Here is a 115,343-nt window from a genome sequence, read left to right on the forward strand (position 1 = left end):
AACGTCAATCACTCTTGTAAGCTACTCTGCTTTTTCAGCTCAAGATGGCGAACACATTCGTCTGGCGACAACAACAAGTACTTACCACTCTGGCTTACTGGACTACCTACTTCCTCAATTTGAAAAAGACACTGGCTACAAAGTGGATATCATCGCTGCTGGTACTGGTAAAGCGCTGAAGATGGGTGAAAACGGCGACGTTGATTTGGTTATGACACACGCTCCTAAAGCAGAAGGTGTGTTTGTTGAGAACGGCTACGGCGTCCTTCCTCGTAAACTGATGTACAACGACTTCGTTATCGTTGGCCCTAAAGCTGACCCAGCGCAAGTAAAAGATGATGCGTCAGTACTAGATGTATTCAAAGAGATCGCAAACAAAGACGCGACTTTCATCTCTCGTGGCGATGACTCTGGTACACACAAAAAAGAATTGGGCATCTGGGCGCAAACTAAGATGGAACCAAACTTTGGTGGCTACCGCAGTGTAGGCCAAGGCATGGGCCCTACTCTAAACATGGCGTCAGAAATGCAAGGCTACACCATGACTGACCGTGGTACTTGGTTGGCTTACCAAAACAAATTGGATCTTGCGATTCTATTCCAAGGCGACGAAAAACTGTTTAACCCGTACCAAGTGATTTTGGTTAACCCAGAGCGTTACCCAACCATCAACTACCAAGGTGCGAAGGCGTTCAGTGACTGGTTGGTGAATCCACGCGGTCAAGAACTGATAAATGGCTTCCGTCTGAATGGTAAACAATTGTTCGTTGCGAATGCTGAGAGCAAATAACGCAATATGAATCTTGCTGATACAACACTAGAAGCCCTGCGCTTACTGGTGAATTTTGATGCAGACCTATGGGAGATCGTTGCGGTCTCCTTTAGTGTTTCTATTACGGCAATATCTTTAGTGGTATTGCCGTCTATTTTGATGTCCTTTGTCCTAGCTTACACCGACTTTCGTGGTAAGTGGTTCTTACTGTCCATTGTGAACACCTTACAGGCGGTGCCAACGGTCGTGATTGGTTTGCTGCTGTACATGATGCTCTCAAGAGCAGGCCCTTTGGGTGATTGGCAAATGCTGTTTACGCAAAAAGCCATGATCTTAGGACAAATGATCGTCTGTTTTCCGGTTCTGGTTTCCATGATGCACGGTGCGCTTCAATCAAGTGACCGTCGCGCAGTTGAAACAGCGATTACGTTAGGTGCGTCAATCCCTCGTATCGCTGCTACTATGATCTGGGAGACACGTTTTCCTTTATTGGCGGCTATCATTGCGGGATTCTCACGAATCGTCACAGAGGTAGGCTGTTCAATGATGGTTGGTGGCAACATTATGGGCGTAACCCGTAATATTCCGACTGCCATTGCTATGGAAAGTAGTAAAGGTGCTTTTGCGCAAGGAGTTGCATTAGGAATTGTATTACTATCGTTAGCGTTAGCGCTCAACTTCCTCTTATCGAGCATGAGAGGCAAAGGCTATCTAAGAACATGAAGCAAGCAATCGACTCGCCATCGACCCAATGTAAGGGTGAATTATGACTATAAAAATTACCGCCGAGCAATTGTCCATGCGCTTTAAAGAGCGTGTGCTTTTCCACATCCCTGAATTGGCCATAGGTCCAAACGACGCGATTTACTTAAAAGGTGACAATGGCGTTGGCAAAACCACCCTACTCAAGATCCTTGCAGGTTTGCTCAAACCGTCAACGGGTAAAGTAGTCGCACCAAGAGACACTTGGTTGAAGAAGTGGACGCGTCGCAATGGTCGTGTTGACGTGATTTATCTCCATCAGTCTCCTTACCTTTTTGACGGTACTGTGTATGAAAACGTCGTTTATGGAGTTAAATATCAACAAGACACGGCAAAAGATAAGCGAGCTCAAGCTATTAGTGCACTGCGCATGGTAGGGTTAGAAACCTTAGCCGACGAACACATCTCTGTATTGTCCGGCGGTGAAAAGCAACGCGTAGCAATGGCACGAGCTTGGATCTTAAAACCATCGATTTTGTTGATGGATGAACCAAGTGCCTCTCTCGACCAAGAGTCGATTGAACGTCTGGTTATCATGGCGAAAGATCTGCTTGATCGCGGCTCTAGTATTGTTGTGACTAGCCACCAAGCGAACGCGTTGACGGATTTATGTAAAAAACAGTGGTGGATTAAAGACAAGACTTTGGTAGAGTCTCCACTCTTGTATGTCATACCAAAAGAAACATCCCAAGAGAACGCATATGCTTCAGCCAACACAAACTAGTTGGGTCATTTTGGCTGGTGGTCAAGCCAGCCGTATGGGTGGAAAAGACAAAGGTCTGATCGAACTGAATCAGAAGCCACTCATCGAACACGTTATCGAACGTTTATCTCCGCAAACACCACGCATTCTAATCAATGCGAACCGAAACCAAGACGCCTACCGTGCGTTTGGTTTCGTCTTCAGCGATCAATTTAAAGATTTCCCAGGTCCGATGGGCGGTATCCACGCGGGCTTGGTTCATGCAGAAACCGATTGGGTTGGCTTCGTCCCTTGCGACAGCCCACAAATCAACACTGATCTTGTTGAACGTTTTTGCAATGCAGTAAAAGAAGACACCGATATTTTGGTTGCTCATGATGGCGACCACCAGCAACCCGTCTTCACGCTTTACCACAAGCGCGTACTGCCAAAGCTAACCGCGTTTTTAGAACGTGGCGATCGTAAGATCATCCTACTCTACAAAGAGTGCAACACCAGTTACGTTGACTTTAGCGACTCACCAAACTGTTTCGTCAACTTAAATACGCCTGAAGAATTGGCGCAATTTGGACAACTCGAATCATGAAACACACGCTAAACATCCCTATTCTTGGTTTTGCTGCCTACTCTGGTACGGGCAAAACTACGCTACTTGAAGCATTGCTACCAAAGTTGACCGAAGCAGGTTTACGCATCGGTATGCTAAAGCACGCACACCATAATTTTGATGTCGACCAACCGGGCAAAGACAGCCATCGCCTACGTAAAGCAGGCGCATCACAAATGCTGATCTCTTCTCGTAACCGCTTCGCACTGATGACAGAAACACCAGAGTCAGAATCGGAGTTTGATTGCCTTCTGACGCGTTTCGACGAAGGAAAACTAGACGTAGTTCTAGTGGAAGGCTGCAAAAACATTGCCTTTCCTAAGATCGAATTGCACCGTGAAGAAGTCGGCAAGCCTTGGCTTCATCCAAACGATGACAACATCATCGCGATTGCTTCAGACAGCGGCGAATTGGACTCTGAACTGCCACAAATGAACATCAACGATCTTGAGGCGATTGCCCAGTTCGTTATTGAGTATGTTCAAGAAGCGAAAGCACCAAAGAGTAAAGAGAAAGAAGCCGCTTGCTGCGATACCCTTTCTCCAGCTTTCCTTTCTGTGGTTCAAGGACAAGAAAAGATCCTTTCGTTGGTAAACACGGTTTCTGAAACCGAAGCATGTAAGATTGAAGATGCATACGGTCGTGTGCTTGCAGATCATGTTGTGTCACCAGTGAATGTTCCGCAATACACAAACTCAGCGATGGACGGTTACGCGATTCGCGGTGATGACGTCGAGCGTGAAAGCTACCAAGTGGTTGCTGAAGTGATGGCGGGTCATGCTTACGAGCAGCCTTTGGAAGTTGGTCAAGCGGTTAAGATCATGACGGGCGCACCAACCCCTATCAATGGTGATACCGTTGTTATGCGTGAACAAGCTTCCCAAGACGGCGATACTGTCACGTTCAATGGTGCGAGCATCAAAACCGGTCAAAACGTTCGCCAAGCGGGTGAAGACTTAGCAATTGGTAGCGATGTGTTTACTGCGGGTACTCGCCTAGCCTCTCCTGAGATGGGTATGATTGCTTCTCTTGGCTTTGGCGAAGCGAACGTGTTCCGCAAGTTGAAAGTTGCAGTGTTCTCTACCGGTGACGAAGTTCAAGCGCCGGGTACAGAACAGAAAGCGAATTCAATCTACGATTCAAACCGTTTCACCATCATGGGCATGTTAGAGAAGTTAGGTTGCGAGATCTTGGATTTCGGTATCCTAGAAGATAACGAGCTGTTGATGATTGAAGCGCTTGAAAATGCTTCTGCGCAAGCCGACGTAGTGATGACTTCTGGCGGCGTATCCGTTGGCGATGCGGATTACATTAAGCTGGCATTGGACAAACTGGGGCAAATTGATTTCTGGCGTATCAACATGCGCCCTGGTCGTCCGCTTGCGTTCGGTCAAATCAACGATAAGCCTTTCTTTGGTTTGCCGGGTAACCCTGTGGCTGTGATGGTTTCATTCATCAACTTTGTTGAACCTGCTCTGCGTAAAATGCAAGGTCAACAAGGTTGGAAGCCACTTAAAGTCAGTGCTATTGCGACAGAAAATCTGCGCTCTCGCCAAGGTCGTACCGAGTTTAGCCGTGGTATCTACGAGCTAGACGAAACAGGTCGTCTAACCGTTCGCACAACGGGTAAACAAGGCTCAGGTATTCTGCGCTCAATGAGTGAGGCAAACTGTTTGATCGAAATCTCCCCTGCTGTTGATACAGTAAAAGCGGGAGAAAGCGTGACAATCATCCCACTTCAAGGCAGAATCTAGGCCGATTCAGAATTCAAAGGTCAGCGAGTCTGACCTTTTTATTGATAACAGAAAAATTTTTCAGAGAGACAGCTATGGCTCGCACCATTCTTTACACTTACAAAGACCAAGACAAAGAACTGACGTTCTCGTACCAGCAACACCGCAACATTCAAGAAGCGGTTGCAGAGGCGGAAGGTATCGATATCACTGAGTACCTAAAGATGGAGCAGCAAATCGAAGCAGTATCTGACACCAAGGCAGTGCGTAACTACCGCGATAATCATTTCAGAAAACTTGGCTTTAGCAAAATCACCCTAGCTCAAAAAGAAAACTTGGGTGTAGGCAAAAAGAACAAATAATACCAATCACAGTAAATAAGTGATCAGAAATAGCATAGGGAAAATGCTTGAGAACAAGACGCAATTTTTCGATAAGTAGTCATTCTACAATCAAAAATTGCAACGCACTTATCGAGTATTTTAACAAGCTAGAATGACCCGTTATTTACTACGATTGGTATAAGCCAAGCTACACAGACCAAAACAAAAACTCGCGATTCGTCGCGAGTTTTTTATACCTATTCTTTTTGCTCGTTATCTATAAGTAAAAAGCCCCGTTTCACCTTAATTTAAAGGAAAACGAGGCTTTCAATGTAGGTCTTATGTGTTTTCGCTTACTGAAAACTCAGACGATTATTTGATGTTTAGGAACGCAGCACCACGTACGCCGCCTGAATCCCCGTGTTTTGCTTTGATGATCTTTGGACATTTCGCCACAGAAAGCAGGTACTTAGGAATACGTTTTGGCATCTCTTCGTAAATCAGTTCGAAGTTAGATAGACCGCCGCCTAGTACTACAACGTGTGGGTCAGTCGCAGTAAACAGGTTCGCAAAGCAGATTGCTAGAAGTTCCATAAAGCGTTCAACGTGCTCAACCGCTTTTGCTTCGCCTTCTGCGTGTGACTTAATGATGTCGATCGCTTTCTTCTCTTCGCCGTAGTAATGCGCGTAAAGAAGCTCGAAACCACGACCAGATAGATAGCTATCTAGACAACCTTTCTTTTCACAACCACAACCTAGTAGAGGCGCGTTTTCGCCTAGGTGGAACCATGCGTCAATAGGAAGACGTGTATGACCTACCTCACCCGCGACGTGGTTACGGCCAGAGAATACTTTACCTTCGTAGATAAAGCCGCCGCCAAACCCCGTACCAAGGATCAAACCCAGTACAGATGGTTCGTCTTGAAGCTCTTCATCCCATGCTTCAGACAGCGCGAAACAGTTTGCATCGTTTTCAATTTTTACGCTGCGACCGATTTTAGCTTCCAGATCAGCACGAAGTGGTTTGCCTTTTGCTGCAGGTACGTTAACCGTTAGTACAGTTGCATCATCAGCGTCTTCCATCCCAGGAAGACCAAGACCAATCGTACCTTCACAACCAAATTCCGCATCGTATTTGTTAACCAGACCTGCGATAGTTTCTACCAGCAAATCGTAGTTGTCTGTTGGTGTTGGTACACGTTCAGTTGCTACACGCTCAAGTTTTTCGTTAAACGCACCAAACTCGATTTTAGTGCCACCGACATCAAAGCCGTAATACATGCAATTCTCTCCTAAAAAGCTCAAACGACTCCCAAAAAATGCTGGAGTCAAAAAAGATAAACTCCGAGCATTATCCATATCTGTACGCCTGCAAACCGTGACCGAATGCAGATTTATCCCCTCGTTGAAGCCAGTTGAACAACAAGCCATCAACAAAAGTTCATTCCTTAGAGTTAGCTCTCGATTTTAGCCCACTCTTTGAAACGTTTCAGATGCGGTCGAGACCAGTCGGTTTTCACGCGAGTTTTCGTCAGCATGTAGGTTTCACGGAAGGCTTCAAACCACAATTGCAGACACTCCGAAGCTTGCTCTTCACCTGCTTGTTTGAATACTAACGTCGCGACCTCTGCTGTAGACAGATGCTGCTCATTGTCCGAGCGGCGCATGATGTATTCAGACAGTGATTCCGGCTCAATAGAAAGCACAGGCAAAGATTTAAGAAACTCTGAACGGCGAAAGATCTTGCGCGCTTCTCGCCAGCTACCATCAATGAAGATCAGTAACCATTTTTTATCTGAGCCATCGGAAGCCTTCAATCGCTCTGGATTCAAACCATCCAATAAACGCTCAGGCTCATCCACGTAATCTGCTGGGAACACAACCACAGGTTGATAAGCATCGTTTTCTAGCAGTGCAAGCATATCTTGAGAAGGCTCGGTACGATTCCATTGATACACGTAGGTCTCTTGAATCGTATCAGCAATTAGACGCCCGGTATTGCTTGGCTTGAACACTTCGTTTTCCGATACGACCAGCATGCAGGCAATATTGGATTCGATGTTCGGCTGAATGTCGCACAAACAATATTGCTCAGAAACCTGACAATATGGACAGCGAACCACTTTACAGCCACGAGCGTTAAACGGCTTCGTTGAGATAGATTGACGGTGCTGGTATAAACGATGGAAAGCGTGGATTCTCATGGATAGAAAGTGCCAGTTAGAATAAGTGCATGTATGAAGTAGAGCGCGATTCTACTTGCATCGCCAGTGAGTCTCAAGAAATGCTCGTAAACGGACGGACATTCACATTCCTTTCTTCTCGGTGAAAGATACGGTGGAGTCTTAAGGTCTTAACAAATAAGCGAATCAATCAAGGAAATTAGCGTGACCGAAACTGCATTTAACGACCCTTCTTGGCTACGACTCAGCATCTTTATTGGTGTTTTGTTGCTTTGTACTCTGTGGGAAAACAAGCTACCGAGAAAGCAGTTGACCGTCGACCGTTCGTTTCGCTGGTTTAACAATCTCACACTGGTCGCGCTGAATAGTGTCGTTATTGCTGTTGTCATGCCTATTGCCGCTTTCCAAGCTGCTATCATCGCTTATGAAAACCAATGGGGTCTACTCAATGCACTTTCCTTCCCGACTTGGTTAAATGTGCTGATAGCCGTTGTGTTACTCGATCTCATCATCTACCTACAGCATTTAGTTTTCCATCGCGTTAAACCGCTGTGGAAACTTCACCGCATGCATCATGCAGACTTGGATATCGATGTCACAACCGGAACACGATTCCACCCGATAGAAATCATTCTCTCAATGATTGTAAAAATCGCTGCGGTGTTTGCTTTAGGCGTGTCTCCTATCGCCATCGTGGTGTTTGAAATCGTATTGAATGCTAGCGCGATGTTTAACCATAGCAATGCAAAGCTGCCACTACCTTGGGATTCGAAGTTACGCAAATTGGTTGTGACGCCAGACATGCACCGCGTGCACCACTCTGTCATCGTGCGCGAGACACATTCAAACTTTGGCTTCTTCTTGTCGATATGGGATCGTTTGTTTGGCACCTACCGCGCTCAACCAGAGTTAGGTCATGATGATGTTGTGATTGGTGTTCCAGAGATCCGCGACAAAGACGAGCAAAGATTGGATAAACTAATCACCCAACCATTTCGTTATAAGGAAAAGTCTTCCTCATGAGCAGTTCAATGAAAGTGAATGTGTTTGGAAAAATCATGCTTGCTGAATGCAAAGATGGGATTTGGACGCTTTATATCGATTCGGAAACTTCGATAAAGCGCCCAATCAGAGACTTTGTAGTGCCGCCCTTTCTCGATGAAGACGAGTTACTGACCTACCTAGATGATATGTATCACGAACACGCGACCGCAACTCATCCCAATGTATTTCGGATTGAATAGAAACCGTTAGGCTTTAATCAAATCGCGTTTTTTGTTTGATTGGGTCACACCAACAAACAAACCGATAATCCCAAGAACAATTGAAGAGATGGCGAATACACTCACATCCTGTTGTTTATTGATGGCTGCGTAAACAAATGCAGCACCAAAAAAGATTGCGCCAAAACTAAAGCCCGATAGCGCGGCAAAAATTCCGAAGCTCGCAAGATCCTTAAAATTGTCCATTTCTCATCCCTGTAAAAATACTTAATAACAAAACAATAATTAACGGAATATCTGACGTGAGTGGCGATGCTTTTGCGAATTCCACAGCCAAATTGATACTCCAATAGAAAACCCTAATAACAACGTTTGCCATTGCAGTTGTCCACTGCTCTCCAACACGCCCAATCCATAGTGCGCATAAGAGTTAAAGCCTACGCTGCTCAACATAATCAATAACAGTAAAACAAGCCCAGTCCGGCGGTGCCTGATCAGCAAATAAACGGCGAGTAAATCAAGGAGACCAAGCGCGCTCCAATACATGTTTAACCAGCCTGGGGCAAAATCGTAAGGCAAAAAACCATCGACAATATTGTCGTAAATGTGGATGGCACCACCCACCGTCAGGCAAAGGCATAGGAGAAACAGTACGAATTTATCCATTATCGTTTCCTTTCCTTATCTGAATGAATGCGCAAAGCATATAGAAATCAGCTAAATAATTGTAATTTCGACGCCATTTTTGAGAGCGACAGTGCCTTTAAACAGTACGTGAGAGGTTGAAATAACAACAATGGCTGTTCTTCCTTATCATTTCGCTCCTGATAAAAGCATAGCGTTTGGTTTGATGGTTCGCTTGAAAGCTTAGTTAACCTCTATTGACCCTTTCTGTGCCTGCATCGTTATCGTGTACGGTAGGAATAAGGTATCAGCCAACGCTGAAAAAGCAGTATCAAACACAAAGAAAGGCACCCCATCTAGTTTGGAACCCGTGTTTTCAGAATAGCTAGGCTCACCATTCAACAAACACATGTTGTAATTCACTCCACTATAAACTCTTGGAATTTCCTTGCAGTAGCTCCGTTTCCCCTCATGAGAGATTCTCACATGATTGTTTGTTGGGTTTAGGGTCTCTATCGTGGCACAACCTTGCAACACAATGGCTGCCAATATGACGAGTCGTTTTTTCATGAACTTTCCTTGTTTGTGTTTCCTTCGTGAGAATGATTTACGTATTTCTTTGCTTACTGCTGATAAACGTGAGATGTGACGTTTGGATGTGGTTTAGAAGCTGCAACAAATCTCCCAGTGAAATTGTCGGGAACGAGTAATAGTCAAACGTCAATATTGCTCCCCCTCTTTAGTCTTCGCATCAATGAACACAAACTTCATCGAAGGAGGAAAGATAAAAGCATCATCACATCGATAACCTCTTAGCCAAACACCATCATCCCGCTTACGCAAATACAAACCTCTGGGATAGGTCTCTTCCTGAGCAAGAGGCAAAGAAGCGAGCGTTATGTATTCGTCTTTTGTGAGCGAAATACCTTGAAGTAACAAGTATGGTGCCACGGCGAGCGGACAAGGCTCTAGCCCTTTCAGAGCTGCATGAGCAAGAAGCTCAGCCAGCGTTGCGCCAAAAGGTGCCCCCAATTCCGAAGGCGTTGTTATCGATAAAGACAAAGTCTGAACACGCTGTTTGGTTTGTATCAATTGATCTTCAAACAGCTGTAAGGCAAACGGATTGAATTGAATGCGTTGTTCTTTGAGTTCTTGAAGCAACTCTGCATTCGTGTGATTACCGATTTCAACTTTCACTTAATTGCCCCAATGCGGATAAACTCACGAACCTGCTCTAAAGCACGCTGAAAGACAGGGTGCGCATGGGAGGAAATGCCTTTCGCAACTTCATGCCAAAAGAATTCGAAATCATGTCCACCATCGTCTTGAGTGTGGAAGACCCAATGTTCCGGCAACGCTTCACATTCACACAAAACGAAATGCCAAAGTTGCTCTTTAAACCCACTCTCCCAAGCCCCTAAGTAGGTTGTGTGATTGACCGATTCGATGCCCGACTCTTCTGCCAATTCTCTTTTTGCCGCACTTAAGAAGTCGCAATCGAAGAGTTCAACAGTACCTTTCACCAACTGAACGCCCGCAATAGGATGTTTGAAAAGAAGAATCTCGCGGTTTTGTTTTCGTAACACCAGAGGACACACTTTATCGACCACAGAGTACCTCCTCGCTCTGAAGGCATATTTGTTTCGCCTCGACTGGAAAGAGAGGCAACATGGCTAGCTCAGTAAAATTCACCCATCTCAAAATATATTGATTGGAAGCCGATTGCCTTTGTTGTTCGGGGCCACTACCTAGCGTAGGGGTGGCTGAGCCGATATGGGATAAGAAGTAATGATCCTTTCGGCCTTGATTTTGAATCTGAAACACAGGTGTGAGCGATGTCAGCTCTATAGAGGTTTCTTCCAGTGCCTCGCGTTTCGCCGCTTCAGAAAGAATTTCTCCATCCTCTACACTACCGCCAGGAAACACCCAATAGTGTCTATCGCCCTTCACTCGTTCAATCAATAAAACTTCTCGGTGATCGTTTATTAATATCAAACTTGCTCGCTCCGGCATTCATCTCACTCCCTTGATTTAACGGAACATTCTAACAACCTTGATGCGATAACAAAGAATTAACAAATGCTGGTAACACATTTCTCTTGTGCAGTTAATCAATTTGCGATTTGGGTCACTCACTCTTGGTGTCAAAAAATAAAAAGGCAGAGCAATTGCCCTGCCTTTGGTCGTATTGGAAGTTCGTTTGGTCTTACCTAATGCTGGGTCAACTCACTTGATGCAGTTCGTATTTATGCAGCATCGCTTGTTGGTGGCCCGCGATGTCTGCGACTTGTTCCGAGCTTTCAACCATGGATTCTAATTGGAGTTTAGTGTATTCACCTTGGTCAGAAATATGTGTAATGGCTTGCGATACATCGGCTGTTGCTCGTTCTTGCTCTTCTGTCGCAACAGAAATCTGTTCGACACGTAGCTGTATATGTCGAGCCGCCGCATCGATATCCGAAAAAGCCGACTTTACTTCATGACTCGATTGAAGTGCATACGCCATCTCTTCACGCGACTCACTTACCGCTTTACGTGAACGTTCTGCGGCAGCCACCAGCTCATTCATCATCTCTCGAATATTTTTGGTTTGTTGGGACGTATCACTCGCTAACTTGCGTACTTCATCGGCGACAACTGCGAAACCTCGCCCTTGCTCCCCAGCGCGCGCCGCTTCAATCGCCGCATTCAAAGCAAGTAAGTTGGTGTTATCAGCAATACCACTGATCATGTCTACCATCTCGCGGATCTGTTTAACTCGTTGGTCGAGTTCTAACATCGACCGCTCGTTCAAATTAAGGGAGCTTTCAAGAGACTCCAAACGCTGACGGTTTTGCTCTACCACACCAACCCCCTTCACTGTGTGTTCTGTCGCTAAATGCGAATCTTCGGAAGAGGCATTTGTCACCGTCGCGATCTCTCTAATCGATGCTTCTAACTGAGTAATGGTCGTCACCATGCTCGCCAGCGCTTCATTTTGCAAAGTTAAGCTTTGATTTGTTTGCTCGGCCGCATCGTGGCTTATCTCAGCGGTTTGGTACAAGGTTTCGCAGTTACGCGTGACGGTAGAAATCGAATCGTGGGTTGAATCGATAACTTGGTTGAGTTTGCGTGCGACTTCTTTAAGCTCAAACGGGCCAATCTCTTGCGCTCTATCTCGGAAATCATGTTCCGTTAAAGCGGAGAGACGAGTAAGGATGTTTTTCAACCCTCGATTGATCCAAGTACGGAGGCCAAACCAAGTCGCTAACACCACAAGCGAGATGACGCCAGCGGCAACAACAACCATTAAGCTGACGTTTTGAATGGTACTGTGGACAATAGTTTCACGCTCATCAATCAACGCTGAGGCGGAATCAGATACTTGGTCGAGCAAATACATGGTTTCGTTTGAGAGCTGAGAGGCACGTTGAAACTCCACTTTTTGCTGTTCGCACTGTTCGAGTTTCGCCAGAATCAAACGCAAAACCCCTTCATCTTTGAAGCCTGCCTGTACCATCTCATAAGGTGCTGTTAGGCTGGCGAACTCAGTCACTTCAGGGTGCCATTCTTTGAAGTCATCGTAAGCGAGATTTATACCAGCGATACGGTTTCGCATTTCTCTGTATTCTTGCTCCGCTTTCTCTAGCTCGGTTTGCATCATCATGACCAAGAAAGTACTTTCCATCGAGCTCGCGGATGCAATGAAGCGATTTGCCGCATCACTCGATTCAGGGTTGTCGTTGCTGAGAAACGAGCTGATACGGTTCATCTCTGGACCAATCGAACTTAACCCATACCGAAACCCACCAACGGCCGAGTTAATGTCGCTTTGCATTTGAATCACCGCAGATTGTTTCGATAAAATGGAATTGGTGACTTGATGCAACTCCTGAACATTTACTTGTAACATGTTAGATAAATGTTCCGCGACTCCCGATGTTTGTTCTATTAAACCTTCAGTTTGCTGTGCGAGAGCGTCAATTTTGGCGGTGATGAGAGGAAGTTCATCTGGATCAGAAATTTGCATTCCATAGTTAAGCAACTTTACTTGCTCTAAAACATTTCTTGTCAGTGTCGCATTTGCCATCGCCATCGGTAACGCTTTTTGAGACAACTCTTCAAATTGTTCGCCAACCTGCTCCATTCCTTTGAAACTTGAGACAGAAAGGGCTATAACAAGAGCGATGATAGTTAAAAATGTTGCACTGATCGTTTGAATCAGTGAAAAAGAAAAGCGTAGACGTTTGCGCGTTGTCATAATCAATTAATGTTCTTTCTTGGGTTTGAATCAACTTTCCGTTTATTCGTCACAGAAGTGAGACAAAACGTGATTTGCTGCCCATACTAGGTATTGGTCATGACATTAATATTTCAGTTTTAAGTTGTAGGGATGACAGGTGGGTGATGTGCGTCGTATTTATTTTCCTTTGATAATCAGTGTACTACTTAGTGCATGTTCGTCCGCCCCCGATCCAGAAAAACAAGCTGAGGTCTCTCTTCCTGTTACTGAACTGCTCTCCGACAATCGGGGCCTGTTCGACTTTTATGATGAGTGGGAAGGCACGCCTTATCGCTTGGGTGGAACCAAAAAGTCTGGTATTGATTGTTCTGCCTTCGTACAGAAAGCCTTTGTCGAGGCATATCAAATGTCATTACCAAGAACGACAAGACAGCAATCTAAGCAAGGCGTAGAGATGAGCTGGTCAGATGCACAACAGGGTGATCTAGTGTTTTTCAAAACAAGAAGAACCACTTACCATGTTGGTATCTATCTAGGGAATAAGCAGTTTATGCACGCTTCTACATCGAAAGGCGTGATCATTTCAAGAATAGACAACCCTTATTGGGCATCGAAGTTTTGGCAAGTAAGAAGAGTTACCATGTAACTCCTCTTTAGATCGAAATGACGAGAGACTAGATTCAATCGTAAGTCGCGACAGCGGTATCAAATAAGTTTTTCACTAGCGCAATGTATTCATCAAGGAATGCAATTTGCTCGTTGGTCGCTTTCTTACCCCAAACGCCAGCTAACACTTCGCCAAGGTCTTCAACGACGGCATCCGCTTCTTTAAGTAGCTTGAAACGTACACTTGAATGCAGTTCTGGGTTTTGTTCGAAAATCGCCATGATGTTCGACGCCACCATGTCATTCACGACATCTTCGATGCTTTCTGATCCTGTGTCACCAATTTCAGACGTGAAAATATCTAAGTTAAGTGACAGGTGCTCTATAAGAGCGAGATATCCATCGGTTTCTACAACCACTGTTTTTCTCCGTTTAATGCAAGCCTTCGAAGATGAAAGCGAATTAGTTTCAATAGTAAGACATGCCGAGAAAATTTCATTAACTTATTTCATATTAACAAGCATTGATGCGCCAACTGAATAATTTTTATCCAATTAGGTTAGTCGTCTTGATGACAACAAGTCTGATTGCGTCCATTCTCTTTCGCGCGATACAACGCTGCATCGGCACTCTTCAGCCATTGTGTGTGACTCTCAAAGTTAGATTTATACTCGCAAACACCGATACTTATCGTGTAGTTAATCAAAAAGTCTTCAACTTTCACAATTTCTTGCTCAATTCGTTTTCTAAGACGCTCTGCGAAATAGGACGCTTGTTCTTGGTTGGTATGTGGCAATAAAACGGTAAACTCTTCTCCACCAAAACGCCCACACACGTCGCTACTGCGTGCGGTTTTCCGCAATAAACTGGACGTCCGACGGATTACTTCATCCCCAGTATGGTGACCATAGGTATCATTGACTTTTTTAAAATGGTCGATGTCAAAAATAACCAATGAGCACGACCCTTCCATCACTTTAAGTTGATTGAATTCTTCCTTCAGTGACTGTTCCCAATAAGCACGGTTAAATAATCCGGTTAATCCATCTTTGCGGCTGATTTCAGACAGGTGTTGGTTGGTTTCTCTTAAGTGGATTCTATTACGCGCGGTTTCCGAGACATCGTTGATTTGAATGGCTATGTGGCTCACGTCGCCTGATAACGAGCGTAACGGCGTGATAACAATATCTTGGAACATCAAATGACTGCTGTTGGAAACCGGCGAAAAGTTGTTAAATTTAAAAAGGTATGGACGGTTTTCCCAACTTGAAAATGAACGAGTTTCTAAATCCGCGGACGTTTTGAGCTTGGTCTCTAGCCAAGTTCGGGGTAAATCTTGGAAATGGTCAAACAAACATTCACCGAGGATATTCTGCGATAGTATGCCACTATAAGACTGCATAAAACTGTTCCACACGCAGACTTTATAGTCTTCATCTAATACGATGAGCCCTGAGTCCATGGTATCGAGTATTTGGGTAACCCAATGAAAGTCTGCTATGTCCAGCGTAATTTCGGACATTAGATTAGCTCCATAATTTCATAGATGATTTCTACGGATGATTTATCTATCAAAAACAGAACTTCACACTCAAAATCGAGCGCCTCTGCCATGTAGGTGTATTCGATGGTAAAGAGTTCACCAGATTCACTCTTCTCTTCATTGTATGGAATGACGTTTTCTATAATGGCAGGCTGGCGCAACGAAAATTGCTTATCCAACTGTGTACCCAATGACGTTAAGAATGAAGATACCAAAAGATTCGACACATTTAGGATAATCTCGTTGTGCCGAGTGAACTCAAGTAAATAACCAAGGCGCTCTCCGATTTGATTAATGTCTTTACCACGCAAACAAACTAAAGCTTCACCATGGATACCACCACCAACAAATCGCTGAGCAACGGCAACTGAACTGTCTCGACCGATCACGTCCACTAACGTCATATGCAGTTCTCCATACGACAATGGACCAACGTGGGGCACTGGCAGTTGAATGAACTCATGAAGATGGTCGGCCATAATCGCAGCACCCTTACCTAACGCGATGTTGGCGACTTCACGAAATTTCGCCAGAGGGGTAATCTCAATTTCGGGGGCTGGCGCTGCATTTCCACTCGAGCTAAATGCGTATTGCAACCCTAACGTTTCGTATAGCGGGATAACCTGTTCTTCTGACAGAGGCTTGGCGATAAAGTCGATTGCGCCAAGATCTAAACAACGTTGTTTAGCCTCTTGCTGAACGTCACCAGAAATGATGACAACTTGAGTGGGATAATTGCTGACCGGTAGAGACTCTAGTACCTCGAACCCGTCCATAATCGGCATCGTTAAATCGAGAAACAAAACGTCAATATTTTGTTCCGCTAGAATCGTCAACGCTTCGTAACCGTCTTGGGCTTCGATCAGGTGCAATGATGTTTCGTGTACGATGGAACGGGATATCAACTTTCGTGCTACCGCCGAATCATCACAAATCAGTATTTTCATGCCACCAATGGAACTAAAGTCAAAAAAATAATAATACTCGTTGTATACCAATAGCTCCATATGTTAAGTCCATAAATCATAGGGTTATAGGCGACATGATTCACACTTATGCACATTTTCTACTATATGCAGCAGTTTTATTGTCGAAGTTTGCTCAACTGCGCGTCAATCTTCCGCCGTTTATCCTAAACTATTGTTGGTCAAATAGATAAGCGAGGTTTTGTATGTGGCAAGCAATATCGCAACAGCTTTCTGATACCTTGATGTTCGAATATCAAATCACTGAGAAGACACGCCTCTCTGGTGGAGACATCAGTGAGAGTTACATGATCAATGACGGAGAACAGCGCTATTTCGTCAAACTCAATGATCGAGACTTTTTATCTAAGTTCGAAGTTGAAGTAGAAAGCCTTCACTTGTTACGTGAAACCTCGACGGTTTTTGTCCCTGAAGTCGTGTTAGCGGGCAAAACCAAAACCCACTCATTCTTGATCCTGAATTACCTACCAACCAAACCACTTGAAGATGCAAAGCACAGCTTTAAGTTTGGCCAGCAACTGGCGCGTTTACATTTGTGGGGAGAACAGAAAGAGTTCGGATTTGATTCCGACAATTACATAGGCTCTACCCTTCAACCAAATCAATGGCATAAAAAGTGGTGTGTCTTTTTTTCTGAGCAACGAATAGGTTGGCAGTTACAGTTGCTGAAAGAAAAAGGTGTCACCCTCGTCGATATCGATGACTTTATTGATGTTGTGAAACAGCTTTTAGCCAATCACGCTCCAGAGCCATCATTGCTTCACGGTGATTTGTGGAATGGGAACACGGCATTGACACCATTTGGCCCTATCTGCTTTGACCCTGCTTGCTATTGGGGAGATCGTGAATGTGATATCGCGATGACTGAGCTGTTTGGTGGGTTCCAACCGGAGTTTTATCAAGGATATGAATCCGTTGCGCCATTACCCGCAGGCTATGATGAACGAAAAGACATCTACAACCTTTATCACATCCTCAATCATTGTAACTTGTTCGGAGGTCACTATCTTGAACAGGCCCAATCGATAATTAAGAAGATTATTTCTTATTGATCTGGAAGGGAAAGATCATTGCCGAATGTAAAAATTCGACGCATATCACCCTAGTTTAAGACCCCAAGCTCAATCATGAGTTTGGGGTCAACTTTTGTACTTATTTCGACTCAATTAGCAACAACAACACCTAATATTCAAAGTAACTCGACTTAATTTGAATCTCTGCACCAGAGAGAAGACGAGTGTTCAAGGGCTGAATTTTCGAGACACCAAAGTATTAAAAGCCCTGCAATACTAGGAGTTTTTGTATGCAAAATTACACTGAAAGACATGTTAAATGCCCTCACTGTGGGCACTCTATCGGTATCACTTTAGATGCAAGTAATGGTAACCAAGAGTTTTATGACGACTGCCCTGCGTGCTGCCACGCCATCCACCTCAACATGAAAGTGGATGAGATGCACGAAAAGGTAGAACTGTTCATTGACGATAACTACGAATAGAGAGCTTTAATCCCCCCGAGTAATCATCTACATGAAGTAAACATCGACACAAAATATAAAAAGGAGCGGTTAAGCTCCTTTCTTGTTTCCGGTCATAAGTAAACGCCTTACAACTGCTTTGCTGCTAATACACGTTCAACCGTATCGACGATGGCTTGAGTTTGCGGGTCAAATTCAATGTTTATTTTCTCTCCAACCTGGCGCGCACCAAACAAGGTTCTTTGCAGGGTTTCTGGAATCAAATGCACCGAGAATCGATTCTCTTCGACTTCGCCGATGGTCAGTGAGCAACCGTCCAAACCGATGTACCCTTTAGCCAGTACATATTTCATAGATTCTTGCGGCAGTGTAAACCAAATGGTGCGGTTATTTGGCGTATCAATCACATCAACAATTTCGCCCATTAAACTGATGTGCCCCGACATACTGTGACCACCAATCTCATCACCAAATTTGGCTGCTCGCTCAATATTTACGCTGTCGCCTTCTATCAATTCACCTAGGTTTGTAAGAGCTAAGGTCGCTTGCATTAGATCGAAACTAATGTGCGTTCCTTCAATTTTGGTGACGGTTAAACAACAACCATTGTGTGCGACCGAGGCTCCAATCTCTAGCCCTTCGCTTAACGAGCCTCCAAGTTCGATAACGTGAGTTTGAAAGCGCTCTTTTTTTTCGATTTGAACGACTTTAGCCGTACCCTGAACTATTCCTGTAAACATTCTCTTTACCTATTTGTTAGAAGCGACTGATAGCCAGAACGAACATTCGCAAGCTGTTTTTACCATTGTCTATCAATTAACCAAAAATCCCTATCTTGTGGGTATGGCATCTGGGCATACAATTGTTTATCATCTGCGCGGAGTTCCTCCGAGGCATTTTTTCACCTTATAGTGACTAAAATCAACCATCAGATCAGTTCATCACATCTTTTGTCCTCGAGTACTCCCTATCTTTTCAACTTATTTCATTTTCAACTTATTGTTCCGCTCTGGAGTATTTCGTGCATCGCTATAAAGAAGAAGCATCGAGTCTTATTAAACTGGCGACCCCTGTGTTGATCGCTTCTGTCGCACAAACCGGGATGGGGTTTGTCGATACCGTCATGGCTGGTGGCGTCAGTGCTACTGACATGGCTGCGGTATCTGTTGCAGCAAGTATTTGGTTACCGTCAATTTTATTTGGCGTTGGCTTATTGATGGCCCTTGTACCTGTTGTCGCTCAATTAAATGGTTCTGGCCGTCGAGTAAAAATTCCTTTTGAGATCCAACAAGGCATCGTTTTGGCATTGTTGATCAGCATCCCTATTATCGGCGTTTTGTTCCAAACTAAGTTCATACTTGGATTGATGAATGTAGAAGCAGCGATGACAGAGAAAACCGTTGGTTACATCCACGCGGTTATTTTTGCGGTACCCGCTTTCTTATTGTTCCAAACGTTACGCAGCTTTACTGATGGCATGTCGCTAACCAAGCCCGCCATGGTGATTGGTTTCATCGGCCTAATGTTGAACATCCCATTAAACTGGATTTTCGTTTACGGTAAGTTTGGTATGCCAGCCCTTGGTGGTGTTGGTTGTGGCGTCGCAACCGCCATCGTTTATTGGGTGATGTTTGGGCTGCTTTTCCTTTATGTGACTACGTCTGCTCGTCTAAAAAGCATTAATCTGTTTGGCGAATTTCATAAACCACAGCTGAAAGCTCAGATTCGTCTGTTTAAGCTCGGCTTCCCTGTTGCCGCTGCATTGTTCTTTGAAGTGACATTGTTTGCAGTGGTCGCGCTTTTGGTCTCTCCATTAGGTTCAATCATTGTTGCCGCGCACCAAGTCGCCATTAACTTCTCTTCATTGGTGTTTATGCTGCCAATGAGTGTGGGTGCCGCAGTCAGTATTCGTGTTGGTCACCGTCTTGGGGAAGAAAACGTCGATGGCGCACGCGTCGCTTCTCGTGTTGGCGTCATGGTCGGTTTAGCGTTAGCAATGATGACCGCGATTCTTACGGTTCTGTTCCGTGAGCAAATCGCTTTGCTTTACACGAATAACCCAGAAGTTATCGAACTAGCAATGGTGCTATTGCTGTTTGCTGCAATCTACCAATGCACTGATGCGGTTCAAGTTATCGCTGCTGGTGCACTACGTGGCTATAAAGACATGCGTGCAATCTTCAACCGTACCTTTGTTGCGTACTGGTTATTGGGACTTCCAATTGGTTACATTCTTGGCCGCACAGATTGGATTGTTGAACCTATGGGCGCACAAGGCTTTTGGTTGGGCTTCATCATAGGCCTATCTTCAGCGGCTTTCCTATTGGGTATTCGTTTGCGTTGGATGCACCATCAAGAGCCGGAAGTTCAGTTGAATTTCTCTCAACAATAACTCGAACTTCAACCCGCCAAATTTTAAAGCCAGCACTCGCTGGCTTTTTTGATCTCTCATATTCGTTAAGCGGTATACTTATCTAAGTGATTAAAAAGGAAATGCTGTGAGAAGTTCCCTTGTAAGAAGCTCCCTTGTTGCTGCGGCGCTTGTACTACCGACAACCTTACTCAGTGGGTGCAACGACTGGTTTAACCCAGAGAAAGCGGTATTCGAAAAATACAATCAACGCCTAGCCAACGTGTTAGATACGTCGGAGTCGGAGTTAGAAGCCTCTCCCGCTGTCACTATTCCTGATAAAAGAGAACTGTTTCAAGAGCTCCCTCGTCTATCACTTGGCTTACTCGAAAGCTACCAACTGCGTCAATGTGGTTTGTTTAACTTACTAGCAGAAAAAAACTCTCAACTGGGTAAAGTTCAAGACGCCTTTTACGACTTTGATTATCAAACCAACCTGCTGAGAACACTGAATGGCTGCATGAGTGATTACCCATTGAGTGATGAAGAAAATACAAAGCTGAACGGTTTGTACGACCAGAAGTGGCACCATCTAACAGTGCATCTCGACAATATGTTGCTGACTAGCGATGCCATGCGCAAACAGCTAACAGGATCTGAATGGTTACCGTTGGAAAGCAAAGACCAAGTTGCACACGTACGAGATGCTTTCCTTGCTTTGGATGAAATGTACCAAACACCGTATCGTGCCCTTTCTCGCTTGCCCGATGTGACCATTGTGAACTACCAAGAAGAGATCGAAAAAACACGTCTCGTTGGTCGACTCTATTACACTTTGCTCGATGCGACTCATTGGTTAGAACAAACCACACACATGCTCGAAGCAAACCAAGACAAAATCATTTGTGGTGCCAACCGTGATACCACTCAATTTCGTTACTTGAGAAACGTCTTCCAAACAATTTATGTTGCAGAAGTTCAACCTTACATGGCATACGTCGACAGTACCTATCAGCAACTCGACGGGGGACTTTCCCTTGTTGAAAAGAGAATGCAAGCTCATGGTGCAAACTATGGAATAGAAAAAGCACACGATCAGTTTCGTGAGGAAACAATGAAACATGTGCAATTTTGGAAAAATCTATTTAAACGTTGTGGTGTGAAAATCGGAAATAGTTAGCTCAAGCCGTTTATACGCCGTTATTTAGATTTATTGTGAAGCCCGTTCTCTTAAAAATCGGGCAAATCTTGGTTTGCCATTATGGGTAAAACCGTTGTAGCGAAACGTAATGGTAGATCCTATTCGAGGAGGAGTTTTTCGAACGTCATCGGTAAAGCCGCTACCAATGTAAAACTCGGTGCCGTCTGCCAACCTAACCAACAAGGCGCCCATCATACCCAATAAACGACCAGTTCCTGGTTTGTAGCCCAATACTAAGGCCTCTGCATCTTCATAACGCTTAAGTTTGAGTAAATCACTACCTCTACCCGCTTGGTATCGGCTTGATACCTTTCGCAACATCACACCTTCGCCGTCAGATTGCGAAATTCGGTCCAATTGCGTGAACAAATGTTTCTCATCTTGAATTGCACGATGCTCAACGTATTTAATATGAGGGGCGTCAATCGTAAACACCAGATCTTGAATGTTGTAGTAGCGCTTTTGATAATCACCCGCAGAATACGGCATATCGAAAACCATAAAATCGATTCGTCGCCATGCGCCTTCTACTGGCGTTTTATCCAATACTGTTTGTTGAACAAGATGGAAATTTCCTCGACCAGCCCATAACTCGCCATCCAAAGGGTAATCTGGCAATACCTTGGTAAACCACTCTGGCGCGTAAATGCGGTTGCCGTTGCGTGTAACGAGATGTTGACCGGTCCAATACGCTCGAATCCCATCCAGTTTCTCGCTATACCAATACTGAGAGACATCGATACCATCTTGGTATGATTCAGCTAAAGAGACAGGTGGAAGTAAATTAGGATCAGCTTGTGGCTGAGCAGAAGCAATTACAGCGAGGGCAATCAATGTCATTCTTAATGGCATGCGGGGACCTTGTACAAAAAAGCATCTCCATTGAACCGTAAGTCGATCAATTCACCTACTCAACATTTTGCATTCTACGATCTACAGCAACACTCATAAGCAAGCAAATGCAAACAAGCACATAAAGTTCAGATCGAAATAGCATTTATAAATTCCTCGACCTGTATGCGTTTTTGATTCTCAAAATGAAATCGCCTTAATTCTCAATATAAAAACCAAGAACTTGCATAAGTAACTGTATGTTTTTATGAACTTTTATTCTTGGCATGTTCCGTGCTCTATACCAAGCAGACAGTTTGTTAACGGAGAATGCACTATGGAACTGCGAAAATTGGAAACCGACCAAAACACATTGACCATCGAATTTTTTGGTGATTTAGACGCAAAAGGCTGTCGTCAAGCTCAGCATCATATTGATGAGGTAATTCACAGCGATGATCACAAGGAAGTCGAAATCAACCTCAAACACGTCCAATTTCTTGATTCCTCAGGGATTGGTGCCATTGTTTATTTATATAAGCGCCTAGTTGAACGTGAACGCAGTATGATAATCGAAAACGTATCGGGACAACCGTTAGAGATAATGAGCCTGTTACGTATCAATCATGCGATTCCCGTCAATTCAAAAGGCCACTAAAAACACCGGTTAATACGGAGGTTGGCATGGTGAATCTAATACGACAAAGTGTAATGAGCGGTCTCGTTGTCGGCGTTGTTGGTTGCTCAGCGTTTAGCTACCCCGATCATGGTCAGGGCGGCATGGCGGAAAGTTACCGAGATATTTCTATCGAGAATTATCAGTTTTCACCGGTTATGCCTGATGAGCCTCTTGGCCCAGAGCATGGGCTTCGCTTCGATTGGCAACTCACAAAACTTCATTTAGATGCCTTAATTGATGAAGGCGCAAGATGGTGTTTCCCTGCTGCCGTAGTGCAAGCATTAGAAAAGCAAAATCGAATCGCAAGAGAACTCGAGGGCGGGCTTTTACTTGATGCTGCAAACGATATTGTGATTCAGCGTCGTCGATTGAGCCAACTAGAACAACAACTTGATTACGTGCTCTCTCAAACCACATGCTCGCCGCCGCAAGACATTGAAGCTCTGCGCAGCGACTTGAACATCGTCGCTGACGTCTATGACCTGCTCAATATCGATAATCAGTTCGCCGTCGATTCTGCCGAAATCAATCCAAAGTACATGGGACACCTTGCGGAAGCGGCTTACATTTTACGAGAGCACCCTTCTCTCTCCTTAGTGGTAACCGGTCATGCCGACGTTACTGGCGAACCGGAATACAACCAAAAGCTCGCACAAGAACGTGCAGAACAAGTAAAACGATACCTCAATGTCTTCGGTATCACCTCTGACCGCGTGCAAACAAAATCCGTGGGTGAAAAGCTCCCACTCTACGAAGGACAAACACCAGCGGTTCGCTTGACCAACCGTCGAGTAAGCATTGAAGTACTCAACTCAAATTCTGACAGCACAACAGAAATGGGAGACACGCTATGAGCATCCTCAAATCGATTGTCGCCCTTTTGTTACTTTGCATGGTCAACATAAATGCGAGTTGGGCTGCGGAAGACGATGTCGTTAAAGTCGGTGATTTAGTCCAAATCAACCTTCCAGGAGAAGCCTCACTAAACAAAGGCTTCCAAGTCGATAAACGAGGTCGCATCAGCCTACCGGAAATCGGACCTGTATTTGTAGCTGGATATAATGAAAAGCAACTTCAAGATGTGATTATCGAAAACCTGAAATCCGTTTATCGAGACGTGAACAACGCGCGCGTTTTCATCAAGCAGCAGCAACTACTCATATCCGTTCAAGGCTATGTGGTCAAACCCGGAGAATACACTTTACAAGCCGGCTCTAACATTCAAATGTTCCTATACGAAGCCGGTGGACTCCGTGCTGGTGCGCAGTTGGATAAAATCATCGTCAAGCGCGGTAACAAGAACATCGAATTCGATTACAAACGCTTCCTTGATACTGGTGATGACACCCAACTGCCGACGCTTGAATCTCTGGATGTTCTCTTCGTCCCTGCCTCTCCTCTCGTTGGTAACATAGAGCAAGAATTTGACGCTGCTAAACTGGCCAACTCTGGCGACAGTGCAGATGAAACGAAAGCTATCAAAGTGTTTGGTGAGGTGAACGCACCCGGCTCATTCACATACAAGCCAAACACAACACTCGTCGACGTTGTGATGCGAGCGGGTGGTGTTACGCGCTTCGCGAGTGTCGAACAAATCCGTGTGATCACCAACAATACACCAGTGATTTTTAACCTAAAGCGCTACCTAGACTCAGGTGATTCCAACTTACTACCAGACATCTTACCAGGGGCAACAATCTTTGTGCCTAAACAAGAGGAAGAGATAAAAGCGGGTGCCAATGTTGTTTATGTTATGGGTGAAGTCGCAAACCCTGGAGCATTTGAAGGCAAAAAAGGCGCGAGCTTTATGGACATTCTCGCCAACGCTGGCGGCCCTACTCGTTTTGCTGAATCCCGCCAAATCCGTGTGATTAAAGCGAACGGACAAGTGATCAAATTCGACCTTACGGCACACACAGAGGGGCTCACTTCTGCGAGACCGCCTGCAATATCCTCAGGAGACGCTATTTTCGTACCTGAGAAAACCGATATGAATGAAAAATCATGGTTGAAAGTCGCACCAAGCCGAGCTGTCGCAGTGATGGGGGAAGTGGTTCGTCCAGGTCGAATCGAATGGTCCAATGAAATGGATTTGATTGACCTACTCGCCCATGTTGGCGGCCCAACTCGCCGCGCAGACACCAGCAAAATAGAAGTGGCGAATAACAGTAAGATGACTCAGTTTGATTTGGACAAGTACATCCTACAAGGTTCACCAACCTCTAAGTTACCGAGCGTATCTGCAGGAACCGTGGTTCGAATTCATGCCCTGCCAGATGATCCAACAGACAACAAATCACAATGGGTTAGCCAAAGTTCAGATGCGTCTATTTATGTTTTTGGACAAATCAACTCTCCAGGCCGCTACCGTTTTACCAACGAGATGCACTTTCTCGACATTCTTTCTGCGGCTGACGGCCCAACGAAAGATGCCGATATTCATAATATTCGAGTAACGCACCGTGGTCTTGGTTACGCTAAAGTCAGCAAATTAAACCTATCGATGTATTTTGAAACCGGTGATGAAAACATCTTGCCGGATGTTCGCCCGGGCGACACCATCTACATCCCTGAGAAGAATAAGAACTGGCTTGACCGCTCAAAAGAATCGACCGTACGAGTGTTGGGCGAAGTGAGAGACCCAGGTCGTTACGTATTTAATGACAATATGACAATCCTTGACCTATTGGCAGAAGCCGGAGGACCAAGTGATAACGCTTACGTAGAAAAAATTAGCGTGGTCAACATGTCTTGTTGCCAAGGCCAAGCTCGTACATTCGACCTAACCGAGTTTAGTAAAACCGCTAACATTTATGACCTTCCGGTTATTCGCGCGGGCGACACTATCTATATTCCACACAAAGATGAGAGTTTTGCAGAGAAAGCACGGGCTGGCTTACGTGACCTTTTGCAAATCACGACCACCATTGTGTTAATAGGAGCGCTGTAATGACTATTCCTGCGACTCATGCTGAAATCGAACAAATCTACTTACAGGGCGAATTAAAAGGCCATCGCTCCCTATGTATCGTCGCTTGTCAATCCGAAGACGGCGTGACATCCGTGGCTTCCGCTTTGGCCGAACGTTTGATTCTTGCAGGGCATAACACACTTTACGTGGATTTGAACTTGTTCAAGCCTGCATACAATACGGTGCATCAATTTCCTGAGCAAGACGGCATCGGACAGCTCATCGCAAGAGAAGAAGATCATCAGACCTTAGTCGGCTTAACGGCCCCATCGATGGCCAGCACGCAACTCGCTTATCGCGATCCAACCATGCTTAAAAAAGTCATTGAGACTTGGTTGGACCAATATGATCGTGTCGTCATCGACACCTCACCATTATTGAGCTTAAATCGTAATAACATCCCCGCTCAAGTGGTTGCAGGCGTCTGTGATGCGAGCATATTAGTCGCCAGTTACGGTTCGACCACAGCTACACAAATTGACCAAGCAAAAAAACTATTAGAGAACAGTAACGCCAACCTACTTGGGGCGGTATTAAACATGAAGCACAATGCAGGCTTAAAAGACGAATTGATTCGTCAGGTAAAAAAGCTGCGCTTTTTGCCAGACAAGTTAAAAGCAAAAATATCGCAACAGATTAAAGACAGCGAATTATTTACCTTATAGGGAGCGTATCCAATGAACAATCACACAGATGTGGCCGTAGAGCCTGAATTGGTCGATGAATTGATTCTTCAACAAATGATCAAAGATACGTGCGCTGAGATAATGCCCACACTCATTGAGCACTACATCGAGGAGTCTCGCGAACGGGTAGAAAAGATCAAACAAGCATTAGAAACCTGCAATATCAACACCCTAGAGTTTGAGGTGCACACTCTAGGCAGCTCCGCACTTGCTCTAGGGAACCGTACCCTTTCTCGACATGCGAGAACCATTGAGAAACACTGCGTGGAAGGTGAAACTCAACAAGCCCTACTCCTATGCCAATCATTGCCGCAACTCGCCGAAAATTCCTTTATTGCCTTGAATCAGAGAAAGGAGCAAGGATTTGAGGATTAAGGTCTATACCTAGGTAACTTCAACACGCTTGGGTATATATTGATTTATTTAATTAGCTAAAAAATAAAGAATTTTCTGCAAGACTCCCAACCTGTGCTAATACTTAAATATAACGATTCTCAAAATGAGAATAGAAAAGAAGCTATCTGCTTGAGAGTACGACAACTATTCATTCTCGCGAACTGACTCACAAGCTGACAAAGCAACGTTAGAACCAATACAGTGTCAGTACTGATTAAAGGTTTTAACGGAAAGCGAATAAAAGTTGGGAAAGGACTATGAGACCAAGGGTGTTATTGGTAGAAGACTCTACCTCACTAGCCATACTATACAAACAGTATGTCAAGGACGAACCTTACGACATCTTTCACGTAGAAACTGGACGTGAGGCCATCCAATTCATTGAGAGAAGTAAACCGCAACTCATCATTCTCGATTTAAAATTACCCGATATGTCCGGGGAAGACGTTCTTGATTGGGTCAATGAGAATGAAATTCCAACTTCAGTCATCATTGCAACCGCACATGGCAGCGTAGACATTGCGGTAGGTTTAATTCAAAAAGGTGCGGAAGACTTTCTTGAAAAGCCCATCAATGCAGACCGACTCAAGACCTCTGTTGCACTTCACCTTAAACGTGCCAAGTTAGAAAACTTAGTAGAAAACATTCAATCTACCTTCGACCGACACAATTACCATGGATTCATCGGTTCTAGTTTGCCAATGCAAGCCGTCTACAAAACCATTGATGCTGTCGCTCCAACCTCTGCTAGTGTATTTATCGTTGGTGAGAGTGGTACTGGTAAAGAAGTCTGTGCCGAAGCAATCCATCGTCAAAGTGATCGTCGTGATAAACCCTTTATTGCCATCAACTGTGGTGCGATTCCACGAGATTTAATGGAAAGCGAAATTTTTGGTCACGTTAAAGGCGCATTTACTGGTGCGACAACAGATAGGAAAGGTGCAGCAACCGTTGCTCATGGTGGAACCCTCTTCCTAGATGAACTGTGTGAGATGGAATTGGAAATGCAGAAAAAGCTGCTCCGTTTTCTACAAACAGGCACTTACACGCCACTTGGCGCGACCAAAGAAATGAAAGTGGATGTTCGCATCATCTGTGCGACAAACCGCGACCCACTTACGGAAGTCGAAGAAGGCCGCTTCCGCGAAGATTTATACTATCGCGTCCATGTTGTACCTATTGATATGCCGCCACTCAGAGAGCGAGGTAGTGACATTGTCACTCTTGCTAAGCATTTTCTGACCACCTACTCCAAGCAGGACAAAAAGAAGTTCAACAATATCGATAATGAAGCACAGTACGTGATCAAACATTACGACTGGCCGGGGAATGTTCGTCAATTGCAAAACATCATCCGTAACATCGTGGTGTTAAACAATGAAGACAAAGTCACCGTCGCGCATCTACCCGCGCAGCTAACTCGCAAGCCATCAAAAGCACGTGTAATTACGCAGCCCGTAGAACCCGCACCGACCACCGTTGCTAAGCCTTCTCCAATACAGCCCGTTGAACATATCGCTACCGATATGCTGCCTCAAGAACCGGTAACCAGACCCGAACCGATACCAATGAGTGCTTCTGCACAAGTCGCGTCGCCGTACTTTAATACGGATGGCACCATTCGACCGATGTGGAAGGTGGAACGGGAAGCAATTCAAAATGCGATAGCCTACTGCGATGGTAACGTACTCAACGCCGCGGTAATGTTAGAGCTGAGTCCATCTACTGTTTATCGTAAAAAACAAGCGTGGGAAGCGGATGAGGCTAATCTCGAACAATCGTGAGATACCTGTCGCTGGCGAGGTTTGGATTTTACTCGATAGCCGAATTTTTGGTGGCATAGAAAGTCACGTCCTTGAGCTTGCCAAAGGATTACAAGCATTTCATGTCCACGTTAGAGTGGTATTGGTGGTTGAGTACAACCCACCAGCATCGCTTGTTTCTAGGTTGGCCGATTCCGATGTTCCCGTAAGCTACTTACACCAACTTTGCCCCAAGAATAATGACACACATTCTGTCATTGCGGTAAAACGACTTACCATTGCGGTTGCAGAGCATCAACCAAGCGTTATCCACACTCACGGCTACAAAGCGAGCTTACTTGCGCGCAGCGCCGAACTGTTTACACGTACCTTCCCTCGTCTTATTTCTACCTACCATGCCGGCGAAACACCAACGGGAAAAGTGTGGTTTTACGATTGGCTTGATCGTTATAGCGGTCGTTTGTCCGATCATTGTTTTGCGGTTAGCCAAAGTATTCAAAATAAACTGCCGATAAAAACCGAGCTATTGAACAACTTTGTTTCACTTCCTGCACAAAACAGCAGCTACAAAGAAATCGCATTCGTTGGTCGATTGAGCCATGAAAAAGGCGCGGATCGCTTTATCGACATCGCGAGGCATTTTCCTGATCGTCAGTTTTCTATTTACGGCGACGGTCCTGAAGGAAAAGACCTCGCCCAACAAGCGCCCGGTAATGTTGTGTTTCATGGGCATCAACACAACATGAACGCGGTATGGAACAATATTGGCGTATTGATTATCTCTTCTCGCTATGAAGGCCTCCCAATGGCGGCATTAGAAGCGATGTCGAGAGGAATTGTGGTATTCAGCCTAAAAGTCGGCCGATTACATGATCTTATTGAAGATGGCAGTAATGGATTTATTGCGCCAGATATTCTCAATTTGATAGACAAGCTCAACCATTGGATAACCATGAGCACCTATACCCAATCGCTTATTCGCAAAAAGGCCATTAAGACCATCTCGGAGCAGTATTCTTCACAAAGTATCATTCCTATTTTGATTGAACGCTATCAAATTGAAAATCAAACTTGATGCATATGCATTCTCATTATGAAAAACTTGCTTTCCCCTACCTACTCTTAAATATCTTTACTCCATTAAATCAGTAACTTAAACAAATGATAAGGTTTGGCATCTCGGTTGCAGTATCCCAGTAAACAAAAGGGCAAACCGAGGTGACGACGATGGCTACTCCAAAACGCATTCTATATGTTCATTATGGCGACAACTGGCTTCGCCACAACGAAGTTGTATTACTTGATCTTTTGTCGCGCATTGATCGTGAGCAGTTCTTGCCTTATGTCTGGACGAACTGTGAGCCTTTAATTGAAAAATGCCGAGAGATGGGGATTGAAACTCAATATTCTCCCTTCAAGTTAGTCGGAGGCTGGAGTACGCCCCGCTGGGACATCAGCGCATGGAATCGCCTTATCAAGCAAGGCTCTGAACTCATCGAAAAGCACGCTATCGATCTTGTGCATGTGAACAATGGTGCGACCTGTCAGTGGATGTGTCTGGCGACACGAATGAACCACATACCTTTGGTTACGCAGCTGCATTGCCATTATCCCATCCGTGATCGATTTTCACTTGACTTGCACATGTCGCCAAAGCTGATCTGTGTCAGTAAGGGAATAAGCCAAGAGCTGGCCCGCGACGGCTACCCAAAAGAGAACTTACACGTGATCCACAATGGCGTTTCGTTAAACCGAAATGAACCGTCGGTTGATGTGAAGGACTACCTCGGTATCCCAAAAAACGCTTTCACCTTCCTATCCGTTGGTGCTCTGATAAAAAGTAAAGGTTTTGATCGCCTGATTCGCGCGATTCACATGCACAACTATCATCAGAATAATCCGCACCTTGTGATTGTTGGAGACGGGGAAGAAAAAGCCCCCTTACAACAACTCACAGCGGATCTTGGTGTTGAAGACCGTGTGCATTTTGTCGGGGAACAGCATAACAAAGACGCATGGATGACAGGCAACGTCGACGCCTTTATCAGTGGTGCTTACGAAGAAGACTACGGTCTGGTGATTGGGCAAGCTGCGTTAGCAAAATTGCCTATCGTGGCCCCAAAAATCGGTGTTATCCCTGAATTAGTCGAACACAATCACAGTGCTCTTCTGTATTCCAATCATGGGATGGCCGGTCTGCTCAATTCTGTGCAGCGCATGCTAAATGATGCTCCGCTGCGAAATCAAATTGCTCACAATGCTTATCACTACGCGACGCAACACCTTACCGTTTCGGCTTCGGTGAACGCGATAGAGTCAATTTATCATGCAGAGCTGGCACATGAGCCTACGGCTTCTATACCACCCACGCACAGTCTTAAACCTATGCCTCGTTGGCTAAAACACAATTGAGGATAGGGTCATGAAATACGTACTGATGTTGGACACTATCCCGTTGCAAAGCGGTTCAAAAACAGCAAATGCTGAACTCTTAAAACAGTGCGATCAGCGAGATGTCGTCGGTTATGTAGCAACGACTCACCCAGAGCACTGGAATCGGTTACTGAAAGATGACGAACGTATTCAAGTCGTTAAAGTTCGTCGGTCGCCGATTATTTCTCAGCATGGTCTGGCTTATTGGTTAATGAATGGATTTTACCTTTTCCAATTGTTGTTCATCTTGTGCAGATTACCCAAAATTGATTGGCTACTCGGCCTTTCTAATCCCAACAACGATATGCCTTTGTATCTATTGCGCTTATTGAACCGTAAACCAATCGTTCAAATCATCAGCCAATCGGTTGGTAAATCACGATCTGCAGGTTATTGCGTCACAAAAGCAACCAGTATCTATTACTTGGCAAGTTGTCGCGAATCCATAATCCACGCATTGCAAGCGTATCTCAACCAACCCATTGCTGCAGTTAAACGTTACTGGGCAGACCTAAATACCTCATCATTCGTCAACGGTCTCTCTTCAGAGCGTTGGCCAAAGCAAGCGAATCCTATGTCCTCTCGCGTGTTTTGGGCAGCGACTCTCCTAAAACGCAAAAACGTCGACTTGCTCTTAGACGCCATTCAATTGGAAAACGGCACAAACTTCAAAGCAACCGTGTGTTATATCCAACCCAACCTAATTGATGATGAATGCTTAACCCCTGATTTAACTGCAAAAAGTGTCGATTGGTACGAGGCACCAGCAAACCTTGATGACCTAAGAGCACAATGTGGTGTGTTTGTTGCAACAGCAGAGAATGAGCCGTTTGGTCTTGCAATTTTGGAATCATTAGCCGCAGGAATGTGTGTGGTAATTCCACATGATGACAGTTACTGGGATCGAATCCTTACTGACGGAAAAAATTGCATCAAATACACACCCAACGACGCGGCCTCGCTGCACAACGCGATTCGCTTACTCAATGAGTATCCATGGTTAAAGGTAACGATGGGAATCGAAGCACTCAATGTCGCTCAACTTTATACGGCTGAACGTTGTTACTTCCCAATCACTCAGCATTTGTGCTCAGGCCCAGAACAACAAAATGAATCCAGCGCGAAAAAGCGCAACAACGTCAAAGGATATGACCATGTCTAGAGCAATGACCAACATGTCACTCTTTGCCATTGCACTGGTGATCAACAAGAGCATTAGCTTAATCATGCTACCAATACTTCCGCAATATTTGACACCGGAACAAATCGGTAAAATGGAAATCATCGCGTCTGTTGGTATTGTGATTGCTTTAATCATTAGCCTAGCGTTGCATGAAGCCCTAAATCGCTTCGCTGGCGTGGAAGACGACCCGCAGAAAAGGAAGTCACTGCTAGACCAAATTTACTCTCTTTCATTGCTTATCTCTGTTCCTATCGCTTTGGTCTTGGCTACGATCATCATTGTTATGCCCGTACCAGAACCTTTTACTAAGACAGAATGGATGGTTGCCTTAGTTGCCATTGCTTTCGAGGGAGCGATTGCGATAGGGACAGCGTGGCTAAGACTACAAGACGACAAGGCGAAAACCTTGTTGTATGTGATGGTGACGACCACGGCACTTCAAGCGGCGTTCATTATCATCGCGCTTCAATTTAGCCAAACGGTGCTGTCCGTCTTACTTGGTGGGCTGCTCGCTGCTGCGGCACAATTAATTTGGTTACACTTCATCAATCGCTATCAATTGGTTCTTCCGAGTTTTATCTCGACAAAACAATTCTTTAAATACTGCTATCCCATTATGTGCTCGGGCTTAATCATGTTTTGTTTAAATGGTGCAGAACGTTGGTTTATTGGGGCAAATGCATCGTTAGCAACGCTAGGGGTGTACACAATCGCATTTAAATTCGCAATTGGTATGTGTTTTTTGGCACAACCTTTTGCCATGTGGTGGTCGCCAAGACGGTTTTCGATTTTAGAGAAAAAGGGCGCCAACGAAGCGACGCGAATCACCCACCTAGGTATGATTTATCTGACATTTCTAGTCGTAGTCGTAGGCTCATTAGCCGTAATCATTATCAACAATTTCTTGCCTGTGGCGTATCGAGAAGCGTCGCTTTATGTTCTGTTTCTTTTACCGATAGCCCTACTTAAAGAATGGAGTGACTTGCTGTGTATTAGCATCCTATACAAAAGGAAGACCCACTGGTTAATGGGCATTAATGCAATACCGGCCGCAATTGGTCTTGCGATGTTGTTCAGCTTATCAGCACTAGGGATCTTCGGTGTGTTTATCGCTCTTTATTATGCTCAGCTTTGTCGACTGGCGTTGACCTTTAGCATTGGTCAACAATGCATGAAGCTCCCTTTCCACCTGAGCTTAATGGTAATACTACATATCCTTGCTGGCGCGTCGTTATTCTTGATTCATTCAGCCGGTTCTACCCCACTTATCATGCTGGTATGTTTCACAAGTTGCGTGCTCATCGCGACCATAGCGTTTCGTTACTTTGATGCGCAAACCAAAAGTAACGTGCACCACTTTTGGCTCAAGTGGCGCGGCCAAATGAAGAGAACACCGCTATGATCAGCGCTGAATTGAGAATGAAGCAGTCCATCATCGCGATCGCGCTCACGACGTGTATCGCGCTGTTATGGTTGGTGATGCCAAATCCAATTCTGATTCTCGTACTTTGTTTTGCGCCATTGGCTATCTTGTTTGTTCTCAACCAAACCTTCTGGTTCGTGACTCTGTTTGTGATTTTTTCTTTCTTTCGGATTCACGAAACCTTTCCGGTGATTTACAACTTCAAAATTCCTTTGCTGCTTTCACTTGGGGCTCTTATGGCCTTGTCATTTCATTTATTGATTAGCCGTCAAATTATTGCGTTTTGGCACCCTTGCTTGAAATGGCTATCCATTTTTTGGGTTCTGGTGACATTAGGCGTAGCATTCGCTTCAAACCGCCCTGTTGCGATTGATGAATTCAACAGTGTTTATTGGAAGATCATCGTAATGACGCTAGCGATAACTTGGCTCATCACCACACCAAAACAAGTTGCTCAAATGTCGAAAGCCATCATGCTAGCAGGACTATTGGTTGGCTTAACCGCCCTGTCTAACGCGAGTAATGGTATAGGATTGGTCGAAGGCTCACGCGTGACCATCAGCCGCGACTTAGGTTCGGTACTTGGTGATCCAAATGATTTATCTTTAGTACTGATGTTCCCACTTGCATTTACTGTTAGCCAATTGCTAGAGAAAAGAGCCAGCTTTGTTCTTCGCTTGTTTGCATTGATCACCTGTGTCGTGTTGTTCTTCGCGATATTAGAAACACAAAGCCGAGGAGGCCTACTTGGCGCGCTTTCTGTCTTTGCGTACTTTGCGTTTAAACACATCAAAAGCAAAGCGTTAGTTATCTCTCTAGGGCTGGTTGGGGCGCTCGTTCTTTATGCCGTTGCAGGGATTTCTGGCCGCTCGTCTGGCGGTGCCGCGGAAGAAGGGATAGACGAGTCCGCAATGGGACGGATTTATGCTTGGGAAGCCGCAATAAAAATGGCGATAGAAAACCCATTAACGGGCATCGGGATAGACAACTTCTACAATAACTACTTCTTCTACAGTTCTCATTGGGATGGACTCAATCACGCCGTACACAGCACGTGGTTTGGCGTGTTAGCTGAAACTGGATTTGTTGGTTTATTCGTGTTTATCGCGCTGATTGTGTCTTTGATTCGAACTTCTCGTGAGACCATCCAGATGCTCACCCCTACTAGTGACCATACGTTGTCTATTGGAGCAAACGCCGTCTTGGGGGGTCTTATCGGTACGATTGTTTCCGGTACTTTTTTAACTCAAGGGTTTACTTGGCCAATATACATCCTAGCCGCGCTGACTATTGTGATACATCGTATCGTTCAATCTGATTGTCAAAATGCGAAAGCGTCATAGCCCTTTCTCTCGTTAAGTTCAACCATCTGTTTTTATTAAGTTATTTCCTTGGCACGCAATGTGATAAGTCTACTTATTAGAACAATCATAAAGTTGGCTCAAAGGAGAAAATGATGACGGACATCGTAGTGTTTGGCGAAGACTTTGGCGGATTGCCTTCTTCCACTCAACATATCATTAAACATCTGACAGACAATCACCGCATCCTGTGGGTTAATTCCATCGGTTTAAGGCAACCGAGGTTGGTGACAAAAGACGTAAAGCGCATTGTTAACAAACTCACACGTTCTTTTGATGCACATACACAGAACAATACAATGTTCAATCAAGACTGCCACATGAGCGCCAGCATTCAAACGATTAACCTACTCACCATCCCTGCCCCGCGGACTCAATGGGCAAGGAAGGCGGCTTCGAGCATGATGCAACATCAACTGAAGCGAAAGCTAAAAGAGCTTGGCTTTGAAAAACCGGTACTCTGGACGTCTCTGCCGACTGCCGTTGATGTGTGTAAGAGTATGGATAACTCTGGCATCGTTTATTATTGTGGCGACGATTTTGGTGCACTCGCCGGCGTCGATCATCAAACGGTCTTGGAACACGAAGAGGATTTGATTGATTGCTGCGACCTCATTTTGGCCGCGAGTGAAAAACTGGCGGCTAAATTCCCACAAGACAAAACTGTCACCCTCCCTCACGGTGTGGATTTCACCTTATTCTCAACTCCCGCAGTCAAAGCTAACGACTTGCCAGATAATGGCAGAAAAATACTTGGCTTTTACGGCAGTTTATCCGAATGGTTAGACTATGCATTGATTGAACAAGTAGCGGTTCAAGCACCCGATTGGGATCTCGTTTTTATTGGGCCAAACGAACTGCCCCACAACCCGCTCCCACAACGAACTAATGTCCACTACCTTGGACCTAGAGCACATCAACAGTTGCCAAGCTACTCACAGCACTGGGATGCGAGTTGGTTACCTTTCGTCAACAATGCTCAGATTAAAGCGTGTAATCCACTCAAGCTTTTGGAGTATTTAGCAACCGGCACACCTGTTATCAGCACCACTTTCCCAGCGCTCATGCCTTACAAACAGATGTTGCATGTTGCAGCGGATGCCGAGGATGTATGCGCCAGCTTAAATCATTTACTGCCTCCTCCAATTGGTTCTATGGCTTTGATCGAAAAACAAAGCTGGGCATCGAGAGCCTTTCAAGTTGAACAACTCGTGAGGTCACTATGAGCGATTTAAGAGAAAACCTATCTGTATTGCTTCACGGGGCCTGGCGTCGACGTTACCTGATCGTGGTCCCTATGCTAGTGCTGCCCGTCCTTGGTTTTATTGTCAGCAAGCTTTTGCCTACAAGTTACGTTGCGCACACCAGCATGCTGGTACAGGAAACCGCCAAAATGAATCCGTTTCTTGAAGATCTGGCCGTTTCTACTCAACTGAAAGACCGTATCAACGCGTTGAGTACATTATTAAAGAGCCGACACGTGCTCTTCTCCGTCGCTCAAGAACAAGGGTTGATAAACGATGAGATGGATCTAAAGGAACAAGAGTTCATTATTAAAGATCTCGCCAGTCGACTCTCCGTCAAACAGTTGGGTAAAGACTTCATTCAAATCGAACTTACCAACAAGACACCAGATGGCATGGAAGCGATGCTCACGTCGGTCAGTAATCATTTTGTCGAACAATTGCTTGCACCAGAGCGCTCCTCTATTAAAGATTCCAGTCACTTCCTGACGATTCATATCGATAAGAGGCGCACAGAGCTTGATGCAGCAGAACAAGCATTTGCTGAGTACAAAAATACTTACGCCCACGCAACACCCGAGATGCAGGCGCAAAGTTTGTCTCGACTCGCCAGTCTCAAGCAATCCTTGGCAGAGAAGGAAGCAGAGCTAGCCGGGGTAAAACGCAGCTTGGGTAGTTTGGACCAACAACTTTCTAAAACAAACCCAGTTATCGGTAAGATTGAAGAACAGATCATAGAAATACGCAGTGAGTTGACGCTGCTTCGTGCTAAATACACCGAAGCACACAGTCTGGTTCAAGGTAAAGTCCGAGAACTCAATCGACTTGAGCAAGAACGTACGGTACTGATTAATTCTAAACAACCGGAAATGAACAGTAATCAGCTTTGGGATATTGCCAGTACGGCAACGGTCAGCAACCTTGGCGACGCACAACCCTTGCTTGTCTCTCAACTCCATCAGCTGCAAATCATGCGAGGTCGATACGAGTCGCTAGAAGAAGAAACCGATAGTCTCTACAACATGATTCAAGATCTGGAAAACAACGCCAACCGTTTTGGTAGTACCGCGACTGAGATAAACAGGCTTGCACGAGACGTCGCAGTCAAACGCGAATTATACGATGATTTGGTTGAGCGTTATGAGATGGCTCAATTGACGGGTTCTCTCGGTGTGTTCGAAGAAAACAAACGGGTAAAAATCATTGATGAACCCTACACGCCAACCCTCCCTTCTAATCTACCCAGTATTGTTTTCGTCCTTCTGGGGCTCATTGGCGGTACGGGATTAGGAATTGGCATCGCAACTCTTATCGAGCTGGCTGACAACTCTATCCGTTCACGTAAGGCATTAGAAAATCACTTAGGCGTCGCTGTCATCACTACGATTCCAAAGGTGACATTTTAGCTCTTCACTGACGGCCCCCTCAGCACAATCAAAGCACTCGAACTTCGGGTGCTTTTTCTTATTTATCAACTTCTTACTTATTTGAAAGTGCACAACGAATATGAATTTCAATTTGAGAATAATTTTGTGTCATTTTAAGCACCTCACCAAAGTCTACTCTAACCATATGTTTTAACTGAATTTAATGATTGGCATGCACTGTGCAGTATTACTGATAACAACTGACGTCGAGGGCTGAGGAATGGAAAACGTTAAGACCCGAGAAAGTAATAGTAAGAGCAAAGGCAAAGTGATCGTTCATGTCGTTCAGCATCTCGCACCTGGAGGCTTAGAAACCTTGGTTCTTGAGATGCTTCGCTTTGCCAAAGCAGAAGACTCCGTTTTTGTCATTAGTCTAGAGGGAAACCGGTACACCGCGCTAAACCATTGGGAAAAGTTAGCAGACTATCAAGACCAACTCCACTTTCTCAACAAACAATCTGGTTTGGATCTTGTCACACTCAAAGCGTTGAAGAAGACATTAAAACAACTGCATGCCGATGTGGTACATACCCATCATATCGGGCCTCTTCTCTACGGAGGCATCGCCGCTCGGCTTCACGGAGTGAAGGCCTTAATCCATACCGAGCACGATGCTTGGCATCTTAACAACAGAAAAGCCGCACGATTGCAAACCGCCCTGCTCAAATTGCTTCGTCCTCAGGTTGTCGCAGACGCCGATTTTGTCGCAGAACAAATCATCAATAACTTGGGTTATGAACGAGTAAAAACGATCCACAACGGCATCGATTGCGAAAAATTCAAAGACGGCAATGGGCTGTTAGCTAAACAAACATTCTCGCTACCAACCGACAAGTTTATCATTGGAACCGCTGGCCGCTTAGAGGCCGTCAAAGGACAAGAAATCCTAATCAAAGCATTTTCGCAATTACCAGAAAGCACACACCTCGCGCTTGCTGGTTGTGGCAGCCAGCGAGATTTGCTTGAGGCACAAGTAAGGACTCTCGGCCTAGAAGAAAGAGTGACGTTTCTCGGGTTAGTCAATGACATGCCAAGCTTTTATCAAAGCCTCGATGTGTTTTGCTTGCCATCATTACAAGAAGGTTTTCCACTTTCAACACTGGAAGCACAAGCATGCGGCGTACCTTGTATCGCCAGCAATGTCGGCGCGGTAAAGGAAACATTATGTCCTCACACCAGTGCATTGGTAGAACCAAACCGAGTCCCAATGCTCACGGAAGCGTTAACAAACTACTTATCACGACAATCTCGTTCACCACGAAAACACATTCTTAAGCACTTTGATATTCGCGATATGGTTAATCGCTATGCTGTTTTATCTGGGGAGACTTCTTATGAGTGATTTACTTTGGACAGCGGGTTTCGTTTTATCTGCGCTACTGATTATTTACCACCACGTTGGCTACCCCCTTATTCTCAACTGGTTATCTGCTCATCGCAGAACAAGTAAAGTTTCCTCGAAACGAGGCGAAGGTAACTATAAAGCGTCAAAAAGCGACGGTACTTTACCCTCCATTACGGTGATCGTTCCCGCTTATAACGAAGAACAGTGGATAGCAGAGAAAATTCGCAACCTTGCTAGTTTAGATTATCCGAGAAATAAGCTTACCGTGGTAATTGCTTGTGACGGGTGCTCTGACAATACCGCTGATATTGCGCAAGACACCATTCAAGAAGCCATTTGTGCCGATACCTTGTTCATCATCCACGATCATCGAATCAACCGAGGTAAAGTGGCACTTCTCAACGCAGAAATGGAAAACGTCATTTCGGACATTACTGCTTTGAGTGACGTTTCCGCGCTGGTGTCGTGTGACTCTTTACTACTTGCTAGCCAGCACTACCAAAATGAAAACGTCGGCGTCGTTAATGCAACCTATCAAATCATGACAACCCAAAACGAAGGTGAAGCGGCATATTGGCATTATCAATCTCAAGTAAAATACAAAGAGTCGTTGATTGGATCGACCATCGGTTCTCATGGCGCGTTTTATACGTTTAGAACCAAACTGTTTTCGCCATTAGAGCCTGAGATCATCAATGACGACTTCATTTTGCCCATGCGCATTGTGCTTCAAGGTTATGACTCCGTTTATGAACCAAAAATGTTAGCCATCGAACTGGAAGAAAGCTCAGACAGTTCGGACTTCCAACGTCGCCTGCGTATTTCTGCCGGGAATATGCAGCAATTCTTAAAGCTAAAAAAGCTGCTGCTTCCCCGTTATCGTGGCACCGCATTTGCATTTCTATCGGGAAAGGTACTGCGTCTCGCGACGCCTTATCTGATGATCTTATGCTTGGTGAGCTCATTGCTGCTTGATCACTATCCAGCATTTCAGATTCTAATGTTTGGGCAGTTAACGGTATATCTCGTCGCGCTGATCACTTACTTTGTTCCGGTTTTCAATATATTCAAACCGTTCAAATTAATCAGTTACATGGTCGTAGGACATATCGCCAACTTTGCAGGTGGATTGCGTTACCTACTCGGAATGGAAAATGGGCGTTGGAAACGCATTAATCAATAAGGAAGTCATCATGAAGACATCACGCTACGATTCAAACATTCACCTAGCTAAGCGAGCTTTCGATGTTCTCATTTCGCTATTGGTCTTAATCGTGACTGCGCCAATCATGCCTTTGATTGCTTTGGCGATTGTCATCGATTCGCGTGGCCCTATTATTTATCGTCAACTTCGTGTTGGACGCTGCACACCAGAAAAAATGGATTTATTCGAAATCATGAAGTTTCGCACCATGTATGTCGACGCAGAACAACGATCTGGCGCAGTTTGGGCATCGGCAAATGATCCACGTATTACGCCCGTTGGCCGTTTTTTACGCAAGACACGATTGGATGAACTACCACAATTGTTCAACGTATTGAAAGGTGAAATGTCACTGATTGGCCCACGCCCTGAACGCCCTGCTTTCTATCAAAAACTGGAAGACGAAATCCCATTTTTTGTCGAACGAACATACGGTGTTTTACCAGGCATCACTGGATTGGCACAAGTGAATCAAGGTTACGATTCTTGCATCGAGGACGTTCGTCGCAAGGTAGGTTTTGACCACAGTTATGCACTGAGCTTAAGTTCTTTCTATTCTTGGATTTCCATGGACATTACCATTATGAGCAAAACCTTAGTCGTCATGATCGACGGTCGAGGTCAATGAGCTCACAAAGGTAGAAGCGTTACTCTTGCCACTGGCGACGCATGTTTTCAATCGTCGCTGGTGGTACATTATGAACACTTGAGTACTCACCGCGACAGACCTGAACTTCCACTTCAATCCCCTTCTTTTCACAATACTTTACATAGCGTTTCATTTCCCAGCGACGCACAAACGTGTTACTCACAATCACTGTCTTACCTTTACTTAGCCACTTGCGCGTTTGTTGAAAGCACCATTCATGCGCTTCTGCCAGCTTCGTACCGTCAAAAACATACTCGCCATTTTCATTCTCAAAATACATGTCAGCTTCAAAATGCTTTGCTTTGAGCTGTTTGGACAATTGCTTGGCCAGCGTTGTCTTGCCAGAGCCCGGCAAGCCACGAACAAGAAGGAGTTTTGCATTAGACATAATGGAAGGATTTTAGTGAAAAACCAGCAAACTGTACGCTATTTTTGAGGAAATGAAAGGGAAAGCAGCCACTAGGATCGTTCGTCTTCGTAACCTTGCTCTCATAAGCGTAAATAATTGAGCTCAAGCATTAATTTATGTTCCCTCCAGTCGCATTTAAATCTAGAATGCGCGCGCGTTTATTGAGCTCAAAAAAATCACTAATACTTAACGACTTACTTAGTATCAACCAAAAACTTTGAGCTTTTAAATAAAGTCACTCTCAACCAATACTCCATCCATTGTTCGATGGCATTTCATAAGGGTTTAGTCTTTGAAAAGAAGTCTTCTTTCAATCCTTGTCGCTTCGCTGCTGTTTGGCTGCGGAGGCGATGAAAACAAACACTCAACAAGCACCACACCTCCAACGGTCGAACCAGATTTACCACCTGAACAACCAGATATTGGCGTAACGACCTACCAAGGTAAGCTGTTCATTAACGGTAAACAGATCACTGGCGATATTCAATGTGATGGGCAAGACATCAGTGAGTCTGGTTACTTCACCTACGCAGCTTCAGAAGGCCATTTTGATTGTCAATTTGGTGGTGTAACTTTAGGTGAGTTCAGTTATCAGATCCCAGAACGAACTCGTATGGGTTCACAGCCAGCTGAATTAACGCAAGCCTATGACCTAAAAGACGTACTCGGCCAACACGCAAACAACGCCACTAAGCTGTTAAACAAGATCGACACGTGCCCTACTCAGGACGCACAAGTGTGCTTGGATGAAATCAACAGCTATGACATCCAAGACTTGTACGAAAGTGACGATCAAGCGGCGATTGATGCGTTTCTCAATCCAAGTGTCGCAAACGAAGGTGAGCAGCCAAGCGCGCACGTTGACCCAGAACTTCAACCAGAAGTCACTCCGGGCGCAAGCAACAACTTAACGGGGTCGTTTGTGTCTGCCAATGCAGAGGCGACTTACGAATACAAACCAAGTGCAGCCAACAAACCGTTGACCAAAAGCCGTTTGACCGACTCGCAAGGAAATGCGCTTGCTGGCGTCGAGTTCTTCAGCCAATCCGCACGCGGAATCACGGATGCCAACGGTGAATTTGAATACCTTTGGGGTGAGAACCTGATCTTTGGTATCGACACCTTCACTCTAGGCCAAGTGAAAGGCAATAAGGTCAATTACCAACTTGCAGATTTAAGCGACAACCCATTGGTGAAACAGAACCTTGATGCGTTCGTTCATCGTTATGGTGTGTCTTCTGGCAACCACATTGAGATCAGCGATACCGTTCGTCAAGTGTTTGCACAATACCCGAACGTTATTAACGAGCTGATCAATTTGAGCCTACCAAACGGCGCAAAAATTGAAGGCACGAACTTCACCACACCCAATGAGTTCGAAGCGCAATTCAGCCAAGGTTTAACACAAATCATTGATGGGCAACTAAAGCAAACGCCTCAATGGTCAGGCTTTACTGCGCCTATGCTGCGTACGATTCGTGCTTCTGGTAGTAATTATGTCACGCAGTCTCTGCATCAGATTTATGCTGGTGTGGATAGCGTGCACATCTTCCATGATAACCATGGTTGGGGCGGCTCTGGTTACACACGAGCAATGCGTAACTTCAACCTAACTAATGAAGCCTTCCCTGTTCTTATGCCACGTAACGACAACAGCTACTGGCTCCCGTTTGGTGAAGAAGCAGCATGGACTCGTGGTTCAGGCAAAGATCAAAAAGCCTACATTGTGGATGCCACAACCATTGATGAAAACTCAACGGTGGTTATGCAGCGCCCAGAAGTAATTTCCAAACAAACCGCGACTTTTAATCTACCAACCATGACGGCAGGTATGATTGGTTCGGGTAAAGTGGTGTTCTTGGGTAACGCGATGTACACCTCTATCTTCTCTTGTCCAGAAAACTACTGGGCAGGCGCAGATCTGGGCATCGACAGCGAAGCGCAGCAATGTCGTTATAGCACGCCTCACAACCAAGAAGCGCAAGATGCGGATACTCGTACCGATCACGGCAGCATGCAAATCATGTTCAGCAACTTGATTGATTGGTTAGTGCCGAATGCAACACAAGATTCTGTCGCGATTGCCACCAACATCAACAAAGGTCATGCATTCCGTTGGGATCGCAAAGAAGGTCAAATCTACGATTTCTTTGTCAATCCAAGCTATAAATTGGGTGAAATGGACGTATTAAGCAGTGGCCAGTTTGATTCATTAGATCCAACCTCTACACCACTGCTTTTGCTTCAGTCTTACGAAATCAAAACCGATGGCTACGCGACAAAATCTGTCGTGTCTGACATCAACCAACCTAAGTTGGACGCAGATGACGTTACAGCGCTGATCGAATACGTAAACAACGGCGGTAGCATCATCTTCTTTGATGCTTTGGAAGAAAGTAACCCAGAGCCAATTGCTCGTTTAGCGGATGCGGCAGGCGTTTCTGTTGGTGGTGCGAACGTTGCCAAGACGTTCCAATCTCTGTGTACTGATAGCTATTGGTGTCACAGTACATCAGGCCCGAACGTACCTAACTTGCATACCGTCGCAGAGCATGACCTCGTGGTTTATGAACGTTATGCAGACACGACTAAGATTGAGATCAATGACAACGGTACGGTGACATGGCCGGGCAATATCGACATGCCTACCCTTGAGATACCGCTATACAACGTCTCCATTGATGGACAAGAGCATCAACGTTATGCATTCCACATGGTGAAGTCGGAACAAGAGAAACAAGCAGCAATCGCAGAGCTTCAACGCGAGTTTCCTGGCGTTCCGGTTTGTAAAGACAATTACCAATACGAAGTAAACTGTATTGAAGTGCGCGAAGGTCATGGCATTCCAAGCCGTGGTAACCACCATCGCCCAGACTTTACTCGTTACGAAATGAGCCCTGAAGTCGTCGATAGCATGGTAAAAGCGGCGAACTTAGGTGCCAACATTGATCGCCTACTTTCTCACGAGCTTTACTACCGCAGTAAAGGGGAAATTGGTGAACGCTTGTCGCAAGCTGAGCTAACTTCAACCTACGATAACCTATCCGTTTGGCTGTGGAATGACGAGCAATACGAGTTCAATCCAAACGCACAAGATGAGCTTGGCTTCGAACGTGCGGTCGAAATGCTGAACTGTTACACGAGCAACGCACATCAAGGCGGTAATGTTTGTGGTCAAGAGACACGAGCTCAGCTTGCTAAGTGGTCAATGATTACCGAATCAGGCGAGCTGAACCCGTCTTACCCTCTGAACTGGATGGAGAAACCATTAACACGCATGATGTTGGGTCGCTCTTACTGGGATTTGGATATCAGTGTCGATTCGACTGGCTACCCAGGTCGCCCTGCGCAATCAGGCAGTGCAGCGAGCGTTGCGATTCATACCGACAACAAAACCGTGATTGGTACCGCTGGCAGCATGCAATCGACAGGCTTATGGGCGCCACAACTTGAAGAAGTCACCATCTCTGGTGGTGTGAAAGCGTCTATCAATATTGCTTTGGTTGATGACCTGACGGGCCGTACAAACCACGAACAGAGCTTGAAACGCCCGCCACGCGTGCAAAAGACCTTCCAATATGATGGTTCGTCTTTGAGCTTCAAAGTACCTTACGGTGGTTTGATTTACATTCAACCGTTAGAAGTAGATTCTCGTGACGTTGTGACGTTTAACTTCACTGGTGTGCTTCGTGCGTCTTGGTGGAAAGACGGTGCTTGGCTAAACCCAATCAACACTGACGTGCCATTGGCAGAAGTCGATTCTGGTCATTTCGTCTACACGACGCCAGTGAAAAACGTACTGGACACAGACGTACCTAAGTTTGCCGATGAACTGAACGCATTCGCGAACCATGCGAGTGATTTTTACGGGCGTGATCAAGTCACGGTAGAAGGAAAACACCGTCGATTTACTTACGATGCCCTGCTCGCCAACCGACATCGCTTCGTGAATGATGTGCAAATCTCGATTGGTGCGGCGCACTCAGGCTACCCAGTTCAAAGTAACAGCTACTGGCCTACATGGACTGTCGTGCCATCAAACCCAACCAATGACTGGTTACTATGGCATGAAGTCGGACACAACCTTGCTTCAGCACCGTTTATGATGGCAGGCTCTACTGAGGTCACCAACAACATTCTTGCCCTTTACATGCAAGAACAGCGTGAATCAAAGCCATACATGGACCGCATTGCGAGTGATCTATCCAAGTCACCTTTATGGCTCGATCGCTTTGAAGGGCATGCTTGGAGTGAAGCGGATGTAGGCATGCGTTTAGCGATGTTCGGCCAATTAAAGCTTTGGGCAGAAGACCATTTCAACATCGATGATTGGTATGCGAATCAAGCAGAAAAGCCGAGCATCTTTGGTGAAGACCAAGGCTGGAACTTCTTCAAACTCGCACACCGTAAAGCACGTGGTGACAGTATTGGCGACCAAGGCATTAACTACTGTTCTGCACAAAGCAGCCAGTTAAGCCAAGGCGATCTCATGATGGCATGTACCTCATACCTGACCGGATATGATCTGACAGATTACTTCCGTATGTGGAACCCATCAGAAACCAAAGCTAACCTGCCAAATGGCACTGTTGATTACTCTGATGGTTTAACGCCTGCAGGTTTCAACACGGTTGCGTCGATGGATTTACCGAAACCAGATAAGTCTCCTTCTGAGTATTTGTCTGTTAAGTAACCCGTAAGACGATAAAAGCCGACAGAATTCGATTCTGTCGGCTTTTTTTGTATCACTCTGTTTGCTTTGGCGAAATACCGAAGAGGTAATCTACAGGGCCATGAGCTCTCGCTTAGTTTGCTTATCCAGCTTTTCTATCGCATATCGAAACGCCGTTCTCGGCATCTTGCTATGGTGACGTTTTAAGTAGTCCACCACTCGCTCTGGTTCTTTTTGGGCCAACACTTTGAGCATCCAGCCATAGCCCTTTTGCACTAAGTAATGATCATCTTCGAGCAACAAATCTGCTATGTGAAAAGGCTCAGTCCCTTTATACAGACCTTTATTGATCGGATAGATAAGCGTTACCGCCGCCGCTCGCCTCACGGCAAAGTTATCACTCTTAACCCACTCCAATGTGCGAGTAAACAGGCTGTTGTCTTGAGCAATAAGCGCACCGAGTGCATGGGTGCAAAAATCATCACAATCATTCCAATCGGTAATGTAGTGATAAAGCCAAGATTCGAATCGATCGTACGTGGCGGCGTCATACTGCTTTTTCAATCTGAACGCCCAGTCAAACGCAATCACGCTTAATGCCCAATCACGCTCTGCCAGCAATGTTTCACACTGCTCAAAAACGAAGTCTGCTTGCTTTATGTCTAAACTTCGAAAACCATCGGCAGAGATCGCCCTCACCAAGCCGGTGCGCACTCGCTTCTCTGGGTACCCAATCTCACTTAACTTTTGAGTTAACGTTTCTACAATACTCATTGTTTTTCTTTCTGTTCTTCCATTTCGATACGTTTAGCGTGAATCACTTTATTGGTGAGCTATTTTGCTTGCTGTCTGTGTAGCCACTCTTGTGCTGCATCACCCATGCTTGTTCCTTCTGCGTCGTTCATCCACTGCATAAAGCTACGGTCAAACTTGAAATCGTCTCCACATTTGGATTTGAAGTAACGACGTACATTTTGAGTGCTCTTATAGGAAGACGTAATTAACGTGTTGTCTTCAATATGGTTTTTATGCCAATCAACTTTGCTCATATGTCCCTTCTTCTAGGCTTGGTAGCGACGCCTTGCTCAAAGAAAGAGTGACATCTTCTATCAGCCACATCCACCTTGAGTCCTCGAATACTTCATTTTTGCCAATTCAGTCATATTTCCGTGGTTTATGTATTGTGCTGACGAGAATCCAAATTGGAACGGGACACGAATATTTACATATCTCGTTGTAATCAGTTTAAGAAAGAGTCGGTCTGCCATTAGGAACCTTCACTACTCAATAAAGGAATGAAAATGAAAGAAACGCTCCAACCAAAGCTTCAACGTCAATTGGGATTAGGGCTGTTAGCACTGCGCTTAAGTATCGCGTTGGTATTTATCATGTGGGCGCTAGATAAAGTGCTGGTACCAGAGCATGCAATGAAAGTGTTCTCTGGCTTTTATGGTTTAGATATATCGAGTGGATTTTCTGTCGCGTTAGGTATTGCCCAGTTGGTGTTCATCGGGATTTTTGTGGCTGGACTTTGGAAGAACCTGACTTATCTTGCGATTCTGGTATTACACGCTGGCTCGACTTTCTCTTCGTTTGCGAAGTACCTAGACCCGTTCAACAACCTATTATTCTTCTCGGCGTGGCCGATGCTTGCTGCGTGTTTCGCTCTCTACCTATTGCGAGATCATGACATCTATGTGTTGAGAAAACAGCCTCAAGCGGTTACGGCTTAACTCACCACCAGCGGCTGAGACACAATAAAAAAGGGAGGCTTCACACCTCCCTTTTGCTAACTGAATATCGGCACTTCGACCATCGAAGTACGATAAAACGCGTAACGCCCTTTACCTAACTGCTTCGCCCTGTACACCGCCATATCGGAACAGTGCAGCAGAATATCAATATCGCGCCCCACGCCCTCTGTGAGAACAACCCCAATTGACGCGGTTAAACTGATATCAATGCCTAAACGATCCGCCGTGCTTTGCAATTTAGCGAGGAATTTGTCTAGCTTAAGTTCTAACTCACGCTTAGTTCGAAACTCTTGAGTCAACACCACAAACTCATCACCACCAAAACGTCCGATAATGTCACGTTTATGGTTGAACGTTTCTCTCAATACAGCCACAAACAAAGCTATCACCTTGTCACCCGCTAAATGGCCATAACTATCGTTAATGTGCTTTAGATCGTCCATATCAAAGAAGATACAAGCTTTGGGCGTATTACTAAGAGACAACGACTTTTCTGCCCCTCGCAAGAAATACTCCCGCGTGAGCAAGCCACTGCGTGAACAAAACACGCCATTGCGACTGGCTTGTAATACCAACTCAAAATGCTCTTTCAGCTCCATAGAACTGTCATTGAGAACCACTTGGCTCTCTTCTAAGAATCGGTCTAGAGGCTGCGTTAATCCAACGACTTGTTTACCCATCAATCGTGTTATCACAAGATAAATCGCGATGATAAGCAGGACGTTAACACCAAACATCGTTGTCCCTTCACCGAGTAAACTGCTGAACTTGGCTTTTGAAAGTAAAATCCAAGGCGTGTCCTCGATCTTGCGGAACTCAATGTATGACAAATCAAATGGCGAAGAATAAGTGAAGAAACCACCGGAAGAAGAATTCGATAAAGCGTGTAAATTGGCTTCCCGATCAAATAGTTTTTCATAACCATAATTGAACAGATTGACACCAACATATTGTGCATCTCTGGAATGACTAATGACATTCAGCTCATCATCCAATAAGACACTATAAATATCATCTTCGTTGTCCGTTTTTAACGCATGTTGAATCTCACTAAAGTGAATCGATGCTGAAATGGTCCCCTGCAAATCCCCTAACAAGTCAAACATTGGACGGCATAGGACATACACAATGTTGCCATTACTGATGTCTGTAAGTACATCGGTCATGACGGTCTTTTGGGTTCGGATTACTTGATGAAAATAGTCTCGATGTGCGATGGAATGGACTTTGTTATTGTGCGTGCTGACCATATTCCCAACTCCATCACTGAACCCGATCCCTGCCAATTCAAACGCTTCTTTATAGGACACAGCGCGAGAGGCTCGCTCTTTCAGCGACAATTCTGATTCGATGAAATGCTCATCATTGCTCATAGCCCGCAACAAATCACGATACCCACCAACGATGGTTCCTAAGTTTACTTCAGCCGATTTCACGTGGTAGCGAGCAAGACTCTTTGCTTCATCGACTTGTTGGTAGGCCCAATAGGTAAAGTTGGTAAATAAAGCGATAAAGACAATTGGGACGGTGTAGCGGAGCGTTACGCTTTGAAGACTTCGAGATACATTCATGACTTAATTGTTGTTGTGACATTGTCGTATTTTAAAATACGTATTCTAATCGATGGATGACACGTCTTATTTGCGCCCTTTAGCTGTAATCAGAGTACAGATTACACAAAATGCAAGCGCTGACGTTTGGCATTCTCATTAGCAAGAAAGCAAACAAATTATACCTACCCCTGTATATCGAAACAGCAACTTTCTCCCGAGTTACGACAAAACATTTTCCATGTACAACAAATGGTTTTTATCGATACGTTTCATTACTTTAAATAAACGATATAAATCTAATAGGAAGGGAGTTATTGATATTTTTGAAACCATATTCTCTTAACAAACTGCACCTTTGTCGCAAGAGTCACACTTTTTGGATTGTATAAGTATGAATTTTTCTACACCATTTCTAACAAATGAGATACATAAACTACACTTTTCATATCAATCTCTTGGATATGGACGTGCACTGTGGCTGGATCGCTTTCATGGAATAACCTCTCCGTAAAACACAAGCTGTTTTGCTTAGTTTTCTTACCCATCGTTTTGTTGCTCTTTCTGGCGGGGCAGCAAGTCGTTAGGTTGTCGACTCAGGCTCAAGATCTTGAAAGAGCACATTTGTTCTCTGACTACATGGATCAGGTTTCGTATCTTTACAACCTGCCTAGCAATCCAGACGTAACCGATAAAGCGGTGATGATCAAAGGTACAACTGAGAAACTCAATGCCACCGCTACTCTCATTTTTGCCGATAAAGGCGTTGAAATGGCGGACTTATTGTCAAGCCTAGAAGAAGCAAGTTTGTCTCTCGCGACCAGTACAGACATGGATGAGCGTCTAGACTTAGCTGAATGGCGCGCCGACACTTACAAACAGATTCTTTTGGCTTTAGAAAAAGTCCCTTTTAACAATGCCACGGTTGAAATCCAAAACCATCTGTCTGCTTTAATGCAAATTGAGTGGCTAATGTTCTGGTCGAAAGAAGAAAACCGTTTAAGCCAGTACCTAATTTATTCCGTTGAACAAAACCAGTACTACGACACAGACATCGGTAGCGAGATTGAATCCTTAGTCAAAAATCAGCAACTGTTTTTAGAGCGCTTTGTAACCCTTAATGCTAATCAACAACAAGTTGAGTTGTTAATCGAAACCTTCACAAATGAAGTATTCGTTCTTAGCCAAGAATTCCGCACTTATCTGTTCAGTGAACAAGAGTTGAGTACCCTACCTCCCCAAGAAGTCGCGACGGGTTTGACTGCTCTAAACGGCCGTCTCGAACTGCTACAAAATGTCGATAATAAAATGACTGACCAACTTAATGCTGACGTTGATCATGCCATCTCCATTGCCAACCAACAGCGACTCATGTTCATCGGCGTGATGTCGTTAATCACCATTTTGGTCATCAGCCTCGCAATACGTTTAGTACGTAAAGTGACAGGCAACCTAAACCTTGTTCTCGAGTTTTTACGCCGCGACAGCTACAGCGAAGAGTCGCCGCTCGCAGAATTAGTCAAAGGCAAAGACGAGTTGAGCAAGTTCGCTCAGGAAGTAGAGCGCCTGAGTTACGAACGCGAACAAGCAAAAGTGAAATTAACCCAAGCAAAAGAGGATGCGGAGCGTGCGAAAGACGACGCGATTAAAGCCAGCAAAGCAAAAAGCAGCTTTTTGGCCAACATGTCGCATGAAATTCGCACACCACTTAATGGAGTGATCGGTATATCAGAAGTGTTGTCTGATACCTCCCTCACTGCCACGCAACGCGACTATGTGGATACTATCGAGACTTCATCGCAACTACTGTTGAGCTTGATTAACGACATTCTAGACTTCTCAAAAATTGAATCGGGCATGTTGCTTATCAGTCCACATTCAACCTGTGTGCGTGAATCTATCTACGACATTGCTTCTATTGTTTCTCCAAAAGCCAAAGAAAAAGGCATCGACCTTAAGGTAAACATTAGCCGTAATACTCCATTCCGCTTGATGATTGATGATCACCGTTTACGCCAAGTGATCATGAACTTTATGTCTAATGCGGTGAAGTTTACCGAAAGTGGCACTGTGTGCCTGTCGGTATCAACCCATTCCGTGTCGGGTTCTTACGCGATAATGGAGTTTTCAGTGCAAGATTCCGGCATCGGTATTGATGAACAACAGCAGAAAAAGATATTCGAACCCTTCGCACAAGAAGACGACTCTACAACGCGCCAATTTGGAGGCACTGGGCTTGGCTTAGCGATCAGCACGCAACTGGTAGAGCTGATGGGTGGAAAGATCCAATTGGAATCTGAGAAAGGCCAAGGGAGCCGCTTCTTCTTCCAACTGACTTCTTCCGTAGTCCAACTAGATTTTGACTCAAAACATACCGCTCATAACAGTCAGATTTGGTTGGTTTGTGACGACCCGAATATGGAAAGTACCCTACGTGATGAGCTTAATTTCTATCGCATCGCGATGCATCAATCCGTAACGTCATTAGATGAGCTACCGACATGGATCAATGACAAAGAACAGGTGGTTGTGATCTATGCCGAGACTCGTCCTAATGCAGCCAAAGCCAATGAAGACATCTTCCACAGACTGGAAACACAGAATGTTCGTCTGTGTTTAGTGAAGCATTTACATAGCGGTCAATTTGACTTCGGTCAGAGCGTGAGTGCCATCATTACTCAACCGCTGCTTGGTCAACGTTTAGTGAAAGCACTTGAAAGCTGCGAAGCAAAATTCACCCAAAAAGCACAACTAGCCGTAACCAGTGTCGCGAATACCAGAGCTAAAATATTGGTGGTTGATGACAATACAGTAAACCAAAAAATTGCTGGATTGCACGTAACCAAAGCGGGCTTCCCTTTCGATTTAGCTGCAAATGGTGCCGAAGCCGTTGAAATGTTCAAAAAGAGCCAATACGCATTGATCTTAATGGACTGCATGATGCCTGTCATGGATGGCTTTGAAGCGACAGAGAAAATTCGTCAGATCGAGCAAGATGAAAACCGCAACTACCGCATCCCTATTATCGCCTTAACCGCGAGTGTGGTGGATGACGATATTCAGAAGTGTTTTGATGTTGGTATGGACGACTACGTCCCGAAACCGTTCAAAGCGAATGTGTTGAAAGAGAAACTGGCAAAAGCTGCTAACGTACCAGTTGTCGACGCTACGATTAACAACATCAGTCCAGCCCCAGTTAGTCATGTGGATAACCATCAAGCAGCAGATCCAAAAGAAGAGCCTTCAATCACGATCCTACCGAGTCGCTCCGAGCGTATTCTGTTAGTTGAAGATAATACCGTAAACCAAAAAGTAGCGTCATTGTTGTTAAGTAAAGCTGGTTATGAGTTTGAGATTGCAGAAAATGGTCAAATTGCCGTGGATATGTTCCAACAAGATAATGGCTTTGACATCATTTTAATGGACTGCATGATGCCGGTGATGGATGGCTTCCAAGCGACCAAAGAAATCCGAGCATATGAAAGAAACTCTGGTCTACCGAAAACACCGATCATTGCATTAACCGCCAGTGTTGTGGATGACGATATTCAACGTTGCTATGACTCAGGTATGGATGCCTATGTACCGAAACCGGTGCGGAAAGAGAAACTTCTTCATCAAATTGAAAGCGTGATTTAACGAAAAGGTTGATGGATATGCATACCGATTTCTTTATTTCCAAAAACAGCATGGCGAGAGGATTGACGACTGCGCTGATTGCCTTCGCGTTGCTCATGTCGTTCGATAGCGAGGCTCTAGCCGCGGATCAATACGCCATATTCTCTCTCGACTCAGAGTTTAGTGAATTAAATATTACCAAAGCGAGAAAACTCTACCGTGGAAAAACCAAACGCTTACAAGGGAAACGAATTGAACTGTCAGACTGGCCAGACACATCGTCAGAGCGCTCTGAGTTTTATCGCTATTTACTTAACAAGAACGTCGCACAGATGAATGCGCATTGGGCGAGTTTGTCTTTTTCTGGCAAAGCACGTCCGCCTAAAGTCATTGATAGTTCAGATATGAACGCTCTATTGGAATGGATGAAAGAAAAACCTAATCGCATAGGTTACGCACCGGTGAGTAGTCTGCCTTCTAATGCACAAATCCTCTACGTAGTCAGTTCGGAGAAATAATATGAAGAAATCACTCATCGCAATTGCACTAAGTGGTCTGGCTTTTCCGAGCTTCGCAACCATAGAAATTACCGATAATTTATCACTCAGCGGATTTGGTTCAACCTCGTGGGCGACATCCGATAACGAAACACCACTGCTGGTCAATCGCTTTATCGATGACGAAAACTGTTACGACTGTGATACAACGTTTGGTGTGCAACTCGACTTCTTTTACGATGCTTTCAAAGCTTCTGCACAAGTGGTGAAACGTCCACAAGATCATTGGAGTGAGCCGCAATTAGAATGGGCATACTTGGCGTACACCTATGGAAACGTTGAGTTTCGAGGTGGCCGCTTAAGAATGCCTGTCTTTCTCGCTTCGGAGTACTACTACGTGGGACATGCCTTTACCCCTGCTCGCCCACCAAATGAGGTTTACGACAGCATCTTAGGCATCACCGCTTACAATGGTTTGTCGGTGCTTTGGAATTACGACTTGAACGACAGCATGACGTTAACCACGACACCTTTCATCGGTTTCCATGATGAGAGCACGGTCGACTTTAACGCCAATACCGAATTGACGTTCAAGACCAATGAAATGTACGGCGTTAACTTCATTCTGAGTGGTGATTACTACCGTTGGAACTTTACCTATTTAGACTCCAACTACGACCAAGAGACGAGACTTACCAACCTCACTACGAATATCCCAGGGGTTGGTGTAGTGCAAGTGCCAGATCAAACTCTGAACGCTAAAGACCAAAGCATCAAGCTGTTTTCTCTTGGGGCAGAATACGAGTTTGATGCGCTAACGTTAACCGTTGAGGGCCAAACCAACGACATCGCTTCTGCCTGGTACGTTCAAGGGACATATAATCTCAACAGATTCACACCATACGTGACTTACGGCCAACAGTTTGATGACCACGAACATCGTGTCGGTGACAGTTACCTGTTCGGTGTGAGATACGATGTTCATTACAACATTTCACTCAATGCAGAGTGGCAACACTTCAACGCTTATCGCAATGCCTCTGGTGCGTTTGTTAACACACCACCGGAAGATGAAGCCAATCTTTACACCATCATGGTTAACTTCGTCTTCTAACCTTAGTCAGTTAACTACAAGGCAGGTCGAACGTTCTCGACCTGCTCTGCTTTGAAGTCTCTTGATTTATTCACTCAACACATCACTTGTTTCGGTTTATCATCACCACGGAGAGGATCGTCAAAGTCATCCCTACGGCATGAAACCAAGTAAAAGACTCACCCAGTATCAGAATCGCGCAAAGCGCAGTCATTGCAGGGCCAACATTGCTCACCAAACTTAAATGCGCCGGATTTAACCTCGCCATCGCGGCAGCAATCAAATAAGACGGAATCACAGTACAAAACAATCCAAGTAATACACCAATGATGATAAGTTCATGACTCAATGTTTGTAGATCTAAGTCGCTGAAAACCAGGTGAACTAGAATCGCTACACCCGCACTGCCCATCCCGATGCTAGTAAAGATTGTACTACCAAGCTTGGCGATACTCCCTTTACTCATCACTAAGTAAACTGCAAAGACAAACGCAGACAATACTGCTAATCCACCACCTAACCATATCTGAACCCCATATTGAGAAAGGTCGTGGGCAACAATCAATCCAACGCCTACATAACCAACCAAAGCCGCGATGATGATATTACGATTAGGTACTTGAGCTTGCGTTAACCACATGATCAACACAACAAACGTTGGAAATAGGAAAAGCAGCAAGCGCTCCAATTGAGCGGAAATATAGTTAAGTGCAGTAATGTCTAAATAGCTAGCTAAGTAATAGCCCAACACACCAATTGCCGCAGCTTTTAATCCGTGGCTTTTCACTTGTGTCCGATGTTCAGATTTACGCAGCATCCAAAACAAAATACAAAGATACACGGGCAATGAACTCATCGCTCGCAGCGTCATGATGCTAACGGCATCACCACCATGCTGATAGGCCATTTTGACGAAAATGGGCTTGATAGAAAAAAGTAATGTTCCCGCGAGTGCAAACAATACGCCTAATGTGACCGAATTGATCGGTTGTTTGAAGGGCTTAGTTGGCTTGTTTTCTGAATGTGGATTGGATTCGGATGCCGTATTCATTGTCTCTCCTTGATAACACATTTTCTGTTCATACAAGGCTACGAGATAGAATACGATTCTGGCTGCATCTACTCGCAGCCAGGCACAACTCAACCTACCGACTGCTTGGCATTAGAAGGAGGAGCCACCAGAGGTTGGTTGTGCGGATGATCATTTTACTTTCCTATTCGGGTAGAAGGTTCAGACTAACCATTGAACATATTTTGTTCAAGCTTACGATCTCTAAAATAGTACTCTTTATCGTGTTGTCCGACCCCTCTGAGCACACGACACGGGTTACCAACGGCAACCACATTGGCAGGAATATCCTTAGTTACGATACTGCCCGCGCCAATCACCGAGTTTTCTCCGATCGTCACACCCGGTAATACCACCGAGTTCGCACCAATCCATACGTTATCTCCAATTCGAACCGGCATATTGAACTGCGCGACGTCTCGTCTCAAATCGGGATCGATTGGGTGCCCTGCCGTTGCAATGGTTACATTAGGTCCAATCATCACGCTATTCCCAATGTAGATGTAGGTATCGTCGACTAAAGTCAGATTGAAGTTCGCGTAAACATTGTCGCCAAGGTAAGTGTGACAGCCCCAGTTCGCTCTTAAAGGCGGTTCGATGTAGCAATTCTCACCTACAGACGCGAGCAGACGCCCGAGTATCTCGCCCCGTTTTTCTGATTCCGAAGGACGTGTGTGGTTGTAATCGTATAAGGTCTCAAGACATTCGGTTTGCATTGCCGCCAACTCTTCATCATTACAGAAGTAGACTTTTTGGCTGTGCAACATGGTTTTCTTATCCATTATTATTCCTGTTGAGGGGGACGTTCTTGGTTGAAATTTAGCAGAGTGAGGATAAGAAAGGCTTGCCAAAAGTCATGAAATTCATGCGTCATCCAAGAAAGAAAGTAAGAAATTATTAGCGAAGGAACATGGGCGAAGATAAAGGGATTCGAGCCACAATTGGAAATGCGAACAAAAATCAAAAATGCCGCAAAGTTCGAATCTTGCGGCATCTTTCTAAACTGGCTTGTTGGTTTTCTTGCGATTTTCCAAGCGCGCTTTAAATTTCTTATTTCGGCGCTTTAAGGCTCGGAAGAATTTCGACTCTTCGTGATACCAACCAATAACGCTAATGGGGACCCCCACCAGCATCATGATGAAAACATCGGCAGGAAACTGCTCTGTAATATCCCTTACCGTTTGCAGCTCACCAAAGATAAACAAGCCTATAACCTTGCCAACCAACAACGCACAGCAAATCATCAAGAAAGACTTCATTATGTAGTGCCATTTGCCTTTCTTGCGCTCTTCTCGCCAATACACGTATTTGTGCTCGCGGTTGTACATTTCCCCCTCCGTTTAAGTGACATTGTCACCATCAGTCTGCGAAATGGAATGGTGGTGCGAGACGGCAAGTTCGCACTACTTTAATCATAGTGCGATTGGAGGGAGTTGCTTGTCAGACCAACAAGATATGACGGGGATTTTACTGAGCGGTCCACATTTGTTTGTATGAGCGCAATTCTCTGTTGGACTCATCCAAACCAAACATGCCTGCTAGTGCTTGCAGTTTTTGTTTGTAGCGTCCTAGTGCGCTTTCATCATCAGTCATGATCGCGAATTCTGCGAAATAACCGATGCCTTCAAGGCGGTCAAGTGTGATATGGAATTCACCGACAAAGTAGATACTGCGAGTCTTCTTAGTATGGAGGATGACCTCGTAACCCATGTTCTCCAACATGCTTTTTGCTGCATGAGACTTGGTGATGTCTGTCGCTTCGCAACGATCTTCTTCCGGCCCTTTAACAATCCAAAGCTTAATGCCAGATGGTTCAATTTCACGAATCACCAAGCTTTTGTTTTCGTTGGTTAGTTTGCGATCAGCTGTATCGTAAAACCAATCTGATTCTTGGTTGTCTTCGAACATCACCTCGTGTTGTAAGCTGCTTAGCGCGGTTAAAAACGCTCGCTTGTCTTTCACTCGGTATTTCAATTCAACTTCAAACTGACCCTGAAAATGATCTTGTGCACTCACGCGACTACCTCTCTACAACTCTTCGCTTCGACTTTTTATTCTGTTTTTCACAAGGTGAAAGGACTTTTAAAATTGGCGAAAGATTAGCATGAGTTCCGCGAGAGGTCTGAAACACAAGATAACTTTGTGCAAAACGTGGCACAAAACTTAAAACGCGAGAGAACGCATATACACACAACTAGCGATGCCAGCGATAACGACCAGAGTCCTGCCGATGGCAACATCCGCAATGTATATGACGGGATGAGTCATTCGGGTAAAAGCAAACACAATCGCAGGCATGGAGAGATCAGACCATGGAACACCACTCAAACTAACGACAAGATTGGTTGCGCTATAAAATGCCAACGCTTCCCCATTTAATTAATGCTTACGAAACACCCAAATTGGCCCGATTAAAAGGAACTGAACGTCTTCAAAAAACGATGGTTTCTTCCCTTCGATTTTGTGCCCGATAAACTGGAAAATCCAAAGCACACCAAACAGTAACATCGAAATCTGTAAAACTGGCCAACCGAGTATGTCCATCGACCAGATTAGCCCAATACACGCAACGGTGTCGCCAATCATCATCATGAATACGCTAAGAGACAACCGGAAGTAGAAGATCCAAGCGGGTAAAGCAACGACCCACACCCAATTGAGATTGAATCCAAACAAAGGAATTTGCGGAATAGACCAAATCAACCCAACCACGGATAAAAAGATACCCGGCACCGCCACTTTATGAATCTTTTGATTGATTGGGTTTTGATGGCTTTCACCGTAGGCTTCTAACCATTCAGAGAGTTCACGCATAACTTCACCTTTAACATCGCTATAACATTTATATAGTCGGTACGAGTTAAAGGTGCGAGTTTTTGTCCGAAGATATTGATAATAAACAAAGTATCTGTGACCAAGCACAAACTATGTTACTGATATCCCAATGAAATACGCTGCGCTTTCGTTAGTTTAGCAACCACTAGGTTATAGGTTCTCGATTACTCATACTGCGGCAAGAGAAGCTTTAACGCCTGATTAACCTGGCCTTTTTCTGCACTGCTCAAAGACCCCATCAGCTCATGTTGCGCTTGAAGGTGCTGCTCTATCAGTGAGTCAATTAACTCGAAACCTTTTTCTGTGAGTTCGACAGTGACGCTGCGGCGGTCTTCTTTACTGTGCTCACGTGCAATCAGACCTTTCTTCTCTAGCTTATCAAGCCGATTCGTCATGGCACCGGACGTCAGCATCATGGATGAAATCAGCTCCGATGGCGTTAAACGATATGGCTGACCACTGCGTCGCAGCGTTGCTAATACATCAAACTCGCCCATTTTGAGGTCGTAACGTTTGTGCAGCTCGGCGACGTGGTTCTCCATGTGCTTTGCGATTCTCATCAAACGCCCCATGATCGCCATCGGTTCGGTGTCGAGCTCCGGCTTTTCCTTAGCCCACTGGCTTACCACTCTGTCAATTGCGTCCATTACCCTTTCATCTCCAAAGACATTTTGATTTACGAATTTATTTTAACATAAAGATACTTTACAAAAAGCCATCTCGAGCGTACCTTTACAATAAATTATCTCAACGTAAAGATATTTAACATGAACATTTTACTCGCGATGATTCCGGCGTTTTTTTGGGGCACCACTTACGCCGTGACACAATTTACTTTGCCAGACTGGCCGCCAGTGTTGCTTGGCGCCCTGCGCGCTTTGCCGGCAGGCCTTTTGTTGCTTGCTATCAAACCAACATTACCAAAGAAACAAGATTGGAAGATCTTACTGGTACTCGGCACAATCAATATCGCCCTCTTCTTCGGACTCATCTTTGTTATGGCGTTGACCTTGCCTTCTGCAATTTCCGGAGTGGGTATGATTTCTGTCCCTGTGTTCGCGATGCTGTTTGGCTGGGTTGTGTACAAGCGACAACCAAGTTTGATTCAAGGGATAAGCGGCGCAGCTCTGATCGCACTGGCGTGGTTCCTGTTTGATCCTAGTTCGATCACACTCAACCCAATTGGCTTAATCGCTATGCTATCTGCAATCATGTGTATCGTTATCGGCAGTAGTGTCACTAAGTCGCTTGGTGCAAGAATGCACTGGTGGACGGTGCTAACATGGCAGCTCATTTTAGGCGGCATCATTCTTTCTATCGCCGCAGCCATCTTTGCGAGCTTTAATCCAGAGCCGTATGTGAGCGCCCTACAAAACGCATCATTAAGAAACGTCGGTGGTTTATTGTGGGTCATCGTCCTTAACACCGCACTTGGTTACGGCATGTACGTGTGGCTATTACAACGCATGTCTGTGGTGGACTTTACCTTCGGTGGTATCGCAAACCCAGTAGCTGGCATTGTTTCTGGTTTAGTATTGATGGGCGAAAGCTTCACTCCCGTTCAATACAGCCTAATGCTAGGCATGATCCTGATGTCACTCGTTCCGCAACTGGTGATGTCGTTGAAGCAAAGACGCGATAAGGTTTTGATAAAACCCAATGTGACTCTTTGAGTAAGCATACAGAAGCGAAACGTATGTATATGCTCAGTTTGGTATTAAAAAGTGTGAGACATTTCAGTGCAACTGCCAAAATAGACTACGATTTAATATAGGCACGTATTGTCAGGCAGAGGAAGGTGAAATGAAACTAAACAAAGTAGCACTCATCCTATCTTTGTGTTTTGCAAATCAATCAACAGCGCAGAAGCATGAAGTTTACCTTTACAACTGGGATGAGTTCCTTTCAGAAGAAGTTATTTCTCAACTCAGTGACCTGCATGATATTACGCTAAACCAACAATTCTTTTCCGATGAATCAATCAGAGATGAAGTTCTCTTAAGTGAACGAAGAGGTGCTTTTGAACTTGTTATTATAGAAAGCATACAACTCAAAAAGTTAGCCAATCAGAATATATTTCACGATCTATCAGATCTCAAAGAGACGCTCGCATCAAACTTTGACAAAAAATGGCTTGATGGCTGTGGACCTTGGGGGCTTCCTTACGCATGGGGAACGAGCGGTATACTCTATCGTGTCGATTCATTCGATACGCCAACCTCTTGGAAAACTCTTCTCGAACCCAAACCAGAAGCCAAAGGCAAAATTAGTATGTATTATGAGCCCACCGACCTCGTTGGGGCTGCATTACTAGTTCATGAACTCGACCCCTTCACTAACGACATTGAAGAACTACGCCTCGCTTATCAAACCCTTATAAATCAGAAAACTTTTCTTGATAGTAATAAGTACATTATAGACTACATCGATGACCCCAAGCGATTAGCCAATATAGATCTAGCATATGGTTATTCTGGCGACAGCTATGTACTCAATGAAGTTGAAAACGACAGTTGGGCATACTCAGTCCCAGAAGAAGGTACAACACTCTGGTTAGAATGCATCGCCGCCATCGATAATGGTAAATTGTCTGAACAAGTTAAAACGACCCTCTCCTACTTATCAACACCAGAAATCGCCGCTAAGAATGCAATGGATGCTTGGTTTGCTACGCCAAGCTCAAAAGCCAAATCATTGACAACTGATGCTTATAAAAATGACAAGGAGCTGTTCCCTGGAGAAAGCATTATTGAAAGAAGCCACTTATACAAAACATTGCCCCCGAAAAGTATACAAATACGAAATCGAATAATTGAAAGCTTGAGAAATTAAATGTCTATACTAATAAAGTTGTATTTAATATTACTTCCAACCTTATTGTTCTTCGCGATGCTTGTTGGTTTTGTCACTTATAATCTTGCGACGTCTCATGCTAAGCATATGTACTTAGATAAAGTTGAATTTGACGTAAACACCGCCTTGGTAGCTGCAGAGTATGAACAGTTAGGCCTTTCATTACTATCAAAAGAAGTTGGAAGTTCAATGCATTTCTTGCGTTATATTCAAAACTCAGACGACTATACAACATTCTCTCTTCTAGAAAAAAGAATTCTCAGATTATTAAATCAAAGCGACGTTAATCAATTTGGCCAACGAAATATATACGTCATCGACCCACACTTCGAACTCACTCTTTCAACATTAAGAAGCGACCCATTTGAACCATTAAAAATGCCTGATAAAGTCTATGACAAGGTTTTTGACATATACACATCATTGTTAAATAAAGAGAAATATTTTAGTGAAGGCTTCTCTTACATATCGTTCAACGGCCGATTACGATATGCTTATGTAACAGCGATAGACCCATATTTATCACCTCAAGACAAACGTGTAAAAGAAAGTAAGAACAGGTATATTTTGATCACTGACGGACCTCTGGTTCAACTATCTAACTTAATTTCAAAATACAATAATAACCACTTTATATTTTCTCTTGAGCCATCTAAGAGTATAGAAAAAAAAAGTCGAGAAAAATTTATCATTGAGTCGATTAAGAATAGCGATGATAAAACTCATGTAACCATGACAAGCGAGCATTTTAAATCTAACATAATAATAAACAATCAGTTATTTGAAAAAGAAAACCAAATCATTGCGATAAAAATAATTACGGTTACTTCAACCTCATTGTTTCTTATTTTCATAGTCATTCATCTAAGTATAAAAAATAGATTAATAAAACCTCTAGAAAAACTGTTAGAAGACATCTCCATTGGTGGTATGAGATTGAGATACTTTAAGCGTTCATCCGGCAAGAATGAGGTTGACACATTAAAAAATGCTTACATTGACTCTCTAACCGAACTAAAGTTTGAAGCCGAGTTTGACCAGTTAACTAAATTAGCAAATAGACGCTCGTTTATTCGATATCTTGAAGTAAGATTGAACAGCTCAACCACATCAAATTGTTATCTAGTTTGCTGGGATATTATAGACTTTAAAAAAATAAATGACCTATATGGTTCTAAAGTAGGTGATAATGTATTGAAAAACTTTTCAAGCATTTTAAAAGATGTTCTACAACTGCAACAAAACGAAACTGGATTCAGTAATAGTGACTACTCAATCTCTAGACTAGGCGGAAACCAATTCATCGCAGTCATTGAGACAATAGAAGGCGATAAAATTAATGATGTCATAAAAGAAATTAATGATAAATTAACAGGAACTGCATTTCTAGATTACTACGGATTTAAACTTTCGCTAGCAACAGGCATAATAAACTTTGATACTAAAAACTTCATATCAATATGGCATCGTTGCATCGATGCAACTTTACATGAAGCAAAATTTCAAAGTGATGGAGACAGTCGAATAGTCTTTGGGGAAGAATTGATGCATGCACTAGAGCGTCAAGATACAATAGAGAAACGCTTAATAGAATGTTGTGAGTCAAACAACTTTGAGTTACGCTTCATGCCAATATTTAATGCCAATACGCTAAGCATTGATGGAGCAGAAGTATTAATACGCTGCCCTGCTTTGTTTGACATCAATGCTGGACCGGATGAATTTATTACTGTTGCTGAAAAAAGCAATCTCATTTCAGAAATAGATATTTGGGTAATAAAAAATGCAATTAAATCATTAAAAACGCTCAAGGACAGATACAAGTACCAAGGTACTATCTCCATCAACATATCAGCGATGGAATTATATAATCGCAACTTTTCTGGCAATCTCAAGAAGATCGTCGAAGAATATGGCATCCCTGCTAGTGATGTTACAATTGAAATTACAGAAACCAGTTACGTCAAAAGTACAAACTTAACTGTTAAAACCATCGAAAATATACGCGCTATTGGGCACAAAGTATCTTTGGACGACTTTGGTACTGGTTACACTGCTTTCAATCAATTACTTCATTATCCAGTTGATGAGATGAAAATTGATAAAAGTTTTATCGATAAAATCGTAACTGATCAAGCAGATAGAAGAATGGTCGACTCAATGATCAACCTTGGTCATTCATGTAAAACGGTGGTAGTTGCAGAGGGGGTTGAAACATTTGAACAATATGAATACTTAAGAAAGATCAATTGTGACTTGATTCAAGGTTATTATTTTAGCATGCCACTAACAATGCAAGAGTTTATCAATTTTATTTCTGATCATAAACCTGATAAATTTATTAAAAGTTTATCTAAAGAAACTGTAGTCGCAATTAATAATAGTAAAAGTAAACCTTAGGTATGACATCACTACTCTCTCATGTTGGATATGTATTCCATCATATCTTGATTATTTATGTCATTTTTATATCTTACTATCGAATCAATTATAATCTCTAAATTACCTACTGGGATATAGTTATCCAAAACATTATTTATTGCTTCTTGAATTTTTTTACCGTCACTTTTTTTCTTTGGCACAAAAAACATAAACTGACTACCACTACTTCGAAATGAAAACGACTCTTTGGGAATTAATGGTGACAACGAATCAGCTGCTGATCTGATAACCAAATCACCGTACTCCGCTCCGTACTTCTGATTCACATCCATTAGATTTCTAATCTTTACGATATACAAATCATAATTATCAACATTGTGGTTGTCATTTTTAAGAAAATTCATCAAAGAAGATCTGTTGCGAAAACCAGTAAGGTGATCATTGGTCGATAGACTTTTTTTCACCGAAAAATCAGCATAAAAAGATAAAATAACAAAAATAAAACACACTACAAGTATCATGGAACTAACCTTATGAATTAATATTAATTTTGATAGTGCTAATGTATTTTCTTCGATAACTGGACTTTGAAGCCTGAACTTCTCATTAATAAACTGAACTAGATTATGATATGTTATATCTACTTTCTTGTGGAAAACATCCTGAGTTATCTCATTTCTCTTCAGAAGCGACAATGAACTTTCAAGTCGTTTAAAATTATCGAACTCTGTTCTAAAGTGCTCTTTAAAATTCGCTGATTTGATGAAGTTTGATGATTCATTACTATTCAAAAGAATATCGAACCGACTCCAAGTTATATCATAAGAAATCCATAATTTTCGATAGTCGATGTTATCTACCTTGCTCATCATTAAAAAGTTTGAATATTCCTTTACTAACTGAAAAACGAACCAAGTCGCCTCATTCTGACGACTTGAAAACTTTTCATTGATTTCATTGATTCGATCAACAGTGTATATGTTGATTGAAAGAGTAATTAATATTGTTATAGACAATATAATTTTACACATTCCTAACGATAAAAATTTAAACATTCCACCCCCTAAAAGTGCACTTCTTTGATTTGCCAGATCATTTTTGCATGATAATCGGTGTTGTCTATCTCAGGGTGAGTAGACACGGGAAAAATGAGCCAATATGGTCCTTTCTCTCTGATTGACATAAGTTTGCCATTTTCTTTAATTGCAATAACTGGCTCGTATTCACTGAAATCTTCCTTTGGCACTGAAATTTTATAGTCATTTAAAGCAACAAATGTAACTTGTTTATGAATCGACACATTGACTTCAGTTAAAAGAGTGTCCATTGTTATACCACGATATTCAGAAGCAGTTTCATTCCAAGGGAGTTTTGTGGTTATTGTTTTTTGCGGCATGCTTAATAGCTTTTCTGTACTGAGTATATGTTTTTCACCGGAACTGTCGTAAACATTTAGCTCAGCGTTTGTTATCGGTATCAGTGAGAAAAGAGTCATTAGTATAAAAATCTTCTTTTTCATCTTTTTATCCTATCAGTCACATCCTCCTTTTATTTTAGTCGAACTTATTGGGGCCATCTTTCTCATTCTGAAATTTATACAATGCGTTACGTCATTTTTATCTTTTTCTCGATTTCTTACTCCTCGATGTGACTCACCGTTTTTGTATCTTATCGTGCCTCCTGAATGTTTTCGCATACAAGAGTAAAGTCTGTTCAGCCCTCCAACATAAAACGCAACCAGATAAATCAGAGTGAGCTAGCTTAATTACCTTATGTTTCCCATAAAAAATGCCCACCAAATCGGCAGACATTCTCTATTTCACAAAGTTTTAGCGCTAGATAGCGTCTTTATTGGGAAAGCTTTTTCATTTGTAAGCCCATAAAGATGAAGCTGATGCCTTCAATCAGTAGCGAGATACCCACAAATGTGCCCAATAGCGTAGTTGAGAATGCAGGATCATCGAGCAACATGAAGAAATAACCACCGATAAGCACTGAAATTACGCCACTGAATACAATCACGTTGCTGCTTGGTAGGCTCCGGTTGCTCAAACCAAAGAAGATACGAGTCAAACCGTTTAAGATCATCACAATCACCATCAACATTGTAATGGTTACTAAGCCTGCTAGTGGTTTAAATAGGATAAACAAACCGCCAACAATATATAAAACGGCACTTAAGACGTACCAAAGTTTCTCTTTCCAAACGTTAATGGAAAACGTGTGGTATGCCTGAACCAGACCACTGAACAACAGAACCGCACCAACGATGGTCGAGATCGTCACGCCAGCCAAAACAGGCAAACTCATTGCACCAATGCCCATTAGTGCAATGATAACGCCAACGATAACGAAGTATTTCCAGCCTTTAGATAGGAATGTAGGCTGTTGTGATTGATTAGAATTTTCCATTGAATGCCTCTTAAATTAAACGCAAGCCGCCTTTTCAGTCTAGTCTAATAAAACCGTAGAGAGTTCACAGACTTAACAGAAATACGTGTCCCGTTTGCAGAATTGGATGTTAAACCCGTATCACATCATCGCCTATACACTATTTTTGAATAATAAGATTCACGATTGTTAGATTAAAGCAGTGCAAAACAAAGAGATGGGGAGTAGGATTGGCGGCTTTCTAACGCTTGCTGCTTGATTTTTTGTTTTGAGATTCTCACTCCCAGTTTTCAGGCCCGTTTTGAGGATGACATTTTGCTCGATCATCATATTCGCACTTTCATTTCAGAAAAGCTGAGTGCCGTTGGCATCAATAGCGATCCATACGGAATAGAGCTCACCAGTGTCTTTATTTTGTCGAGCCTCGCTGCTGCTGCGATCAGTTATTTGATTGTTCACCACCTTATCGTTCGCTCTGCCAACAATGTATTGCAAAAAACCAATAAACCCTTGGCAGACAGCTTTACGAAATACGATGTTTTAGAAAAACTCTCACTGCTGATTCCAATTATGGTTTTGGATGTCTTTATTCCATTAGCCGTTGGTCATTATGACTGGTTAGCCAACATCTTTGACCGCATTTTAAGTATTTCGATTTTGGTCATCTTTATTTGGATGATTTTCGCCCTACTTGATGCCTTGAATGACATTGCCACCTTTAAAGGCATTACGAGAAAAATGCCAATCAAGAGCTTTGTTCAGCTTATTAAGCTCTTTACCTTCTTTGTAGGTGTTGTCGTATCGATGTCGATATTGGCCAATGAATCCCCTGTTATCTTCCTCTCTGGATTGGGGGTCGCGACAGGTTTTGTCATGCTGGTGTTTAAAGACACGATATTAGGGTTTGTCGCGGGTATTCAGCTTTCTGCAAACCGCATGATCAGCTTGAATGATTGGATTCAGATGGACTCATACGGCGCCAACGGTACGGTAGAAGAGATTTCATTAACGACAGTAAAAGTTCGAAACTTCGACAACACAGTGAGTATGCTTCCAGCTTACGCACTGGTTCAAAATGCATTCATTAACTGGCAAGGCATGTCCGACTCCGGCGGTCGACGCATCAAACGTGCCGTCAATATTGATGTCACCTCAATTCGATTTTTATCTGAGCAAGAAATCGAAAAGCTCAAGAACATTCGAATTCTACGTCAGTACATTTACGAAAAGTCTCGTGAGATCAATGACTACAATGATGAAATGAGCGAGGAACCTGCGTTGGGTAACCTTCGTCAAATGACCAATTTAGGAATGTTCCGTGCGTACGTGAATGCTTATTTGAAAGCGAACAAGGACATCCATCAATACATGTTAATTATGGTGAGGCAGTTAGAGCCGACACCCGAAGGGATTCCAATCCAAGTTTATGCGTTCACGAATAACACCGACTGGGCTTATTACGAAGGCGTTCAGGCGGACTTGTTTGATCACATCTACTCTATTATGCCACTCTTTGGCCTAAGGCCGTATCAAATGCTGACCAGCAATGATGCAACTCATATCACGCTGGAGCAAACGAAGAGCCGCTCAAAATAAAGACGCTTAGGATGGTGAAGTTTCGGCTTCACCTTCCATGCTGTTCACCAGGTTTTTACGGTTGTAGCGATGTTCACTCAATACACCCCCTTCCACCTTGTAACGCAATCCATACTTCCCTATACACCCTCGCAGTCTCGAGCGAGTCAAATCCGACAGATCGGATGCCGTACTTGCTTTATCAACAAGCTGAACCCAATACGTTTCCATTTTATCTTTCATTATGATTTCCCGACCAACATCTTAACTAGCGTTAGCGAGAATTCTTGCAAATACTTCCTGTGGTCTGGATAGCATACGACAGAACTTTTCTAACGGAATGCCTACGAGAATCGCAAAATTATTGTGTGAAAAATCATTAATACGTTGAAAATAAAGGTTTCTGTCTGATTTTTCCTACGATAAACAGAATGATTAAATTCTATAAAAATTGATAAGTTATCGGTAATAAATACGCTTCTGTAAGTAAAAATGAGGCGCCTAACCTCTGAAAAACCCTCTTAAACCAGAGCAAGTGTTAACTGTTAATCTGCATCGATTGCTCTAATTACCAACAATCTCTTCGTCCTTCACACCGATGTGCATGAGTCATTCGACCACATGTTTTCGCAACAGGGACAAGTACCTCAACGTCGCCATTGTGATCGTCCCCCTTGTTTAGTGAACAGCCATCGACCAAATATGCAGGTCTAATTTGAAGATTTTGACTATTACTTTCATTACAAAAGTTACGTCAGATTAGACATGCTTTTTGCCACATTTTCTGCTCCCCTCTGTATTTCATCAATGACTGAAGAGACCAGTAACAGTTGCTCATCAGTCTCAATAGAAGATTGACGAATAGACTGCATCGATGCTGAGATCTGACTGGTAAGTGCAAGATTGTCCGAAACCACTTTACTTATTTCATTTGTCGAGCTCGATGTTTTCGACGCAAGAACACGAACTTCATCTGCAACTACGGCAAAACCGCGACCATGCTCCCCAGCCCTCGCGGCCTCGATTGCTGCATTTAAAGCAAGCAAATTGGTTTGGTCTGCGATACTGCCGATGACTTGGACTATATTCTCTATACTTACGGAAAGCTCATTAAGCGTATCAATCAAAGCAACAGAACTTGCCACTTGTTCCACAACCGCAGATGATTGCTTTTGAACTTGATGGATTGAATTTTTACCATCCGTTGCAACTTGTTCTGTCTCAACAGATGTACTACAAGCAATCGACAATGCGTCTTTTGACTCTTGTTCTCTCATCACTTCTGAGGTGATATTCGTAGCAAACTTAACAACCTTATACATCTCATTTTTCTCATTAAAAATTGGGTTGTAAGATGCTTGAATCCAAACCTTCTCTCCGATAGATGACTTTCTCAAAAACCGGCCGCTAAAGGATCTTCCATTTTGTAAGTCTTTCCAAAAGTCTGGGTTTTCTTTGTAAAACTCATCAAAGCAAAACATTTGATGATGTTTCAAAATCACCTGCTCTCTCGAATAGCCCAAAGTATCTAGAAATGCCTTATTGGCATCTAGCACCTCCCCAGAAGGACTAAAGGCGATCACTGCAAAGGTTTTGTCTAATGCTGTTAAGAGATCTTGGTTATTCATACTAGTTGTATGCGCTTTGGTAATATCCGAAGCGATTTTGGCAACTCTATCAACCCGACCTTGAGAAATAATAGGAAAGTATGTGGCCTCAATGAATACCTCATTTCCTCCTCTATCTCTTCGAGAGAACACACCGCTTTTTTCTTTTCCAGCTCTTAAGTCATCCCAAAAATTTGAGTAAATTTGTGATGAAACTAATTCTCGAGAACAAAACATTGAGTGATGCTTACCGAGCACCTCTGTTCTTTCATATCCCATGCAAGATCGGAAAGAGTCACTGACCTCTAAAACATGGCCTTGAAGATCAAATTCAATGACGGCAGTCGATGAATACAACGACCTGACAAAGTCCATATTCACATCGACAATATTTATTTCTTCTTTCTTTTTAAAAAACATAGGAGATCGCTCGCTCAATGTAGTTGTAATGGTGAGTTAAAGAAGCTGTCATCACCGCCGGAAGGGATCATTCACCCTATAACGGAATATAATCACATCCCTGTTCGATAACTCTTGCCACTTTATTGAACTTAATCTCTGTGCAGAATCAGACTGAGCGCAGAAAAGTGTCAGTTAATTCTTACCTTGTTGGTTATTTGATTCATTTCCCAAATTTATTGTTTAGCGTTAAAAACCATTTCCCAGATCTTTCAATAAATATCTAACTTAAAATATCATGCTAATTTTATATGCAACAAATATAGAAGAAAATTAAAGCATACTAAATGAATGTGCTCAAATGGCACTACCGAGTTAATTGAACATTGCTAACAGACTAAAGCTTAATAAAATTTGTAATGTAGCCTGGCTTGGGCTGGTTCAATTTACCCCCTACAAATTCAAACAAATTTTCCACAATTAAGTGTAGGTTTTTTCCTAAATATCACCAGATGTTCTTTTTTTGTGTTTTTTGCGATCCAGAGTCTATTCATTAAGTTGATTATAATTCACCATCATAAAAGTAAGGGTTTATTTTTGCTGCTTTTAAGTTTTGAGATACATAGATAAGTTAACTCGACCTTATTAAGCAAACGATAACCCTTTCCACAAATAGTCGCAGTTAATATAAATGAGATGAATATGAACTTAATTTTTCGCAGCTTAGTGGTCGCTACGGGGGTAATTTACATACCAATGCTTCACGCTGAGCCATCAACCGCTTCCCCCAGCTCTTCTGTACAAGATTCTACCGATACAACACTCTTGGCAGCTTCGAACCAAAATTTAAACCAGTTGCCGCCTTTTCAAAACGGACATTTTTATTTAGGTGGACGTCTTGGCTGGGCTGCTTATGATGGCGCATGTGGCACTTCTGCTTTAGATTGCACCGATGATACTTTGGGCTATGGCTTATACGGGGGCTATCAATTCAATTCTTGGTTTGCTCTTGAAGGTGGAGCAACATCTTATGGTTCACCAGATGCTCGTTATTCCATAGGCAATGTCTCTGCAGACGTTTATGGCGGAGAAATTGCAGTCAAGCTAGATTATCCTCTAACCGAACGTATAAATGTGTTTACCCGATTAGGGGGTGCATACCAATATATCGAGAAAGAAATCTCTACAATTCAGGGAGATTCAAGTAGTCACGACTGGAACGTACTCTCTTCATTAGGGGTTAGCTATCGACTTTCCCAAAACTGGTCGGTACGAGGCGAATATCAATTCATTGATGGAATTGGAGATAGCAACGTGGGACAAGCAGACTCCCACTTCACGTCTATTGGATTAACGTATCACTTCAATCAGCAGGCACCCATCATTGAGCCTACATCAATTGAACCAGCGATTCGTTATGTAACTATTGAGAAACCGCTCTCTCTCAGTGCACAAACGTTATTTGCGTTTGACTCTACTACTGTTGTCACGAATCAGTCGCTAGATTTACTCGTAGAACAACTCACGTCCTATCCTGAAGATAAAGTACAAATCCTAGGTTATACCGATAATTACGGCTCTGAAGCTTACAACCAACGCTTATCAGAGCAACGTGCTAAAGCAGTTGCTGCCTATCTAACAGAAAAAGGCATTGATGCATCTCGCTTAACCGTCGTCGGTAAAGGTGAAGCAAATCCCGTTGCTTCAAATGATACGCAACAAGGGCGAGTTCAAAACCGTCGTGTTGAAATACGATTCGACACAACAATTAATCAAACTCTAGAAGCTACTGACAAGCCAAATAAGACGAACTAAGAGGTAACAAAATGAAGAAGTTATGGCTATTTGGCCTTTCATTGTGCAGCATCCTTTTAGCAGGATGTAACAATGGAGATGAAGGGCTGGTCGATGTACCAGACGGGGGAATTCATCAAGCAGTTTCCATCGTTGTCACTCCTAAAAATGCTCAGATCCCTGTTGGGCTACCACTTCAATTCGAGGCAATTGCTACGTTAGATGATGGTACAACTGTCGATGTAACGTCCAACCCTTCACTAAGTTGGTCCTCTTCCAATAACGACATTGCAACTATCGACAATCAAGGTTTATTAACCAGTGTTTCAACTGGGCAAGTAACTATTACTGCAAAAGGCATCAACAAAGATGGCTCTATCGTTGAGGATACCTCAAATGTAACTGTCACAAATGCTGCGGTCACCGAGCTTCTCGTGACACCAAAAACTGCTTCTGTTGCGAAGGGATTAAGCCAAGCATTTAAAGCCGAAGCCATTATGTCTGACGGGCAAGTCATTGATGTTACCAAAGACCCCGAATTAACTTGGAGTAGCAGCGATACAGCAGTTGCCTCAATTAATGATGATGGTACCAACAAAGGACAAGCTTTGGGTTTAACTGCGGGTACGTCTGAGATTAAAGCGCAAGGTATGGTAGGTGACAAAGAGTTTTCCGACACAGCAGTATTGACAGTGAATGAAGCCACAATTCAAAGCTTCAATGTCTCCCCTGACGCAACTTCCATAACTGTAGGTTTAGATACAGTATTAAAAGCAGAAGTCACTCTGACAGATGGCTCAGTAAAGGACGTAACGCAAGAAGCAGATTGGACAACAACAGATTCTACAGTGCTCGACGTTAATAATACAGAGGGCAACAAGGGTTCTATCCACGCTAAAAAAACGAACACGTCGCCAGTAGATGTCATAGCCTCAATTACCGTCGCTGGGAGAGAGTATACCGACAGCACGGCTATCACAGTCACTACTGCGACAGTAACTGCCCTTTCAGTAACACCAGAAACAGCCACCCTACCGGAAGGCTTAACACAAGAGTTCATTGCCCAAGCCGAATTATCTGACGGAACATCTCTCGATGTAACAAAGAACACAGCTGTTAGTTGGACAACCAGTGATAGTTCTATTGCGACGGTTGATAAAGGGATAGTGACTTCGGTAGCAGAAGGTAATGTAACAGTAACAGCCGTTGGTGTGGTTGGAGCACAGAGATTCTCAGACAGTGCCACATTGACTGTCACACCGACGGTCGTAACGAACATTATTATTTCACCGCAATCAGCAAACACTCCTGTTGGGTTAACCAAGCAATTTACCGCAACTGCAGTCTTCTCTGACGACAGTGAATTGGATGTTACAAACAATGCCGCAATTAGCTGGACTACAGGTGAAGCAACTATCGCAACAGTAAGCAATGATGCGGATGGCAAAGGAATAGTAAAAGGTGAATCCGTAGGCAAAACAACGATAACTGCCACCGGAGTATTAGGTAGTCAATCCCTACAAGCAACGGCAGATTTAGAAGTTACTAAGGCTGTCATTACTGATTTCCAAGTGACACCTGCAATCAGCGCTTCGGCACTTGGATTGCCTACTTCTTTTATCGCAACCGCAACGCTTTCCGATTCGACATCACTCGATGTAACGAATAACCCAGAAGTAAGTTGGAGCTCTAGCAACACCGGGGTAGCAACAGTAACAAACGGAGAACTTGACGGAAATGGTGTTGCTACCGGCGTTGCTGTCGGTGTAACCAGCATCACAGCCTCAGCAAGCGTTAACGGAGAGAACTGGCAATCATCAGGAGAACTCACCATTAACAATGCGACTATTGTTGGTATTTCTATAGACACGACAGATAACGAAGTCGCTGTTGGAAAAACATTAGCAATGAAGGCGATTGGAGAACTATCTGATGGCAACACTACTGATTTAACTGCAGATGACCGTTCAACTTGGGTAATAGAAGATACCTCATTAGCTTCTGTCTCTAACGCTGCTGAGGATAAAGGCACAGTTACTGGGATTAAGCTAGGTAGCACCAATATTACCGTATCTGGAGAATTTGATGGTTTAACGCTAGATGCAACAACAGCATTGAATGTAGTTGGCCCATATCGTCGTCCATTATTAGCAGATGAAACCACATACGAGGAAGATACAAAAGAAGAGATCGTCTATGTCGATAGTACAGGTACAACTCAAATGCCAGGACCTGGCCCTGATATTTATGGTTATGCTGCGGTAGGAGTTGAAGTAGCCATTGCTGAGTGTCAACTGAGAGGTGAGGATTTGGTATCAAATCCAACATCGCTAGCGGCCTACTTGAATGAAGGCAATGATGAAACATCAACTTGGCCACTCAACTTCCGTTATTTCTGGACGACAAAAATGAGTACCGGTGAGCCCGACTCTTGGTTTAAATACCGCGATTCTGTGTTCTTTAACGATGATACAGCGAAATTCGAGATTTCAGGACAAGACCCTGACTCGCATGCATTTGTTATCTGTGAACACAAATAGTGCTTAACACTTAAGCTATAAAAAGGATGGCTGTAAACGACCATCCTTTTTTAATTGGCTCAACCGCTATTTAATTCATTATTGAAAAATCGCGTTCATCCACATCGATTATTCGAACCTCCAACTTTTCGCCACACACCCCATATGCCTCCAGCACCCGGTTCGTTACCGACTGTCCACCACTGGTTTTCCCATTCACTCCCTTTCCACGAGACACGCTCACAAGGAGAAGCGTAAGTTTTGCTCGACTCCCATTGAACACCGTTGGGGGTGATAGGTTTTGCTTTTTGCACCACTCTCACTTCAGTGGAATCAGAAGTTACGCCATCATTGACCGTTAATAAGAAGCGGTAAGTAATGTCGGCCGCATGTTCATCAAAGCCTACATTCGTCTTCGAGGCGGAAGGTGATGCAATAATAGCAAGAGGGCTTGAAGGAGCGAGTTGCTGCCATTGATACATCAATTGGTCGCCATCCGGATCGCTGGAAGCATCCCCAGTTAGACTTATCGTCCCAGCACCTGTCAGTTCGTATTGGTTGCTGGTTGCGACAGCGACCGGAGGTTGGTTTACGTCTGTACTGTCTTCACTCTTGATGTACAACAAACGATTTGGAGAACCGTCGCCCACGTTGTACAGAGCATTTGCCGTGCTATTTTCTATCAGCAAGCGTTTTAGCTCACTCGGCGATGCTTTAGGATTCACTTCTAGCAATCGTGCAACTTGACCAGCTACATGTGGTGCTGCCATTGAGGTACCGGACATTGATTGATAACCACCATGGTTGCGGGCGGAAATAATGTTTGCTCCTGGAGCAAACAACGTGACACACTCCCCCCAGTTAGAGCTATACCAACGGTAATCGTCGTTGGTGGATGCCCCAACTGTTATTGAGTATTCAGAGTGAGGTGTTTTGGTACAGGCATCGGTGTTATTGTTCGCCGCCGCGTGTACAAATGGCAGGTTGTATTCAGTAATAAGCCTATCAACCGCTTGGTCGAGTGGAGCCCAACGAGTACTTCGAGAAATACTGTAGTTGATGACAGCTGGCTGACCTTGTTGCTTAGCATGTTCAATGACCCAATCAAAAGAGTTAAGGATCTGGCTTCCCCAACCTTTGTTCTCACAATTCAAGACTCTCACAGAATAAATATCCGCTCCCGGTGCGATACCATATTGACGCCCAGCGGCTGTGCCCGCAACGTGAGTGCCGTGGCCATGACAATCAGAAGCATCGCTGTCGTTATCAACAAAGTCCCAACCAGATTGAGCACGCCCCCCAAAATCCGGATGAGAAAAATCGATACCTGAGTCGATAACATAGATTGATACGCCTTTTCCGGTGTATGGCCCTACTTCGTATTCTCCATCCAAAGGCAGCTCACGTTGGTCAGAACGGTCTAATCCCCAAGAAGCGACTCGTTGTGAATTCTGGCGATGTACACCGTCCGCGCTAAAGATAACGTCTGGATAAACACCTTTAACCTCCGTCATCTCTTTTAGCTTCTCGGCTTGACCTGTCGATAGTTTTACAGAGAAGCTATTGAGGTTTTGGTAGATACTATCAGCCAAGGGGGCATGAGTTCGGGACGAACGTGTGTGAACCGATTCAGGCACGTTCGCCAAACGTTGCAATACTTGATTTGCTTTTTCTTTGACAGAATTAACCTGTGTACTTCGCGTCATTTTCTTTGGTGAACTCGCATCATCTAGGAGGACAATGTAAGTTTCACGTTGAGATGCATTGGCTGGTAAATGCAGCGCAATAGGCAAGACGCAAAGAAATAATCTCTTGTAATTATTCATGTTTTCACCCTTATGAGATTCCATGAAATACGTAATTTATGGCTAGTATTTCTAATTTAGGTTTCTTGCAACATTGCATTTAAGAACACTGATTGTTCGAAGTATTAACTTTTCGCCAAACACCCCATGTTCCATCCGAGCTCGGCTCCGTGCCTTGAGTCCACCACTGGTTTTCCCATTCATTCTCTTTCCAAGAAGCGCGTTCACACGGCGTTGCGTATGTTTTACCTGCGTCCCATTTTGGACTTGATTGCATCGCTTCCGCTTTCTGCGTAATCACTGCTTCTGCAGAGTCCGAAAGCTCACCATCGCTGACGGTTAAGGTAAATCGATAAGTGACTTCACTCGTACTGCCAGCAAACCGCATTTGGGTGTTTGCTTCTTTAGGAGATTCAATAACTGCGAGGGGAGATTTAGGAGAAGTCTGCTGCCATTGATACACTAAACCGTCACCATCAGGATCATTAGACTTTTCACCTATTAACATCACGGTTCCCGATCCTGTCAATTCACCTTGCGAGCGAGAAACAATAGCGTTAGGCGCTTGGTTTTCCTCACCTTTTGACTCCACCAACATCACCTTTTCTTCCGTATTCGGTGCAAACGAGCCGCTATCCACCGGTGATGCCCATTGCCCAACGGTATTACTAAGGTACAGTCTGTAATCTTTGGCCGTACCATTTACGTTGCCATCTTGTCGCGGTAGATATTCAACTCGGGATAACGCGACGCTTTGACCTAAGTCGATGATGATTTCGTGTGGAGCTTTACCCACAGGAGATTGACTCCAACGTGAATGCCAAAACGTGTCAGGGTCACCATCAATGGCATTGCTTGCCGGACGTGGATATTGAGTTTCTTGGCTAGAAACCGAGACAATTTTAATGTTCGCCGGAGACACTGTGCTGCCAGTTTGGTCAACAAAAGTCAGTTCTGCCACAGAAGCAAAGTCTTGTCCTTTAATCTCTGAATCAATAACAAAGCGTGCGTAACGATAACGGTTTTGAGGCTCTGGTTGAGGATCATCAGCGACATTCAGTTGCCATTGACGTTCACTCATAAGACGGTTGCTTGGGTCACGTTTCACTTTTTCAGTCGTGTCTTTCACGACCACTTTTAGAACATGACTTCCAGAGTCGAGGTTTGTCGGGTTTACCGTTATTGCAGCCTGATCACCTTCTAAAAGAACATCTCCATTTAAGGACCATTGAATAGCTACTCTGTCAGTTGGAATAGGAGTCGATACACTGAAAACTCGTTCGCTTTCCAATGCGACCGTACTCGAAGAAGGAGAAACTAAAGCAACTGGGTTGATCGTCTCATACATTTTAAGGATCAAAGCTTCGCTATTCACTGAGCCAAACTCAAGGTTTGTTCCTAAAGCGCGCATCAAGGAGTTTTTGGTCGGACGATATTTTCCAGTCGCACAGTATTGCGCGCCTTCGAACAGACCAACCTGATGATCATGTGCCATCCAATGCGACCATTTAACATTGCTGGTTTGCATCGTGACATTTTTTGCAGAGGGTTCACCATTCAGATTACAGTTGCCGTAGCTGTATTCGTCCGCAAGCTTGCCGAAGGTATGACCCACTTCATGTAAGGCAAGTCCAACCGCACTGCTGTGAGTCGACATGGTTGCGACATTTCCGTAACCTACTCCACCGTATTTTTCTGTATTGGAGACAACAAGGAAAATCTCAGTCGCGGATTCCGGCAAGGCAGCCTTAGCTTCATTCAACGAAATAAAACGATCTTTGAGTAGCAACAATCGGCTTGAACTGTCAGGGAAATAGCTTTTGAACGCGCTGCCGTCGAGTGGAGAACCAATACCGATACCTGATTGCTGGCTAGCTTTTTCGATTAACCAAACGTTAAAATAGTCTCGGTAATCGCTGTAAGGTGATTTAGCAAAAAAACCATCGGTAATCAGTTTTGCATCGCTTCGGAATTTTTCTTTCTCTCCAGCGGTATACCCGTCTCCTAACAAAACTAAATCGATTTTTTCATTTGGAGACCCATTATCAATAAATTTATAGGCAGACGTGGAAACACTGCTTGTTCGAAGGGAAGCCAAACGCTTTGGCTGGACCATGAGCAGTTCAATAACTTCGCCAGCCTCATTTAAACTGTAGAAGCGAACAGAACTTCCTCTCTCTAACGTCGCTTGCTGAGCATGATCTAAACTCACCATTCCCTGCTCAAACCACTTTTCATGGGCCGCGACAAATTCGCCTGTTTGCTCTTCAAATTCTTCAAACTGCAAGTATAAAGGGCTTTTAATATGCAGTAGCCCAACACGCTGATGAGCGTCGTTAAGGACTTCGATCGCGATAAGCGCGGGTGTTTCTAGCCCCAGTTCTTCTGCGGTATATGCCACCCTTGAGGCATCTCTCATCACTTCGATCTGGAACTCTTTTCCGATGTGAACATCAGCTAAAGCGGCTTGCGGAACAGCACTGAAACACGATAGTGCTACAGCAAGTAACTTCAATTTTGGTTTAATCATATTTTTCTCCTTGTTTCCTAGCGTTTACCTGACTAACAAGTACAACGTGCCCTTGCCCAAAGGCATTGGCCTCGGCAATTGAAAAGATCATTTATTGATAATGAGAAAGACAAGTCGGGAGGCAGTTCTCCCGACAAATTAACGAAGGAAAAGCATCATGGACATGCTACGCCAGCATTCTTCCATACACTTGATGTATCCGGCTGATCACCACGCGTCCACCACTTCGCCTCATACTTAACGCCGTTGTACGTCACTTGATCACCGCCGGAGTAGGCTTTTTGAGTTGACCACGGCAACGCTACATCGCTGACGAGCTCCCAGGCATCGCTGTTATCAGGTTGATTGTTCTGGCTCCAGTATTTTGCCTTCCAAGCGAGCTGCTTGTGGCTGACAAGATCACCACCCGAGTACGATTTGCTTGCAGACCATACAGCGTAGTTCGCCGCATTTGGATCACTGATGCTGCAGGAATTGTTGTTGGCTTTAACTTTCACAATCGTGCTTGAACTGGCACTTTCCCCTGCTGGATCAGTGACGATCACACGAACCGTAAATTGGCTATCGACCGTGACTTCTGGAGCCGTCAGACGAATAGTGCCTACTGACACAGGCAGATAAGCTAGGCCCGATGTGTGCCATTGATATGAAAGCACATCACCATCTTGGTCCGATGCCGTTGCGGCAATCTCAATAACTGCACCAGATTTTGCCTCCATGCTTTGCGGGAGAGACACTTGCGGCGCATGATTTTGGTTTACTTGAGGCTGAGCACTAATCATCACCGTATCTTCAGAACTTGCTTTTCCATCGGAGACCGTGACGGAAAAAACGTACGACTCCGCTTTGTTAGACTCCGGTAAAATGACACTGGTGTTAACTTTGTCGGTCGACTGAATGGTCGCAGGTAAACCCGAGATTTGCTTCCAAAAATAGGTTAACTCATCACCATCGGCATCCGTCGACTGGTTTGCAGATAGCGTAATGGTTGTGCCTGACAGTACAGACTGATCTTCACCAGCGTGAGCAACAGGTGCGCTATTCTCCGTTGGAGTGGAGTCGGTTAAGGAATCAGACTGAACAATAGAGACTTTGAGGTCTTGCTTTGGTTTCTCAATGTCTAACGAACTCAACACCGTGTTATCGCAGACAACTTCTGCTCTTGTCGGTGCATCCGATTGCTTGAGGTTGATGTGGAACTTGTTCATCACGTTATCGTCATAACGGAATCCAACCAATTGGTAGTTGTCCGTTTGGTAGTTTCTACCGTTATACACCCTGACATAACATCCATTTGTGTTTAGGATCTCTGCCGGAGTCGGCTGATAAACAAAGCCATACGCACCATGTAACGCTGGGAAAATATAGCTGTTAAGTGTTTGCTGAGGGTCGTAATAACCAACAAGTGTTGTGACAGCGACACCGCTATCCGTAGGGACACGTGTCGGGTTATTTTCCGCTACCTGCGCTTCACTGGTTTCTTGCCAACCTTTACCGTCGCTGATGTAAAACTTGCTGTCACCACGATTCAAGTTCACCGATTGGCCATTAATATGAACGGTCACGCCATACCCAGAGTAACGTGCGACGTTCACCACTTTACCCGCGACAACATTTGCAGCACTCGGCAAGTAAATATCGCGAATCCAACGGCCGTCTCCCGTTTCTACCTTTGTGATATCAAAGTCATTGATGTAACCCAACAACACAGAACCTACCGTGTCGTCTTTGATCGTATTTAGTTGAGATTGCGAGGCGATAGATTTGGCCAACAAGAGCGCTGGTTGTTCAAACTCTTGCATCGTTTTCGTTTCATCGTTCCATTTACTAAAGCCAGTCGACGATGCCTCATCAAACGCCGCTTTCTTTTCCATAAAGGTCTGAATCTTTTCTAGTACAAACGGAGTGTGCAGAGTGTATTTGGAAATCGGTGAAGTTGGCTCACCGCCCCCCATTGCATCTCTGTTGAACTTATAGCCTTCAAAAGCTGGGATTCCTATGCCGTCGGTACAACAAACCTGATCCTGACCATTGCGCTTGTTCCACATGAAGTTAGCAATAAAACGCTGTTGGAATTGATCCCAACCCCATGCAGAGTTTATGTCTGTAGATGGCCGATGCGTTGTACCATCCGTGCCGCCCGGCCAGTGCCCAAGGCCAAAGTTATGTCCGACTTCGTGACTCCATTCATTACCTAACGATGAGTCGATAGTTACCATACCGTTGCCACCACTGCCACCGTGAGCAACCACACCATTTTGATAACGCCCTACTGCGGCAATCGCTGTAATTTGATTCGCCGTATATGGATGTGCTCTCTCTGAGATCGCTGTTGAAGAGTTGATGCCATAGTTTGCTAGGTTGATGCCGTGCGACATCAGAATCTTGGTGGTATACGCACGCATATCCCCTTTGTGCCAAGTGCCCGTGCTCGGGTCTAACTCGGTTAACAAGCGACCATCTGGCAGCATCACTTTATTGAGTTTCACTGTTTCGTACGGGTTAACGATCAACTTGCTTACCGGAATTTTTTGGAAGTAGTCTCTATGTCTTTCAGGATTATCTGCGAAGTAAAAACGCCCCCTTGGATTGGTTAACATCCCTAAATCCATCGTGTTTATCAGCAATTCGTTCGGCGCACCAATATCCAAACCGGAGAGGACGCCTGATGTGCTTCCATTCAGGAGCTCTAGAGTAAGGCCGGGCTGTATCCAAGTCGCTGGCAGTGCCACTGACCACATATCTTGCGCATACGTAATATCGAGGTTTGAACCATCGTGACTCGGAAGTTGCTCTGGTGGGTTCAGTGACAGCACACCTAATTGCTCACCTTTAACATCGCGCCCAATCACTCTCACTTGCGTCGAGTCCAGTGCATGCTCGACAGGTTTAACAAGCAACAAAGTATCACGCAATGCAGTGAGGTGCGGCCTAGGATCGCCTTTATCGTTGTGATGAGGAACCGTGATGTTTTGCGCATAAATGACCATCGCCTCAAAATCACCCTGTAAGTCATTAGTTGGCTGATTATTATTGAACGGAATAACCTGAGCGTGAGTGACGCCCGTGAATAATAATCCGCAAGCGACACTTAACCCTATACTGACCTTATTTATTTTCATACCTTTCCCTTATGTTTGTATTTCAACCACTTTGTTTATTACTTTTATTTCCCAGCAATTGTAAAAATCAACTTCATGAAATCAGATTTTTCCCGAGAAAGATCAGGTTAAAACCTTAAAATATTTCTTATTGAGCAAGCGCGAACAGAGCTTCCATTTCATGGATTTAGAAATTACTTAATTAGCTTTAGCGAATTTAATGCTCTAGCCTGAGAATTAACACCGCTTTCAAAGTCATCAAGACAACAATGATAAAACCAAGAGCTCAGGAAAAAAGACAATAAATTTCAACATGTTAAATTAGTTTAAATTATTGAAGTCATAAATTAATTAAATATTTAGCAGCATATTTCTGTAAATAAAAGTTAAATAAATAAGTTTTAAACCAACCTCTTGTTGTTGAAAAGATCAGACTTTTACTACAGCACTATTATTTTCATCCGACTGATAAATAAGAAGATTAAAAAATCTCGCATAAAGTCTGTTTAATATGGAATAAGAGTCATGAAATTCATTAGCTAATAACTCGTGCTTCATAACTTACTGAATCAATACCTCAATTTTCAAAACTCTATTTGAAATTCATGATGTTTCGGAAATAAAAAAGCGGAGAAGGAAAACCTTCTCCGCTTAGTGCGTTATTTATACGTTCGAGGGAAAACTAAGGTGTCACGTCTGTAAACGTAAACGTCCCGTTATCCAACTCGCGTTTCACTTCTTGCTTTTTGTCAAAGTCAATCTTAGTCAGGTCAACTTTCTTGATTCGACTGTCGTGCATCGTGGTGTAGTACAGCGCCTTGTTACCTTGATCGATCACCGAGGTCCATTGCGTCGCACTCGGCAAATCAGGGATATGTTCACGATATTCGGGCCCAAATTCTGTACCAATTGGAATGTCGAAGTTGTTCAGAATGTGGAATGCTTGTGACACCGCCTCTTCACCCGTTTTTGATTCTGGCGCCGTGTTGACGAAAAACGCCGCACGAACAAATCGTGATGGTGGCGTAATGTCACCAGGCATACCCAAGAAGCCAGAGCCAATACCGAACGACTTCGCCTCAACACCACCAAACTTGGTTGGCGCACTAGTGCCCGGTTGCAAATGAATGTAGTTATTTAAATTGGTCACTTGCCATGGGAACGTTGGTGAGTTCGTTAGTACACCTACTTCGTTATCGTAGATGTGTACTTGGCCATGATCCATGATTTCAATGACGATGTTGTTGCCCGCTTTGTCGGTAACACGCCAGTGCCCAGTTGGTGAAGGCTGTCCTTTCTCATCGATATAAACCGGAACAATATCGATGTTTTTCATCGCTGTTTTAACTTCATCGACGGTTTTGAACTGCGACAGCATCCAACGAACAAAGTCCATATCAGCGATGCTGTTTGCACGGTCTTTCGCATCGTACGCTTTTAACGAGCCGTAACCTTTGAAGTAAAACAAACCAGCAGTCAGTCCCTCTTCATTGATGCCTTCACCAATGAAGCGATCGTCACTGACGGAGATCCCAACAAAGCCGTACTTACTCTTCCAGCTCAAACCTTGCTGTTGGTCTGGCATAGTCGAGGTAAACGTGTAATCACGGGGAGCAACAATCAACTTACTGTTGAGATCGTTTTCGCCCCACTCAATTGTGCGGGCATGAATGTGGTCATTCGCCACAGTAGAAAGAGAGATGCCAGTACAAGCACTCGCCGGAACGATAATGCTCGCAGAAAGTGCCATAGCAAGGAGGGTTTTCTTTATCATTTTTAGATCCACCAAGGAGGAGTAACATTTCGCGATTGTAGTACTTTCTAGGTAACTTACAATCGAAAAGATATTAAAATGGTGGAATATAAAATTGCTCATGTAGACACAAAATAGCACTCTAGTGATTAGAGCACTACTCATTGCTTACTATAGAATCCCCAAGTCACCTTCAATAGTTACTGGGTACTCAGAGATACCTTTCCGCGGGTCTTCTTCGATAAGTCTGACCAAGTATTCTTTATCGGACTTTTGATTAAGCTTAAAAACGATGACAATTCGATGGCCCCTGAGAAACTCGTTAATATCAAACGCATCATCATTGGCGACTTTATCTCGGCGAAGTTGAAACAAATAGAGAGTATCGAAAAAGGAAGCATAATACCCAGTATTAACGATATGAGTATTCGAAAGGTAATTCACGTCCATCTTATACCTGCCATGAGAGCCAATAAGCTTAACGTTTCTGTCGCCGAAGTCTCCTTCCAACAGAAATACACTGGTCAAAGCATTCAACCAAGGAATGGACAATAGAGTAATAAGTAGTGCTAGGTAGATGAGCACCTTTTTCTTTCTTCCCATTTTCACCATCCTACCAAGCGTCCGTTAAAAACAACTTCATCAAAAAGATGTTCACTTTCAGATTTTTGCATCTTACCGATCCACTTACCATCGCCTCGATCTGCAAGCTTCACGTGAGTGAGCCCTCGGAAATAACGAGATAAATCTAAACTGATCACTTTCTCAGCAAACTCGGGCTCAAGACCTTCGATGTAATTCCCATCAAGTGAAAAGAAATACATTGAACTGCCTAAAGACGCATAGATACCAGTGTGAACTCGGTACACTTGGCCATCAAAAGTATGGATGGTTTTGTAGAAGCCCGATTTGGCCGTCAATAAGATCTCATGTTCTTCATCTTGAAAGTGGGCATAACCAGAAAAATAAGTACCAAGAGAAAAGAACCACGGGAGAAAAAACGCAATGCCGATTACAACGAGTAATCTTAAGCTTAGTCTTTTTACGTTAGCCACCGACTCCTCCAAAGCAATCAAAACACTCAAATGCCTCGCGATAAACAAAGTAGAAAGTGACGATGCCAACAATTATCCCAAGTGAAACCTCCCAAAAAATCGGCTTTCTGACCAGCTTTTTTATCCCTGTATATTGAATCTCAACATGTCGAGATTCCGATTTGTCAGTCTCCTCTTTTATGTCGGCTAGATTCTCTACAACAACAGGTTCCGCTGTTACCGTTGCTTCTATTTTTGGATTACTTGCATCTGAAGCGCCATTTTCATGCTCTATCCCAACATTTTTTGCATTGATGAATACATACCCTTCACCAGGAAGGTTATTTATCTCGAACCCCAATTCCAGACTGTCGAGTTTTTTGCGTAACTTCATAATCGCAACCGCAAGCGAGTTATCTCCAACAACTCGTCCGGGCCACCCCAATTCAATCAACGCCTGTTTATCGATAACCTCGCCATGAGAATCACAAAAAGCGAGAAGCAAATTATATTCACTCCGATTCATTTCAAGTGGTTGATTTTCCTTTCCCGATTCACTATCGACCAAGGTGATCGTTCTTCTAACCGTATCAATAGATAGTCGTTCGTACATCTTTAACCTCGTGCAACCCCATTAGCATTAATTGTTGTATAAAAAAATATAAATTCAAATTATTCATGGCCTTATGGAAGAGATTCAACTGAATTAAATCTCTTTTAATCATCGATAAAGCACTATTAACAGCCTTTTATTTCCAAATTTTCGCTCAATCGATTCAAATTGCCGTCGACGAAAAACGGCTCGATTTCATATTGGATACGAACCAACAACTTTTTTAAACATAGGTGAAAAACATGAAACTTAATACATTTTTCTTGATGGGTGCGACAGCAATCACTTTCGCTTCTGGGGCGGTAAATGCAGCAGATGAAGCAAGTGCCGAAGTTATCTGGAGTGGCCTAATTGGTAGCTCTGTTCCTAGCACAAACCTAAAGATTACAGGTGAAGGCGGCGGCGAGATTGCTTCCGGAACTCTCTTCATTGAGAAAGACGGTAAGTTCACATCTACAGAGGTGGTTCTTGAAGCTCGTGACTATGACTCTGCATTAGAAACCGTTGGTGACCGTCAGCCTCTCGCAACGTGGTCATACATCAGCGCTCAAGTAATGATGGATGGTTCAATGTCATACGAAGCTGACGTAGCGGTAACTGATCAACTATCAGGCACGACATTCACTCAGGGTAATTTCAATGAACTTCAAACAGGCGTTGTTGCTCTGACGGTTAAAAATGAACAACCAATCACCGATATTGCTGTACAAGGCGAAGGTCAAGTTAGTGTTCAAATGACCGCTAGCTACGAAGACGGCCTTTAATTGACAAAAGGGGGGAAACGTGAAGTTTTCTTTGATTCGTTCGTTATTTTGCATGTTGACTGGAACATTCGTTTTCAGCGTAAAAGCAGAAACACACATTTTTCAGTTGGTCAGTGAAATCGATAAAAGTCAGTTTTTCTCTCACCAGATTACTGACATCGCGTTTTCCCCTTCTTCATTAACACTAAAAACAAATACGAAAACGAACACATTTAATGATGCGTTCACTTTGTTGACGGTCATGACAGACATTCCGAGTTCTGACCAGTCAATGAAGTTTCAACTTTTTATGAAGAGCAACACTTCACAGTGTTACAGCGCGGATGAGACGGCCCTAGTAACACCGTCAGATTTTGCTCAAGTTTACATTGAGGGACAACCATTAACAGAGATTGAACCTATGTTAATGGAGTTCAATCAAGCTTCGGATGGCGTAAAGGTTGGCGAATACGACGTCAAATTTTCTTTCGGGACCTTGCCTGAGAGCGCGAGCTTATGTCAAGGCGAACTATCTGTGCTAGCGGAGCTTTCATTGTGAATAGAATTTCCACCGTTGCTACCAGTATTTTGGTAACACTTTCGTTTAGTGACACTTCTTTTGCGGCACCGATCCCTCAAGGTTTTCAGGATTTCTACGAGCAACAAGCTCGAGATGTAGAAATCAAAGGGCTGAATGGTTCGTTCATCACGTTGCCGATGTTAGTCACATACAACTCTGTGCAACTTCAAGATCAGAATGACGTTCAAACGTTAGTGGAACACTTAGTGCACTCTGGCTTAACCAAAGTGACGGCTACGAAAATTAGTAATGATTTGGTGCTTGGCGCAGAAAACAGCGTTGATTGTGTGGGTGACTTGAACCTGTGTTCTCTTAATCCTGAGTCATACGATGTTTTCTACGATTACCACACAAACAAGCTCTACATTTACGTCAACAAAACGTTGCTTGCCGATACAAAACCAGGAGCGATAAAGAAAGACTACGCGTCAACGTACAATGCAAATCCTGGTTTGATCAATCGCGCAAATGTATACACAACGTCAAGCTTTAACGGTAGCCCTAACTTGTCACTCAGTGACCAACTCATTTTGGGTCTACCTTATGGCTCGGTACACCTTGACACTTATGTTAGCAACCAAGAAGGAACCTCCGAGGTTAATTACGGTTACTACAATATCGAACACAAAAACTTGCGCCTAACCGCCGGCTATCATCAAGACCGCTTGGCATTGAACAGCACATCGTTTTTATTGAACGGCACTCAGTACCATGAAGCTAGTGTAAATCTATCTTCAAGTAAAAATCTAAGTCGAGCAAATAGCAATGATGACCAGTTTTTGTTTTTTTATGCCCCTTCTAGTGGCGTTCTAAAAGTTTACAAAGACGAACAGATCATCGTCCAAAAGTCGGTAACAGAAGGCCAAGGCAGTATTCGCTATTCAGAGCTTCCTAGTGGTGTTTACGACGTGATGGTAGAGATCACTGCAGGTTCTCAAGTGGTTTCCACAGAGTCAGTCCGTGTTTATAACGCACAAACCGATACGCTTAACACCGGAGAGTTCGACTATTTTATTTCAGCAGGTCAATTCCAAGGAGCGGATGTAGAGGTCATCAATGAAGACGATGAATTTGAAGCGCAGAAGACTGAGTCTTTCGAAGCAAAGCCTTATCTTCAAGGCATAGTGGCATATAAATGGTCTGATACTCAAACCCTCGCCTTAGGCTCTACTGTGACTGAAGAGCACAACATGGGGCAAGTTGGCCTCAAAGGGTATTTACCATTTGAGAGCCGCTATGAGGTGACGGCCTCTTCAATTGATGGCGAAGCCTCTTACTTATCTGGCTACTTAAATATGGGCCGCATCGGCGTCACCTATGAAAAGCTTGATAACGAAGAGAAGAACCGCTTTGCTCAGTATCTGTATGGCGCCGCGAGTAAGGAGCAACTGAGCCTATCGAGCAGCTTCACACTAGGTAAAAAAATCCGTGGATATGGGTCGGTAAACTACTTAAATCAGGCAGATATCTACAACAACGAGCGTAAAAACTGGTTCTTATCATCAGGGTTAAGTGCACCTTTCATGCTTGATTCTAATCTTGATGTCAACCTGAGTTACAACAACGAATCGTTGGCTTCTGACTTTGATGAAGGCGAACTGACTCTTGCTATTAATTGGTCTGTCCCCTTGTCCTTTAAGCTAAGAGGCAAGTCAAGTGTCACCATAGATCAAGATGGCTTTAGCCAATACACCAACAGTCTAGAAACTCGAGATCTGCTAGACAGTGAAGAGAAGGATCTCCGTCTAACGGCAAGCAACAGCTACTATGCAAACTCGTCGCAATCTTCACTCAATAATGTGACAGCTTATGCGGCAAACCGAAACGAACATTATCAGGCAGATGGTTTTGTGTACCTTGCTGACAACGGTGAAAAGTCAGTTAACGCGTCACTAAGCAGTACACAAGTTATTGGTAAGAATAGCATTCACTTCACTACGAAGCAGAGTGATGCGTACGTCTCTGTTGATACGAAAAACAACATTCGTTTTGACAATGGAGAGGACCAAACAAAAGGTTTGTTGGTGGTAAAAGCTGACGACAAAGTGAAGCATAAAGAATACATCTATGGTGATTCTGGTTTGATTTCACTCGATAAATATCAAACCAGCACTATCGAATTAGATGTGGAGAGTGTTGCGCTGCACAATACAGGTCAGCAAAACGCGACGGGTTATACGCACCCAGGAACGGTAATTGAACTCAATTCAAATGTCAGCCGAGTCATCAGCTTTGTAAGTAAATTCAAAGATATTTTCGGTAACGACATTGAGACTATCGAATGTGAAGGCCCTGCGTGTTTGTCTATCTCAAACATTACTTCAGGTATTCACAAAGTTGATGTTCAAGAAGGGCAAACTTTCTCACTCAAGAGCGGTGGCCAGCAATGTTATTTACCATCGGTAGACGATGCAAAACAATTAAACTTTGGCACAAATTACTGCCAGCCAGATCTTGAACCATTGGAGTCAATGGTTCTGGTCAAAAATAATCGAGAAATCAATGTGATGTACATCGGTCAATTTGATGACCTCACAGAGATCAACCAACAACTTAAGGCAATGACCAACAATGGCGCTGAACTGCTAACAACGCGTTTGGGCCGTAAGTCTTTTGTTTACCTGACTGGAGATAAGGATCTTCAACTCAGTCATCAACAACGTCAAAACATTGAAAACGTCGCTCAGTACGCCAACTCGGAAACGCAACAAGAGCGCGACTTTGTACTTAATAGACCAGAAGGTAACTGATGATGAAATCACTTCCAATTTTCGCTGCTGCACTTATTTCAACGGCAACTTCAGCAATGAACGTAGATACTATGTTGTTAGTAGGTGATGAATACGGAAACGGCGTTTTCACGATCTCAAACAATAAATCGACCACTGAGTTCATTCAATCGAATATCACTCAGCTGCAAGTTAAAAATGGCGAACTGACGCGCACACCTTATACAGAGTCAAACTTCTCTGATTGGCGCGTAACGTTAACTCATCCAAAGATGATCCTTGAATCAGGTCGCCAAAAGCAAGTTGGTGTGCGTTCCTTGTGTGGTAACAAATGTGATTTTAGCGAAGACCAATACTACCTAGTTAGCTTTGAACCATCACCTTACGACCCAGAAGGAAAATCACAGTCTGCTGTGACGATCAACTTTGGCTATCGTCCTCTCTTTGTGATACCTGCGAAAACACAGAAAATCGACTACTCAGTATCACTGTCGAACGGGAAACTGCACATCAACAACACGGGTAACAGCTTCATCCGCGCTTATGTGGACCAATGTACAGATAAGGTAACAGAAGACTGCGAATTTACCGCTATGTCCTTGTCAGGCCGTGAGCGCACGTATGAATTGCCTAAAAACATCTCAAAAGATCAAGTAGAAGTGACCGTTATTAACCATGACGAAAGCTACCATAAAAAGATAACGTTAAAGGATGGCAAGTAATGATTCGTTCTGCTTCTTGGTTACTGTTGCTTGCAGCCCCGCTGGTTCATAGTGCCACGCTTAATGTTCACATTGAAGGTCAACAATTGCGACTTGAGAACGCCATAGCTTTAGGTGGCAACACATACACCTTAAGTGACTGGACAGTGGCAAGTGGTCTTACTCCGACAGATCGTTTTCTCCCGGGCGCGTACCTAACCAACAAGCCAGATGAATTGACGTTAACTGGACCGACTGGGGCAAACGTTAATGCCCCTATCGGGCTGAAAGGCGTGCAATACAACATGTCATCTAACAATTATGTTCGTAATGACACTCAACTTGTAACCCCAAGCTGCGCAACATCGCAGCTATCTGGAAATACTGTCACTCTTGCCGATGACAGCACGCAAAGTTGTAGCGCTAGCTTTTCTCTTGATTACAGCAGTGAGGTTACCCCTTTTTATTTTTACAGACCAACCTTTGACTTGGATACAACCGCACTCCTAACCGCTTTGCAGGGACAAGAGAAAGGTGTGTACACGGCAACCATTCCTGCTGACATTCGATACTACTATCAGTCGTCAGGTGGCGCCCTCACCTATCGTGTTTTATCTGACGTTTTCACTGTCAATATCGACTATGTCCCTAACAGCTTGGAAAACATCGATGTTGCTGGTGATGGTGTAATGAACCCTACTTATGACACAACCAACCATACTGTGTCAGCTGAAACCATGTTCAATATTACCGCAACAGGAACCTTTAGCACGGGATTATCTATGACTTTGCTAGCCCATGATTTCACGTTGACGTCCAACACTGGGAAGACAGAAATCCCGTTTAGTATTGAATGTGCTTCCACCAACTGTGACGACCCTATTTGGGTAGAAAATGGTGTAAACAAACTGACGAATGACGAAACAAGTTATGTACTCGATGCGCCAACCAATGTGATTAATTTTGATTTAATGGTGAGTTACCAAGATATTCCTTCAACCGAAGTTGAATCCGGCACTTACTCTGGAAGTTTCACCGTTATGTTCGAGGAGTTGTATTAATGAATAGAACTACGTTCATAATGGGAATTATTGCAGGCTTCTCTTCTATTGTTATTGCAGAGCCTACCAACTGGTACGTGGGAGGCTCCCTCACCCATAACGGCAAAACGGATACCGAGTTCTCTGATTCCTCTTTTGGAGGAGGGATAAAGCTTGGCTATCAACTCTCTCCAACCTGGGCAATAGAAGTGTCAACCGGTACATATGGCCAGCTAGATATGCTCAAAGTCGGTGAATACCGAAACACCACTCAAAACATCTCTCGCTATGGAACCGATCTGTCGTTGCTGGGCACCTTGCCTCTCTCTAAACGCTACAAACTTTACGGTGGGTTGGGCATGATATCGGAAAACGACGAGCTCTCACCCATAGCACAAATTGGCATTCGATATGAGCTAAACCCGCTCTGGGCGTTCAACTTTGGCTACAAGTTCCTTTCCAGTCAGGAGCCAGACTATAAATTGCAATCATTGGGTTTCGGGATTCAATATCGATTCCAAAATACCAACACTCAAGTGCCCTCTCCTGTTTATGATGAGATTCAAGTGGCTTCTGAAACACAAACAGACAAGCAAGCTATATCGGTTATGGAATACACAGATCGCGACACAGAGTGTAAGGCCAACATATATCGCGTAAAAGAAGGGGATTGGTTGTACAAAATCGCAAGCCAACATCACATTTCCTTTACCGAGCTGATGTCAGCCAACGAAGGCTTTAAAACCCTGCGTGATATAGACGTTATTCATCCAAAGGATACCGTCATAATCCCAAACTTGCAGTGCCAATAAACTATGTTGCTTTGTATCAATGAGGCTAATCTCGCCATTGATGCCTATGACGACTCAACAAAAAGCTTAGTCATGTCGGTATCCATGAGCATAAGCAGCTTAAACATCGCGAAAACACTCTTCGACGACACCGACAAAATTTACAGCCGAGATGCCCTCATCGCGGCGGGTTGGCCAGATAAGCCTATCGGTTCTAACTCCCTGAACGTGAGTATCATGAAACTGCGTAGAAAACTGGCCACCATAAACTCAAACATTGAAATCCGGGCTTATCCAACGCTAGGCTACAAACTGGTTTTGCCTGTTGGTGTAAACCTAATGTCATTGCAATCAAGGGCAACCAACGACTTTGCTTCTCTCTCCGACTCAAAACAAACGGGAGAAAGAGCAGGACCATTGCAAACGCGGTCTTACCCAACTCGAGCTAACCTCCCCTCAATTCGCTGGGGAGATATTTTCCTTAGCGTTTTCATTTTGCTTTACAGCAGCGCGCTTTATTACTCTTTATACTGACTATGAACTTCAAAAGAACGATTGGCATTGCCTCGCTCATTGTTGCGATGCCTTTTATCAATGCTACTGGTGGCGATTTCACCGTGTACTCGCCCGTGACCTCAACACGACTAGAAACGCATTTACAATTTTCCCATGGCTTTTATTCATCACTCCAATTCATGCCCTATGACGTTATTCGTCATAGCCAAGGGCTTTATGCAGTGATAAACGATACGGTATTTATGCTGTCTTTTAACAAGAGTTATGAATTTTTAAATGGCAATCAAAATGCAGCCCAAACAATAACGCTCAACGCTAAAGATTACCTCTCTCAAATCAACGTCGCTCAACTCGATGAAAAAAGTAACACCGTTTATCTCAGCAAGAGGTTTGAATATGAAAGGCTCGATAATGTCGAAATTACTGGTCAAATGGGCTTCTGGTAAGTTCTCTTTGTGGAAGGTGTCGATAATTATAGGGGCCTTGGTAATCCTGAGCCCATGGCTAAGTTTGCTGGGCTCTAAGTTCTCCATAGAAAGCCAATTGAACAACCCCAGCCGAAAACTCAGCGTATACGTAAACAACGGTTTGTTTACCTTCATTACCACATTAGAAAACGGAACAATGAGAAAGAGCTCCGGCATTCTTGGTTACACAAACAACAGCTTTTACTTCTTGACGCTGAGCAGTCAGTACTTGTACATCGCTGATCACTCTTCACAAGCGTTTAAAAGGGATCTCATCAACGCAAACAACCGATATTTTGCCGCAAGAATTAAACGTCTGAGTAAACAAGAGTTTTTGCTTACCTATGATGAAGAGATTGAATCGGAAGGGACACAGGAGCAACTTGCCAGAATGTACGGGCAGTTGATGTGGTATTAAAAAGCTAGCCAAGATTGGCTAGCTTTTCATTAATCAAAAGACGCAAACTTAGCATCAGTAACGTATGTCATAACCCCTACAGAGTTACCATCACGACTAATTCGGCTGCTGATTTGCACCCAATAAGGTAGGCCTGGATCCATCCCTGCCCAATCCATGTTAAATGATACTGCTGGTTCTAGCGGTTTGTCTGAAGTCTCTGAAGAGTAAACCATAAAGTGGCCATTGTTATTTTCAAACCAAATATGTCTCTCATGAGAGGCAACATTCATATTCGCTAAGCCTACCGAGTTTCCATAGCCAGAAAAAACTTGCGTTCTCTCATTCCAGTAGTTGGTAACTATTTCAAACGCTTTGTTACTACGAGGTGAACCCGGTTGATTGGCTGCATCCCCCCAACCTGACTGAGGCACAATAGATTCTTGCTGAACGATAAACGATAACTTACCGGATATCGCATCTTTTTCTCCAAAGTTTTTGACTTTAACGTAACCAATAAAGTTTCTACCAGTAAAAGAGCGTTCATTAAATACTGATAGTGCTCTTATTGATCCGCCTGTTCCATAATAGAGTGATGGAATGCCGATATCATCGATCGGCAAAATCGTACCACTCTCCGCTGCAACACGATTCCACTTATTGCTTTCATTCACAGGCAAAGTTGAGGCCGTAACCGCGTCTTTAGACGAATAAGCAATTGAAGATTTTGCATTTGAACTACTTGTAACACTGATCACTTCATTGTTAAAAGATAAGTCTGTGTATGTGGTAACTGCTGATCCGCTTGCATCCGACAAAAGAGTTTCGCTTGTTTCATAATTACTGAACACGCCTTTTTCACGTTCAGATATGATTTCAATGTTCTGGTATGGCGCTAAACTTCCGTCTGGGTCAGTTACCTTTAAAGACACATCACTTACGTTACTATAAGGGCGCGTAACATATTCAATTTCACTTGAAAAATCCTTTACCGCCTCGCTATCTAACAACACACAGGTAACGAACCCTTCACCTGTTAACTTCGCTAACTCAGAAATCGTCCCATCTGTCGCGTTAATGCTCTTGCCAGCAGTTTCGGAGATCATATCTGCACTCCAAAAATCTGCACCTGCAGGCCAGTTTTGAGACGAAAAAAGGTTACCTTGATTTGCAATGAGTAGTTCCCATTCACGGTTGATTGGCAAACGTCCATTCCTTGTCGCACAGTAGTTTTGCGCTTGTTCAAGGTTCATGGTGACCACGTCCGCTCCTTTCGGCCCAGTAACCTCATCTTGTGCTAGATAATTTGTATACGCTGTATTGGTATAGTCCGCTAGCACCTTACTTACAGGAGCCGTAAACGTAATGTTTGCACCAATAGTTGAATCGTAAACCGTTACATCATCCCAGTCTTGAACCAGGCTAAAATCAGGCTCTACTTCAAGATAAACTTGTCCAACCGCGTATCCACCGCGACCATCATTAATGGTGTAAGCAACTTCATGCGCTCCCGGCTCTAAGGAACGAAAAGTAAAGGTATGCTCAGAAGCGGACGTAATTTCGGTCTCCGCATTGTAAGCTCTCACGGATTCGAGGATCACCGCATCTTCTGCATCAGAGATATAGTCCGTTAAATCAATCGTCACCAACATCCCTTTATCTAACTTCCCTTCACGGACATAGTTAAGGGCAACTGGCGGCGTATTCTGCGTATCAGAAACAGCAACATCAATCGTTCCTAGCTTGGTGACAGAACCATCTGTCATTGAGTAAGTAACTCGAGAAACGCCCACCTCAAATGGAGTAAAAGTAAGCACGTTGTTCGCCGCATCGCTATCCACGATACCGGCGCCAAGCACAGATGCATCAGACGATAGATAGAACACTGATGTATCAAGCTCCTCGGATAATTCCTGAGAAAGGTCAATCACAACAGGCGTATCAATATCCGTCGTTTCTGCAAGGTTGGGTAATGTATTATCAGCTGCTGTTTCAGACACAGAAACACGAGCAATTGAAGATTCCTCACCCACATAAAGCTCACTATTTTTTGGGGCGACTGTGTATTCGTATTGGCACTCGCCTACTTCATCAGAACTTGTCGTAAATGACTGTTCACCAATGGACGTAACCTGACAACTATCTCCTGATATTGAGCGCACAGATGTCACCTTCATCGCCGCGCTGACTTCATTTGTAGCCAAAACGTCGATAGCAACCTCTTCACTCACCAGTCCTTTAGATTGGATAGGAGAAGTTTCTATGTTCACTGTCTCAGGAGAGCTTCCTTCAACACTGTTGGATGATGAATCATTACCAGAACCACCATTACATGCGGATAAAATTAAAGATAAGGAGAAGATAAAGCTAATTTTTCCAAGTACTTTCATGGTCATACCTTTATAAATAACTTGCAAAGTTAGCATCAACGAGGAATGCCTCTAAATCTTCATAGTTTGTACTTCCGCCAGTGCCGACCCAATAAGGCTTGGTAGGATCTATATCCCCCCAATCGAAAGGCTTTGAAAAGTCCGGTTCACTCGGTCTGATTGGTGTATTCGACGAATAGTGGTACAAAAAATCTCCCTTTTTTTGGAACCATAAATATCGATCTTCATACCGAACATCAGCTGAGTTACTTCCTACAAAATTGTCAAAACCTTGATAAAAATTGAATTGGTTTTTTGAAAACTGGGTCACGATATTAAAGGTATCTGATGTGTGCGGCGCTCCAGGCTGATCTCGCTCAGGATCTTCCTCCTCATTGAACCAACTTTGATCAGGTAGATTTCCTTGTTGCTGGATAAAAAACGACACAGCACCACTACCCATTCGCCCTGTATTTTTTATGTGGAGAGCCATAACAAAATCATTTCCTGAAAAGCTCTGTTTATACACAGTGCTGCTACCCATTCCATCCGGAGAGTCATAACTAAAGAGGATAGGTACACCACTTTCACCGATAGACGGTAGAATGAGACCATATCTAATATCGACATGATTCCATTTAGTTCCATCTGTAGTCTCTAATGCCGATGCTCCCTCATCTGGGACAAACGGAAACAAATCCCTTACAGACCCAACTTCAGCAGCAATTACTGATTTACTAAACGATGTATCATAATAAGAAAGCTGTTGTGAACCATTGGAATCCATAACAAGAGATATTGAAGAGCTTCCAGAGTCAAATACACCAGCTTCACTTAATGCCTCTACTTCAACATCTTGATATGACGCAATCCCCCCATCAGGGTGAAGAACTTCAATCTGATAAACATACTCATTTCCTGTAGCCGATTGCTCTATCGCCGATACTGAGAAATCACCAACCGCCTCATCACTAAGATCAACACAAGTTGTGTACATAGCCACAGTTTTTGACTGATTGCCAACCAGACCATCATTCAAGTTAACCGTCGCTGCATTGGTTTCACTAACGTTCTCTGCTGTCCAATATTGATTACTCGTTGGCCAATTGTGGTTACTGAACGCACTGGTTTCATTTGCAATTAAGGTTTCAAGTTCACGTTGGAGTGGCAAACGACCACCACGCACCTTGCAGTATTGACGTGCTTGGGTGAGTGTTTGCGTTACCACCTCTGCATCTTTCAAACCATATTCACCATTTTCTGTATAGGTTGAGGTGTAAGAGGCATTTACGTAGTCTGCATATACTTTTGTCATTGGCGCAAAGAAACGGATCTCTGTATCAATAACTGGGTCGTAAGTGACGATATCTTCCCAATCTTGAATCAATGAAAAATCAGGCTCTACTTCGATTCGAGCAACCGATGTTGTGTAACCTCCCATGTGGTCACTGACGGTATATGCCACATCGTGAGCACCAGGTGTTGTCGACTCAAACGTAAATTGAGTATTCATTACGTCCGTTGGCGACAACAATGCGATCGTAGAGTTAAAATCTTCAACACTGACTAACTGAACGTTATCTCCATCCAAATCGGAGACATATGACGCAACATCTATCGTAGTACTTTCACCAAGTTTGATGAGCTCTTGATGAGCAAAAGCATTGGCGGTTGGCGGAGTGTTTTCAGTCAACTCCGAGACAGAAACCGAAATCGTACCTTGTTTGATGGCAGAGTCGCTTTCGTAGCTGTAGAAAATCTCACTCTGCCCTTTTCCTGTCGGCGTAAATTGAATGCGTTGTGAGTCGAGATAAGTGGCACTTCCGTTACCAATAACAACCATCTGTTCTTGTAACTTGTAGCTACTATCTGGCATCGAAGCACCTAACTCCGTTTCAAGGTCAATGATGATTTCTTGATTCTCGGTAGTTGAAGCTGTGATTCTCGGTAGCGATGTCGATGCATATGTTGAAGCAGAAGCAACACGAACATAAGACTCTGACTGTGCGCTATTGCTCATTGGAGAAACTCGGTATTGATACAGGCAATCTTGCGTTTCATTCGAGCTTACATCAAACGACGTTGAGCCAGAGCTGACGACCTGACAAGCATCCCCTGATAATGACTCGACAGACGTAATCTCAAACTCGCTATCATCGCTTGTATTGACATAACCAGTAACGTTAATAGAAGTGCGCTCACCAACAATAGCATTGTTACCGATGTTGGCAGAGAAGATCGCCGTATTGTCGACAGGTGAAGTAATTACCGGATTGCCCGAGCCGCCCTCGCTACCACCATTACACGCAGTAAGAAGTGTTGCGAGGGAGACGCTTGCTAGTAAAGATAGAGATGAATTCCTTTTCAACAGATACATGTTGAACAGTTTCATTGATGTCACTCGGTTGTTGAAGGTTCAACCATTTTGGCTGCAACACTTCAAAGTAACCACTAAATGACTATGATTAGTTATTAACGATTAAGACTATGATATTAAAATGATTAATTGGGAATTAATTGTTTTTAATTCATGAAATCCAGAGCGTTAAGGCTGGTTAGAAGCTTTTGACACTTTCTATTGCCTTAAGTAGTTGGCAAAAATCGAAGCAATCTTGAGTGCTGCTAATTTCATAGTTTAGAGAGTTGAAGTCCAAATGAACGGTAGCGACAAGCCGCGTTCTTTCGGGTGTCAGTTGAATGGTAATTCGGTTATTAACCAATCCTTGGGGACTTTGGGCATAACCAACTTCTTTTGAAAACTCAGCTATCGCCGTGCGCCATAGCGTTATGTGAAATAGTGTTCGGGTCATGGTGTGATAATTAATACTGATTGTTCGAGCGGCTATCATCCACACGAGCGGAATCAGTTACCAATAAATGGTTGTGAATAATGCCATTAATCGCAGATTGAAGAAGCATGGCTGTTAACCATTTTTGCCCACGCAACTACAATCTAAAACCCATTATCCCATAGATTTTCACTATAAGTTTTATACGATGCTATCTCGTTGATTCCAAACAATTACGCCATTATAAAAACTTCTAAAACACCGATTTAACCCTTATTAATTTCGATTCACGACCATTCATTTAACACAAGCACTAACCTTCACCATACTTGCCGGCCCAAACGAACGACTTAAGGTGTAGGTATGCAAAACGTCAAACTCAATCATGTGTATGCAATGGCATTGAACCACGCACATTCATTTACAGCACTTGAATTGCTGCAAGAAATGGCAGAGCACTCTCCGGAAACCTATACACACACGCTCAATGTATGCCTAGTCGCTCATGATTTTGGTGAGTTTCTGAATTTTACAGATGCGCAGTTAGAGCTGATTTTTGATGCAGCTCTAGTACATGACTTAGGCAAGCTAAAAACACCAACGGCGATCCTCCATAAACATGGCAAGCTTGAACCAATTGAACGTCAAGTGATGAGCGAGCATGTAAAGTACACCTACCAGATTGCAAGAGGTATTAAAGCTCTAGAAACAGCAACAATGGTTGGTGGTCTTCACCATGAACGTTGGGATGGGAATGGTTATCCATTTCGTCTTAAGGGCGACGAGATTCCATTTATCGCGCAAGTGCTCGCGATTGTCGACACATGGGACGCAATGGTTTCAGACAGAGCTTACAGAAAAGGCATGCCTAACTCGAAAGCAATCAATATCCTTTTAACCGAAAAAGATAAAGGCCAGTTTAATCCGAATCTCGTCGAGCTGTTTGTTACTTATATTGATTCTCACGGTAAAAGCAACCTGTCGTGAAAAACACTTTCTTTCCTATACCTGTTTTGAGTGACTGCCTATATCCAACGGTTACAAACGGAAACGCCCAAAGTTATTAGCTTTGGGCGTTTCTTCTAGCAAAACCTTGTTAAGGCGGATGTACGACATATCGAGCGTTACAACGTCATGTGTAAAATTGGAAATGGTTTACCCATATCATCGAGTGGTGAGCGAGATTCGATTTTAAAGCCCATACGTTGGTAAAAACCGACGGCTTGTGGGTTTTGCTCATTCACATCGACTTTTACTGCGCCGAGATGTTTGATCGCATGTTGCAGCAACATCTTACCTATGCCCTTTCCTCTTGCTTGATCTAGAAGAAACAGCATCTCGATTTTTTCATCATGAACACCAACAAAACCTTGTATTGCACCTGTAGTGTCTTTTACACACTTTAAGGTGACTGCAGGAAATGCTTGCTCAATAATGATGGGTTTAAAAAACTCAATATCTTCTTCTGTGATGAAGTCATGCGTCGCTCGGACTGAGTTTTCCCAAACTACTAGCAGCTCCGCATAGTGTTCAGGAAGCACATTTTCTACCGTCATAGGTGTTCTCTCTTTGAGTGGACTGAAGTTCAATGTGCAGCCGCGAATCGGCATTTTAACAAGATCACTGTATTCTGCCTACGCTAGACGATTAAGAATAACGTCCTCAAAAGATCTTTGTCGCCACTCGATTAAATAATTGTTGGCAATCTTGTCCAAGAAGACGGGTAAATAACCCAGCTTTAACCAAACTATGCAGAGCTGGATAACGTTGTTTCGGTATAAAGCCATCTTCAAAATATCGCTCATCGCCGAACCCTAAGATTCGTTCATGTTCTTTGGTCAAACCTTTCAAAAAAGCAGCGTTGAGCAAAAGCGGCGCGTACCGATCATACTCCTTATCCAAACTCTGAATAGGGAAAGCAGGATCGTGAAAATTGTAAAACACCACATTACGAGATGTCAGCACCGGATAGTTTTGTCGGTGAACCCCACTCGTATCAAATAAAAAGGCGGTTCCTGCCTTGCCGGTCACGTGTCTTATTGGCAAGTTCATTTCGTCGACTTGCGCTTTATTCCAATGACCCGGAGCCAATTTTTGCCGATGGCTTTGCTCTACGTAAGCAAACTCACCACTGTCTACATCGGTAAGATACACACCCAACTTTATCTGGGGTGGTGGCTCTTGGCATCGGTCAACGTCATACCAAGCGTCGTTATGCCATCCATGAAAATTACGAGTGGTACGAATGGTTTTCCACCCCCTAACCTCAGTCACTTGAAATCGGTCGCCAATGTAGTCACGGCATATATGCATCAAATCATCATGTTGGATTGGGTACAAAAAAGCAGGCGACAGTGTAAGTAAGTTTTCAATGAGTAATCGCCATCGTTCATTTTGTTGGTATCCCGTCCAAGTATTAAACTGTGGATGGGTAAGGTGTTGATCAAAGCATCGCTGCATTTGCTCGAGCTTAGGTAGCGGAATATAACCATCAAGCACAACAATACCGTTTTCACGTAATTGTTTGAGAATATCTTCTACGTTTAGCATTAGAGCTCCCTCTCTCCTAACCTCTCAATTCGAGCATTTTTTTCATGCTCTCCCACAAACTTTCATTCGAATTAAGCAAACGTTGATAATGCGAAAAAGTCTTAGACACCATATTGTCCAAGCCAAAGTTCTGTTCTGCATGACGTCGGCCGTTTTTGCCAAACTCTACTCTAGCGTCCGTATCTTCGATTAATCGCCAGATAGCGTCATATAAACCAGTCTCATCCCCAGCTTCAATTAAGATCCCACTGTGATGATGCAGTATGACCTCTGGTAGACCACCTATATTAGAAGCAACAACAGGAACACCGCATGCGGACGCTTCAATCGCAGTAAGACCAAACGCCTCTCCCCAAAGAGACGGCATAACAAAAACATCCGTGACACTCAAGATATCCGGAACATCAGAGCGTAAACCTAAATATTGAATGTCTCTCTGGTAATCCTGATGAGCACAAAGGGTTTCCACTTCTTTACGGTATGCGCCATCGCCAATGATCAAGAACTGGCATTCGATACCACCATCAACACAACGTTTGGCAACATTGAGAAAATGGTCGATGCCCTTCTCCTGTGTCAGCTGACCAATGAAGGCCACTATCATGATGTCGTCGGATACGCCAAGTTGCGCGGACTTAATCTGCCTTGCTTTCTCTTTAGATATCGCCGATTGAAACCGCGCGAGGTCAATACCGTTATAGAGGCGATGTATTTTGTGGTGAGCATTTGGCAAGTTTCGAGCAATGCGTGATGCAACAAAATCAGAGACAGGCAGATATGCGTCAATCGCGAGACTCAGAATACTTTGCCGCATAGAACGGAGTTGGTTTAAGACCAAATAATCTTTACTGGGCATACCAAGAGGATTGGAGCTGTGATCCGTAAAAACAATTTTTCCGCCCCACCTCAATTTACACAACAACAAACTCGGATCTGTTGGACCAATAAAGTGGGTGTGAAGAATATCGACTTTACGCTCTTTCAATAAACGCACAATGAAGCCTGAATTAGTGATTTTGTCATAATCTAAGCAAATAAGCTCACAGCCTGACTCAAGCAGCCATGTCTTCAGAGTCGGTGATATGGGTTCAATAACGCAGACAATGTAAGTCCAACCACGCTTTTGGGCTTCTTTTCCCATTGACCATAGGTAGTCTTCAAAAGAACCTTGTTTTTGGGGTGAGATTAACGCCCAACAAAACACTGTTGGTTTGAATACTAAATCATTGGAATCTTTCACTGCTTTCTCCTTCACTATCTCCGTGAGCAAAGAGGTCGCCCCATAATGCTCATTGGTCGTAAGTTAGAAAGCCAACCGAGTACCTATTTTCAATTTGATAACGAGAGATGCGCTGTCCCCCGGTTATTGTTCACTATGCAATAACAAAGCCAAGGGGAGATGCAAAGGCGCCAAACGAAAAAAGAGCCCTCACATCCATGGGGCTCAAGTAAAATTTCGCATTATTGTCATTTTAAGGTGAGGTCAAGACTATAGGAGGTGTTAACGCTCAGACGCATATTAACCCACCAGAATGATTAGGAATAAGCATCTGAACTCTCGAGTTTTTTAGAATTGCTTATTGCATTCGACGTCGAGTTTCAATTACTCATCGTCAAAAAAGCCACCATACATCAACCATGGTGGCTTTCTTATTTATCAATTTAATAAACGCGTAAACTGATATCTCTCAATATGAGAATCGAGATTAGTTAGTTGGACGCCAAACACCCCATTGGTCTTTCTGGTAAGTCGCTTCAGGGTTGTCACCACCTTGAATCCACCACTGTGCTTTCCAGTTTTGGTCAGCGTAAGAAACCACTTCACCACCTAAGTATGTTTTAGCAGCATCCCAAGTGCCATTCTCATCTGGATCTGGTTTAGGATCTGGGTCTGGCTCAGGTTTTGGTGGCGTAATTTCGTCATCACCTGCAATAACCTCGAAAGTAAACGTCTCAGCACGTGCGCTGTTTACCGCGTTAGCAACAAATGACAGTGTTTCGTTCTGCGTGATTGCACTAGTGTTTACCACTATAGACGAAGTACCGTTGTTCTGAATGCTCACCGATGAACCTTGAGTTTGTGTTAGGTTCGCGGCTTCACTTGTGGCAATAATTACGCTGTCACCAGCATTGACGACTTTATCGCTCTTCACAAGTTCATAAATATCGCCAGTCAGTGGCTCTACACCACCATCATCACCATCAATAACTGAAATCATGCCAGATGCGCGGCTATCTTTTGAGTTAAAGAAGTTACGTGATGGATCATTTTGGAAATACATGTAATGTGACATTTCTTCATGCCAATCACCGATGAAGACTGCGCCGTCTTTGAACTCTGCGTGCCAACCGTTGATTTCTGAAGCAAGTAGACGTGCCCAATCATTTACGTTCGAAGCTTCAACCTTAATATCAAAACTACGTGCCACATCGCCATTCTTGTTGATGATGTCATATTTAACTGTGTCACCGATTTCAGGATTTACAAAACCTTGAGGAATGTACAGGTCACCGCGAACAAGATCAGCTTCAGGAGGAAGAGTATCACCACCTGCAATAGTGATATCAGAACAGTTGTAGAAGCCTTCACCAGCGGCATCATCACGCTGCCAACGAACAAATAGAATCGCGTCACCAGAACGATCTGACGGAATCGTAACGTCCATGCGGTATTTGCCGCCATTTACGGGAACATTACCTACCGTCTGAATCAAGTCTAGATCGCCCCATGCCAGTGCTTTACTTAGATCCGCACCAGGTTTGGTTAGATAAAACTCCCAGAATGAAGGGTTGTGAGGAGCCGTCGCATTAAACACAAATTCAAATGTTCCTGTGTTTAGTTCAGTACGAGTCCAAGCCGTATGTGGCGCACCCATTCCCTTTTTCTGAGAGTCATTTGCATAACACAATGTGCCGTCAGGAATCGCCGCTTTCACTGCTGCCATATTGTTGTAATCAGTAATGTTCTTAGCGAATTCATTACGCTGAACAAAAGGATAAGAACCAGAGATATCTTTCGCTTGAGCACATGCTGCATTTGGTGGCGTACCAGACCAAACTCCACCTTGTTCGTAACACGTGTTTTGACGAGCACTCGGGAACTCAGACCAGCCGTGAGCATTGGCTGCTGTAGGTAGCCCGGATAGCATCGCCATACCCACCGCGATTTTAAGAATGTTATTATTTGCTTTCACTTTTTCACTCTCTACCGTTTATTGTACAAAATAGCTTCAGCGGATATTTTATAACCACTGTTACCTATTGCGTGTTTATAATTTTAATCAGAAAACAGTGAAAAATAATATACGTAAGTTTAATCAATAAAAGCACTATGGTTATTGATAGGAATTAACATCACAATTTTAAATAATTCAGATATATATGACAAAACCAACACAAACAAACAATTTCCTTAAAAAACATATCTATAAGTTCATTTTCCATCCATAACCCAATAGAAATGTAGAGTAAATATACCAGAACAGAACACCAATCAATCAGAGCTATGTATAGTTATTTCTTGTGACTTACGTTCCAATCAAATTATTTATCATTATGATTGAAAAATATAATCAAATAAGAACTAATATAAATAAACAAAATATAAAGAACCTCATATTTCATTGTTATTATATTTACTCTTGCTAATAAAACGAACATAGAAAGACAACAACACTTTGCTCTTATCTTGCAAATAATCTTTGTGTCTAGAAAAGAAAAAAGGAGCTGGCGCTCCTTTCGTTTTATCGTTGAATGTGAACATCTCTTTGAGGGAATGGAATCGTGATGTCTTCGGAATCAAAGGCATCTTTCACTCGCTCATAAAGACCAAAATACGCCGGCCAATAATTTTCAGAATCAACCCACGCCCACACTAACATTCCGACATGGCTATCGCCGTGTTGGCTCACATGCACCGTAGGCTCAGGCTCATTGATGATCAAATCATAGTTTTCCATCACCTGCATGAGAACGCGTCGTGCTTTATGGATATCATCGCCATAACTAATGCCGAATTCGATATCTATACGGCGCTTATCTTCACAAAATAGGTTCTTTACCGTTCCGTTAGACAATGAGCCGTTAGGAATGATGATTTTTTGGTTGTCATAGGTCAGCAAGACAGTCACAAAGATTTGAATATCAACCACTTTACCCATGTGCCCTTGCGCTTCAATCACATCGCCGACTTTAAATGGCTTGAAAAACAGAATCAGCACGCCACCGGCGAAATTAGACAAGCTGCCTTGCAGAGCCATACCTACAGCAAGGCCAGCTGCACCGAGCATTGCAATAAAGGACGTGGTTTCGACACCAATCATGGATGCAGCAGAAATGATCAAAAGGATTTTTAAAATGACGGAGGCAAGAGACGAGAGAAAGCCTCTCAAACCATGCTCGATTTTCATTTTTTCTAACGTGACTTCTATCGCTCGGCTGACTTTGCCTACAATCCACCAGCCAACAAACAACACCATCAAAGCTAATATGAACTTTGGCCCAAAGGTCAGCAGCATCTCCAAACATTTTTCATACAATGCTTCTAGAGAAATGTTTTCCCACATTTGTATACCTCTCTAATATTAAAAAGAGGAGTACTTTGGGTGTACGGTGCGTTGAGTTCAACTGACTCCAAGCAAGATTAAAAAAGACAATCACATTTTTTGTTTGTATTGGCGGAATTTATCGAATTCTAAAAGGGATTTGAATACAGCGTGATAGGCTCTAGATACAACAAAGCCCGCTAAAATAGCGGGCTTTGCGTTTTCAATGTTCAATAAACTAACAAAGGCAATGAATACTAAACGAGCTTCCCGTCAACCTCAATCATAAGGTCTCTACATATGCTGTAGCTGGCTCCCGCTTTAGCTCCATCAGAATGCACTTTGATTTTTGCTACGATGTCAGAGACTAGGCGCTCCTCTAGAGTTTTATGGAAAGCGCTCAGAGATTGGCGAACGAAGTCTTTGGTCAATTTAGGAGTCAAAGTGAAATCGTTTTGCCGCCACTGGCCTTCATCTTCTAGACCCATACTTCTATACAAACGTACGTCTGCTTTCATGGAGTCTAAAACCTCTAAATATTCACGAGTTTGCTCAACATCTTCCTCAAATGATCGTCCTAGCGTTTCCGTTCTCATTCCTTTATTGACGAAAAATAAATAAATTGATAACGCTTTAGCTGTTAGTTTTACAGACACACCTGCTACATCCAGAGTCTTATCCTTGGTAGAAATTTTCACTTTAACGCCAGAGTTATGCGCACTGTTTAGAGCCGATACCGTTTTCGAAAATGAATGGTTTTGCATTTGGTTGTAAATTGACTCATCAACTTGACGACGCATTCTTACAAACGGGATTTCCGCTAAGGTAACATTGGCATCCTTAGTGTTTACAACCTTTTTTTTGTCCCTCCCGACAATGTACTTATCGTAAGGAGTTGGGTAATAAAACTCGCTCACAAACTCAAAATCATCGTCAACAAACACATGGCTGAGCACATCTTGCTCACGACCATACAAAGACATTGCGTATCCCATGTAAAAAGCCATTGTCTTTCGGCCACCAGCAATTGAAGCATGAATCGCAACATCGTCATTACGAGTCAGCTCCTCTACTTTCTGTGTAATAAAGTCAGCCATTACAATTTGGTCAGCTTCTGCCTTTGCATCTTCTAAGACATTACCCTCTTCATCGGAGATCAACCAAATATTGTTGGAACTAAACTTAACTTCTGGGAGTTGATAATCTTCTATTAGCTTGTTCCAATGACCATCTTGAAATAGCCCTTCCTCTAACGTTTGCTTAGCGTTAGCGGTAGTAATCACAAACACTTCATCTGGCATTGTTTTACCTTGATGATTCAATGCAAACAACGTTTCAGTTAGGACTTGAGGACTCGCGCCTGTTACGGCTACCAAGATGTTTTTCACTTTGTTTTCCTTATGGAAATTACGTTCATTTAGAGTGGATTTAGACATACCTATTTCAGGCTCGAGCGCGCTTACCTTAGAACGGAATATCATCGTCTGACATATTACCCCAAGTTGGAGTTTCACCTATGGAAGTATATTGTGTGGAGCTAGGTTCTTGTGTGAGAGAAGGTTACTGCCAACTTACTGCATTAAAGCCAGTCGCCTTACCCTCAACTTGAGTATTTGAGCTTGCCACAAGTCTGAAGTTACCAAAGACAAAAAAGTAACGCTTTCACGAGTCTCTTCTTCTGATATCTTCTCTCTAAAACCAGCTACTTGATCTAGTATCAAGTTTGTTTTTCTATCCAACATTCAGTTTTGGCAAGCTAAGCTTGTAGCTGAGCAAAGGGACTATTCAAAGGGATTTGATGTACTTTGGGCATCATGGCCATTGGGTTGTACATCATTTCATAAAGCTCTCTAATCTCTTCAACTCGCTCCTGTGTAAACCATCCTTCCCTTAATGCTACAACCAATACATCTTTGATATCTAACCAGATATATTCTCCTTCACCTTCCCGTTTAAAGTGGTCCGGTAGCTCAGCAACGTTTGTGAAGTTTCGCCCCACACTATCTTCACCAGTGTAGATAAAACTCATGTCGATGCAGATAGCAAGTGAGCCATTTAGCTCATACACAGATGAAGCGGCCTCAGTGGTCGCTTTCAGTTGAGCAATACCCGACGAACGTTCACTTAAAGTCTCACTAAAACGCTCTTTTAATTTGAGCTCACAAAACTTCAGCCCGAACTCATTTTCAGCAATAAAATCGATCTCTTGGTACTTCAACACACCGTTGGAGGATTTGTATCTAAGGATGCGTTCACTCTTTGAGTTCACCAATCGAAAAAACCAACATGTGATGTCTCTTTCAACTAGCATTAAATGCTTATAAAAGTCTCTAGCTAACGTGTCTACACCTTGATTACGGCGAGAATGACGGTATCGATTTGCATAAGCTCGATTGTGACGCATGTAACCAAGATCGTTAACTGAAATAAGTTGAGTTTCCATTACTGTCTCCGCTGTTGTCATTCAAGCCGTTGTGTAGGTTAAACGATAGCGGAGAAGCAAAAGGAAATGAGTTAGTAAGCTTACAAAATCAATATGAAATCAATAGTGTTTAGTTTTGCTTCAATTCTGAGGTAAATTGAATCCGATATTGTGTTTCGAAACTATTCAAAGAAACTCCTAACTCTACATTAGCAGTTAGTGACTCGTAAGCCCTCCAGTTTCAAGCTGAATCAAACGAAGAACAATCCCACAACATTCACTTTCAACACAGTTATTTTTATTTTGTAAAACCCAGAAATAGTGCCCGTTATTTGTAAGCCTTTGTCACACGTGGAGTTCAATCCAAATCATACAAGTCATCGTGAGTTAGAAAAAAGTAACTGTCTGAAGGCTTCATTGACGATAGATCTTTTAATTTAGGTGTTTATTAGAAAGAGCTTTGAAAGCTTAGTAACCCTGAAACCCAGGCATACTCAACCACTTGTACATATTTCAGGTAACGAAACTAACGCTGTCGAGACATCAGACAGCGTTAGCAGTTAAGCAGGATTATCCGTGAATTGAATACGAAATATCTGTACTCCAGTCTTCACTGTTTCTTACTGTAACCTCTTTTTCAAGTTTTTGTAATTGTGCCAACTGATGAGCAGGATCGAGCTCAAAACCAAATTTGATACTTTGGAAGTGTGATTGTGGTTCGAACAAACGCCAATAACCCATCCCTTGATCTAGCTTGAGATTAATCTTCTGGCCAGACGCTAACGTCAGAGTAAGAAGCCTACGGTGAGCAATGTCTGTTCGGCTATCAACTACGGTAAGAAGCGGCTCTACTTTGGCTTTATGCTCAATCCATGTTTTGAACACTGCAAAGTGATCATCTTGATAAAGCCAATCTTGATGTAAAAACTGACCTGAACGTTCCTTTTCGTTAAACAAGGTCGCGACTTTCAACACTGGTTTTGCAGAAAGCACGTTGCACAATGACCCAAGCACTTGAGTAATGAGCAACAAGCTAGCTGGACTTTGTTGATAACGGTCGCTGTACGCGACTTCGACAACAGGATCATTCGACAATAGCTTGAGCAGTTCGTCACCATCGTTTTTAAATAGATGCATCCAAAATCGTTCGCCAAAGTCCGTTAACTTGCCGTTTAGTTGGGTAGTAATTTCCCACTCGCCATTCTTCACACTTTGTTTGGCTGAACTTACTTCAAAAAGCTTAAGCTCCGTATCTATTAAATTAAGTTGGACACTTTCGACCACTAGCCCACCCGCATTTAACCAACCTACTCCTGGAATTAAATTTTCAGATGTATCAGTAGCGAGTGAAACTATATTGCTTCTAGTTTTTAACTGCACCGCGATATTCGAATTCAGTTCTGTCTGTGATTGACATAACGCGAAATTCACACCAAGGTTTTGTAGAGCAATCAGCTCGATTTCCGTTTCGCTGTCTAATTCAACATTAGGCAGTACAATCGTAACGTCAACGTTGTCCTTAGCAAGGTATGTCACCAAGTTATTTCTAAACTTGGGGTTTAAAAGGTCCCAGTTATTGAAATCGTTCGGCAACTGAAACAGCACCGAAGTTGCCCCTTGGTTAATCCAATGACGCACAGCTTGGTCAATAGAGCTTGGTTGATAATAACCGCCAGCTAACAATTGAACGTCGTCAGGCAAGCCGACAAAATTGAGAAACCCATCGCCTAACCAATTTTTAGCAACTTGACGATCTAAACTATCAGAGTCTTGGCGAGTATCGGATTGCAACAAACAATCACCACAAGCCGTTTCACAGCTTTGGCATTCAAGATTACGAACCATTTTTCGTAATATAGATTCAACGTGCAAGTGCGCAGAGCTCGCGAAGCCCGCACCACCTGAAATAGTGTCAAACAATTGAATTACCAACGCGACTTCGCCTTCAGACACGATTGCAGGACGCAATGCATAACCCAACTCTGATGTAGAAATACCAAGTTGTTCAGCCAGTGCAGCTCGTAGGGCGACCGCAAGAGTCGTTGCAACCACTCTCCCTTCAGCGTCATCTGCTATGTATTCATTACTAACTGGATTTTTCAAACTCAATTCAAACACATCAGTCTTAGTGTGGGCACCAAGGTGAATTGCTTCCATCAACGTAGGCGAACCATCACACTCTACCGAATCATCACCTTTTCTGTCGCGTTGCGGTGCTTTGAGCGGACGATGAGGCTTTGTCGGATTCAAGGTCTTAGGGAAATGTCCATTTTTGTCCATTGATTCAGCTCGACCACATGTCATGCATAACGCATAGCCTGTGCCGTTCTCACCAGAGGTGTGGTTAAATACTGTGCCTTCGGTGTTAGATAACATGTGCCCAATTTTTTCATTCGGTAAGCTAACTCTCGCAGCGTTCCCAGCACTCACCCAAGCCGGCTCAACTGGGATGAATTTTTGCATAGCGATGTTATTAGTCGGCGTTGCATAAAAATCAGTCACGAAGCCCGTTGGTTGTAACACCCTGCGAATATGCTTTTGCTTAATTGGTTTAGCACATTCTGGGTTACTACAATTCAGCTCCGCCATCACTGACGCTTGAGTCTCATAGCCTGTATGACCACAAGAATCACAACGCCATGCTAAATCAAATTTTTGTGCTTCATTGGTATCTGCGTGTACGTTTTGCCAATGCAGTGACACACCTCCAGAAGTAAACACTCGACCATCTAAAACAATTTCTGAACCCGGAGCATACTCACGAATCGCGACGGCAAGGTTACGGCTTGGTAAACCACGGCTACGCGAAACATTGTCAATTCGGTCCGACTTAGGTGTTTTATTATTCTGCTTTTCACGAATAAAGTCCTGGATATTATTGTTGTCAAAGTTCACTACATCCGTTGGAAAACCATAACCTGGTAAGAACGATTTCGACGCTAATTCACGCAGAACAAACTCATTTTTTAAACGATAGAGTTCTTTATTAATGCGATATTCATACGGGGAATCACTGATCGCGGACGTCAGTTGTTTTGTTAGATAGCGGTATTCTTCAAACCAACGATCTCGCAATTTGCGAATTGTATCCGCTGAGATATCACATAGTGTCTCGCAGGTGTGATCATTTAACGCAGTGCCTTTTACTAAACTCTCCAACGACTTAGACCACTGCAGCGCATCACTTCCTAACCAATCCACAAAACGGTCACACACTGAATCTTGTTCTGGCAAGTAGAACCACTCAAGATTCAGTTTCGTTTTCTCTTTGTTCGTTGTCCCAACCTGGCGATTTAAGAAAAGCGAGAACAATAAAGAGTTAACATGCCTTTGCACCAAACGTTCCGAATTAAATGCCACATAGGGCGCTGGAATCTGGGTTACAAATGGCCACTTAGGATTATCAAAAACTCGCTGATCGTGCGGATTACCTTTACACAAAGTATACGAAATAGCACGCGACTCTTTGCTACGTCCCGCACGCCCTGCTCGTTGTAAGTAGTTAGCGGGATGTGGTGGTACATTGTTCATTACGACCGCCGAAATACCGCCAATATCTACTCCCATCTCCATAGTCGTTGAGCAGTTTAAAACGTTGATTTTGCCTTGCTTAAACATGTCTTCGTAATCGTTCAGCCTGTCAGCACTTTGCTGTGCTGAGTGCTCTGCTGTTCGATAATAGAAACCACCTTCTAGAGCTCGGTCGTTGACATCAGTCCACAAATTGGTGCTACGTAACTTTTGAATCGCATCATCCTTAGCAATTTGACTACGCACCGACTTTAGACCCTCTTCATAATCGAGTTGGCTAACGTCGTATTCCCAAATGTGTGGATATGGAACTTCGGTACAAATATATTGTTTAGGGTCTTCGACCTTACGTGGAAGATAAGGGGTAAAACCTTTAAATGTGCTATCTATTAGTTTATTAGTTACCGGACACACGTACGCTTTTTCGAGTAAAGAAAAGTCTATTTTATGACGGTCAAGTGCATATTGGTTTCCATCATTGGTCAGCACACGTGCATCTACAGTTAGTACTTTCCATGCATCCCTTAACCAACCGTTGATGATATCCTTCCCATGGCTAGAACTCGCATCAAGCCCTGCTCCCAAACTCAATAGCTTCGCCAACCTCTGGAGTTGTGAGCCTTTTATTTGCGGCCAACGTTTAATACGCCATTCGTCTTTCTCTTCAGATTCTGGGTTGCGTAGAGCTTTCGCAGAAAAGTGACCACCAATCCACTTGATCCACCCTTCATCCTCCATACGCATAAAATTGTTCTCACGCACGTAAAAATCAAGAGCTACCTTAATGAAGTCTTTCCAATCGTCAAGTAACAGGCCATATGATTCCCACTTCTCAGGACAACGAGTTAACGTCTCAATTCCTTGATAATTAACGGTAACTAACCCTTGAGTTTCACTGCTATTTTGACGTTTTGGTCGGCGAGAAAACTCTCTAAACAGCAACATATCAGCTAGCTTTAAACTACCGTCACTGTCTTTAAAGACTTCAGGAGATAAGTATTGGTTGTAAAGCTTCATTGCACCTTTGAAGTCACTCTTTCTGGCCAATTCATTGATCATGTCAACCCATGAAACAGAAACTGGCTTGAATGCCATAGCTCCTGATTCAAGTGCATCAGCTTGACGCTCTAGCTGTTCTGCAGCTTCATTCATACTTGCCATACCAAGTGCACGAAGACCTGCAGCCTTCTCACGTAGCTCTGAAGGTGAAATACCTTCACTAACCACTTCTTGGTTTGCCATGCTATCGAGTTGCTTGTTCTTCAGTATCTCAACGACAGCACCACGTAATTTTGAACGCTCTGCTTCTTGCTGCATTCTTACTGAAAGACGAGCTGTACCTTGGCGGCTATCCGTAAACGTAATTAATCGACGCCCTCTAGCTGGTAAGGATTGTGGCCCAACTTGATTGCTCTCCCCTTCAAAGTCAGGGCAATACTCCAATAGAGTTGGCACAACATTAGCGATGTAAAATGGGGCACCTAACATTGCACGCCTTAGAGGCATACTTCCACTAAAGCCACTGAAACCACAATTGCAACAGTGGGATAGCCCTGACATATCATGAGTCAGTGTATAGCCTTCACCATTCAATGAGCCTAGATTACCCTCAGGACTTATAGTCATTGAACCATAATGCCCTTCGTCATCAAGTCGACTACCAAAAACTTCTGGAGTGTTAGAGTTTTCTTCAACATCTTGGATTTGCTGACTGTCATCCTCAGCAAATTCATGTTGAAGTGAAAACTCGTCGCCAACGCTTCCATTCCATTGCCCCAACTTGCCTTTATTATCTCTTGCTAAAAGATGTGGCTCGTTACATTCGATGCAAAAACTCAGCTCTAGCACTGGAGCACCGCAACCACATTTTTGACGATGAGTCGCATAGACCAAACCAAACGACCAGTCTTGTTCTAGTGCCGTATTTTTCTTGCAGCTACAGTCTTTATCAATGCACGCAAACAACCCATTAGTCATCCGTTGGAAAAAATGTGCTCTTACTTTCAAAAAAGCTTCACTTGATGTGTCTGGTTTAGTTCCAGTCAACACATCTATCCATCGCAACAAATGCTGTTGAGATATAGCTTCACCATTGAATGCTATTGAGACTTGTTGAGCAATATCACTTAAAGTCAGTGGTTTATCACTATCAACGATAACGTCTCGTATCCTAAGTGCGACTGGATGGGCACACAGCGCTTTAAATCGCTCTGGAGCTACGTCAGAGTCATACTTGCCCTTTTTAACTTCAGTGCCTTCTGGTTCGATTGACTCAACCTCTTCGAGACTAAGCAATTTTTGATCTACAAAATCAAGTTTTGGGATAACACGTCGTCCGCCAATAACTTTGACTTGTTCGGTTTCCACCCCAGCAAGATTGGCAAGGTATTTTTGTAGTTGTTCAGCCGCATCATCCCCTGCAATCGTCGCAGAAGTTGCAACGAAGCGAACATCTTTCGCTTCAACCCCAAAAGCCTGCAACACGCGACGAAGTTGAAGCGATAATTCAGCAGCTTGTGAACCAACGTAAGTATGAGCCTCATCAAGTACAATCCAACGAAGGGATTTTTGTGCACGAGATTGTTCGATGATTGGTGAGTCAACCTGGCGAACTAGCATGTACTCAAGCATCGTGCCATTGGTAACCAAAATAGGAGCAGGTTCTTTACGCAGTAACTCCCTTGACAACACTTCATTTGGACGTTTTTTCTGTGCCGAGCGCATTTTGTTTTCACTGTTTTCTGTATTGCCATTATACAAACAATAGCGAAGGTTGCTGCCGAAGTGTTGCGTCCAAGCATCCAAACGTTCTTGTTGAGAATTAATCAACGCATTAAGCGGATACAGAAATAGCGCCCTGACACCAACAAGAGGTTGTTGAGTTTGTGCATACTCTTCATATAAGTCATTGATTACTGGAACCATAAAACACTCAGTTTTTCCCGAACCAGTGCCAGAAGTAACCACTACTGATTTCGGTTTCTCATCAAGTAAGGTTTTCCATGCTGTAAGCTGGTGTTTGAAAGGATGGAATTCGGCTCCAAAACGATAACGTCCATTAGATTTGTCATCGAGAGAGTCAACCACTGCGCTATTAAGTAAACCACCCTTTAAGTTTTTCATATTGGGCTCGGCGAACTCCCAACCAAAGGTGTGTTCAAACAACGGTGGTGCCATAAAAGACTGGGGCTCACCACTCTCGGCAGACATCACTTGTTTCAAGTGTTCACGCAAGCTTGAATTTGCGACACCGAGTACGCCTAGAGTAGCCTCTTGCGAGCGATTAATTGACTGCTCAACCAAAGAAGAGAAATAACGATTCATATTCTATGCTCCTAAGAAGCGTTGCATGTTAGGTAGTTAACTACGTAGCAAAATAAAGGGCCAAACCATTGATGGTCAAAGTTCTTTAACTGGCGAAAATCGAATAGAGTTTTGTGCTCAAAGCGTGAAATAATTTCTTGTGGTACTCGACCACATGCGACGCCAGCTGCAAAGATTGGCGCATACACAACACCAGTTTGATACCCTGCATTTACGGTTAAATCGAATGGCATGAGGCCGAGTGAGGTACACATTTGACGCAAATCGTCCCCTGCATCATTTGGCCAATGATCATTATCACTATGCAGGCGCAGTAAATCTTGGTACCACTGCCCTTGAATCATTGGTTGCATAACCTGAGGGGGGAATGGCTGAGTTAGCTTTTCGTCTTTAATGTATTGTGCTAAGGCTGACAGTGAAGAAATTTCCTGAGTCAACTTGTCTATCATTTTGCTCAACAGATCTGCTTGCATTTCACCAGTTATGCCGAGCTTTTCCAAAGCATCACCAAATAATTGCTTCGCGTCCAACCAACATTGAATTGGAACAAACTCCCATACTACTGGCAGTTGAGTCTCAAGTTTTGCAATAAGCTGTGCGTCCATATCAAACTTAAACAAAGCGACGGCAAGCGCTTTAGGGTTTCGCACTAAGTGACGCCACACTTCAAAAGTCGACATTGGTAAATATTGAAATTGCTTCCACGTGCTTTGCAAATATGTCCAACCGCTATGATTCCAATCATCGGCCATTTGCGAAATGACTTTTGCAATACTGGTCACTTCATCACGAGGATTAAATGCTCGGGCGGCTTTTTGCAATGTATTGATATCTAAAACATCACTATCATTTTTATCGCTAGGGATAAAGCGAGCTCGAAATGCAACTTCGGAGTTTTCAGCCGGTAAGACTAACCATGGACCACCGTCATTGAGGAAGCTCGGGAGTTCATACTCTCCCGTATCGACACCTTCGCTAACACGACTAACTAGCGGGTGTGGTGCTTGTTCAGGCTTGGTGAGATCCGTTAGGATCGCCTTAACCCCTGATGCGTCTCTGAGCGTACGGCTATTTAAGCTCACTAAGT

98 protein-coding genes (2 of these 98 running past the window's edge) are annotated in these 115,343 nt (G+C 43.6%); 50 read left to right on the top strand and 48 right to left on the bottom strand.

Annotated features, from left to right (window positions below; all coding sequences use genetic code 11):
• The 6 genes from ITG12_RS03140 to ITG12_RS03165 form a co-directional block, all read left to right on the top strand.
• On the top strand, positions 1 to 790 hold the 3' portion of the coding sequence (locus ITG12_RS03140; RefSeq protein WP_005441551.1) for a substrate-binding domain-containing protein. The gene continues 29 nt to the left of window position 1, outside the view; the window shows 790 of its 819 coding nt (coding positions 30-819); its start codon lies off the left edge, out of view; it ends in the stop codon at positions 788 to 790.
• A 6-nt stretch (positions 791 to 796) separates the two neighbouring features.
• The gene (locus ITG12_RS03145) at positions 797 to 1,495 is read left to right on the top strand and encodes an ABC transporter permease (RefSeq protein WP_005427748.1); all 699 of its coding nucleotides are present in this window, start codon (positions 797 to 799) and stop codon (positions 1,493 to 1,495) included.
• Between the two features lie 43 nt (positions 1,496 to 1,538).
• Entirely contained in the window at positions 1,539 to 2,258 is a 720-nt protein-coding gene (locus ITG12_RS03150) for an energy-coupling factor ABC transporter ATP-binding protein (protein WP_248873590.1), read from the top strand.
• The gene (gene mobA, locus ITG12_RS03155) at positions 2,236 to 2,823 is read left to right on the top strand and encodes a molybdenum cofactor guanylyltransferase MobA (protein WP_005441549.1); all 588 of its coding nucleotides are present in this window, start codon (positions 2,236 to 2,238) and stop codon (positions 2,821 to 2,823) included. Before ITG12_RS03150 ends, mobA begins: the two co-directional genes overlap by 23 nt.
• Positions 2,820 to 4,598: a bifunctional molybdopterin-guanine dinucleotide biosynthesis adaptor protein MobB/molybdopterin molybdotransferase MoeA gene (locus ITG12_RS03160; RefSeq protein ID WP_248873592.1), complete on the top strand. Its 1,779-nt coding sequence runs from the start codon at positions 2,820 to 2,822 to the stop codon at positions 4,596 to 4,598. Before mobA ends, ITG12_RS03160 begins: the two co-directional genes overlap by 4 nt.
• A gap of 74 nt (positions 4,599 to 4,672) precedes the next feature.
• A complete protein-coding gene (locus ITG12_RS03165) occupies positions 4,673 to 4,939 on the top strand; it encodes a DUF2960 domain-containing protein (RefSeq protein ID WP_038872732.1) in 267 nt (88 codons plus the stop codon).
• A gap of 333 nt (positions 4,940 to 5,272) precedes the next feature.
• Here the strand turns inward: ITG12_RS03165 and nagK are convergent, their stop codons facing one another.
• Entirely contained in the window at positions 5,273 to 6,181 is a 909-nt protein-coding gene (nagK, locus tag ITG12_RS03170; RefSeq protein WP_038875036.1) for an N-acetylglucosamine kinase, read from the bottom strand.
• Between the two features lie 173 nt (positions 6,182 to 6,354).
• Positions 6,355 to 7,104 carry a tRNA-uridine aminocarboxypropyltransferase gene (locus ITG12_RS03175; RefSeq protein WP_038875033.1) on the bottom strand — a complete coding sequence of 250 codons (750 nt, stop codon included), beginning with the start codon at positions 7,102 to 7,104 and terminating at the stop codon, positions 6,355 to 6,357.
• A gap of 183 nt (positions 7,105 to 7,287) precedes the next feature.
• Here ITG12_RS03175 and ITG12_RS03180 point away from each other — a divergent pair, with 183 nt between their 5' ends.
• Positions 7,288 to 8,106, top strand: a complete 819-nt coding sequence (locus ITG12_RS03180) for a sterol desaturase family protein (RefSeq protein ID WP_038872727.1) — start codon at positions 7,288 to 7,290, stop codon at positions 8,104 to 8,106.
• Positions 8,103 to 8,327, top strand: coding sequence for a hypothetical protein (locus ITG12_RS03185; RefSeq protein ID WP_050566735.1), 225 nt, complete (start codon positions 8,103 to 8,105; stop codon positions 8,325 to 8,327). Before ITG12_RS03180 ends, ITG12_RS03185 begins: the two co-directional genes overlap by 4 nt.
• Positions 8,328 to 8,333: 6 nt before the next feature.
• On the opposite strand, the gene ITG12_RS03190 is transcribed toward ITG12_RS03185, so the two are convergent.
• From ITG12_RS03190 to ITG12_RS03220, 7 genes are all read right to left on the bottom strand, one after another.
• Positions 8,334 to 8,552: a hypothetical protein gene (locus ITG12_RS03190; RefSeq protein ID WP_038872726.1), complete on the bottom strand. Its 219-nt coding sequence runs from the start codon at positions 8,550 to 8,552 to the stop codon at positions 8,334 to 8,336.
• 39 nt (positions 8,553 to 8,591) lie between these two features.
• A complete protein-coding gene (locus ITG12_RS03195) occupies positions 8,592 to 8,972 on the bottom strand; it encodes a hypothetical protein (RefSeq protein WP_038872723.1) in 381 nt (126 codons plus the stop codon).
• A gap of 201 nt (positions 8,973 to 9,173) precedes the next feature.
• Positions 9,174 to 9,500: a YceK/YidQ family lipoprotein gene (locus ITG12_RS03200; protein ID WP_038875030.1), complete on the bottom strand. Its 327-nt coding sequence runs from the start codon at positions 9,498 to 9,500 to the stop codon at positions 9,174 to 9,176.
• A 150-nt stretch (positions 9,501 to 9,650) separates the two neighbouring features.
• Entirely contained in the window at positions 9,651 to 10,127 is a 477-nt protein-coding gene (locus ITG12_RS03205) for a hypothetical protein (protein WP_038875027.1), read from the bottom strand.
• On the bottom strand, positions 10,124 to 10,540 hold the full coding sequence (locus ITG12_RS03210; protein WP_038875024.1) for an NUDIX domain-containing protein: 417 nt from the start codon (positions 10,538 to 10,540) through the stop codon (positions 10,124 to 10,126). The genes ITG12_RS03205 and ITG12_RS03210 overlap by 4 nt, the downstream gene beginning before the upstream one ends.
• Positions 10,530 to 10,943 (bottom strand): NUDIX domain-containing protein, encoded by a 414-nt coding sequence (locus ITG12_RS03215; RefSeq protein WP_038875021.1) that lies wholly within the window; start codon positions 10,941 to 10,943, stop codon positions 10,530 to 10,532. The genes ITG12_RS03210 and ITG12_RS03215 overlap by 11 nt, the downstream gene beginning before the upstream one ends.
• A 208-nt stretch (positions 10,944 to 11,151) precedes the next feature.
• Entirely contained in the window at positions 11,152 to 13,170 is a 2,019-nt protein-coding gene (locus tag ITG12_RS03220) for a methyl-accepting chemotaxis protein (RefSeq protein ID WP_038875018.1), read from the bottom strand.
• Positions 13,171 to 13,309: 139 nt separating this feature from the next.
• On the opposite strand from ITG12_RS03220, the gene ITG12_RS03225 reads away from it, so the two are divergent.
• Entirely contained in the window at positions 13,310 to 13,798 is a 489-nt protein-coding gene (locus ITG12_RS03225; RefSeq protein WP_038875016.1) for an NlpC/P60 family protein, read from the top strand.
• A gap of 34 nt (positions 13,799 to 13,832) precedes the next feature.
• Here the strand turns inward: ITG12_RS03225 and ITG12_RS03230 are convergent, their stop codons facing one another.
• The 3 genes from ITG12_RS03230 to ITG12_RS03240 form a co-directional block, all read right to left on the bottom strand.
• Positions 13,833 to 14,177: a DUF3802 family protein gene (locus tag ITG12_RS03230; protein ID WP_038875014.1), complete on the bottom strand. Its 345-nt coding sequence runs from the start codon at positions 14,175 to 14,177 to the stop codon at positions 13,833 to 13,835.
• A 140-nt stretch (positions 14,178 to 14,317) separates the two neighbouring features.
• Positions 14,318 to 15,280: a GGDEF domain-containing protein gene (locus tag ITG12_RS03235; protein ID WP_038875011.1), complete on the bottom strand. Its 963-nt coding sequence runs from the start codon at positions 15,278 to 15,280 to the stop codon at positions 14,318 to 14,320.
• Positions 15,280 to 16,248, bottom strand: coding sequence for a response regulator (locus ITG12_RS03240; RefSeq protein ID WP_038872772.1), 969 nt, complete (start codon positions 16,246 to 16,248; stop codon positions 15,280 to 15,282). Before ITG12_RS03240 ends, ITG12_RS03235 begins: the two co-directional genes overlap by 1 nt.
• A 224-nt stretch (positions 16,249 to 16,472) precedes the next feature.
• Here ITG12_RS03240 and ITG12_RS03245 point away from each other — a divergent pair, with 224 nt between their 5' ends.
• Positions 16,473 to 17,339: a fructosamine kinase family protein gene (locus ITG12_RS03245; RefSeq protein ID WP_038875008.1), complete on the top strand. Its 867-nt coding sequence runs from the start codon at positions 16,473 to 16,475 to the stop codon at positions 17,337 to 17,339.
• A 251-nt stretch (positions 17,340 to 17,590) separates the two neighbouring features.
• Positions 17,591 to 17,785, top strand: coding sequence for a CPXCG motif-containing cysteine-rich protein (locus tag ITG12_RS03250; protein ID WP_038872701.1), 195 nt, complete (start codon positions 17,591 to 17,593; stop codon positions 17,783 to 17,785).
• 107 nt (positions 17,786 to 17,892) lie between these two features.
• Here ITG12_RS03250 and ITG12_RS03255 read toward each other — a convergent pair whose 3' ends face one another.
• A complete protein-coding gene (locus ITG12_RS03255) occupies positions 17,893 to 18,504 on the bottom strand; it encodes a riboflavin synthase (RefSeq protein WP_038875005.1) in 612 nt (203 codons plus the stop codon).
• Between the two features lie 281 nt (positions 18,505 to 18,785).
• Between ITG12_RS03255 and ITG12_RS03260 the strand changes: the two genes are divergently transcribed.
• Both ITG12_RS03260 and ITG12_RS03265 read left to right on the top strand, forming a co-directional pair.
• A complete protein-coding gene (locus ITG12_RS03260) occupies positions 18,786 to 20,156 on the top strand; it encodes an MATE family efflux transporter (protein WP_038875003.1) in 1,371 nt (456 codons plus the stop codon).
• 106 nt (positions 20,157 to 20,262) lie between these two features.
• Positions 20,263 to 21,294 (top strand): DUF3080 domain-containing protein, encoded by a 1,032-nt coding sequence (locus ITG12_RS03265; protein WP_038875001.1) that lies wholly within the window; start codon positions 20,263 to 20,265, stop codon positions 21,292 to 21,294.
• Between the two features lie 30 nt (positions 21,295 to 21,324).
• On the opposite strand, the gene ITG12_RS03270 is transcribed toward ITG12_RS03265, so the two are convergent.
• A complete protein-coding gene (locus tag ITG12_RS03270; RefSeq protein WP_038874999.1) occupies positions 21,325 to 22,167 on the bottom strand; it encodes a DNA ligase in 843 nt (280 codons plus the stop codon).
• 316 nt (positions 22,168 to 22,483) lie between these two features.
• Between ITG12_RS03270 and ITG12_RS03275 the strand changes: the two genes are divergently transcribed.
• From ITG12_RS03275 to ITG12_RS03350, 16 genes are all read left to right on the top strand, one after another.
• Positions 22,484 to 22,804: an STAS domain-containing protein gene (locus ITG12_RS03275; protein WP_038872685.1), complete on the top strand. Its 321-nt coding sequence runs from the start codon at positions 22,484 to 22,486 to the stop codon at positions 22,802 to 22,804.
• 26 nt (positions 22,805 to 22,830) lie between these two features.
• On the top strand, positions 22,831 to 23,679 hold the full coding sequence (locus ITG12_RS03280; RefSeq protein WP_038874997.1) for an OmpA family protein: 849 nt from the start codon (positions 22,831 to 22,833) through the stop codon (positions 23,677 to 23,679).
• Positions 23,676 to 25,775, top strand: a complete 2,100-nt coding sequence (locus ITG12_RS03285; RefSeq protein ID WP_038874996.1) for an SLBB domain-containing protein — start codon at positions 23,676 to 23,678, stop codon at positions 25,773 to 25,775. Before ITG12_RS03280 ends, ITG12_RS03285 begins: the two co-directional genes overlap by 4 nt.
• Positions 25,775 to 26,461 carry a CpsD/CapB family tyrosine-protein kinase gene (locus tag ITG12_RS03290; protein WP_038874993.1) on the top strand — a complete coding sequence of 229 codons (687 nt, stop codon included), beginning with the start codon at positions 25,775 to 25,777 and terminating at the stop codon, positions 26,459 to 26,461. The genes ITG12_RS03285 and ITG12_RS03290 overlap by 1 nt, the downstream gene beginning before the upstream one ends.
• Before the next feature lie 12 nt (positions 26,462 to 26,473).
• Positions 26,474 to 26,857, top strand: coding sequence for an Hpt domain-containing protein (locus ITG12_RS03295; RefSeq protein WP_038874991.1), 384 nt, complete (start codon positions 26,474 to 26,476; stop codon positions 26,855 to 26,857).
• 278 nt (positions 26,858 to 27,135) lie between these two features.
• Complete coding sequence (locus ITG12_RS03300) at positions 27,136 to 28,662, top strand: sigma-54 dependent transcriptional regulator (RefSeq protein ID WP_038874989.1); 1,527 nt, start codon at positions 27,136 to 27,138, stop codon at positions 28,660 to 28,662.
• On the top strand, positions 28,637 to 29,716 hold the full coding sequence (locus tag ITG12_RS03305; protein ID WP_038874988.1) for a glycosyltransferase family 4 protein: 1,080 nt from the start codon (positions 28,637 to 28,639) through the stop codon (positions 29,714 to 29,716). The genes ITG12_RS03300 and ITG12_RS03305 overlap by 26 nt, the downstream gene beginning before the upstream one ends.
• Before the next feature lie 152 nt (positions 29,717 to 29,868).
• Positions 29,869 to 31,053 carry a glycosyltransferase gene (locus tag ITG12_RS03310; protein WP_038874986.1) on the top strand — a complete coding sequence of 395 codons (1,185 nt, stop codon included), beginning with the start codon at positions 29,869 to 29,871 and terminating at the stop codon, positions 31,051 to 31,053.
• 10 nt (positions 31,054 to 31,063) lie between these two features.
• Entirely contained in the window at positions 31,064 to 32,236 is a 1,173-nt protein-coding gene (locus ITG12_RS03315; RefSeq protein WP_038874984.1) for a glycosyltransferase family 4 protein, read from the top strand.
• Positions 32,229 to 33,659, top strand: a complete 1,431-nt coding sequence (locus ITG12_RS03320; protein WP_038874982.1) for an oligosaccharide flippase family protein — start codon at positions 32,229 to 32,231, stop codon at positions 33,657 to 33,659. Before ITG12_RS03315 ends, ITG12_RS03320 begins: the two co-directional genes overlap by 8 nt.
• A complete protein-coding gene (locus ITG12_RS03325; RefSeq protein WP_038874979.1) occupies positions 33,656 to 35,023 on the top strand; it encodes an O-antigen ligase family protein in 1,368 nt (455 codons plus the stop codon). The genes ITG12_RS03320 and ITG12_RS03325 overlap by 4 nt, the downstream gene beginning before the upstream one ends.
• Positions 35,024 to 35,136: 113 nt before the next feature.
• Positions 35,137 to 36,267: a glycosyltransferase gene (locus ITG12_RS03330; protein ID WP_248873944.1), complete on the top strand. Its 1,131-nt coding sequence runs from the start codon at positions 35,137 to 35,139 to the stop codon at positions 36,265 to 36,267.
• On the top strand, positions 36,264 to 37,691 hold the full coding sequence (locus tag ITG12_RS03335; protein ID WP_038874973.1) for a GNVR domain-containing protein: 1,428 nt from the start codon (positions 36,264 to 36,266) through the stop codon (positions 37,689 to 37,691). Before ITG12_RS03330 ends, ITG12_RS03335 begins: the two co-directional genes overlap by 4 nt.
• A gap of 241 nt (positions 37,692 to 37,932) precedes the next feature.
• On the top strand, positions 37,933 to 39,054 hold the full coding sequence (locus tag ITG12_RS03340) for a glycosyltransferase (RefSeq protein ID WP_038874970.1): 1,122 nt from the start codon (positions 37,933 to 37,935) through the stop codon (positions 39,052 to 39,054).
• Positions 39,047 to 40,240 (top strand): glycosyltransferase family 2 protein, encoded by a 1,194-nt coding sequence (locus tag ITG12_RS03345; RefSeq protein WP_038874968.1) that lies wholly within the window; start codon positions 39,047 to 39,049, stop codon positions 40,238 to 40,240. Before ITG12_RS03340 ends, ITG12_RS03345 begins: the two co-directional genes overlap by 8 nt.
• Positions 40,241 to 40,250: 10 nt before the next feature.
• The gene (locus ITG12_RS03350) at positions 40,251 to 40,889 is read left to right on the top strand and encodes a sugar transferase (RefSeq protein ID WP_038875097.1); all 639 of its coding nucleotides are present in this window, start codon (positions 40,251 to 40,253) and stop codon (positions 40,887 to 40,889) included.
• Positions 40,890 to 40,908: 19 nt separating this feature from the next.
• On the opposite strand, the gene ITG12_RS03355 is transcribed toward ITG12_RS03350, so the two are convergent.
• Positions 40,909 to 41,298 (bottom strand): ATP-binding protein, encoded by a 390-nt coding sequence (locus ITG12_RS03355; RefSeq protein ID WP_038872641.1) that lies wholly within the window; start codon positions 41,296 to 41,298, stop codon positions 40,909 to 40,911.
• A gap of 313 nt (positions 41,299 to 41,611) precedes the next feature.
• Between ITG12_RS03355 and ITG12_RS03360 the strand changes: the two genes are divergently transcribed.
• Entirely contained in the window at positions 41,612 to 46,012 is a 4,401-nt protein-coding gene (locus tag ITG12_RS03360; protein ID WP_248873595.1) for an SslE/AcfD family lipoprotein zinc metalloprotease, read from the top strand.
• 90 nt (positions 46,013 to 46,102) lie between these two features.
• Here the strand turns inward: ITG12_RS03360 and ITG12_RS03365 are convergent, their stop codons facing one another.
• Positions 46,103 to 46,765, bottom strand: coding sequence for a DNA alkylation repair protein (locus tag ITG12_RS03365; RefSeq protein WP_248873597.1), 663 nt, complete (start codon positions 46,763 to 46,765; stop codon positions 46,103 to 46,105).
• A gap of 59 nt (positions 46,766 to 46,824) precedes the next feature.
• Positions 46,825 to 47,040, bottom strand: coding sequence for a DUF6434 domain-containing protein (locus ITG12_RS03370; RefSeq protein WP_248873599.1), 216 nt, complete (start codon positions 47,038 to 47,040; stop codon positions 46,825 to 46,827).
• A 252-nt stretch (positions 47,041 to 47,292) separates the two neighbouring features.
• Here ITG12_RS03370 and ITG12_RS03375 point away from each other — a divergent pair, with 252 nt between their 5' ends.
• Complete coding sequence (locus ITG12_RS03375; protein ID WP_248873600.1) at positions 47,293 to 47,724, top strand: hypothetical protein; 432 nt, start codon at positions 47,293 to 47,295, stop codon at positions 47,722 to 47,724.
• Positions 47,725 to 47,780: 56 nt separating this feature from the next.
• On the opposite strand, the gene ITG12_RS03380 is transcribed toward ITG12_RS03375, so the two are convergent.
• Positions 47,781 to 49,316 carry a diguanylate cyclase gene (locus tag ITG12_RS03380; protein ID WP_248873602.1) on the bottom strand — a complete coding sequence of 512 codons (1,536 nt, stop codon included), beginning with the start codon at positions 49,314 to 49,316 and terminating at the stop codon, positions 47,781 to 47,783.
• Between the two features lie 456 nt (positions 49,317 to 49,772).
• Here ITG12_RS03380 and ITG12_RS03385 point away from each other — a divergent pair, with 456 nt between their 5' ends.
• Genes ITG12_RS03385 through ITG12_RS03395 form a run of 3 tightly spaced genes read left to right on the top strand, consistent with a single transcriptional unit; the run spans position 49,773 to position 54,524 of the window.
• A complete protein-coding gene (locus ITG12_RS03385) occupies positions 49,773 to 52,934 on the top strand; it encodes a response regulator (protein WP_104026849.1) in 3,162 nt (1,053 codons plus the stop codon).
• Between the two features lie 17 nt (positions 52,935 to 52,951).
• The gene (locus ITG12_RS03390) at positions 52,952 to 53,431 is read left to right on the top strand and encodes a hypothetical protein (protein WP_038872766.1); all 480 of its coding nucleotides are present in this window, start codon (positions 52,952 to 52,954) and stop codon (positions 53,429 to 53,431) included.
• A gap of 1 nt (position 53,432) precedes the next feature.
• A complete protein-coding gene (locus ITG12_RS03395) occupies positions 53,433 to 54,524 on the top strand; it encodes a porin (RefSeq protein ID WP_038874952.1) in 1,092 nt (363 codons plus the stop codon).
• Positions 54,525 to 54,606: 82 nt separating this feature from the next.
• Here the strand turns inward: ITG12_RS03395 and ITG12_RS03400 are convergent, their stop codons facing one another.
• From ITG12_RS03400 to ITG12_RS03425, 7 genes are all read right to left on the bottom strand, one after another.
• Positions 54,607 to 55,554 carry a DMT family transporter gene (locus tag ITG12_RS03400; protein WP_038874950.1) on the bottom strand — a complete coding sequence of 316 codons (948 nt, stop codon included), beginning with the start codon at positions 55,552 to 55,554 and terminating at the stop codon, positions 54,607 to 54,609.
• A 185-nt stretch (positions 55,555 to 55,739) separates the two neighbouring features.
• Positions 55,740 to 56,354: a sugar O-acetyltransferase gene (locus ITG12_RS03405; protein WP_038874947.1), complete on the bottom strand. Its 615-nt coding sequence runs from the start codon at positions 56,352 to 56,354 to the stop codon at positions 55,740 to 55,742.
• A 216-nt stretch (positions 56,355 to 56,570) separates the two neighbouring features.
• Positions 56,571 to 56,900 (bottom strand): hypothetical protein, encoded by a 330-nt coding sequence (locus ITG12_RS03410; protein WP_038874944.1) that lies wholly within the window; start codon positions 56,898 to 56,900, stop codon positions 56,571 to 56,573.
• Positions 56,901 to 57,039: 139 nt separating this feature from the next.
• On the bottom strand, positions 57,040 to 57,588 hold the full coding sequence (gene cyaB, locus ITG12_RS03415) for a class IV adenylate cyclase (protein ID WP_038874942.1): 549 nt from the start codon (positions 57,586 to 57,588) through the stop codon (positions 57,040 to 57,042).
• 147 nt (positions 57,589 to 57,735) lie between these two features.
• Positions 57,736 to 57,936: a hypothetical protein gene (locus ITG12_RS27780; RefSeq protein ID WP_349292929.1), complete on the bottom strand. Its 201-nt coding sequence runs from the start codon at positions 57,934 to 57,936 to the stop codon at positions 57,736 to 57,738.
• A 15-nt stretch (positions 57,937 to 57,951) separates the two neighbouring features.
• On the bottom strand, positions 57,952 to 58,386 hold the full coding sequence (locus tag ITG12_RS03420; RefSeq protein ID WP_248873604.1) for an Mpo1-like protein: 435 nt from the start codon (positions 58,384 to 58,386) through the stop codon (positions 57,952 to 57,954).
• Positions 58,387 to 58,571: 185 nt separating this feature from the next.
• A complete protein-coding gene (locus ITG12_RS03425) occupies positions 58,572 to 59,054 on the bottom strand; it encodes a MarR family transcriptional regulator (RefSeq protein ID WP_010647662.1) in 483 nt (160 codons plus the stop codon).
• Positions 59,055 to 59,174: 120 nt separating this feature from the next.
• Between ITG12_RS03425 and ITG12_RS03430 the strand changes: the two genes are divergently transcribed.
• From ITG12_RS03430 to ITG12_RS03440, 3 genes are all read left to right on the top strand, one after another.
• The gene (locus ITG12_RS03430; RefSeq protein ID WP_038874940.1) at positions 59,175 to 60,080 is read left to right on the top strand and encodes a DMT family transporter; all 906 of its coding nucleotides are present in this window, start codon (positions 59,175 to 59,177) and stop codon (positions 60,078 to 60,080) included.
• A 130-nt stretch (positions 60,081 to 60,210) separates the two neighbouring features.
• Positions 60,211 to 61,239, top strand: coding sequence for an extracellular solute-binding protein (locus tag ITG12_RS03435; RefSeq protein WP_248873606.1), 1,029 nt, complete (start codon positions 60,211 to 60,213; stop codon positions 61,237 to 61,239).
• Positions 61,240 to 63,660, top strand: coding sequence for a bifunctional diguanylate cyclase/phosphodiesterase (locus ITG12_RS03440; RefSeq protein ID WP_248873608.1), 2,421 nt, complete (start codon positions 61,240 to 61,242; stop codon positions 63,658 to 63,660). It begins immediately after the preceding gene.
• A gap of 11 nt (positions 63,661 to 63,671) precedes the next feature.
• Here ITG12_RS03440 and ITG12_RS03445 read toward each other — a convergent pair whose 3' ends face one another.
• The 3 genes from ITG12_RS03445 to ITG12_RS03455 form a co-directional block, all read right to left on the bottom strand.
• Positions 63,672 to 64,697 (bottom strand): GGDEF domain-containing protein, encoded by a 1,026-nt coding sequence (locus ITG12_RS03445; RefSeq protein WP_038874934.1) that lies wholly within the window; start codon positions 64,695 to 64,697, stop codon positions 63,672 to 63,674.
• 8 nt (positions 64,698 to 64,705) lie between these two features.
• Positions 64,706 to 65,161 (bottom strand): hypothetical protein, encoded by a 456-nt coding sequence (locus tag ITG12_RS03450; protein WP_038874932.1) that lies wholly within the window; start codon positions 65,159 to 65,161, stop codon positions 64,706 to 64,708.
• A gap of 329 nt (positions 65,162 to 65,490) precedes the next feature.
• Positions 65,491 to 66,054: a DUF308 domain-containing protein gene (locus tag ITG12_RS03455; RefSeq protein WP_005427746.1), complete on the bottom strand. Its 564-nt coding sequence runs from the start codon at positions 66,052 to 66,054 to the stop codon at positions 65,491 to 65,493.
• A 294-nt stretch (positions 66,055 to 66,348) separates the two neighbouring features.
• Between ITG12_RS03455 and ITG12_RS03460 the strand changes: the two genes are divergently transcribed.
• The gene (locus tag ITG12_RS03460) at positions 66,349 to 67,629 is read left to right on the top strand and encodes a mechanosensitive ion channel family protein (RefSeq protein ID WP_038874929.1); all 1,281 of its coding nucleotides are present in this window, start codon (positions 66,349 to 66,351) and stop codon (positions 67,627 to 67,629) included.
• A 6-nt stretch (positions 67,630 to 67,635) separates the two neighbouring features.
• Here ITG12_RS03460 and ITG12_RS03465 read toward each other — a convergent pair whose 3' ends face one another.
• Together ITG12_RS03465 and ITG12_RS27705 are read right to left on the bottom strand one after the other, a co-directional pair.
• The gene (locus tag ITG12_RS03465; RefSeq protein WP_227740561.1) at positions 67,636 to 67,851 is read right to left on the bottom strand and encodes a hypothetical protein; all 216 of its coding nucleotides are present in this window, start codon (positions 67,849 to 67,851) and stop codon (positions 67,636 to 67,638) included.
• 506 nt (positions 67,852 to 68,357) lie between these two features.
• Positions 68,358 to 69,635: a PAS domain-containing methyl-accepting chemotaxis protein gene (locus ITG12_RS27705; protein ID WP_038874927.1), complete on the bottom strand. Its 1,278-nt coding sequence runs from the start codon at positions 69,633 to 69,635 to the stop codon at positions 68,358 to 68,360.
• A gap of 681 nt (positions 69,636 to 70,316) precedes the next feature.
• Between ITG12_RS27705 and ITG12_RS03480 the strand changes: the two genes are divergently transcribed.
• A complete protein-coding gene (locus ITG12_RS03480) occupies positions 70,317 to 71,429 on the top strand; it encodes an OmpA family protein (RefSeq protein WP_038874925.1) in 1,113 nt (370 codons plus the stop codon).
• Between the two features lie 11 nt (positions 71,430 to 71,440).
• Complete coding sequence (locus ITG12_RS03485) at positions 71,441 to 73,948, top strand: Ig-like domain-containing protein (RefSeq protein ID WP_248873610.1); 2,508 nt, start codon at positions 71,441 to 71,443, stop codon at positions 73,946 to 73,948.
• A 95-nt stretch (positions 73,949 to 74,043) separates the two neighbouring features.
• On the opposite strand, the gene ITG12_RS03490 is transcribed toward ITG12_RS03485, so the two are convergent.
• From ITG12_RS03490 to ITG12_RS03525, 7 genes are all read right to left on the bottom strand, one after another.
• Entirely contained in the window at positions 74,044 to 75,753 is a 1,710-nt protein-coding gene (locus tag ITG12_RS03490; RefSeq protein ID WP_038875094.1) for a S8 family serine peptidase, read from the bottom strand.
• A gap of 79 nt (positions 75,754 to 75,832) precedes the next feature.
• The gene (locus ITG12_RS03495) at positions 75,833 to 78,262 is read right to left on the bottom strand and encodes a M64 family metallopeptidase (RefSeq protein ID WP_248873612.1); all 2,430 of its coding nucleotides are present in this window, start codon (positions 78,260 to 78,262) and stop codon (positions 75,833 to 75,835) included.
• A 155-nt stretch (positions 78,263 to 78,417) separates the two neighbouring features.
• Positions 78,418 to 81,384: a M66 family metalloprotease gene (locus tag ITG12_RS27710; protein WP_283102921.1), complete on the bottom strand. Its 2,967-nt coding sequence runs from the start codon at positions 81,382 to 81,384 to the stop codon at positions 78,418 to 78,420.
• A 661-nt stretch (positions 81,385 to 82,045) separates the two neighbouring features.
• Positions 82,046 to 83,137, bottom strand: coding sequence for a choloylglycine hydrolase family protein (locus ITG12_RS03510; RefSeq protein WP_038874915.1), 1,092 nt, complete (start codon positions 83,135 to 83,137; stop codon positions 82,046 to 82,048).
• 150 nt (positions 83,138 to 83,287) lie between these two features.
• Positions 83,288 to 83,719, bottom strand: a complete 432-nt coding sequence (locus tag ITG12_RS03515) for a hypothetical protein (RefSeq protein ID WP_038874913.1) — start codon at positions 83,717 to 83,719, stop codon at positions 83,288 to 83,290.
• 2 nt (positions 83,720 to 83,721) lie between these two features.
• Complete coding sequence (locus tag ITG12_RS03520) at positions 83,722 to 84,171, bottom strand: hypothetical protein (RefSeq protein ID WP_042600709.1); 450 nt, start codon at positions 84,169 to 84,171, stop codon at positions 83,722 to 83,724.
• Entirely contained in the window at positions 84,164 to 84,763 is a 600-nt protein-coding gene (locus tag ITG12_RS03525; protein WP_038874911.1) for a winged helix-turn-helix domain-containing protein, read from the bottom strand. The genes ITG12_RS03520 and ITG12_RS03525 overlap by 8 nt, the downstream gene beginning before the upstream one ends.
• A 242-nt stretch (positions 84,764 to 85,005) precedes the next feature.
• On the opposite strand from ITG12_RS03525, the gene ITG12_RS03530 reads away from it, so the two are divergent.
• The 9 genes from ITG12_RS03530 (at position 85,006) to ITG12_RS03570 (ending at position 92,748) form a co-directional block, all read left to right on the top strand.
• Positions 85,006 to 85,527 carry a hypothetical protein gene (locus tag ITG12_RS03530; RefSeq protein WP_038874909.1) on the top strand — a complete coding sequence of 174 codons (522 nt, stop codon included), beginning with the start codon at positions 85,006 to 85,008 and terminating at the stop codon, positions 85,525 to 85,527.
• A 19-nt stretch (positions 85,528 to 85,546) separates the two neighbouring features.
• A complete protein-coding gene (locus ITG12_RS03535; protein WP_038874907.1) occupies positions 85,547 to 86,065 on the top strand; it encodes a hypothetical protein in 519 nt (172 codons plus the stop codon).
• Positions 86,062 to 88,836: a TcfC E-set like domain-containing protein gene (locus tag ITG12_RS03540; RefSeq protein ID WP_038874904.1), complete on the top strand. Its 2,775-nt coding sequence runs from the start codon at positions 86,062 to 86,064 to the stop codon at positions 88,834 to 88,836. The genes ITG12_RS03535 and ITG12_RS03540 overlap by 4 nt, the downstream gene beginning before the upstream one ends.
• On the top strand, positions 88,836 to 89,537 hold the full coding sequence (locus tag ITG12_RS03545; RefSeq protein ID WP_307718617.1) for a hypothetical protein: 702 nt from the start codon (positions 88,836 to 88,838) through the stop codon (positions 89,535 to 89,537). The genes ITG12_RS03540 and ITG12_RS03545 overlap by 1 nt, the downstream gene beginning before the upstream one ends.
• Positions 89,537 to 90,577: a hypothetical protein gene (locus ITG12_RS03550; protein WP_038874901.1), complete on the top strand. Its 1,041-nt coding sequence runs from the start codon at positions 89,537 to 89,539 to the stop codon at positions 90,575 to 90,577. The genes ITG12_RS03545 and ITG12_RS03550 overlap by 1 nt, the downstream gene beginning before the upstream one ends.
• The gene (locus ITG12_RS03555; protein ID WP_050568798.1) at positions 90,577 to 91,368 is read left to right on the top strand and encodes an outer membrane beta-barrel protein; all 792 of its coding nucleotides are present in this window, start codon (positions 90,577 to 90,579) and stop codon (positions 91,366 to 91,368) included. Before ITG12_RS03550 ends, ITG12_RS03555 begins: the two co-directional genes overlap by 1 nt.
• A gap of 84 nt (positions 91,369 to 91,452) precedes the next feature.
• Positions 91,453 to 91,881, top strand: a complete 429-nt coding sequence (locus ITG12_RS03560) for a helix-turn-helix domain-containing protein (protein ID WP_248873614.1) — start codon at positions 91,453 to 91,455, stop codon at positions 91,879 to 91,881.
• Positions 91,882 to 91,883: 2 nt separating this feature from the next.
• Positions 91,884 to 92,309, top strand: a complete 426-nt coding sequence (locus tag ITG12_RS03565; RefSeq protein ID WP_038874897.1) for a hypothetical protein — start codon at positions 91,884 to 91,886, stop codon at positions 92,307 to 92,309.
• Entirely contained in the window at positions 92,275 to 92,748 is a 474-nt protein-coding gene (locus ITG12_RS03570) for a hypothetical protein (protein ID WP_227741110.1), read from the top strand. The genes ITG12_RS03565 and ITG12_RS03570 overlap by 35 nt, the downstream gene beginning before the upstream one ends.
• 29 nt (positions 92,749 to 92,777) lie before the next feature.
• On the opposite strand, the gene ITG12_RS03575 is transcribed toward ITG12_RS03570, so the two are convergent.
• Both ITG12_RS03575 and ITG12_RS03580 read right to left on the bottom strand, forming a co-directional pair.
• The gene (locus ITG12_RS03575; RefSeq protein WP_152436605.1) at positions 92,778 to 95,117 is read right to left on the bottom strand and encodes a hypothetical protein; all 2,340 of its coding nucleotides are present in this window, start codon (positions 95,115 to 95,117) and stop codon (positions 92,778 to 92,780) included.
• A 10-nt stretch (positions 95,118 to 95,127) separates the two neighbouring features.
• The gene (locus tag ITG12_RS03580; protein ID WP_038874892.1) at positions 95,128 to 97,488 is read right to left on the bottom strand and encodes a hypothetical protein; all 2,361 of its coding nucleotides are present in this window, start codon (positions 97,486 to 97,488) and stop codon (positions 95,128 to 95,130) included.
• A 760-nt stretch (positions 97,489 to 98,248) separates the two neighbouring features.
• Here ITG12_RS03580 and ITG12_RS03585 point away from each other — a divergent pair.
• Positions 98,249 to 98,872 carry an HD domain-containing phosphohydrolase gene (locus ITG12_RS03585; RefSeq protein WP_038874890.1) on the top strand — a complete coding sequence of 208 codons (624 nt, stop codon included), beginning with the start codon at positions 98,249 to 98,251 and terminating at the stop codon, positions 98,870 to 98,872.
• A gap of 137 nt (positions 98,873 to 99,009) precedes the next feature.
• On the opposite strand, the gene ITG12_RS03590 is transcribed toward ITG12_RS03585, so the two are convergent.
• The 9 genes from ITG12_RS03590 to ITG12_RS03630 form a co-directional block, all read right to left on the bottom strand.
• Complete coding sequence (locus tag ITG12_RS03590) at positions 99,010 to 99,441, bottom strand: GNAT family N-acetyltransferase (protein ID WP_038874888.1); 432 nt, start codon at positions 99,439 to 99,441, stop codon at positions 99,010 to 99,012.
• A gap of 106 nt (positions 99,442 to 99,547) precedes the next feature.
• Positions 99,548 to 100,435 (bottom strand): phytanoyl-CoA dioxygenase family protein, encoded by an 888-nt coding sequence (locus ITG12_RS03595; RefSeq protein ID WP_038874885.1) that lies wholly within the window; start codon positions 100,433 to 100,435, stop codon positions 99,548 to 99,550.
• 16 nt (positions 100,436 to 100,451) lie between these two features.
• The gene (locus tag ITG12_RS03600) at positions 100,452 to 101,675 is read right to left on the bottom strand and encodes a glycosyltransferase family 4 protein (protein WP_038871128.1); all 1,224 of its coding nucleotides are present in this window, start codon (positions 101,673 to 101,675) and stop codon (positions 100,452 to 100,454) included.
• Positions 101,676 to 102,141: 466 nt separating this feature from the next.
• Positions 102,142 to 103,590: a lytic polysaccharide monooxygenase gene (locus tag ITG12_RS03605; RefSeq protein ID WP_227740562.1), complete on the bottom strand. Its 1,449-nt coding sequence runs from the start codon at positions 103,588 to 103,590 to the stop codon at positions 102,142 to 102,144.
• Between the two features lie 588 nt (positions 103,591 to 104,178).
• On the bottom strand, positions 104,179 to 105,000 hold the full coding sequence (locus tag ITG12_RS03610; RefSeq protein ID WP_038874882.1) for a mechanosensitive ion channel domain-containing protein: 822 nt from the start codon (positions 104,998 to 105,000) through the stop codon (positions 104,179 to 104,181).
• Positions 105,001 to 105,236: 236 nt separating this feature from the next.
• The gene (gene csm6 / locus ITG12_RS03615; protein WP_038874880.1) at positions 105,237 to 106,367 is read right to left on the bottom strand and encodes a CRISPR-associated ring nuclease Csm6; all 1,131 of its coding nucleotides are present in this window, start codon (positions 106,365 to 106,367) and stop codon (positions 105,237 to 105,239) included.
• Positions 106,368 to 106,735: 368 nt separating this feature from the next.
• A complete protein-coding gene (locus tag ITG12_RS03620; protein WP_038874878.1) occupies positions 106,736 to 107,422 on the bottom strand; it encodes a hypothetical protein in 687 nt (228 codons plus the stop codon).
• A 549-nt stretch (positions 107,423 to 107,971) separates the two neighbouring features.
• Positions 107,972 to 114,256: a DEAD/DEAH box helicase gene (locus ITG12_RS03625; RefSeq protein ID WP_248873616.1), complete on the bottom strand. Its 6,285-nt coding sequence runs from the start codon at positions 114,254 to 114,256 to the stop codon at positions 107,972 to 107,974.
• Positions 114,257 to 114,267: 11 nt separating this feature from the next.
• Positions 114,268 to 115,343: the final stretch of an STY4851/ECs_5259 family protein gene (locus tag ITG12_RS03630; RefSeq protein ID WP_248873618.1), read on the bottom strand. Its footprint extends 2,245 nt past the window's final position; 1,076 of the gene's 3,321 nt are visible here — the last part of the coding sequence; its start codon lies beyond the right edge, outside the window; its stop codon occupies positions 114,268 to 114,270.

The organism is Vibrio sp. ED002 (genome assembly GCF_023277445.1).
Classification (GTDB): Bacteria; Pseudomonadota; Gammaproteobacteria; order Enterobacterales; family Vibrionaceae; genus Vibrio; species Vibrio jasicida.

Excerpts from the sequence above, each read along its gene's own strand:
- ITG12_RS03435 (WP_248873606.1), top strand. The coding sequence starts at position 60,211 with ATGAAACTAAACAAAGTAGCACTCATCCTATCTTTGTGTTTTGCAAAT.
- ITG12_RS03370 (WP_248873599.1), bottom strand. The coding sequence starts at position 47,040 with ATGAGCAAAGTTGATTGGCATAAAAACCATATTGAAGACAACACGTTA.
- ITG12_RS03150 (WP_248873590.1), top strand. The coding sequence starts at position 1,539 with ATGACTATAAAAATTACCGCCGAGCAATTGTCCATGCGCTTTAAAGAG.
- ITG12_RS03515 (WP_038874913.1), bottom strand. The coding sequence starts at position 83,719 with ATGGGAAGAAAGAAAAAGGTGCTCATCTACCTAGCACTACTTATTACT.
- ITG12_RS03560 (WP_248873614.1), top strand. The coding sequence starts at position 91,453 with ATGAGCATAAGCAGCTTAAACATCGCGAAAACACTCTTCGACGACACC.
- ITG12_RS03250 (WP_038872701.1), top strand. The coding sequence starts at position 17,591 with ATGCAAAATTACACTGAAAGACATGTTAAATGCCCTCACTGTGGGCAC.
- ITG12_RS03430 (WP_038874940.1), top strand. The coding sequence starts at position 59,175 with ATGAACATTTTACTCGCGATGATTCCGGCGTTTTTTTGGGGCACCACT.
- ITG12_RS03465 (WP_227740561.1), bottom strand. The coding sequence starts at position 67,851 with ATGAAAGATAAAATGGAAACGTATTGGGTTCAGCTTGTTGATAAAGCA.
- ITG12_RS03440 (WP_248873608.1), top strand. The coding sequence starts at position 61,240 with ATGTCTATACTAATAAAGTTGTATTTAATATTACTTCCAACCTTATTG.
- mobA (WP_005441549.1), top strand. The coding sequence starts at position 2,236 with ATGCTTCAGCCAACACAAACTAGTTGGGTCATTTTGGCTGGTGGTCAA.
- ITG12_RS03405 (WP_038874947.1), bottom strand. The coding sequence starts at position 56,354 with ATGGATAAGAAAACCATGTTGCACAGCCAAAAAGTCTACTTCTGTAAT.
- ITG12_RS03295 (WP_038874991.1), top strand. The coding sequence starts at position 26,474 with ATGAACAATCACACAGATGTGGCCGTAGAGCCTGAATTGGTCGATGAA.
- ITG12_RS03355 (WP_038872641.1), bottom strand. The coding sequence starts at position 41,298 with ATGTCTAATGCAAAACTCCTTCTTGTTCGTGGCTTGCCGGGCTCTGGC.
- ITG12_RS03485 (WP_248873610.1), top strand. The coding sequence starts at position 71,441 with ATGAAGAAGTTATGGCTATTTGGCCTTTCATTGTGCAGCATCCTTTTA.
- ITG12_RS03215 (WP_038875021.1), bottom strand. The coding sequence starts at position 10,943 with ATGCCGGAGCGAGCAAGTTTGATATTAATAAACGATCACCGAGAAGTT.
- ITG12_RS03175 (WP_038875033.1), bottom strand. The coding sequence starts at position 7,104 with ATGAGAATCCACGCTTTCCATCGTTTATACCAGCACCGTCAATCTATC.
- ITG12_RS03610 (WP_038874882.1), bottom strand. The coding sequence starts at position 105,000 with ATGTGGGAAAACATTTCTCTAGAAGCATTGTATGAAAAATGTTTGGAG.
- ITG12_RS03200 (WP_038875030.1), bottom strand. The coding sequence starts at position 9,500 with ATGAAAAAACGACTCGTCATATTGGCAGCCATTGTGTTGCAAGGTTGT.
- ITG12_RS03480 (WP_038874925.1), top strand. The coding sequence starts at position 70,317 with ATGAACTTAATTTTTCGCAGCTTAGTGGTCGCTACGGGGGTAATTTAC.
- ITG12_RS03625 (WP_248873616.1), bottom strand. The coding sequence starts at position 114,256 with ATGAATCGTTATTTCTCTTCTTTGGTTGAGCAGTCAATTAATCGCTCG.
- ITG12_RS03325 (WP_038874979.1), top strand. The coding sequence starts at position 33,656 with ATGATCAGCGCTGAATTGAGAATGAAGCAGTCCATCATCGCGATCGCG.
- ITG12_RS03490 (WP_038875094.1), bottom strand. The coding sequence starts at position 75,753 with ATGAATAATTACAAGAGATTATTTCTTTGCGTCTTGCCTATTGCGCTG.
- ITG12_RS03425 (WP_010647662.1), bottom strand. The coding sequence starts at position 59,054 with ATGGACGCAATTGACAGAGTGGTAAGCCAGTGGGCTAAGGAAAAGCCG.
- ITG12_RS03620 (WP_038874878.1), bottom strand. The coding sequence starts at position 107,422 with ATGGAAACTCAACTTATTTCAGTTAACGATCTTGGTTACATGCGTCAC.
- ITG12_RS03185 (WP_050566735.1), top strand. The coding sequence starts at position 8,103 with ATGAGCAGTTCAATGAAAGTGAATGTGTTTGGAAAAATCATGCTTGCT.
- ITG12_RS03275 (WP_038872685.1), top strand. The coding sequence starts at position 22,484 with ATGGAACTGCGAAAATTGGAAACCGACCAAAACACATTGACCATCGAA.
- ITG12_RS03575 (WP_152436605.1), bottom strand. The coding sequence starts at position 95,117 with ATGAAAGTACTTGGAAAAATTAGCTTTATCTTCTCCTTATCTTTAATT.
- ITG12_RS03525 (WP_038874911.1), bottom strand. The coding sequence starts at position 84,763 with ATGTACGAACGACTATCTATTGATACGGTTAGAAGAACGATCACCTTG.
- ITG12_RS03190 (WP_038872726.1), bottom strand. The coding sequence starts at position 8,552 with ATGGACAATTTTAAGGATCTTGCGAGCTTCGGAATTTTTGCCGCGCTA.
- ITG12_RS03235 (WP_038875011.1), bottom strand. The coding sequence starts at position 15,280 with ATGTCCGAAATTACGCTGGACATAGCAGACTTTCATTGGGTTACCCAA.
- ITG12_RS03285 (WP_038874996.1), top strand. The coding sequence starts at position 23,676 with ATGAGCATCCTCAAATCGATTGTCGCCCTTTTGTTACTTTGCATGGTC.
- ITG12_RS03280 (WP_038874997.1), top strand. The coding sequence starts at position 22,831 with ATGGTGAATCTAATACGACAAAGTGTAATGAGCGGTCTCGTTGTCGGC.
- nagK (WP_038875036.1), bottom strand. The coding sequence starts at position 6,181 with ATGTATTACGGCTTTGATGTCGGTGGCACTAAAATCGAGTTTGGTGCG.
- ITG12_RS03570 (WP_227741110.1), top strand. The coding sequence starts at position 92,275 with ATGTCGAAATTACTGGTCAAATGGGCTTCTGGTAAGTTCTCTTTGTGG.
- ITG12_RS03270 (WP_038874999.1), bottom strand. The coding sequence starts at position 22,167 with ATGCCATTAAGAATGACATTGATTGCCCTCGCTGTAATTGCTTCTGCT.
- ITG12_RS03590 (WP_038874888.1), bottom strand. The coding sequence starts at position 99,441 with ATGACGGTAGAAAATGTGCTTCCTGAACACTATGCGGAGCTGCTAGTA.
- ITG12_RS03340 (WP_038874970.1), top strand. The coding sequence starts at position 37,933 with ATGGAAAACGTTAAGACCCGAGAAAGTAATAGTAAGAGCAAAGGCAAA.
- ITG12_RS03220 (WP_038875018.1), bottom strand. The coding sequence starts at position 13,170 with ATGACAACGCGCAAACGTCTACGCTTTTCTTTTTCACTGATTCAAACG.
- ITG12_RS03160 (WP_248873592.1), top strand. The coding sequence starts at position 2,820 with ATGAAACACACGCTAAACATCCCTATTCTTGGTTTTGCTGCCTACTCT.
- ITG12_RS03395 (WP_038874952.1), top strand. The coding sequence starts at position 53,433 with ATGAAGAAATCACTCATCGCAATTGCACTAAGTGGTCTGGCTTTTCCG.
- ITG12_RS03410 (WP_038874944.1), bottom strand. The coding sequence starts at position 56,900 with ATGTACAACCGCGAGCACAAATACGTGTATTGGCGAGAAGAGCGCAAG.
- ITG12_RS03550 (WP_038874901.1), top strand. The coding sequence starts at position 89,537 with ATGATTCGTTCTGCTTCTTGGTTACTGTTGCTTGCAGCCCCGCTGGTT.
- ITG12_RS03585 (WP_038874890.1), top strand. The coding sequence starts at position 98,249 with ATGCAAAACGTCAAACTCAATCATGTGTATGCAATGGCATTGAACCAC.
- ITG12_RS03510 (WP_038874915.1), bottom strand. The coding sequence starts at position 83,137 with ATGATAAAGAAAACCCTCCTTGCTATGGCACTTTCTGCGAGCATTATC.
- ITG12_RS03165 (WP_038872732.1), top strand. The coding sequence starts at position 4,673 with ATGGCTCGCACCATTCTTTACACTTACAAAGACCAAGACAAAGAACTG.
- ITG12_RS03565 (WP_038874897.1), top strand. The coding sequence starts at position 91,884 with ATGAACTTCAAAAGAACGATTGGCATTGCCTCGCTCATTGTTGCGATG.
- ITG12_RS03240 (WP_038872772.1), bottom strand. The coding sequence starts at position 16,248 with ATGAAAATACTGATTTGTGATGATTCGGCGGTAGCACGAAAGTTGATA.
- ITG12_RS03335 (WP_038874973.1), top strand. The coding sequence starts at position 36,264 with ATGAGCGATTTAAGAGAAAACCTATCTGTATTGCTTCACGGGGCCTGG.
- ITG12_RS03555 (WP_050568798.1), top strand. The coding sequence starts at position 90,577 with ATGAATAGAACTACGTTCATAATGGGAATTATTGCAGGCTTCTCTTCT.
- ITG12_RS03455 (WP_005427746.1), bottom strand. The coding sequence starts at position 66,054 with ATGGAAAATTCTAATCAATCACAACAGCCTACATTCCTATCTAAAGGC.
- ITG12_RS03495 (WP_248873612.1), bottom strand. The coding sequence starts at position 78,262 with ATGATTAAACCAAAATTGAAGTTACTTGCTGTAGCACTATCGTGTTTC.
- ITG12_RS03445 (WP_038874934.1), bottom strand. The coding sequence starts at position 64,697 with ATGTTTAAATTTTTATCGTTAGGAATGTGTAAAATTATATTGTCTATA.
- ITG12_RS03530 (WP_038874909.1), top strand. The coding sequence starts at position 85,006 with ATGAAACTTAATACATTTTTCTTGATGGGTGCGACAGCAATCACTTTC.
- ITG12_RS03595 (WP_038874885.1), bottom strand. The coding sequence starts at position 100,435 with ATGCTAAACGTAGAAGATATTCTCAAACAATTACGTGAAAACGGTATT.
- ITG12_RS03420 (WP_248873604.1), bottom strand. The coding sequence starts at position 58,386 with ATGCGTGAACTCTCTGAATGGTTAGAAGCCTACGGTGAAAGCCATCAA.
- ITG12_RS03545 (WP_307718617.1), top strand. The coding sequence starts at position 88,836 with ATGATGAAATCACTTCCAATTTTCGCTGCTGCACTTATTTCAACGGCA.
- ITG12_RS03315 (WP_038874984.1), top strand. The coding sequence starts at position 31,064 with ATGAAATACGTACTGATGTTGGACACTATCCCGTTGCAAAGCGGTTCA.
- ITG12_RS03320 (WP_038874982.1), top strand. The coding sequence starts at position 32,229 with ATGTCTAGAGCAATGACCAACATGTCACTCTTTGCCATTGCACTGGTG.
- ITG12_RS03255 (WP_038875005.1), bottom strand. The coding sequence starts at position 18,504 with ATGTTTACAGGAATAGTTCAGGGTACGGCTAAAGTCGTTCAAATCGAA.
- ITG12_RS03305 (WP_038874988.1), top strand. The coding sequence starts at position 28,637 with ATGAGGCTAATCTCGAACAATCGTGAGATACCTGTCGCTGGCGAGGTT.
- ITG12_RS03145 (WP_005427748.1), top strand. The coding sequence starts at position 797 with ATGAATCTTGCTGATACAACACTAGAAGCCCTGCGCTTACTGGTGAAT.
- ITG12_RS03375 (WP_248873600.1), top strand. The coding sequence starts at position 47,293 with ATGAAAGAAACGCTCCAACCAAAGCTTCAACGTCAATTGGGATTAGGG.
- ITG12_RS03290 (WP_038874993.1), top strand. The coding sequence starts at position 25,775 with ATGACTATTCCTGCGACTCATGCTGAAATCGAACAAATCTACTTACAG.
- ITG12_RS03330 (WP_248873944.1), top strand. The coding sequence starts at position 35,137 with ATGACGGACATCGTAGTGTTTGGCGAAGACTTTGGCGGATTGCCTTCT.
- ITG12_RS03365 (WP_248873597.1), bottom strand. The coding sequence starts at position 46,765 with ATGAGTATTGTAGAAACGTTAACTCAAAAGTTAAGTGAGATTGGGTAC.
- ITG12_RS27710 (WP_283102921.1), bottom strand. The coding sequence starts at position 81,384 with ATGAAAATAAATAAGGTCAGTATAGGGTTAAGTGTCGCTTGCGGATTA.
- ITG12_RS03380 (WP_248873602.1), bottom strand. The coding sequence starts at position 49,316 with ATGAATGTATCTCGAAGTCTTCAAAGCGTAACGCTCCGCTACACCGTC.
- ITG12_RS03390 (WP_038872766.1), top strand. The coding sequence starts at position 52,952 with ATGCATACCGATTTCTTTATTTCCAAAAACAGCATGGCGAGAGGATTG.
- ITG12_RS03580 (WP_038874892.1), bottom strand. The coding sequence starts at position 97,488 with ATGAAACTGTTCAACATGTATCTGTTGAAAAGGAATTCATCTCTATCT.
- ITG12_RS03195 (WP_038872723.1), bottom strand. The coding sequence starts at position 8,972 with ATGGATAAATTCGTACTGTTTCTCCTATGCCTTTGCCTGACGGTGGGT.
- ITG12_RS03245 (WP_038875008.1), top strand. The coding sequence starts at position 16,473 with ATGTGGCAAGCAATATCGCAACAGCTTTCTGATACCTTGATGTTCGAA.
- ITG12_RS27705 (WP_038874927.1), bottom strand. The coding sequence starts at position 69,635 with ATGTTTTTTAAAAAGAAAGAAGAAATAAATATTGTCGATGTGAATATG.
- ITG12_RS03300 (WP_038874989.1), top strand. The coding sequence starts at position 27,136 with ATGAGACCAAGGGTGTTATTGGTAGAAGACTCTACCTCACTAGCCATA.
- ITG12_RS03605 (WP_227740562.1), bottom strand. The coding sequence starts at position 103,590 with ATGGCGATGCTATCCGGGCTACCTACAGCAGCCAATGCTCACGGCTGG.
- ITG12_RS03400 (WP_038874950.1), bottom strand. The coding sequence starts at position 55,554 with ATGAATACGGCATCCGAATCCAATCCACATTCAGAAAACAAGCCAACT.
- ITG12_RS03345 (WP_038874968.1), top strand. The coding sequence starts at position 39,047 with ATGAGTGATTTACTTTGGACAGCGGGTTTCGTTTTATCTGCGCTACTG.
- ITG12_RS03310 (WP_038874986.1), top strand. The coding sequence starts at position 29,869 with ATGGCTACTCCAAAACGCATTCTATATGTTCATTATGGCGACAACTGG.
- ITG12_RS03450 (WP_038874932.1), bottom strand. The coding sequence starts at position 65,161 with ATGAAAAAGAAGATTTTTATACTAATGACTCTTTTCTCACTGATACCG.
- ITG12_RS03350 (WP_038875097.1), top strand. The coding sequence starts at position 40,251 with ATGAAGACATCACGCTACGATTCAAACATTCACCTAGCTAAGCGAGCT.